Source organism: Sphingomonas suaedae, assembly GCF_007833215.1.
In the GTDB taxonomy this organism is placed as follows: Bacteria; Pseudomonadota; Alphaproteobacteria; order Sphingomonadales; family Sphingomonadaceae; genus Sphingomonas; species Sphingomonas suaedae.
In genome coordinates this window covers 1691348-1802533 of the sequence record NZ_CP042239.1, presented here as the reverse complement: position 1 = coordinate 1802533, position 111186 = coordinate 1691348, and the positions used below count along the sequence as shown (strand labels likewise).

General features: G+C 65.7%; 110 protein-coding genes and 1 pseudogene (2 of these 111 only partly in view). 47 read left to right on the top strand and 64 right to left on the bottom strand.

The genetic code is table 11. The features are described from left to right. The 4 genes in view from hisA to hisB are tightly spaced (each overlapping or abutting the next) and all read right to left on the bottom strand, a layout consistent with a single transcriptional unit that may run on beyond the window. On the bottom strand, positions 1-667 hold the 5' portion of the coding sequence (gene hisA, locus FPZ54_RS08655; protein ID WP_145846449.1) for a 1-(5-phosphoribosyl)-5-[(5-phosphoribosylamino)methylideneamino]imidazole-4-carboxamide isomerase. Its footprint begins 59 nt before the window's first position; only the first 667 of its 726 coding nucleotides appear in the window; it begins with the start codon at positions 665-667; its stop codon lies beyond the left edge, outside the window. Further along, on the bottom strand, positions 655-1254 hold the full coding sequence (hisH, locus tag FPZ54_RS08650; RefSeq protein ID WP_145846447.1) for an imidazole glycerol phosphate synthase subunit HisH: 600 nt from the start codon (positions 1252-1254) through the stop codon (positions 655-657). The genes hisA and hisH overlap by 13 nt, the downstream gene beginning before the upstream one ends. Further along, a complete protein-coding gene (locus FPZ54_RS08645; protein ID WP_145846445.1) occupies positions 1251-1559 on the bottom strand; it encodes a YciI family protein in 309 nt (102 codons plus the stop codon). Before FPZ54_RS08645 ends, hisH begins: the two co-directional genes overlap by 4 nt. Then, on the bottom strand, positions 1559-2146 hold the full coding sequence (hisB, locus tag FPZ54_RS08640; RefSeq protein WP_145846444.1) for an imidazoleglycerol-phosphate dehydratase HisB: 588 nt from the start codon (positions 2144-2146) through the stop codon (positions 1559-1561). The genes FPZ54_RS08645 and hisB overlap by 1 nt, the downstream gene beginning before the upstream one ends. Before the next feature lie 105 nt (positions 2147-2251). Between hisB and FPZ54_RS08635 the strand changes: the two genes are divergently transcribed. From FPZ54_RS08635 to FPZ54_RS08610, 7 genes are all read left to right on the top strand, one after another. Continuing rightward, on the top strand, positions 2252-2737 hold the full coding sequence (locus tag FPZ54_RS08635; RefSeq protein WP_145846443.1) for an SspB family protein: 486 nt from the start codon (positions 2252-2254) through the stop codon (positions 2735-2737). Positions 2738-2790: 53 nt separating this feature from the next. Further along, complete coding sequence (gene fumC, locus FPZ54_RS08630; protein WP_145846442.1) at positions 2791-4176, top strand: class II fumarate hydratase; 1386 nt, start codon at positions 2791-2793, stop codon at positions 4174-4176. Between the two features lie 64 nt (positions 4177-4240). Next, positions 4241-4375, top strand: a complete 135-nt coding sequence (locus FPZ54_RS20330; protein WP_277872328.1) for a hypothetical protein — start codon at positions 4241-4243, stop codon at positions 4373-4375. Continuing rightward, complete coding sequence (locus tag FPZ54_RS08625) at positions 4372-4569, top strand: hypothetical protein (RefSeq protein ID WP_145846440.1); 198 nt, start codon at positions 4372-4374, stop codon at positions 4567-4569. Before FPZ54_RS20330 ends, FPZ54_RS08625 begins: the two co-directional genes overlap by 4 nt. Beyond that, positions 4566-4757 (top strand): hypothetical protein, encoded by a 192-nt coding sequence (locus FPZ54_RS08620; protein WP_145846438.1) that lies wholly within the window; start codon positions 4566-4568, stop codon positions 4755-4757. Before FPZ54_RS08625 ends, FPZ54_RS08620 begins: the two co-directional genes overlap by 4 nt. 180 nt (positions 4758-4937) lie before the next feature. Next, positions 4938-5612, top strand: coding sequence for a guanylate kinase (gene gmk / locus FPZ54_RS08615; protein ID WP_422396565.1), 675 nt, complete (start codon positions 4938-4940; stop codon positions 5610-5612). Positions 5613-5686: 74 nt separating this feature from the next. Then, the gene (locus tag FPZ54_RS08610; RefSeq protein ID WP_145846434.1) at positions 5687-6265 is read left to right on the top strand and encodes a hypothetical protein; all 579 of its coding nucleotides are present in this window, start codon (positions 5687-5689) and stop codon (positions 6263-6265) included. 244 nt (positions 6266-6509) lie between these two features. Here FPZ54_RS08610 and FPZ54_RS08605 read toward each other — a convergent pair whose 3' ends face one another. From FPZ54_RS08605 to FPZ54_RS08560, 10 genes are all read right to left on the bottom strand, one after another. Then, positions 6510-7199: an ATP12 family chaperone protein gene (locus FPZ54_RS08605; protein WP_145846432.1), complete on the bottom strand. Its 690-nt coding sequence runs from the start codon at positions 7197-7199 to the stop codon at positions 6510-6512. 4 nt (positions 7200-7203) lie between these two features. Further along, the gene (locus FPZ54_RS08600; protein WP_239019768.1) at positions 7204-7431 is read right to left on the bottom strand and encodes a hypothetical protein; all 228 of its coding nucleotides are present in this window, start codon (positions 7429-7431) and stop codon (positions 7204-7206) included. Then, positions 7428-8087, bottom strand: coding sequence for an HAD-IA family hydrolase (locus FPZ54_RS08595; protein WP_145846430.1), 660 nt, complete (start codon positions 8085-8087; stop codon positions 7428-7430). Before FPZ54_RS08595 ends, FPZ54_RS08600 begins: the two co-directional genes overlap by 4 nt. Further along, positions 8084-9223, bottom strand: coding sequence for an RluA family pseudouridine synthase (locus FPZ54_RS08590; protein WP_145846429.1), 1140 nt, complete (start codon positions 9221-9223; stop codon positions 8084-8086). Before FPZ54_RS08590 ends, FPZ54_RS08595 begins: the two co-directional genes overlap by 4 nt. Then, entirely contained in the window at positions 9220-9600 is a 381-nt protein-coding gene (gene crcB / locus FPZ54_RS08585; protein WP_145846428.1) for a fluoride efflux transporter CrcB, read from the bottom strand. The genes FPZ54_RS08590 and crcB overlap by 4 nt, the downstream gene beginning before the upstream one ends. Before the next feature lie 43 nt (positions 9601-9643). After that, the gene (locus tag FPZ54_RS08580) at positions 9644-10198 is read right to left on the bottom strand and encodes a class I SAM-dependent methyltransferase (protein ID WP_145846426.1); all 555 of its coding nucleotides are present in this window, start codon (positions 10196-10198) and stop codon (positions 9644-9646) included. Next, positions 10195-11520, bottom strand: a complete 1326-nt coding sequence (locus FPZ54_RS08575; RefSeq protein ID WP_239019767.1) for an APC family permease — start codon at positions 11518-11520, stop codon at positions 10195-10197. The genes FPZ54_RS08580 and FPZ54_RS08575 overlap by 4 nt, the downstream gene beginning before the upstream one ends. A gap of 80 nt (positions 11521-11600) precedes the next feature. Continuing rightward, positions 11601-11894, bottom strand: a complete 294-nt coding sequence (locus tag FPZ54_RS08570) for a winged helix-turn-helix domain-containing protein (protein WP_145846425.1) — start codon at positions 11892-11894, stop codon at positions 11601-11603. A gap of 5 nt (positions 11895-11899) precedes the next feature. Next, entirely contained in the window at positions 11900-12517 is a 618-nt protein-coding gene (locus FPZ54_RS08565) for a hypothetical protein (protein ID WP_145846423.1), read from the bottom strand. Then, positions 12514-13734, bottom strand: coding sequence for an acyltransferase family protein (locus FPZ54_RS08560; RefSeq protein ID WP_186456969.1), 1221 nt, complete (start codon positions 13732-13734; stop codon positions 12514-12516). Before FPZ54_RS08560 ends, FPZ54_RS08565 begins: the two co-directional genes overlap by 4 nt. Before the next feature lie 244 nt (positions 13735-13978). Here FPZ54_RS08560 and FPZ54_RS08555 point away from each other — a divergent pair, with 244 nt between their 5' ends. Together FPZ54_RS08555 and FPZ54_RS08550 are read left to right on the top strand one after the other, a co-directional pair. Then, entirely contained in the window at positions 13979-15718 is a 1740-nt protein-coding gene (locus tag FPZ54_RS08555; RefSeq protein WP_222428374.1) for a DUF885 domain-containing protein, read from the top strand. 80 nt (positions 15719-15798) lie between these two features. Continuing rightward, positions 15799-16545, top strand: a complete 747-nt coding sequence (locus FPZ54_RS08550) for a hypothetical protein (protein ID WP_186456968.1) — start codon at positions 15799-15801, stop codon at positions 16543-16545. On the opposite strand, the gene recN is transcribed toward FPZ54_RS08550, so the two are convergent. Then, positions 16542-18203, bottom strand: coding sequence for a DNA repair protein RecN (gene recN, locus FPZ54_RS08545; RefSeq protein WP_145846418.1), 1662 nt, complete (start codon positions 18201-18203; stop codon positions 16542-16544). The genes FPZ54_RS08550 and recN overlap by 4 nt on opposite strands. Positions 18204-18267: 64 nt before the next feature. Next, positions 18268-19137 (bottom strand): outer membrane protein assembly factor BamD, encoded by an 870-nt coding sequence (locus tag FPZ54_RS08540; protein WP_145846416.1) that lies wholly within the window; start codon positions 19135-19137, stop codon positions 18268-18270. Between the two features lie 128 nt (positions 19138-19265). Here FPZ54_RS08540 and FPZ54_RS08535 point away from each other — a divergent pair, with 128 nt between their 5' ends. Together FPZ54_RS08535 and FPZ54_RS08530 are read left to right on the top strand one after the other, a co-directional pair. After that, a complete protein-coding gene (locus FPZ54_RS08535) occupies positions 19266-20090 on the top strand; it encodes a class I mannose-6-phosphate isomerase (RefSeq protein ID WP_145846415.1) in 825 nt (274 codons plus the stop codon). 116 nt (positions 20091-20206) lie between these two features. Next, positions 20207-20773, top strand: coding sequence for a glycine zipper 2TM domain-containing protein (locus tag FPZ54_RS08530; protein WP_145846414.1), 567 nt, complete (start codon positions 20207-20209; stop codon positions 20771-20773). 50 nt (positions 20774-20823) lie between these two features. Here FPZ54_RS08530 and FPZ54_RS08525 read toward each other — a convergent pair whose 3' ends face one another. Further along, the gene (locus tag FPZ54_RS08525; RefSeq protein WP_145846412.1) at positions 20824-21045 is read right to left on the bottom strand and encodes a hypothetical protein; all 222 of its coding nucleotides are present in this window, start codon (positions 21043-21045) and stop codon (positions 20824-20826) included. 195 nt (positions 21046-21240) lie between these two features. On the opposite strand from FPZ54_RS08525, the gene FPZ54_RS20030 reads away from it, so the two are divergent. Further along, positions 21241-21837 carry a hypothetical protein gene (locus FPZ54_RS20030; protein ID WP_222428359.1) on the top strand — a complete coding sequence of 199 codons (597 nt, stop codon included), beginning with the start codon at positions 21241-21243 and terminating at the stop codon, positions 21835-21837. Positions 21838-21928: 91 nt separating this feature from the next. On the opposite strand, the gene FPZ54_RS08515 is transcribed toward FPZ54_RS20030, so the two are convergent. The 4 genes from FPZ54_RS08515 to tgt all read right to left on the bottom strand — a co-directional run bounded on the left by FPZ54_RS08515 (position 21929) and on the right by tgt (position 27409). After that, positions 21929-22975 carry a cell wall hydrolase gene (locus FPZ54_RS08515; RefSeq protein ID WP_186456967.1) on the bottom strand — a complete coding sequence of 349 codons (1047 nt, stop codon included), beginning with the start codon at positions 22973-22975 and terminating at the stop codon, positions 21929-21931. A 168-nt stretch (positions 22976-23143) separates the two neighbouring features. Then, positions 23144-25987 (bottom strand): M16 family metallopeptidase, encoded by a 2844-nt coding sequence (locus tag FPZ54_RS08510; RefSeq protein ID WP_145846411.1) that lies wholly within the window; start codon positions 25985-25987, stop codon positions 23144-23146. A gap of 31 nt (positions 25988-26018) precedes the next feature. Beyond that, positions 26019-26228, bottom strand: coding sequence for a hypothetical protein (locus FPZ54_RS08505; protein WP_145846410.1), 210 nt, complete (start codon positions 26226-26228; stop codon positions 26019-26021). Between the two features lie 50 nt (positions 26229-26278). After that, positions 26279-27409, bottom strand: coding sequence for a tRNA guanosine(34) transglycosylase Tgt (tgt, locus tag FPZ54_RS08500; RefSeq protein WP_145846409.1), 1131 nt, complete (start codon positions 27407-27409; stop codon positions 26279-26281). Positions 27410-27437: 28 nt separating this feature from the next. Between tgt and FPZ54_RS08495 the strand changes: the two genes are divergently transcribed. After that, positions 27438-27791 (top strand): cupin domain-containing protein, encoded by a 354-nt coding sequence (locus FPZ54_RS08495; RefSeq protein ID WP_145846407.1) that lies wholly within the window; start codon positions 27438-27440, stop codon positions 27789-27791. On the opposite strand, the gene FPZ54_RS08490 is transcribed toward FPZ54_RS08495, so the two are convergent. The 9 genes from FPZ54_RS08490 to FPZ54_RS08450 form a co-directional block, all read right to left on the bottom strand. Continuing rightward, positions 27765-28433: an HAD hydrolase-like protein gene (locus tag FPZ54_RS08490; protein WP_145846406.1), complete on the bottom strand. Its 669-nt coding sequence runs from the start codon at positions 28431-28433 to the stop codon at positions 27765-27767. The genes FPZ54_RS08495 and FPZ54_RS08490 overlap by 27 nt on opposite strands. Further along, entirely contained in the window at positions 28430-29380 is a 951-nt protein-coding gene (locus tag FPZ54_RS08485; protein WP_145846404.1) for a cation diffusion facilitator family transporter, read from the bottom strand. Before FPZ54_RS08485 ends, FPZ54_RS08490 begins: the two co-directional genes overlap by 4 nt. A 54-nt stretch (positions 29381-29434) precedes the next feature. Next, positions 29435-29851, bottom strand: a complete 417-nt coding sequence (locus tag FPZ54_RS08480) for an EF-hand domain-containing protein (protein ID WP_145846401.1) — start codon at positions 29849-29851, stop codon at positions 29435-29437. 83 nt (positions 29852-29934) lie between these two features. Beyond that, a complete protein-coding gene (queA, locus tag FPZ54_RS08475; RefSeq protein ID WP_145846399.1) occupies positions 29935-30972 on the bottom strand; it encodes a tRNA preQ1(34) S-adenosylmethionine ribosyltransferase-isomerase QueA in 1038 nt (345 codons plus the stop codon). 34 nt (positions 30973-31006) lie between these two features. Further along, a complete protein-coding gene (locus FPZ54_RS08470; RefSeq protein ID WP_145846398.1) occupies positions 31007-31660 on the bottom strand; it encodes a peptidylprolyl isomerase in 654 nt (217 codons plus the stop codon). Between the two features lie 235 nt (positions 31661-31895). Then, positions 31896-32402, bottom strand: coding sequence for a pantetheine-phosphate adenylyltransferase (coaD, locus tag FPZ54_RS08465; protein WP_145846396.1), 507 nt, complete (start codon positions 32400-32402; stop codon positions 31896-31898). A 64-nt stretch (positions 32403-32466) separates the two neighbouring features. Then, positions 32467-32754 carry a GIY-YIG nuclease family protein gene (locus FPZ54_RS08460; protein WP_145846395.1) on the bottom strand — a complete coding sequence of 96 codons (288 nt, stop codon included), beginning with the start codon at positions 32752-32754 and terminating at the stop codon, positions 32467-32469. A gap of 72 nt (positions 32755-32826) precedes the next feature. Next, positions 32827-33738: a polyprenyl synthetase family protein gene (locus FPZ54_RS08455; protein WP_145846394.1), complete on the bottom strand. Its 912-nt coding sequence runs from the start codon at positions 33736-33738 to the stop codon at positions 32827-32829. After that, positions 33735-33980, bottom strand: a complete 246-nt coding sequence (locus tag FPZ54_RS08450; protein WP_145846392.1) for an exodeoxyribonuclease VII small subunit — start codon at positions 33978-33980, stop codon at positions 33735-33737. The genes FPZ54_RS08455 and FPZ54_RS08450 overlap by 4 nt, the downstream gene beginning before the upstream one ends. Positions 33981-34159: 179 nt before the next feature. Between FPZ54_RS08450 and FPZ54_RS08445 the strand changes: the two genes are divergently transcribed. Beyond that, positions 34160-35518: an NAD-dependent succinate-semialdehyde dehydrogenase gene (locus FPZ54_RS08445; RefSeq protein ID WP_145846390.1), complete on the top strand. Its 1359-nt coding sequence runs from the start codon at positions 34160-34162 to the stop codon at positions 35516-35518. A 903-nt stretch (positions 35519-36421) separates the two neighbouring features. On the opposite strand, the gene FPZ54_RS08440 is transcribed toward FPZ54_RS08445, so the two are convergent. From FPZ54_RS08440 to FPZ54_RS08430, 3 genes are all read right to left on the bottom strand, one after another. Beyond that, entirely contained in the window at positions 36422-38140 is a 1719-nt protein-coding gene (locus FPZ54_RS08440; protein ID WP_145846389.1) for a long-chain-fatty-acid--CoA ligase, read from the bottom strand. A gap of 37 nt (positions 38141-38177) precedes the next feature. Further along, the gene (locus tag FPZ54_RS08435) at positions 38178-38390 is read right to left on the bottom strand and encodes a hypothetical protein (protein WP_239019766.1); all 213 of its coding nucleotides are present in this window, start codon (positions 38388-38390) and stop codon (positions 38178-38180) included. A gap of 66 nt (positions 38391-38456) precedes the next feature. Next, positions 38457-40130, bottom strand: a complete 1674-nt coding sequence (locus tag FPZ54_RS08430) for a GGDEF domain-containing protein (RefSeq protein ID WP_145846387.1) — start codon at positions 40128-40130, stop codon at positions 38457-38459. A gap of 183 nt (positions 40131-40313) precedes the next feature. Between FPZ54_RS08430 and FPZ54_RS08425 the strand changes: the two genes are divergently transcribed. Then, positions 40314-40703, top strand: a complete 390-nt coding sequence (locus FPZ54_RS08425) for a UrcA family protein (protein WP_186456966.1) — start codon at positions 40314-40316, stop codon at positions 40701-40703. 43 nt (positions 40704-40746) lie between these two features. Here FPZ54_RS08425 and FPZ54_RS08420 read toward each other — a convergent pair whose 3' ends face one another. The 3 genes from FPZ54_RS08420 to FPZ54_RS08410 all read right to left on the bottom strand — a co-directional run bounded on the left by FPZ54_RS08420 (position 40747) and on the right by FPZ54_RS08410 (position 44898). After that, positions 40747-41757 (bottom strand): rhomboid family intramembrane serine protease, encoded by a 1011-nt coding sequence (locus FPZ54_RS08420; RefSeq protein WP_239019765.1) that lies wholly within the window; start codon positions 41755-41757, stop codon positions 40747-40749. A gap of 501 nt (positions 41758-42258) precedes the next feature. Beyond that, complete coding sequence (gene clpA / locus FPZ54_RS08415; protein WP_145846381.1) at positions 42259-44574, bottom strand: ATP-dependent Clp protease ATP-binding subunit ClpA; 2316 nt, start codon at positions 44572-44574, stop codon at positions 42259-42261. 129 nt (positions 44575-44703) lie between these two features. Next, on the bottom strand, positions 44704-44898 hold the full coding sequence (locus FPZ54_RS08410) for a DUF1192 domain-containing protein (protein ID WP_145846380.1): 195 nt from the start codon (positions 44896-44898) through the stop codon (positions 44704-44706). 129 nt (positions 44899-45027) lie between these two features. Between FPZ54_RS08410 and FPZ54_RS08405 the strand changes: the two genes are divergently transcribed. The 12 genes from FPZ54_RS08405 to FPZ54_RS08350 all read left to right on the top strand — a co-directional run bounded on the left by FPZ54_RS08405 (position 45028) and on the right by FPZ54_RS08350 (position 58409). Then, a complete protein-coding gene (locus FPZ54_RS08405) occupies positions 45028-46023 on the top strand; it encodes an NAD(P)H-quinone oxidoreductase (protein WP_239019764.1) in 996 nt (331 codons plus the stop codon). 68 nt (positions 46024-46091) lie between these two features. Beyond that, positions 46092-46688, top strand: a complete 597-nt coding sequence (locus FPZ54_RS08400; protein ID WP_145846379.1) for an OB-fold-containig protein — start codon at positions 46092-46094, stop codon at positions 46686-46688. Between the two features lie 3 nt (positions 46689-46691). After that, entirely contained in the window at positions 46692-48407 is a 1716-nt protein-coding gene (locus FPZ54_RS08395) for a flotillin family protein (protein WP_145846378.1), read from the top strand. Beyond that, complete coding sequence (locus FPZ54_RS08390; protein ID WP_145846376.1) at positions 48388-49002, top strand: glutathione S-transferase family protein; 615 nt, start codon at positions 48388-48390, stop codon at positions 49000-49002. Before FPZ54_RS08395 ends, FPZ54_RS08390 begins: the two co-directional genes overlap by 20 nt. 84 nt (positions 49003-49086) lie before the next feature. Next, positions 49087-49971: a UDP-2,3-diacylglucosamine diphosphatase gene (locus tag FPZ54_RS08385; protein ID WP_145846374.1), complete on the top strand. Its 885-nt coding sequence runs from the start codon at positions 49087-49089 to the stop codon at positions 49969-49971. 11 nt (positions 49972-49982) lie between these two features. After that, on the top strand, positions 49983-51005 hold the full coding sequence (locus FPZ54_RS08380; protein ID WP_145849644.1) for a glycosyltransferase family 4 protein: 1023 nt from the start codon (positions 49983-49985) through the stop codon (positions 51003-51005). Positions 51006-51216: 211 nt separating this feature from the next. Then, positions 51217-52191: an ArsR/SmtB family transcription factor gene (locus tag FPZ54_RS08375; protein ID WP_145846373.1), complete on the top strand. Its 975-nt coding sequence runs from the start codon at positions 51217-51219 to the stop codon at positions 52189-52191. Next, positions 52188-53108, top strand: coding sequence for a methylenetetrahydrofolate reductase (metF, locus tag FPZ54_RS08370; RefSeq protein ID WP_145846372.1), 921 nt, complete (start codon positions 52188-52190; stop codon positions 53106-53108). The genes FPZ54_RS08375 and metF overlap by 4 nt, the downstream gene beginning before the upstream one ends. Positions 53109-53239: 131 nt before the next feature. Further along, a complete protein-coding gene (locus tag FPZ54_RS08365; protein WP_145846370.1) occupies positions 53240-54286 on the top strand; it encodes a homocysteine S-methyltransferase family protein in 1047 nt (348 codons plus the stop codon). 123 nt (positions 54287-54409) lie between these two features. After that, positions 54410-57013 carry a methionine synthase gene (gene metH / locus FPZ54_RS08360; RefSeq protein WP_145849643.1) on the top strand — a complete coding sequence of 868 codons (2604 nt, stop codon included), beginning with the start codon at positions 54410-54412 and terminating at the stop codon, positions 57011-57013. 198 nt (positions 57014-57211) lie between these two features. Further along, positions 57212-57418, top strand: a complete 207-nt coding sequence (locus tag FPZ54_RS08355) for a hypothetical protein (protein WP_145846369.1) — start codon at positions 57212-57214, stop codon at positions 57416-57418. After that, the gene (locus tag FPZ54_RS08350; protein WP_145846367.1) at positions 57405-58409 is read left to right on the top strand and encodes a hypothetical protein; all 1005 of its coding nucleotides are present in this window, start codon (positions 57405-57407) and stop codon (positions 58407-58409) included. The genes FPZ54_RS08355 and FPZ54_RS08350 overlap by 14 nt, the downstream gene beginning before the upstream one ends. Before the next feature lie 51 nt (positions 58410-58460). On the opposite strand, the gene arsB is transcribed toward FPZ54_RS08350, so the two are convergent. From arsB to FPZ54_RS08320, 6 genes are all read right to left on the bottom strand, one after another. Further along, entirely contained in the window at positions 58461-59510 is a 1050-nt protein-coding gene (gene arsB, locus FPZ54_RS08345) for an ACR3 family arsenite efflux transporter (protein WP_145846365.1), read from the bottom strand. Positions 59511-59520: 10 nt separating this feature from the next. Then, positions 59521-59955: an arsenate reductase (glutaredoxin) gene (gene arsC, locus FPZ54_RS08340; protein WP_145846364.1), complete on the bottom strand. Its 435-nt coding sequence runs from the start codon at positions 59953-59955 to the stop codon at positions 59521-59523. 10 nt (positions 59956-59965) lie between these two features. After that, entirely contained in the window at positions 59966-60436 is a 471-nt protein-coding gene (locus FPZ54_RS08335) for an ArsI/CadI family heavy metal resistance metalloenzyme (protein WP_145846363.1), read from the bottom strand. After that, a complete protein-coding gene (locus FPZ54_RS08330; protein ID WP_145846361.1) occupies positions 60433-60771 on the bottom strand; it encodes an ArsR/SmtB family transcription factor in 339 nt (112 codons plus the stop codon). The genes FPZ54_RS08335 and FPZ54_RS08330 overlap by 4 nt, the downstream gene beginning before the upstream one ends. Before the next feature lie 68 nt (positions 60772-60839). Further along, positions 60840-62639 carry an SLC13 family permease gene (locus FPZ54_RS08325; protein WP_186456965.1) on the bottom strand — a complete coding sequence of 600 codons (1800 nt, stop codon included), beginning with the start codon at positions 62637-62639 and terminating at the stop codon, positions 60840-60842. 46 nt (positions 62640-62685) lie between these two features. Continuing rightward, positions 62686-64299 carry an NAD(P)/FAD-dependent oxidoreductase gene (locus tag FPZ54_RS08320; RefSeq protein ID WP_145846357.1) on the bottom strand — a complete coding sequence of 538 codons (1614 nt, stop codon included), beginning with the start codon at positions 64297-64299 and terminating at the stop codon, positions 62686-62688. Positions 64300-64541: 242 nt separating this feature from the next. Here FPZ54_RS08320 and FPZ54_RS08315 point away from each other — a divergent pair, with 242 nt between their 5' ends. From FPZ54_RS08315 to FPZ54_RS08295, 5 genes are all read left to right on the top strand, one after another. Beyond that, positions 64542-66140, top strand: a complete 1599-nt coding sequence (locus FPZ54_RS08315) for an MFS transporter (protein ID WP_145846355.1) — start codon at positions 64542-64544, stop codon at positions 66138-66140. 35 nt (positions 66141-66175) lie between these two features. Continuing rightward, positions 66176-67213 carry an alanine racemase gene (alr, locus tag FPZ54_RS08310; protein WP_145846354.1) on the top strand — a complete coding sequence of 346 codons (1038 nt, stop codon included), beginning with the start codon at positions 66176-66178 and terminating at the stop codon, positions 67211-67213. 75 nt (positions 67214-67288) lie between these two features. Then, a complete protein-coding gene (locus FPZ54_RS08305; RefSeq protein WP_145846353.1) occupies positions 67289-67699 on the top strand; it encodes a hypothetical protein in 411 nt (136 codons plus the stop codon). Between the two features lie 71 nt (positions 67700-67770). Next, positions 67771-68175, top strand: coding sequence for a hypothetical protein (locus FPZ54_RS08300; RefSeq protein ID WP_145846351.1), 405 nt, complete (start codon positions 67771-67773; stop codon positions 68173-68175). Positions 68176-68235: 60 nt separating this feature from the next. Further along, on the top strand, positions 68236-70047 hold the full coding sequence (locus FPZ54_RS08295) for a putative 2OG-Fe(II) oxygenase (protein ID WP_145846350.1): 1812 nt from the start codon (positions 68236-68238) through the stop codon (positions 70045-70047). 110 nt (positions 70048-70157) lie between these two features. Here FPZ54_RS08295 and FPZ54_RS08290 read toward each other — a convergent pair whose 3' ends face one another. Beyond that, complete coding sequence (locus FPZ54_RS08290) at positions 70158-73253, bottom strand: TonB-dependent receptor plug domain-containing protein (protein WP_186456964.1); 3096 nt, start codon at positions 73251-73253, stop codon at positions 70158-70160. 101 nt (positions 73254-73354) lie between these two features. Here FPZ54_RS08290 and FPZ54_RS08285 point away from each other — a divergent pair, with 101 nt between their 5' ends. After that, a complete protein-coding gene (locus FPZ54_RS08285) occupies positions 73355-73876 on the top strand; it encodes a hypothetical protein (RefSeq protein ID WP_186456963.1) in 522 nt (173 codons plus the stop codon). Between the two features lie 36 nt (positions 73877-73912). On the opposite strand, the gene FPZ54_RS08280 is transcribed toward FPZ54_RS08285, so the two are convergent. Continuing rightward, the gene (locus tag FPZ54_RS08280) at positions 73913-75085 is read right to left on the bottom strand and encodes an acetyl-CoA C-acetyltransferase (RefSeq protein ID WP_145846346.1); all 1173 of its coding nucleotides are present in this window, start codon (positions 75083-75085) and stop codon (positions 73913-73915) included. A 30-nt stretch (positions 75086-75115) separates the two neighbouring features. Next, positions 75116-76177, bottom strand: coding sequence for an alpha/beta fold hydrolase (locus tag FPZ54_RS08275; protein ID WP_145846344.1), 1062 nt, complete (start codon positions 76175-76177; stop codon positions 75116-75118). A gap of 23 nt (positions 76178-76200) precedes the next feature. Here FPZ54_RS08275 and phaR point away from each other — a divergent pair, with 23 nt between their 5' ends. The 3 genes from phaR (at position 76201) to FPZ54_RS08260 (ending at position 79591) form a co-directional block, all read left to right on the top strand. Continuing rightward, the gene (gene phaR / locus FPZ54_RS08270) at positions 76201-76764 is read left to right on the top strand and encodes a polyhydroxyalkanoate synthesis repressor PhaR (protein ID WP_145846342.1); all 564 of its coding nucleotides are present in this window, start codon (positions 76201-76203) and stop codon (positions 76762-76764) included. 38 nt (positions 76765-76802) lie between these two features. Beyond that, positions 76803-78101: a metal-dependent hydrolase family protein gene (locus FPZ54_RS08265; protein WP_145846341.1), complete on the top strand. Its 1299-nt coding sequence runs from the start codon at positions 76803-76805 to the stop codon at positions 78099-78101. Positions 78102-78181: 80 nt separating this feature from the next. After that, positions 78182-79591 (top strand): tetratricopeptide repeat protein, encoded by a 1410-nt coding sequence (locus FPZ54_RS08260; protein ID WP_186456962.1) that lies wholly within the window; start codon positions 78182-78184, stop codon positions 79589-79591. A 3-nt stretch (positions 79592-79594) separates the two neighbouring features. Here FPZ54_RS08260 and FPZ54_RS08255 read toward each other — a convergent pair whose 3' ends face one another. After that, positions 79595-80425 (bottom strand): class I SAM-dependent methyltransferase, encoded by an 831-nt coding sequence (locus FPZ54_RS08255; protein ID WP_145846338.1) that lies wholly within the window; start codon positions 80423-80425, stop codon positions 79595-79597. 50 nt (positions 80426-80475) lie between these two features. Between FPZ54_RS08255 and FPZ54_RS08250 the strand changes: the two genes are divergently transcribed. Continuing rightward, a complete protein-coding gene (locus tag FPZ54_RS08250) occupies positions 80476-80664 on the top strand; it encodes a hypothetical protein (protein ID WP_145846336.1) in 189 nt (62 codons plus the stop codon). 1 nt (position 80665) lies between these two features. Here the strand turns inward: FPZ54_RS08250 and FPZ54_RS08245 are convergent, their stop codons facing one another. Further along, the gene (locus tag FPZ54_RS08245) at positions 80666-81859 is read right to left on the bottom strand and encodes an aspartyl protease family protein (RefSeq protein WP_145846334.1); all 1194 of its coding nucleotides are present in this window, start codon (positions 81857-81859) and stop codon (positions 80666-80668) included. A 193-nt stretch (positions 81860-82052) separates the two neighbouring features. After that, positions 82053-83606, bottom strand: coding sequence for a TadA family conjugal transfer-associated ATPase (locus tag FPZ54_RS08240; RefSeq protein ID WP_186456961.1), 1554 nt, complete (start codon positions 83604-83606; stop codon positions 82053-82055). 95 nt (positions 83607-83701) lie between these two features. Between FPZ54_RS08240 and FPZ54_RS08235 the strand changes: the two genes are divergently transcribed. Beyond that, a complete protein-coding gene (locus tag FPZ54_RS08235) occupies positions 83702-84124 on the top strand; it encodes a DUF6265 family protein (protein WP_145846332.1) in 423 nt (140 codons plus the stop codon). A 74-nt stretch (positions 84125-84198) separates the two neighbouring features. Continuing rightward, positions 84199-84669: a hypothetical protein gene (locus FPZ54_RS08230; protein WP_145846330.1), complete on the top strand. Its 471-nt coding sequence runs from the start codon at positions 84199-84201 to the stop codon at positions 84667-84669. Positions 84670-84738: 69 nt separating this feature from the next. Here FPZ54_RS08230 and FPZ54_RS08225 read toward each other — a convergent pair whose 3' ends face one another. The 6 genes from FPZ54_RS08225 to FPZ54_RS08195 form a co-directional block, all read right to left on the bottom strand. After that, positions 84739-84993 (bottom strand): ATP synthase F1 subunit epsilon, encoded by a 255-nt coding sequence (locus FPZ54_RS08225; protein WP_145846328.1) that lies wholly within the window; start codon positions 84991-84993, stop codon positions 84739-84741. Positions 84994-85119: 126 nt separating this feature from the next. Then, a complete protein-coding gene (atpD, locus tag FPZ54_RS08215) occupies positions 85120-86646 on the bottom strand; it encodes a F0F1 ATP synthase subunit beta (RefSeq protein WP_239019763.1) in 1527 nt (508 codons plus the stop codon). 17 nt (positions 86647-86663) lie between these two features. Then, positions 86664-87251, bottom strand: coding sequence for a hypothetical protein (locus tag FPZ54_RS08210; protein WP_186456960.1), 588 nt, complete (start codon positions 87249-87251; stop codon positions 86664-86666). Then, positions 87248-88129, bottom strand: a complete 882-nt coding sequence (locus FPZ54_RS08205; protein ID WP_145846323.1) for a F0F1 ATP synthase subunit gamma — start codon at positions 88127-88129, stop codon at positions 87248-87250. The genes FPZ54_RS08210 and FPZ54_RS08205 overlap by 4 nt, the downstream gene beginning before the upstream one ends. 122 nt (positions 88130-88251) lie before the next feature. Beyond that, positions 88252-89781, bottom strand: a complete 1530-nt coding sequence (gene atpA / locus FPZ54_RS08200) for a F0F1 ATP synthase subunit alpha (RefSeq protein ID WP_145846322.1) — start codon at positions 89779-89781, stop codon at positions 88252-88254. 11 nt (positions 89782-89792) lie between these two features. Next, a complete protein-coding gene (locus FPZ54_RS08195) occupies positions 89793-90347 on the bottom strand; it encodes a F0F1 ATP synthase subunit delta (protein WP_145846321.1) in 555 nt (184 codons plus the stop codon). Positions 90348-90557: 210 nt separating this feature from the next. Between FPZ54_RS08195 and FPZ54_RS08190 the strand changes: the two genes are divergently transcribed. Beyond that, entirely contained in the window at positions 90558-91508 is a 951-nt protein-coding gene (locus FPZ54_RS08190) for a tetratricopeptide repeat protein (RefSeq protein WP_145846319.1), read from the top strand. Between the two features lie 9 nt (positions 91509-91517). Here the strand turns inward: FPZ54_RS08190 and FPZ54_RS08185 are convergent, their stop codons facing one another. The 3 genes from FPZ54_RS08185 to FPZ54_RS08175 all read right to left on the bottom strand — a co-directional run bounded on the left by FPZ54_RS08185 (position 91518) and on the right by FPZ54_RS08175 (position 94411). Beyond that, the gene (locus tag FPZ54_RS08185; RefSeq protein WP_145846318.1) at positions 91518-92972 is read right to left on the bottom strand and encodes a DEAD/DEAH box helicase; all 1455 of its coding nucleotides are present in this window, start codon (positions 92970-92972) and stop codon (positions 91518-91520) included. A gap of 538 nt (positions 92973-93510) precedes the next feature. Beyond that, the gene (locus tag FPZ54_RS08180; RefSeq protein WP_145846316.1) at positions 93511-94062 is read right to left on the bottom strand and encodes an RES family NAD+ phosphorylase; all 552 of its coding nucleotides are present in this window, start codon (positions 94060-94062) and stop codon (positions 93511-93513) included. Between the two features lie 10 nt (positions 94063-94072). Further along, the gene (locus tag FPZ54_RS08175) at positions 94073-94411 is read right to left on the bottom strand and encodes a LacI family DNA-binding transcriptional regulator (protein WP_145846315.1); all 339 of its coding nucleotides are present in this window, start codon (positions 94409-94411) and stop codon (positions 94073-94075) included. A 426-nt stretch (positions 94412-94837) separates the two neighbouring features. Here FPZ54_RS08175 and FPZ54_RS08170 point away from each other — a divergent pair, with 426 nt between their 5' ends. Continuing rightward, on the top strand, positions 94838-95674 hold the full coding sequence (locus tag FPZ54_RS08170) for a S1 family peptidase (protein WP_145846314.1): 837 nt from the start codon (positions 94838-94840) through the stop codon (positions 95672-95674). A gap of 165 nt (positions 95675-95839) precedes the next feature. After that, complete coding sequence (locus FPZ54_RS08165; protein ID WP_145846312.1) at positions 95840-96109, top strand: hypothetical protein; 270 nt, start codon at positions 95840-95842, stop codon at positions 96107-96109. Positions 96110-96220: 111 nt separating this feature from the next. Here the strand turns inward: FPZ54_RS08165 and FPZ54_RS19810 are convergent. After that, a pseudogene (locus FPZ54_RS19810) lies at positions 96221-96418 on the bottom strand (hypothetical protein); the annotation flags it as partial. Positions 96419-96510: 92 nt separating this feature from the next. Between FPZ54_RS19810 and FPZ54_RS08160 the strand changes: the two are divergent. Next, a complete protein-coding gene (locus tag FPZ54_RS08160; RefSeq protein WP_239019762.1) occupies positions 96511-97575 on the top strand; it encodes a DNA/RNA non-specific endonuclease in 1065 nt (354 codons plus the stop codon). Beyond that, positions 97562-97972 (top strand): hypothetical protein, encoded by a 411-nt coding sequence (locus tag FPZ54_RS08155; RefSeq protein ID WP_239019761.1) that lies wholly within the window; start codon positions 97562-97564, stop codon positions 97970-97972. The genes FPZ54_RS08160 and FPZ54_RS08155 overlap by 14 nt, the downstream gene beginning before the upstream one ends. A gap of 22 nt (positions 97973-97994) precedes the next feature. Here the strand turns inward: FPZ54_RS08155 and mfd are convergent, their stop codons facing one another. The 3 genes from mfd to FPZ54_RS08140 form a co-directional block, all read right to left on the bottom strand. Next, positions 97995-101468 (bottom strand): transcription-repair coupling factor, encoded by a 3474-nt coding sequence (gene mfd, locus FPZ54_RS08150; RefSeq protein WP_145846309.1) that lies wholly within the window; start codon positions 101466-101468, stop codon positions 97995-97997. A 125-nt stretch (positions 101469-101593) separates the two neighbouring features. After that, a complete protein-coding gene (locus FPZ54_RS08145; protein ID WP_145846307.1) occupies positions 101594-101860 on the bottom strand; it encodes an FAD assembly factor SdhE in 267 nt (88 codons plus the stop codon). A 186-nt stretch (positions 101861-102046) separates the two neighbouring features. Continuing rightward, a complete protein-coding gene (locus FPZ54_RS08140; protein ID WP_145846305.1) occupies positions 102047-102667 on the bottom strand; it encodes a YadA C-terminal domain-containing protein in 621 nt (206 codons plus the stop codon). Positions 102668-102840: 173 nt separating this feature from the next. Between FPZ54_RS08140 and recG the strand changes: the two genes are divergently transcribed. Continuing rightward, a complete protein-coding gene (gene recG, locus FPZ54_RS08135) occupies positions 102841-104898 on the top strand; it encodes an ATP-dependent DNA helicase RecG (RefSeq protein ID WP_145846303.1) in 2058 nt (685 codons plus the stop codon). 190 nt (positions 104899-105088) lie between these two features. Here the strand turns inward: recG and FPZ54_RS08130 are convergent, their stop codons facing one another. The 3 genes from FPZ54_RS08130 to tyrS form a co-directional block, all read right to left on the bottom strand. Beyond that, entirely contained in the window at positions 105089-106276 is a 1188-nt protein-coding gene (locus FPZ54_RS08130; RefSeq protein ID WP_145846302.1) for a serine hydrolase domain-containing protein, read from the bottom strand. A gap of 301 nt (positions 106277-106577) precedes the next feature. Next, complete coding sequence (locus tag FPZ54_RS08125) at positions 106578-106916, bottom strand: PilZ domain-containing protein (protein ID WP_239019760.1); 339 nt, start codon at positions 106914-106916, stop codon at positions 106578-106580. A 102-nt stretch (positions 106917-107018) separates the two neighbouring features. Then, positions 107019-108245: a tyrosine--tRNA ligase gene (gene tyrS / locus FPZ54_RS08120; protein WP_145846300.1), complete on the bottom strand. Its 1227-nt coding sequence runs from the start codon at positions 108243-108245 to the stop codon at positions 107019-107021. 31 nt (positions 108246-108276) lie between these two features. On the opposite strand from tyrS, the gene FPZ54_RS08115 reads away from it, so the two are divergent. Together FPZ54_RS08115 and FPZ54_RS08110 are read left to right on the top strand one after the other, a co-directional pair. Continuing rightward, positions 108277-108816 carry a DOMON-like domain-containing protein gene (locus tag FPZ54_RS08115; RefSeq protein ID WP_145846298.1) on the top strand — a complete coding sequence of 180 codons (540 nt, stop codon included), beginning with the start codon at positions 108277-108279 and terminating at the stop codon, positions 108814-108816. A gap of 134 nt (positions 108817-108950) precedes the next feature. Continuing rightward, positions 108951-111186, top strand: partial view of a TonB-dependent receptor gene (locus FPZ54_RS08110; RefSeq protein WP_145849639.1) — the 5' portion only. Its footprint extends 158 nt past the window's final position; the window shows 2236 of its 2394 coding nt (coding positions 1-2236); its start codon is at positions 108951-108953; its stop codon lies off the right edge, out of view.

Below are 111186 nucleotides of genomic sequence, written 5' to 3'. Positions count from 1 at the left end.
CGGTAATCACCCCCTCGATCCCCGGCTGGCCGACCAGCGCGTGGATGTCCTCGATCCCCGCCACGCCGCCGCTGGCGATCACGGGAATCGGTACCTCGGCGGCCAGCGCCACTGTCGCCTCGACATTGCACCCCTTGAGCAGCCCGTCGCGCCCGACATCGGTGAACAGCAGCGCGGCGACGCCGGCATCCTCGAACCGGCGGCCCAGTTCGGCGACGGGGACGGTCGAGACGTCGGCCCAGCCCTTGGTCGCGACAAAGCCGTCGCGGGCGTCCACCGCCACGACCACGCGGCCGGGGTGGGCGGCGGCGGTCTCGCGCACGAAATCGGGGTCCTCCAGCGCGGCGGTTCCGATCACCACGCGGGTCACGCCGAGTTCGATCCAGCGCTCGACCGACGCGCGGTTGCGGATGCCGCCGCCCAGCTGGATCCTGCCCGCAAAGCGATCGACGATCGCCGCCACCGCGACGCCGTTGATCGATTCCCCCGCGAACGCTCCGTCGAGATCGACGACATGCAGCCAGTCGGCTCCCGCCTGCGCGAACAAGGCGGCCTGCGCGGCGGGATCGTCGCCATAGACGGTAGCGCGGGTCATATCCCCCTCGGCGAGGCGGACGACCTGTCCGGCCTTGAGGTCGATGGCGGGGAAAACGATCACGGCTTCCATCCTAGAAAACGCTGGAGAAGCGCCAGCCCGTAGCGCTGGCTCTTTTCGGGGTGGAACTGCACCCCCAGGATATTGTCGCGCCCGATCGCGGCGGTGACGGGGCCGCCATGCTCGGTAATCGCCAGCACCCCGCTGCCGGTATAAGCATAGCTGTGCAGGAAATAGGCCTCGCCCGGTTCGATCAACGGATGCGGGGCAAGGGGGGTGACGTCGTTCCACCCCATATGCGGGACATGGACCTGCGTGGCGGGAAGCGCGCGCACCACCCCGTCCATCCAGCCAAGCCCGTCATGGCTGCCATGTTCCTCGCCGCGCGTGGCGAGCAACTGCATCCCGACGCACACGCCCAGAAATGGCGCGCCCTGTTCCAGCACGCGGCGCTCCATCGCATCCACCATGTCGGGGATCGCGCGCAGCCCGGCCGCGCACGCGCCGAACGCGCCGACACCGGGCAGGACGATACGGTCGGCCTTGGCCACCGCATCGGGATCGGCGGTGACGGCGATGTCCACCGCCCCCGCGGCTTTCAGCGCATTGTGGACCGAATGAAGATTGCCCGCGCCATAATCGATCAGCGCGATCGTCATGACAGCAGCGGCGCCAATGCGTCGGCGGCGAAGCTCGCGGCGATCTCGGTCACGCTCGCGGTCGCGACGCCGGAACTCACGAACGGGTCGGTCGCGGCAAAGGCCTCCACCTCGGCGCGACGGCCTCGGCACAGGATGACGCCGCCGGTGCGCGGCACCTGCCGCCCGGCGATCAGCAGCAGCCCTTCGTCGAATCCGGCTTCCAGCCAGGCGACATGTGCCGCCATCTGCGCATCGACCGCTTCGATCGGCGCGACATAGCTCAACGTGATGACGCAGACCGGAGCCGCGTCCAGCCGCGCCATTACAGCGTCCCCTTGGTGCTCGGGATCGCATCTGCCTTACGCGGGTCGATCTCCACCGCCTCACGCAGCGCGCGGGCCAGGCCCTTGAACGCGGCCTCCGCGATATGGTGGTTGTTGCTGCCGTACAGCGTCTCGACATGCAGCGTCAGGCCCGCAGTCTGGGCGAAGCTGTGGAACCAGTGTTCGAACATCTCGGTATCCATCTCGCCGAGGCGCTTCTGGCTGAACTCGGTCTTCCACACCAGGTACGGCCGTCCCGAAATATCGAGTGCGACGCGCGTCAGCGTCTCGTCCATCGGGCTGAGCGCATCGGCGTAGCGGCGGATCCCGCGCTTGTCGCCCAGCGCCTTGGCCACCGCCTCGCCGATCGCAAGCCCCGTGTCCTCGACCGTGTGATGCTGGTCGATATGCAGGTCGCCGACGGTCTTGACGTCCAGGTCGATCAGCGAATGGCGCGAAAGCTGCTCCAGCATATGGTCGAAGAATCCGATCCCGGTGGAGATCGCATAGCTGCCGCTGCCGTCGAGATTGACGGTCACATCGACCGAGGTTTCGCTCGTCTTGCGGCTGATCGTCGCGGTGCGCATGGGCACGCTCCATAGCGGCTGCGCGGGCGGGTGCAATCATCGCAACGCTTGGGCGGCCCCGCAACAAATCTTGACCACCTCGCTGGTGTCGTTAGGTCAGGGGGCATGACCGGCAATGTACCCGACAGCTTGATTCCCTATGACGAGATCGTCCAGGAGGCGCTGCGCGCCGTCGTGGGCCGGGTTCTCGACCAGGTCGCCGCGACCGGCGCGCTGCCGGGCACGCACCATTTCTACATCACGTTCAAGACGCGCGCGCCCGGCGTGGATATTCCCGACCGGCTGCTCGAACGCTTCCCGGACGAGATGACGATCGTGCTCCAGCATCGGTTCTGGGACCTGAAGGTCGACGACAACCGCTTCTCCGTGGGTCTCAGCTTCAACCAGATCCCGTCGCTGCTGGTGATTCCCTTCGCCGCAATCACCGGATTCCACGACCCTGCGGTCAATTTCGAGCTGCGCTTCCAGGCCGCCGAAGACCCCGACGGCCCCGAGCCGCATGACGAGGCGGAAAACGACGAACCCCCCGTCGCCGCCCCGGTCGAGGATGGGTCGAACGTCGTCGCGGTGGACTTCAAGCGCAAGAAATAAGGGTTGCGTCGCAGCGCTCGCACCCCAGCTTTGGCGGGGATGATGGAGGCTGCATGACTGACACCCGTACCGAAACCGACTCGATCGGCGCGATCGAGGTTCCCGCCGACGCCTATTGGGGCGCGCAGACCCAGCGAAGCATCGAGAATTTCCCGTTCGGCGCGACCGAGCGGATGCCGATCGGGATCGTGCGGGCGCAGGCGATCGTCAAGCAGGCGGCGGCGCGGGTGAACCGGCGCCACGGGCTCGACGGCGAACTCGCCGACGCGATCGAGGCCGCGGCGGCAGAAGTCGCGGCGGGCGAGCTCGACGACCAGTTTCCGCTGGTCATCTGGCAGACCGGCAGCGGCACGCAGACCAACATGAACGTCAACGAGGTGATCGCCGGCCGCGCCAACGAGATGCTGGCGGGAACGCGCGGCGGCAAGTCGCCGGTCCATCCCAACGATCACGTCAATATGAGCCAGTCGTCGAACGACAGCTTTCCCACCGCACTTCACGTCGCGGCGGTGCTGGCGACGCGCGATGCGCTGGTCCCGGCGCTCGACCGGCTGACCGGCGCGCTGATCGCGAAGGCGGAGGCGTGGGAGCATATCGTCAAGATCGGCCGCACGCATACGCAGGATGCGACCCCGCTGACGCTCGGCCAGGAATTTTCGGGCTATGCCGCGCAACTGGTCAGCTGCAAGGCGCGGATCGAAGGCGCACTCAACGGCAATCTGCGCAAGCTCGCCATCGGCGGCACCGCGGTCGGCACGGGCCTCAATGCGCCCGAAGGCTGGGCAAACGATATGGCGACCGCCATTTCGGACATCACCGGCACTGCGTTCGAACCTGCGCCCAATACGTTCGAACAGCTCGCCGCCAAGGACGGCCTCGTCTTCTTTTCCGGCGCGCTCAACACGCTGGCGGTGGCGCTCAACAAGATCGCCAACGACATCCGCTTCCTCGGATCCGGCCCGCGCTCGGGCCTGGGCGAACTCTCGCTTCCCGCCAACGAGCCGGGCAGTTCGATCATGCCGGGCAAGGTCAACCCGACCCAATGCGAGTCGCTGACGATGGTCGCCGCGCAGGTGATCGGCAATCACCAGGCGGTGACCGTGGGCGGGATGCAGGGGCATTTCGAGCTCAACGTGTTCATGCCGCTGATCGGCGCGAACGTGTTGCGCTCGATCCACCTGCTCAGCGTCGGGATGGAGAGCTTCGCCGAACGCTGCGTCGACGGCATGACCGCGAACGAGGGCCGCATCGCCGAGCTGGTCGACCGCTCGCTGATGCTGGTCACCGCGCTCGCGCCCGAGATCGGTTACGACAATGCCGCCAAGATCGCCAAGACCGCCCATGAGCAGGGAACGACGCTGCGCGAGGCGGGACTTGCGCTCGGTCTCGTCGATGCCGACACCTTTGATCGGCTCGTCCGCCCGGAAAAGATGGTGTGATCGCGCGCCGCGATGGAACCGGTTGAGCGTTCGCGCTTTTCCACCTCGAAGCGGAGGTTGGTTAATGGACGCATCGGTTATCGGGGCGCTGCTCGGCGGCATTGCAGCGGCATTCGCGGGCGCAGCCTTCTGGACGGGGCTGCGCGGCATCGGCGAAGTCTTCGATTTCGCCACCGGCAACAAGGAATTCGGACGATGATCGGCGAACTCGTGGCAGGCTATATCGGCCAGAAGATCGATGAGAGCGATGGCGAGGGCGGCACGCTCGGCGCGCTCGCCGGTGTCGCGACGTGGAAGGTGGCGAAGACCGTCGTCCCCGCCGCGATCGTCATCGGGACCTTCGCGCTCGGCGCGCGCTATCTCTCGCGCCGCTGGAAGGCGCGCGCGGCATGATCCGTACCCTCTTCGCCGCTCTGCTCGGCCGCGCCATCGATCGGCGCGACGGGCGTGACGGGATGAAGGGGGCGATCATCGGGGCGATGGGCCAGCGTGCGCTGACCCGCATGGGCCCGTTCGGCTGGGTGATCGGCGGAGCGATCCTGCTGTGGTCGCTGCTTACTGGTCGCCGCCGCCGCTATTGAGTTCGCCTTCCGGCGAAACGGCACCAGCCCGCTCCCCCGCCCGGCCACCCATTTCAGAATATCCTGCCGATGGGTGGCCGGGCGGGGGAGCGGGCTGGTGCCGCAACCGATCCGGCCGCGCCGGGTCGGAAAAAAGCGCCCGCGCTTGACGTGACGCCTGCCTCCGCGCCAATGGCGCGCATGGCGCATCGCGATTCCAAATTCGAATTCGACCGCAGGGGCGTGCTCTTCGTCCTGTCTTCCCCCTCGGGCGCGGGCAAGTCCACCATCGCGCGCAAGTTGCTCGAGCGCGAGCCGGGCATGGGCGTATCGGTCTCCGCGACCACGCGCCCGATGCGTGAGGGCGAAGAGGACGGCCGCGAATATCATTTCGTGACGACCGAGAAATTCAAGGAATTGGCCGCGCGCCACGAATTTCTCGAATGGGCGCACGTCTTCAACTATCGCTACGGCACCCCGCGCGAGCCGGTGAAGAAGATGCTCGCCGCCGGGCAGGACGTATTGTTCGACGTCGACTGGCAGGGCGCGCAACAGCTGTTCCAGCTCGAGGGCGGCGATGTCGTGCGCGTGTTCATCGTGCCGCCGTCGCTGGCCGAGTTGGAAAAGCGCCTGCGCGATCGCGCGACCGACAGCGAGGACGTGATCCAGTATCGCATGAAGCGCGCGGAGCGCGAGCTGTCGCACTGGGACGGCTATGACTATGTCGTCGTCAACGACGATCTCGACGCGTGTTTCGAGAAGGTTCACACGATCCTGAAGGCCGAACGCGAGAAGCGCTCGCGCAAGCCCGGCCTGATCGGATTCGTGCGCGAGCGGCAGGAAGAGGCGATCGAAATGGGTCTCGCCACCCGATGACCCGATAGGCAATTTGCCCTTCGCCACCGCTCCCGTAACGCGTTAGGCTGGCGCCGAAACAAGGGAGAGCCGAAATGCCGAGAATATTGATGGGCGGCCTGCTTGGCGGGATCGCGATGTGGGTCGTCGGGTTCATCTTCTGGGGCACGCCGCTATCTATGCTGGCGACCAGCAATGCAGGCGACAGCGCCAGCGTCGCGATCCAGTCCGTGCTGGCCCAGCATCTGGGGCCGAACGGAAGCGGCGCCTATCCGATCCCCTGGCCCGGAACGCCGCTCGGCACCCAGGCTTATGGCGAGGGACCGATCGCGCTCGTCCTGTTCAACACCAATGGCTATGCACTGCCCGATACCGGGTCGCTGGTCGGCGGGCTGATCCTGAGCATCGTCTGCGCGCTGGTGCTGGCGTTCGCGCTCAGCCGGGTGACCGGCGGCATGTCCTTTGCACAGCGGCTCACCGCGGTCGGCCTGTTCGCCGTGGCGATCACCGCCTACAGCCAGCTGGGCCAGCCGATCTTCAACCACGCGCCGACGGGCTATTTCGTCTATCTGTGGATCAGCGAGATTGCCGGGTGGCTGGCGGCGGGGGCAGCGATCGCCTGGATGCTGCCGAAGGGGCGCATGGCACCGGGCGAACCGGACTCGACGATCTGACCGGCAACTCCCTGTTCCCCGGCGAAGGCCGGGGCCCAGTACCGATGCGATACAGACGTCGGCCCGCGCTTTAGTCCTCTCGGAACCGGACCCCGGCCTTCGCCCGGGGGACGGCCTGAACTCCGATGACGTCAGCTTAACCTAGCAGTCGTTGCGAGCGCAGCGAAGCAACCCAGTGCGTCCCGTGACCCCCTTGGTGGCTTCGCTGCGCTTGCAATGAAGATCCCCTTTGGGTCATGCCGTTCTAGAGCAACGACAGGAACCGGACCGCCGCGTCATAGTCGGCGCGGCGGGCGGCACGGGCCGCGCGGGCGAGTTCGTCTTCGCCCCAATGCTCGACCTGCCAGTCCTCGTCGAGATTGGCGGCGGACCAGACATCCTCGGGATCGGCTGCGCGGTCGAGCAGGGCCAGCGCAACGACCAGCGAGCCGGTGATCGTTACGAGGGGCGACAGGCCCGCCAGCTCGAACGGCGCACGCGATGCGACGGCGGTCGCGAGACGGTCGATCGCCTCCGGCGATTGCGCCACATGGACGATGCCGCTGGTCGCCTTCAATTCGGCGCCGTGCCGATCCTTCGCCCAGGCGAGCAACGGGTCCCAGCTCGCCGCCTGGCGCAATTGCAGTTCCAGCGGATGCTCCGCGCGATAGCAGAGCAGGTCGCTCTCGCCATATTTGGAAAGGCCTGCGGCGAAGGCGTGCGGATCGGGCGCGATCCGGTCGATCGCCGCATTGGCGAGGCCGGTGAGTGGCATCGCCCGCGGATCGATCGTCTCGCCCACCGCGCGCCACTCCTCCGCCACCGCCTCGGCGAGCGCGGGGCTGGGCAGCGTCAGCGGCGCGCGGCCGGGGGTCCGTACCGGGCGCCCGTCGAGTTGCAGATCATGCCCGCCCTGCGCCGGAACCAGCGCGACGTCCTTCCAGAATCGTTTCATCTACCTACTCGGGCGGCGGCGTGCGCCAGCGGCGTGCGAGCGCGCGCGGCACCACGGCGATGCAATAGAGGCCCGAAATCAGGATCGCCGCGCCCAGGATGCGCATCCACATGGAATCGGCCTTGCCCATGATGACGAGTCCGAAGACCGCGCCTGCCACCGCGACGATCTGTGACGAGACCATCATGTAATAACGCGCGCGGGCAGGATCGTCGCTCACATCGTTGCTCACAGGGCCTCCAGCAGCGCCGACAGGTCGCGGGCATGGTCGAGGACATGGCGCGCACCGGCAGCGTGCAATTCATGCGCTTCGTGATAGCCCCATGCAACCCCGACGGCGTGCGCGCCTGCATTCACCGCCATCGCAATGTCATAGCTGGTGTCGCCGATCATCACCGTCTCGGCTGGGTCACCGCCCGCCTCGGCGATCGCGGCGTGCAGCATCGCGGGATGCGGCTTGGAGGGGTGGCGGTCGGCGGTCTGGAGCGTGACGAAGCGGGGGGTGAGGCCGTGATGCTCCAGGATCAGCGCCAGCCCGCGATCCGACTTGCCAGTCGCAACCCCAAGCAGCCATCCCGTGTCGCTCAGCGCCTCGATCGCCTCGGCAACGCCATCGAACAGCGGCTCGGGATCGAGCGCCGCGTCCATCCGCATCGCGTGAAACGCATTTTTGTACGCTTCGGCCATCGCGACGTGCATTGCCGCCTCGGCCTGTGGCAGCAATTGCGCGATTGCCGGGACCAGGCTCAGCCCGACGATCCGGCGGATATCCGCGCGCGTCGGCGGCTCCAGACGGTGCTGGACGAAGCACGCCTCCATCGCGCGGCAGATATTGGCCTGCGAATCGACCAGCGTCCCATCGCAATCGAACACGGCGAGACGGGTCATGGCCTTTTGGTCGGCTTCCGCGCGGGCTTTGCCTTTTTCGCCGTGGTGTCGCGGCGTCCCTGCCGTTCGCCGCGCCGTTCCTTGCGCACCGTCTTCGCATGGGCCTTCGCGCGGGCCTTTTCCTGCTCCTTGGTCGGCGGCGCCTTCTCGTCGGGCGGCAGCTTTTCGCCATCCTCGATGTCGAAGCCCAGCTGGACCAACGTCTCGGCGAAGTGGGTCGGCAGGTCGGCGGTCACGTCCAGCTTGCCGCCATCGGGATGGTCGATGCGGATGCGGCGCGAATGCAGGTGCATCTTGCGGCTGATACTGCCCGACAGGAACGCTTCGGCCATGCCGTACTTCCCGTCGCCGACGATCGGATGGCCGATCGCCGCCATATGGACGCGCAGCTGATGCGTGCGCCCGGTATGCGGCTGTAGCTCGACCCAGGCGGCGCGGTTGCCGGCGCGGTCGATTACGCGATAGCGGGTGCGCGCGGGCTGGCCGTCCTTTTCGTCGACCTGCATCTTCTCGCCGCCGGTGCCGGGCTGCTTGCCCAGCGGCAGGTCGATATAGCCGTCCTCGATGCTCGGCACCCCGACAACGATCGCCCAATAGGTCTTGCGCGCGGTCCGCCCCGAAAAGCTCTTCGAGAAATAGGCCGCCGCGCGTGCCGTCCGCGCCAGCACCAGCGCCCCTGACGTATCCTTGTCGAGCCGGTGGACCAGCTTGGGCCGCGTATCGAGGTCGAAATAGAGGCCGTCGAGCAGCTGGTCGACATGGTCGTGCGTCTTGGTACCGCCCTGCGTCGCGAGGCCCGGCGGCTTGTTGAGCACCATCGCCTGCGCGTCGCGATGGATCACCATCGATTCGGCGAACTCCATCTGCTCGGGCGAGAGCTGCGGACGCGCCTTTTTGGGCTTGGCCGTGCTCGTGGTCACGGCCTCGGCCGGCGGCACGCGGATCACCTGCCCCGCCTGGATGCGATCCCCCGGCGTCGCGCGCGCGCCATCGACGCGCAGCTGCCCGGTCCGCGCCCAGCGCGAGACGATGTTGAAGCTGGTGTCGGGCAGATGCCGCTTGAACCAGCGATCGAGCCGGATGCCGTCATCGTCGAGCGCGACGGTGAACTGGCGGACATTCGCCTCGACGCTCATGCGACCACCATCCGGCTGACCTGCAGCCCAGCGAACAGCGCCGCGATCGAGAAGATCACCGAGGCGAGGATATAGATCAGCGCCGCCATATATTCGTTGCGCTGGAGCATCAGCACGGTCTCGAGCGAGAAGGCCGAAAAGGTGGTGAACCCACCGAGCACGCCGACGCCGAGCAAGTAGCGCAACGCCTGGTCGCCGCCCGCGCGCGCGGCGAGCCAGCCGACCAGCAGCCCCATCGCGAACCCGCCCAGGATATTGACCGTCAGCGTGCCGAGCGGCAGCCCCGGCCCGAACAGTGCAAAGGTCGCCCGGCCGACCAGATGCCGTGCACCGGCGCCGATCGCGCCGCCCAGCATGACGAGAAGAAGATGGACCATCGCCCGCCGTTAGCGCGGAAACGGCACGCGGTCGATGCCTGCCCTATTCGCGCTCCGGCACCGTCCAGAAATAGATCGTCCGCCCATTGATCGTCTGCTCCTTCTCCGGCTCCCAGTCGCCCATGCGAAAGGCATGGCTGACGATCCGCGTTCCGGGCTTCAACTCGGCGAGCAATTTGGGCCGCAATTTCTCGTTCAGCGTATCGAGCAAATAGAGGGTGACGACGCTGGCGTCGCTGAAGTCGCTGGTGAACAGGTCCGCCTGCCTGAACGTCACCTCGTCGGTCACGCCCGCCGCCGCAGCGTTCGCATTGGCCTCCTTGATCCGCTGCGGGTCGATGTCGATGCCGGTCGCCTTGACCTTCACCCGCTTCGCCGCCGCGATCGGGATGCGCCCGTCGCCCGAGCCGAGGTCGTACAGCACGTCGCCGTCGCGCAACGCCACCATGTCGAGCATCGCCTCCACCACTTCGGGCGGGGTGGGGACGTAGATCACATCCGGCGTCTGGCTCGGCGCCGAGACGGCAGTCGGCGGTGTCGGCGGCTGGATCGCGCTTCCGGCGACCAGTGCCGCCGCCGCGAGGATCATGAACTTCATTCCGATCGCTCCTCTTCGGGCCTGAGGAACAGCAGCAGCACGGCGCCCGCAGCCAGCACTGCCACCCCCGCCAACGCCCCCCAGCCGGTATAAGCGAGACTCGACCATAGCAGATATGCGGTCGTCGCGCAGAAGATTGCGGGGAGCACGGGGTAGAGCGGCACGCGAAACGGCCGGACCGCCCCGGGTTCGCGCGCGCGCAGCACGAACAGCGACAGCCCGGCAAGCAACAGGAACAGCCAGAAGACCGGCGCGGTATATTCCACCGCCACCCGGAACCCGTCGCGCGCCAGTCCGCCGAGCGCGACCAGCAGCAATGCGATCGCCCCCTGCGCTACCAGCGCATTGCCCGGCGTGTCGCGCGCGCTGTCCCACCGCCCCAGCCAGCGCAGCGCGCCAAAGCGGCGGCCCAGCGCGCAGGCGGTGCGTCCGCCGGTGATCGCCGTCGCATTGGCGCTGGTGAGCGCGGCGATCGCGATCGCGCCGCTGATCACCGCCGCCCCGCCATCGCCCAGCGCGCGCCGCATCAGCTCCGCCGCCACCGCATCGCTTGCGGCCATTCCGGCAAGCCCCAGCGCGTTGAGGAAGGCGAGGTTGACCAGCACATAGAGCAAGGTGACCAGCGCCAGCGCCGCGCACAGGATCGCGGCGATGCGACGCGGCGGGTCCTTCATCTCGGCCGACACATAGACCGCCTCGCTCCACCCGCCATAAGAGAGGAGGACGAACACCATCACCAGCCCGAACGCGCCGCCGCCATCGACCGGCGCGGCGGGCGCGGCCCCGGCGGGGGCGATCGCAAGACCCGCGACGATGATCGTGAGCAGCCCCAGCACCTCGGCGAGGGTCAGCCAGCGCTGCGCCTGCGTTCCCCAGCGCACCCCCAGCCAGTTGATCGCGGTCACGGCTACGACCGCCAGTGCCGCCCAGATTGCAGGACCGGCGGGGCCGAGCGGGAGCACTACCTGAAGATAGTCGCCGACGATGAAGGCGAGCAGCGCGAGCGATCCGGTCTGGATCACCGCGAGCCGCGCCCAGGCATAGAGAAAGGCGATGCGCTGCCCGAAGGCGCGGCCGATGAAGTGATAGTCGCCCCCCATATGCGGCCAGGCGGCGGCCATTTCGGCATAACAGAGTGCGCCGACGATCGAGAGCAGGCCGCCCGCCACCCAGGCGAGGATCATCACGGTCGCATCGCTCGATACCCCCGCCACCAGCGCGGGCGTCCGGAAGATCCCTGCGCCGACGACGATCCCTACGGTAAGCGCGAACACATCGACCGCGCCAAGCGTGCGGCGCGGCTGCATCGATTCGGTGGTCACAGGGTCGGCATCCGGCAGTCTCCGGGGGAGGGGGGCTGTCGATCGCGGGTGCAACGGACGGCAGGGGAGCGGGTTCCCCCTTATGCGATCAGCTTGACCAGCGCTTCAAGATAGGCGGCGAACGCCTTGCGCCCCTCCGGGGTCATGCGCGCGCGGGTCAGCGGCTTGCGGCCCGAAAAGCTCTTGTCGATCGCGATATAGCCCGCCTCCTCGAGCTTGCGCAGATGCACGGAAAGATTGCCCTGCGTCGCCTGCAACAGCGCCTTCAGTTCGTTGAACTCCGCAACCTCGGCATCGGCAAGATAGGCCATGATCCCCAGCCGCATCCGGCCGTGGATCACGTCGTCAATCTTGCCGATGTCGAAATCCTTCATCGCCGTCAGCTATTCGCCGCGCCGCGCATCAGGATCCAGCCGGGAAGTGCCATCAGCAGGAACAGGGCCACGCCGATCAGCAGGATGAACACTTCCATCCGGTCGATCGTCAGCGCCCCCAGCATCGCCGCGCCGAACCAGCCGATCGACACCAGCCCCAGCCAGCCGCGGCGGCGGATCGCGAACGCCACATACCAGACCGCGCCCTGCACCACCGCGATCATCAGCGGGTGAAACAGGAAGATGCCCATGTCCTGATAGCGCCAGGCGAGATAGCCGAAGATCACCGCTGTTGTCATCGCGGCAAGGCCGGAACTGCCGAATGCGGCGTTGAGTGCCCGCGACGCCATGCCATGGGGCACCGCATCGCGGTTGCGCCGCGAAAGCCAGATGATCAGGCCGATAAACACCACCGAAGGGAGAAACCCGGCGGTCAGATGCACCGCTACCGGCGCCTGCCAGCCGCTGATATAAATCGCCCATTGGGCGATGCACTGAACGCCATAGCACAGCCCGCCTGCCAACAGCGCTTCTCCCAGCGACGCCTGCACCGCGCCGCCATCGCTCACCAGCGCGCGGACGAAGGCGAGGTCGTCGCGCGCGCTCTGGGCCGGATCGGTCATGCGGTCTGCACCTCCATCGATTGTGACCGGGCGGCGCGGGGATAGGCGCGACCGTTGAGCCAGCGACCCAGAAAGCTGCGCCGCACCAGAAGGTGATAGCTGGCGAACAGGATAAGGGAAGCGCCCGCGATCACCATGGCGAACTTGACCAGTGCCGGGGCCGCGACCGGATAGACCAGCACCTGCAGCGCCATCACCACCGGCAGATGGACCAGATAGATCCAGTAGGAGGAGTCGGCGACATAGCGGATCCAGGGCCGTTCGGCGTCGAGGAAGCACAGCGCCGCACCCAGCAGCCCGAGCGTCCAGCACCAGCTCGCGATCATATAGGCGGCGGCGAGCAGCACGGGGGCGGCTGGCCCTGCCGCCAGCGTGAACGGGGACACCCCGGCAATGTGCAGCAACAGCCCGCCGGTGAGCAGGACCGCGCCGATCAGGTGCAGCGGCCAGCGTGCCGCGACCCGGCTCAGCAGCTCCGGCTGGCGCTGCAGCAGCCACCCGGCAAGGAAGGCGGTTCCATAAGCCGCGCTCGCCGCCGCATTGGGGATCAGGCCGATATCGGGGGTGGGGATACCCATCACCGGCATCCATCCCGGTGTTCCGGCCAGCAGCAGCGTCGCGGGCACGGCCAGCAGCACGGTAATCGCTCCGGTGCGGATCGCGCCCGCCACCAGCGGGTCGGCGACGCGTGCCGCGACGCGCCCGTCGCGGTCCACCAGTCGTGCGACGCCGCGCAGCGCGAGCGCGGCGAGGTAGAACAGGGTGAGCAAATAGAGGAACCACAGATGCGTCAGCGGCAGCGTCGCCAGCGTCGGCGGCGGGGGCGCTGGCTGGTTGGTCGGCAGCGCGCCGCCGTTCATCACCGCCGCCCCCCACACGAAGGTCGCGATGATACCGGCAAGCGCCAGCGGCCAGAAGGCGAAGAGCGGCCCGACGATGCGCTTCGCACGGTCCGCGACGAAGCCGCCGGTTCCGCGCCGCTCGAGCAGCATCCGCCCGAAAAACCCTGCGATCAGGAAGAACAGGGTCATGCGGAACATGTGCGCGACGATCGTGAAGTTGCCGATCAGCGGATCGGCGGCGTCGCGTACGACCCAGAATTGCGGGCCGGGCACGAAGCTCAGGCTGGCATGAAAGGCGACACCGAGCAGCAACGCGCCGCCACGGACGGCGTCGAGTGCGTGCAGCCGGGTCGGCGGCGTACCGGTCTCAGTCATCGAAAGCCTCCTGTGCGAATCAATCACAACATCGAGATATCGAAAACTGGTTTGTAGCGCAAACCTGTTGAAACGAGCCAAAAGCGAGGGCGCCGGGTCTCCGAAGGCGGTCGCGCTTGCAATGTTGGAGCTGATTTGCTTGCCTTTTGTGATGAACATATCCCTCATCAGGCGTCGTCGCTTTGGCCGTTCCGTCCTGCGTGACACAGGCGCTAAAGTGTCTGCTTCATCCGTCACGGCGGTCATGGCGCTTGCGCTGGCCACCCCGGTGGCGGCCAACCCGTCGGACGAGTTCCGCACGCTGCTCGACGATCATTTCGACTGGGTGCTCAAGGAAAATCCGGGCTTCGCACGATCGGTCGGCGTCGATATCGATCCGACCGCGGTCGGCGACGTCAGCCTTGCGGCGGAGGATCGGCGGGCTCAGGCGGAGGCCGTTTTCCTGAAGCGGCTCGACGCCATTCCCGATGCCGGACTCACGCCCGCGCAACGCACTGACAAGGCGATCCTGCGCCGGCTGCTGTCCGAAAGCATCGAGGGCAACGGCTTCGGCCAGCGCACCATCCTGTTCACCAGCTATTCCAACCCCTGGCAGGGCGCGGCGGGGCAGGGGGAGCGGACGGCGTTCCGGCGCAAGTCGGACTATGCCGCCTATCTCGACCGGCTCGCCAAATTCCCGGCGACCAACGATACGCTGATCCACATCACGGCGCAGGCGGTGAAGGGCGGCTATGTCCAGCCCTGCGTCAGCCTGGTCGGGTTCGAAGGCACGATCACCGGCGTGATCCAGCAGGATGCGACCCAATCGCGCTTCTATGCGCCGTTCACCCGTACCAAGCCGGTCGATGCCACCGACGCCGAATGGGCGGCGCTGCAGGCGCGGGCGAAGAAGACGGTGACCGAGGTGATCAACCCGGCCTATGCCAAGGCGGCGGATTTTTATCGCACCAGCTATGCACCCAAATGCGCCAAGACGGTGGGGGTGTCGGCGCAGCCCGACGGCGCGCGCTACTATGCCTTCCGCATCCGTCAACTGACCACCACAGACCTGACCGCCGACCAGATCCACAAGGTCGGGCTTGACGAGGTCGCGCGCATTCGCGCCGAGATGGAGAAGGTGGCGAAGGACGCCGGCTTCGCCACGCGCGAAGCCTTTGTCGAAGAGCTTCGCACCAACCCCAAATATTACGCCAGGACGCCCGAGGAGCTGATGGCCGCCGCCGCGCTGCAGGCGAAGGAGATCGACGGCAAGATGCCGGGCTTCTTCAACCGCCTGCCGCGGCTTCCCTATGGCCTGCGCCGCATCCCTGCGGAGACGGCGGAGGGGACGACCACCGCCTATTACGGCCCGGGCAATCCCGAACTGGGGATGGCCGGCCATTATTACGTCAACACCTCGAAGCTCGACCAGCGCCCGCTCTACGAACTGCCTGCGCTGACCGCGCATGAAGCGGTGCCCGGCCATCACCACCAGATCGCGCTGCAGCAGGAGCTGGAGACCGCGAAATTCCGCCGTTACCTCGCCAATTTCACCGCCTTTACCGAAGGGTGGGGGCTGTATGCGGAGCGTGTCGGGATCGAGATGGGCCTGTACGACACCCCCGAAAAGCAGATGGGGCGGCTGTCCTACGAGATGTGGCGCGCGTGCCGCCTTGTCGTCGATACCGGCATCCATTCCAAGGGCTGGACCAAGGAACAGGCGGTCAAGTTCATGCTCGACAATACCGCGCTGTCCGCCGCGAACATCGATGCGGAGGTCAATCGCTATATCAGCTGGCCGGGCCAGGCGCTGGGCTACAAGCTCGGCGAGCTCAAGATCCGTGAACTGCGCGCGCGGGCCGAACAGGCACTGGGCAACGACTTCGACCTCAAGCGCTTCCACGATGCCGTGCTGGAGCAGGGGGCGGTGCCGCTCGACGTGCTCGACGCCCAGATCGACATCTTCATCGCTGCCGAGAAGGAGCGGATCGCCAAGGCTGGCTGAGGCATTGCCAACGCTTCCTTAACCCTGACCTGTCATCAACTTGGCCCAAATCCGGCGATTTTCGGCCGGAGTGGAGCGTGATGATGGGCCGTCGGACGAATGCAATTGCCATCCTGCTGATGCCGCTGGCGCTCGCCGCGTGCGGCGGTGGCAGCGAGGCGGGCAATGTCGACGCGCTCGACGACGAGATCGGCGGCAATTCGGCCGATCCGGCGCTGATGGGAGCGCTGCAGGACCAGATCATGGTCGATCCGCAGCTCGCCCAACAGTCCAACAAGGACGCGATCCGTCCGCCGAGCCAGCCCTATTCGGCGCCGATCCCCTCGGACACCGTCGCCGCCGCCAAGGCCGCAATGCCCGCCGACGGCGAACTGCTCAAGGCACCCGACCCGGTGGAGGGCAAGTGCGACGCCTGCGACGCCCAGGACAAGTCGGTGACGCTCGCCGGTCTCGCCGGGGGGCAAAAGGACCGCCGCACGTCGGAATGCGCATCGAAGTTGAACTATTCGGCAGGTTGGGCAGCGCGCCTCCCCGCCGACATGCCGCTCCATCCCCAGGCCCGGGTGATCGAGGCGGCCGGAGCGGAAGGTGGTCAGTGCGGACTGCGCGTCGTCACCTTCTCGACGCCGCAACCGCTCCAGACGATGATCGACTGGTACTACACCCGAGCCGTCCGTGGTGGCTATTCGGCCGAGCACCAGCTCAAGGACGGCCAGCATGTGCTGGGCGGGACCAGGGCGAAGGACGATTCGGCCTATGTCGTGTTCCTGTCGGCGCGCGGGGATGGCGGCACCGATATCGATCTGATCGCCAACCGCGGCGGCTAGGCCGCTTCGAGCAGCCGCTCGGCCTGGGCCCGCGCCTCGTCGGTAATCTGCGCACCCGACAGCATCCGGGCGATTTCTTCCCGCCGTTCGGCATCGTCGAGCTGCCGCACCCCGGTCCGGGTCACCAGCCCGTCATGGCTCTTGGCGATCAGCAGATGGTGGGCGCCCCGCGCCGCGACCTGCGGACTATGCGTCACCACCAGCAGCTGCGTCCCCGACGCCAGCCGCGCCAGCCGCTCGCCGATTGCGCTGGCGACGGCGCCGCCCACCCCGCGGTCGATCTCGTCGAAGATCAGCGTCCGCGCGCCGCCCTCCTCGGCCAGCGCGACCTTGAGCGCGAGGATGAAGCGCGAGAGTTCGCCGCCCGACGCGATCTTGATCAGCGGGGCGAAGGGCGCGCCGGGGTTGGTCGACACCTCGAACTCCACCCGGTCGCGGCCCGAAGCGGACCATTGGTCGCGGGGCAACGACTCGACAGTCGTGCGAAACTTAGCGGCGTCGAGCTTGAGCGGCGCCAGTTCCCCCGCAACCGCAGCGTCGAGCCGCGCGGCGGCGGCGGATCGGGCGGCCGACAGGGTTTCGGCAGCGGCGACATAGGCCGATTCGGCGGCAGAGACCTGCGCCTCCAGTTGGGCGATCGTCCCTTCGCCGCCCTCGATCCGGGCAAGCCGCGCGGCGAACGTCTCGGCCAGATCGGCAAGATCGTCGGGCTGGACGCGGTGTTTGCGGGCCAGGCCGCGCAACTCGAACAGACGGGCCTCGTCCGCCTCCAGCGCAGCAGGGTCGAACGCCAGTGCCTCGGCGGCGGTGTCGATATTGTCTTGCGTCGCACCGCCCTCGACCAGCGCGAGATCCAGTGCGGCGAGCGCTTCGCCGAGCGCCGGATGATCCTCGGCAACCCGTTCCAGGATGCGGGCTGCCTGGCGCAGCCGAGTCAGCGCTCCATCGGACCCGTCGAGGAGGTCGGCGATCTGCTGGAGTTCCCCCGCAATTCGCTCGCCGCGCTGCATCGTTGCCCGCCGCTCCGCCAGGACCGCCTCCTCTCCCGATTCGGGCGCCAGCGCCTGGAGTTCTCCCACCGCATGTTCCAGCCATTCGCGATCCCGTGCCGCGGTTTCCTGCTCGGATCGCGCGATTGCCAGCGCCTCATCGGCTTCACGGAGCTTGCGATATGCGGTCGCGACTGCATTCACGTCGAGACGCCCGAAACTGTCGAGCAGTGCGCGATGGCCGCGCGGGTTGAGCAGGCCGCGATCGTCATGCTGGCCGTGAATTTCGACTAGCAGGCCACCAAGTTCGCGCAGCAGGCCGGCCGACGCGGGCTGATCGTTGACATAGGCCCGGCTGCCGCCATCGGCCTTTACCAGGCGGCGAATGGTGAGGGGCTCGGACGGGTCGTGGTCAAGTCCGCTCTCACCCAGCAACGTCGCGACCGCTGTGGGATCGGTCAGTTCGAAGCTGGCGGTGACGACGGCTTGCGACGCCCCCTGACGGACCAGGCCGCTGTCGGCACGGGCGCCGAGCGCAAGGCCAAGCGAATCGAGCAGGATCGACTTGCCCGCCCCGGTTTCCCCGGTCAGCACGCCAAGCCCGGTGCCGAAGTCGAGGTCGAGCGCCTCGATCAACACCACGTCGCGGATGGACAATGCGGTCAGCATCGGCCCGCACTACCCCTTTTTGTTCCGCCTTGGGAGAGGCGATTCACCGGGGCAGCGCGAAAGCTCAGTTCGTCTCGTCGGTCGGCGACGCGGGACGCTGGGGTTCGTCGCGTACCGGACGTTCTGCGGGCGCCGCGAGTGCCGGGACTGGAACCGGCTCGCCATGCTTCTGGACCAGTTCATAGGCCCGCTCATACCATTGCGTACCCGGATAGTTGGCGCCGAGCACCGCTGCCGACTTCTTCGCCTCGTCCTTGATCCCGAGCGCCAGATAGCTTTCGGTCAGACGCATCAACGCCTCCGGCGTGTGGGTCGTCGTCTGATACTGATCGATCACGATGCGGAAGCGCATGACCGAGGCGAGCCACTGCCCTTTCGTCTGATAATAGCGCCCGACCTCCATCTCCTTGCCGGCGAGGTGGTCGCGGACCAGGTCGATCTTGAGGCGCGCATCGGCGGCGTAGCGCGTGTTGGGATAACGGCGATTGAGTTCGCCCAGCGCGTCGAGCGCCTGCTGGGTGATCTTCTGGTCGCGGGTTACGTCGCTGACCTGCTCATAATAGCTGAGCGCGATCAGATAATAGGCATAGGGCGCGTCGCGGTTACCCGGATGCACCGCCAGGAAGCGTTGTGCCGACTGGATCGCCTGGGTGTAATTCTTGTCGAGATAATAAGCGAAGGCGCCCATCAGCTGCGCGCGGCGCGCCCAGACCGAATAGGGATGCTGCCGCTCGACCTCGTCGAACAGCGCGGCGGCGAGCTTGTACTGCCCCTTGTCCAGCCGGTCCTTCGCCGCCGTGTACAGCGTGCCGACGTCGCGGGCGACATAGGGCAGGTCGGCACGGGTGCCGCCGCCGCGCGCACAACCGGCGATGGGAAGGGCCAGCACGGCAAGAGCGACCAGCGAGAGCGAGCGGGTGGAAAGCATACGCATTGCGCAGGTTCTTAGCCGAGGGTTGCGTACTGGCGAAATGTTTTTTGGCGATGCTTGCGGTGAAGTGGATCGGTGCGCAGAATTCGGGCGTTGTCGCGATGCTTCGACGCGCATTTCCTGGAGGACCGATGCCCGCGCAATTGCTCGCTACGCACCGTGTGGAAAAGCCTTGGGGACGTCATCGCCTGTGGCCCGGGTTTGACGATCCTGCACCGGGCGGGGAACCTGTGGGCGAGGTGTGGTTCCAGACTCCGGGCGATGCCGCGCCGGACCTGCTGATCAAATATCTGTTTACCAGCGAAAAATTGTCGGTGCAGGTGCATCCCGACGACGATGCGGCGCATCTGCGCGGGTTGCCGCGCGGTAAGGACGAATGCTGGGTGATTCTCGCCGCGGAGTCCGATTCGACGATCGCCCTCGGCCCCCGCGAAAGCGTGGACGCCGAAACCCTGCGTGCGGCGGCGATCGATGGATCGATCGAGGGACTACTCGACTGGAAGCCGGTACGGGCGGGTGATGTGATTTATGCGCCATCGGGTACGGTCCATGCGATCGGGGCCGGTCTCACCCTGATCGAAGTGCAGCAGAACAGCGAAACCACCTATCGCCTCTATGATTATGGGCGACCGCGCGAATTGCACCTGGATGACGGGATCGCGGTGGCCGACCTGGAGCCATGGACCCCCGCGCCGACGCCGGGCGAGGTGGAGGCCGGGCGGACGATATTGGTCGAGGGGCCGAAATTCGTGCTGGAGCGCTGGGGTGGCGGGGATCGGGCGATCCGGCTGCCCCATGGGGTGACCGGCTGGCTGATTCCGGTGCGCGGCGCGGGTGAGGTCGATGGCGTGGCATGGCAGGCGGGAGAGTGCGTAACCGTAACCGGCAGCGCGGTGCTTACCGCCTCCACCGATAGCGACCTGCTGTTCGCCTATCCGGGCGCGCAACGCATGTGAAATTGGGGCATCTGAAGCTGGCCGGGCGATGAACGCGGGGTAGTTTTCGGTTCACGCAACCGCCGCAATATCCCGGTCGTTCTGGTGCACATCCAAAAGTTGCAGGAGTGTATCCAATGCGTACCCCGATGATCGCCGCGATGATGGCATCGGTCGTACTGACCCCCGTCCCGGCCCTTGCCCAACAGACCCCGCGCGACTCCAACCGCGAATATCGTGAAGAAGTGCGCGATGCGCAGCGCGATTATCGCCGCGACCTGCGCCGTGCCGATTCGCCGCGCGAGCGCCGCCAGGCTCAGCGCGAATATCAGCGCGAACTGCGCGATGCCCGCCAGGATCGCCGTGCGGATCGTCGCGACTGGCGCCAGTATCGCAACTACGACTGGAACCGCCCTGCGCGCGGCCAGCGCGCCTATTATGCCGACGATTATTATCGCGACGGCCGCTATTATCGCGAACGTCGCCTGACGCGGCAGGACCGTATCTATCGCGGTCGCGACGGGCGTTATTATTGCCGTCGCAGCGACGGGACGACGGGCCTGATCGTCGGCGGCATCGCCGGTGGCTTCCTGGGCAATGCGCTGACCAACGGACGTTCGAGCGTGCTCGGGACGTTGCTGGGCGCTGCGGGTGGCGCGGCCCTTGGCGCGTCGATCGACCGCGGCAACATGCGCTGCCGCTGATCCTCGGACACAGAGCGGGGTTCGGGAAACCGGACCCGCTCTGGGTCAGATCAGAGGATGAAACCGCCGAGCCAGAGCCGCACGCCGCCGACGATCAGCACGACGATATTGAGGTTTCGACCCGTGTTCGACTCCGACAAGGCGCCAAGGGCTAGGCCCAGGATCGCGAGCGGAACGACCAGCCAGTTGAGCCAGCCGAGCAGCGGGATGAGGCCGATCAGCATCACCGGAAAGGCGACGATGCCGACGATGAGCGAGAGCAGATTAAGCATGACGGCGAAGATGCGACATGCGAGGTGTTTTGGCAAGATAAAACACGTTGTGCGTTAACGATTATGAACGGAGCTTTCGCGATTGCGACACGCCGCGACACAAAAGCGACATTCCGGTCAAATCATTGCGACATGCGCCGGCAATAACGGAGACAGCCGCAGAGGCGGCCAGGGATTTGAATGAGGAGAAGGTCGATGAACAAGAAGTTTGCATTGATGATCGCCGGTCTCGGCATCGCCGCCGCCACCGTTCCTGCCGCGACCGCACAGGCCGGGTGGCAGAGTATCAACCAGCGCCAGGCGCAACTGGAGCAGCGGATCAACCAGGGTCTGCGCAATGGCCAGCTGACGCGCGCCGAGGCGACGCGCCTGCGCGCCGAATATCGCGGGATCGCCCAGCTTGAGGTTCGCTATCGCCGGTCGGCGCCCGGGCTGACGATCGCCGAGCGCCGCGACCTCGACCGCCGGTTCGACGTGCTGTCGCGCAAGATCCGCGTCGAACGCCGCGACAATCAGAACCGGCCTGGCGCGGACAATGGCTGGTGGAACATCAACCAGCGGCAAGCGATTCTCGATCGTCGCATCGACCAAGGCGTGCGGAGCGGACAGATCACCCGCGCCGAGGCTGTCCGTCTGCGGGCGGAGTTTCGCGGCATCGCTGCGCTCGAAGCGCGCTATCGCCAGAGCCGCCCGGGTCTGACGATGGCAGAGCGGGCGGATCTCGACCGCCGCTTCGATGCGCTGGCGCGCAAGATCCGGTGGGAGCGTCGGGACTGGGAGCGTCGCCGCTAAGCCAAGGCGTCTCTGAATGAATGGACGGCCCCCGCGCGCATGTGCGGGGGCCGTTTCGTGCTGGAGTTTGGCCCACGAAGCTGAACCGACTCTAGCGAATCGGCTGACCGCTGTCCTTCCACTTGTCGAGAATCTGCGATTCCGCGGGTGCGGCATAGCGCGCAAGAACGTCGCCGCTCTCGGCGGGTTCGCGGCGCGCGGAGGCCGAAGGCTGCCGCTTAGGCACCTGTTCGGCGGCGGGGCGCAGCATTGGATTGCCGGGTCGCTGCACGGCGTCCGCAACGGCTACTGACGTGGGGACAGGGGCGGGCTTCGCTACGACCGGGGCAGTGGCGGTTCGCGCCGTCGGGCCGGGGATCGGCTCGCCGCCGCGATACGCCTGGGTGAAGGCGGCGCCGGTCCCCCAATAGCCCTTCCAACGGTGGAAGAAATGCGCGCCGAACACGCCGGTCATCACCAGGCTCTTGTTCCAGCGCGGGGTCACTGCGTGGGTATGATAGTGCGTTGCCATGCCCACAGGTGCGAAGACCTCGCCCGCCAGAGCGGCCGATGCGACGCGCGCGGCCCGGTCCCAATAAGTCCGCTCGGGCTTGCGTGCCATTGCGCCGTCGCAGGCAAAGCTGAACTGACAGCCCGACTTTTCGGACCCCTGAAAGACAACGCCACAGACCGTGCCGGGGAAGGTCGGGTGGCGGACCCGATTGAGGATAACCTGCGCGACCGCGCGCTGGCCATCCTCCGGCTCGGTCGCGGCCTCATAATAGATGGCGGTGATAAGGCATTGCAGCGCGCGCGCCCTGTCCTGGGCCGAGCCGCGCAAATCGAAGGGCGGGGCGGGACGGATCGTCGGATCCGCCGCTGCATCATCCGGAACCGGGGTATCGGGCAGTTCTACCGTGCCGGTCGATCCCAGCGATGGCGAGCCGCTGCCGTCGTCCGCGAGCTGGTAGAAGGCGGCGCCGGGGAAGTGGTCGTCGGCTTCATAGCCGGTCGGTTGGGGACCGACGGCGCGCGCGCCCTGTTGCGAGGCGTGGAGCGCGGTCAGGCCGGCATGTGCGGAGAATCCGGCACCGACCAGCGACGCGATCAACGCCGCTGCCAGTCCCCGAAGCTGAAGTCGCGTCATCCGTCGCAGCATGTCTGTCCCGCCGGGAAGGCTTCCCGAGCCTGCCATAGCGCCGCGGACCTTTATTTTCTGCTGCCGATTTCACCGCGTCCCAAGGTGAAACGATTGATAGTTAAGCTAATATTAGGGATGAAGGGCCCCGCAACCACGCCCCTCCCCTGAGGGGGAGGGGCTTTGGAATCACTTCAACGTGGCGCTGTCGAGATTCAGGGCGCTGGCCGGAATTACCTCCAACTGCGGATAGGTCTTGCGAAGCGCGTCGACGAACTGCTTTGAATCGCCGACTACGACGATGCTGGCGCTGCTGGGATCGAGCACCTTCTTCGCCGCCGCTTGCACCGCTGCCGGATCGACGCCCTGGATCGCGGGGATATAGGTCTGCAACGTATCCAGGGGGACGCCGTCGGCGACATAATCGGCGAGCGCCCCGGCGATTCCGTCGGTGCGCTCGATCCGGCGGCCGAAGCTGCCCACCAATACGGCCTTGCGCGAATCGAGTTCAGTCTCGGGGACCGGGGCGGCACCCAGCGCCTTCATCTCTGCGGCGATCAGCGCGACGACTTCGGGCGCGGAGGGGTTCTTGGTCTGAGTCGATGCGGTGACGATCCCCGGAGCGCGGCGTGCATCGACGCTGCTGCCCGCGCCATAAGCGAGGCCGCGCTTGATGCGGATTTCGCGGTTGAGGCGTGAGGTGAAGCCGACGCCGAGCGTGGCATTGGCGACCTGTGCGGCGTAGAAATCCTTGTCGTCGCGTGCGATGCCGGGGCGGGCGACGACCACGCCAGCCTGACCGGCTTCGGGCAGGTCGACGACGATCACCCGGGGGCTTGGCGTGGCGGCCGCCGTCGCGGCCCTGATGCGTGTGTCCGCTTTCCAGTCGCCGAACAGCTTCTTCGCCTGCTCGACGGCATCCTTTTGTGCGATGTCGCCCACGATCACGAGGGCTGCCTTATCTGGCTGCCACGCGTCACCATAGGCATCCGCGATGTCACTGCGCGAGATTTTTGGCAGCGAGGTCGGGTTGCCCGACAGCATGTGGCCATAGGGTGCCGCGCCGAACACTGCGCGGTTCGCGACGATCCCGGCGAGCGCTGCCGGGTCTTTGAGCTGGACGGTAACGCCGTCCAGCGTCTGTTTGCGGGCGCGCTCCAGCTCTTCCTGAGCGAAGGCCGGATTGCGCGCGACATCGGCGAGCACGGTCAGCGCGGGTTCGACCTGATCGGCCTTGACGGTAACCGTGGCGAAGGCGGCATCCCAGTCCGCGCCCGCGCCGATCGAGCCGCCGAGCGATTCGATCTGCTGCGCGATCTGTTCGGCCGAGCGGGTCGCCGTACCCTTGGTCAACAGTTCGGCGGTGAGCGCGGCGGTCCCTGCCTTGCCCTGCGGATCGCTCGCGCCGCCCGCGGGGGCCACCACGGTGGCGGTGACGATCGGAAGATCGCGTTTTTCGACCACGATCACCCGTATCCCATTGGCGAGCCTGGTCTCGTTCGCGACGGGAATGATGGGGGAGACCGGCGCGGCAGGAGCTGGGACGGCAATCCGTTCCGCTTCGCTCGCGGCAGTGTGGATGACGATGTCCTTCGGCGCGACGAGTGGCGCGACCTTGACGGTCGATGCCACGCCAACGCTGTCCCCCTTCGCGCCCTGTGCCATCGCATCGGGGAGGTAGATGATCGCAGCGGACTGGTTGTCGCCCAGATAGTTGCGCGCGACGCGCTGGACGTCGGCGGCGGTGACCCGGGCGATCTCCGCAAGCTGGCGGTCGCTATGGCGCGGGTCGCGATCGATGATGATCGAGGCGGCAAGGGTCGATGCCTTGCCTTCCGCGGTCTCACGGCTGCGCAGCGCCGAAGTGAGGATTTCGTTCTTCGCCTCGGCGAGTTCGGCGTCGCTTACCGGCGTATCACGAAGCGCTGCGATTTCGCGCCGCATCGCTGCCTCGCCATCCTGTGCCGACTTTCCGCCGGCCAGGATCGCGTACATGGCGTAGGCGCCGGTCGATTGGCGCGAATCGAGGAAGGTGTCCGCCTGTGCGACGAGCTGGTCGCGATAGACGAGGTTGCGGTAGAGCCGCGAATTCTCGCCACCCGACAGGATGCCGTCGAGGACGGTGAGCGCGGGAAGATCGGGGTGGTTATCGGGCGGAAGCTGATAGCTGAGCAGCACGGCGGGGAGCGGCGTATTGGGTTCATAGACCGTCTGACGCACCGCCGTGGTGCGAGCCGGTTCGCTGACAGTCACGCGCGGGATCGGCCGGTTCGGCTTGGCGATCGGCGCGAAATATTTGTCTACCCATTTGTCCAGCTGCGCCGGATCGAAATTGCCGGCCACGACCAGCACGGCGTTGTCGGGGCGGTAATAGGTCGCGTGAAAGGCGCGAATATCATCGATATTCGCGGCGTCCAGGTCTTCGATGCTGCCGATTCCGGGGCGGGCATAGGGGTGAACGCTGTAGGAGATGTTGGGGAAATAGACGTAGAAGAGCTTGCCATAGGGCTGCGCCAGCACGCGGCTGCGCAGTTCCTCCTTCACCACATCGCGTTCGGAGGCAAAGACCTTTTCGTCGACGACGAGGCTCGCCATGCGGTCGGCTTCCGCGAACAGCAGGCGCTCGAGATGGTTGGCCGGGACCACCTCGTAATAGTTGGTATAATCCGCGTTGGTCGATGCGTTGTTATAGCCACCGACATCCTCGGTCAGCCGGTCCATCTGCTCGTCGACCAGGTTGCGCGTACCCTTGAACATCAGATGTTCGAACATGTGGGCAAAGCCCGATTTGCCCGCCGGATCGTCCTTGCTGCCGACATCGTACCAGACCTGGACCGAGACATTGGCCGTCGAAGTGTCGCGGATCGCATAGACCTTGAGGCCATTGGGCAGCGTCCGCTCGGTGAAATCGAGCGGTGCGACGGCGATCTGCTCCTGCTTCTGCGCCGCAGGGACGGGGGCCGCTTGCTGTGCCTGCACGGAGAAGGGGAGCAGGGCGGCACCCAGGAACAGGGCGGTGCGGGTCAGACGCATAGGGCTTGGTCTCCGAAGGGAGGGAAGGGGGTCAGTCTTTCTTGCGGCTGCGCGCGGCGTAGATCACGGCGGCGGCGAGTGCCGCCGAACCGATACCGATGCCGATTTTCGCCAGCGGCCATTTCCTTGCGTCGCCGGGTCGGGGCGTTCCTTCCGCCCGCTCGGCGACTTCGCGCGCCTGGCGGGCGGTGGCGGTGATTTCGTTGGCGATTTCGGCGTCGTCGTCGGTCTTGTCGGTCACTGGATACTCCTTGATCGCGCAGAAGTAGGACAGTGACGCAGCACGCGCAATCAGCTCCGATTCTCATAATATTGCGCACGAAACGCGTTGGCGAAGGCGGTCAGGCGCCCCTTGCCGATCGCGGCGCGCAGATCGGCCATCAGCGACTGATAGAAATGCAGATTATGCTCGGTCATCAGCATCGCGCCGAGGATTTCGCCCGACCGGACGAGGTGGTGCAGATAGGCGCGGCTCCAGTTAGCGCAGACAGGACAAGCGCATTGCGCATCGATCGGCTCCTGATCCTCGGCAAATTTAGCGTTGCGGATGTTGATCGGGCCATTGGCCGTGAACCCCTGACCGGTGCGGCCCGAACGGGTCGGGAGAACGCAGTCGAACATGTCGATGCCGCGCTCGACCGCGCCGACGATGTCGTCGGGCTTGCCCACACCCATCAGATAGCGCGGCTTGGCGGCATCGAGCTGGCCGGGGGCGTAATCGAGCACGCCGAACATCGCCTCCTGTCCTTCGCCCACCGCGAGGCCGCCGACCGCATAGCCGTCAAAGCCGATATCGAGCAGCGCATCGGCGCTCGCCTTCCGCAGATCCTGGTCGAGCGCACCCTGCTGGATCCCGAAAAGTGCGTTGTTCGCGGCATGATCGCCGCCGGCGTCGAATGCGTCGCGGGAGCGCTTCGCCCAGCGCATCGAGCGCTCCATCGCGGCCGCCTGCACCTCGCGCGTCGACGTCGTCGGTACGAGCTCGTCGAAGGCCATGACGATGTTCGAGCCGAGCAGCCGCTGAATCTCCATCGAGCGTTCGGGGCTGAGCAGGTGGCGCGAGCCGTCGAGATGCGACTTGAAGACGATCCCTTCCTCGCTGCGTTTGGTAAGGTCGGACAGGCTCATCACCTGATAGCCGCCGCTGTCGGTGAGGATCGGGCGATCCCAGCCCATGAAGCGATGCAGCCCGCCGAGGCGATCGATCCGCTCCGCGGTCGGGCGGAGCATGAGATGATAGGTGTTACCGAGGATGATGTCGGCGCCCGAAGCGCGTACATCCCTAGGCTTCATCGCCTTGACGGTGGCTGCGGTGCCGACGGGCATGAAGGCAGGCGTGCGGATCTCGCCGCGCTGCATCGCGATCGTTCCGGTACGCGCCTTGCCGTCGGTGGCGTGGATGGTGAAAGTGAAGCGGGACATGCGCGTCCGATGCTGTGTTGAGGGGATAATGGCAAGCAAAGCCGATGAAAAGGGCGTGGTTCCGCCTGTCGCCAATCTGTTTGCCGATCTGCCCGATGCGCGGACAAGCGAGGTGTTCAGTGCAGTACTCGCCCGGCCGGGGCTGCGGATCGAGCGGATCGTCTCGCACGGCCAGACGACGCCGGAGGATGCGCCCTTCGTCCAGGTCGAGGACGAATGGGTCCTGCTGCTGCGGGGAAGTGCGGGCATCCGAATCGAGGGCAGCGGGGAGGTCGCACTGAAGCCGGGCGACCATCTGCTGATTCCCGGCGGCAAGCGCCACTGGGTGACGCGAACCGCCCCGGACGCGCCGACCCTATGGCTCGCGATCCATCTGGGCTGACTGACGCACGAACGCCACGACCTGATCGGGGGTCGCAAAGGCGATGTCGGGGTTGAGGTGGGCGAATGCCTCAGGCTCGGCATAACCCCATAGCACCGCCCCGGCTCGGATGCCGACTTCGCGTGCCGCGTCGATGTCGCGGGTCTCGTCGCCCAGCGAGACCATCTGTCCGACGGGGATGCCACTCGCTCGAACGATCTTGCGGAATTTGGGCGCCTTACCGAATAAGGATGCGCCACAGGCCCACCAGCTGAACCGTGCGGCGTTGTCCGGACCCAGCACCGCGCGGGCGTTCGCCTCGCTGTTCGACGTGACCAGGGCGAGGGGAATGCCCATCGCTTCGATCTGCGCGAGCATTTCGCTCACCCCGTCGAACAGCTTCACCTGATGCGTATTGCGGCCGAACAGGCGGCGGACGTAGCGGGAGATGAAGGGCAGCTTCCACCGCGGGATGCGCAAATGGCTGATCACATCGCGCGAGCTCATCTTGCGCATCGGCTCGATCTCGTGTGGCGCGACACGGCGGAAGCCGTAGCGGTCGGACAAATGATCGATGATCGACAGGAACCAGCCGCCGCTATCGGACAGTGTGCCATCGAAATCGAAGATGACGAGACGCAGCGGCGCGGGCGCTTCAGTCATGGGCGCCCGCCATGGCCGGATTGAAGACCGCATGGATCATGATCGCCCATCTCGATCTGCAACGTTGTATGGCGAATGCCGAAGTCATGCGCCAGCCTGTGCTGCGCGTCGTGGAGGAAGGCGTCGCCCGGATGCCCCCCTGGCATCAACAGGTGCGCGGTGAGCGCCACCTCGGTCGTGCTCATCGGCCAGATGTGCAGATCGTGGACACGGGTGACGCCGGGCAGCCCAGCGATCGACGCCTCGACCTTGTCCGGATCGATCCCCGGCGGGACGGCGTGGAGCGCCATCACCACCGAATCGCGCAGCAGGCCCCAGGTGCTCCACAGGATGACGATAACGATCAACAGGCTGATTGCGGGATCGATCCACGCGGCGTTGGTCAGCAGGATCAGGCCGCCTGCGACGACCACACCCGCCGACACGGCCGCATCCGCCGCCATGTGGAGATAGGCGCCGCGGATGTTGAGATCGTCCTTGGCGCCGCGCACGAACAGCATCGCGGTGGCTGTGTTGATGACGATACCGACGCCTGCGACGATCATGACGGTCAGGCCCGGAACGGGGGTCGGGTCGCTGAATCGCCGCACCGCCTCAAGGGCGATGGCGCCGACCGCGAACAGCAGCAATACGGCGTTGGCCAGCGCGCCTAGGATCGTCGAGCTGCTGAGCCCATAGGTGAAGCGGCGCGAGGCGGGGCGCCGGGCGAGCGAGGCGCCGCCCCAGGCGATCAGCAGGCCGAGCACATCCGAAAGATTATGGCCCGCATCGGCGAGTAGCGCCATCGACCCGGTGGCGATTCCCGCAAGCCCCTCGACCAGCACGAAGCCGAGATTGAGAATCGTACCGATCGCAAAGGCGCGTCCGAAATCCCTTGGCGCATGGCTATGGCCATGATGCCCGTGGCCATGTGCGGCGGGGCCGTGGTGATGGTGTGAGCCGTGCATCGGCATCACCTTAACCGCAGTGCAGCATGTGATGCTAGCGCATCCACGCCAGTCTCAGCGGCGGCGCTGAGGGCGACGGTTTTCGCCTTCGCCAGGGCGCCCGCCGGGCTGGGCGACGGGGCGCACGGTGAGCAATTCGCTACGCCGCAGGACTCCGTCCTTGTCGGCATCGAAGCGGCTGAAGAACAATGCGAACCGCGCCTGCAATTCGGCAAGGGTGATGCGGTTGTCGCCATCCTGATCGACCTCGAACGGGCTGGGGAGCGCATTGCGATTGCCGAGCCAGCGTTCGGACCAGTCGCCAAAGCCGATATAGCCGACCGACGCCTCGCCTTTTGAAGAAGCCTGGAAGCTGCGCGCGACCCCGGCGTCGAACTCGGCGCGGGTGACGAGCCCGTCGCCGTCGGAATCGAACGCAGCGATCGCCATCGCCACCGGCTCGGCGATCATCAGCGGGATCGGGGTTGCCATCGCCTCGCCCGGGGGCGGCGGTGCCGGGCGCTCCTGCGCAACGGCCGGGGTGGCGGCGAGAAGGGTAAGGGGGAGCAGGCGGATCAGGGCGGGTCTCCGGGAAGCAGCAGGCTGGCATCGCCATAGCTATAGAAGCGGTAATTTGCGGCGATGGCATGGCGGTAGGCCGCCTGCATCCGATCCAGACCCATCAGTGCCGAGACCAGCATGAACAGAGTCGAGCGGGGGAGGTGGAAATTGGTCAGCAGGCCGTCGATGCCGCGAAACCGATAGCCGGGCGTGATGAAGATCGCGGTGTCGCCTTCGAAAGGGCGGATCGTGCCGTCTTCGCCAGTGGCGCTTTCGATCAGTCGCAGACTGGTGGTACCGACGGCGATCACCCGGCCCCCGGCGGCGCGGACGGCGTTGAGCCGGTCGGCGGTGGCGGCATCGATGCGGCCCCATTCGGCGTGCATCCGGTGGTCGTCGGTGTCGTCGGCCTTGACCGGCAGGAAGGTGCCCGCGCCGACATGCAGGGTCAGCGTGGTGTGACCGATCCCGGCGGCGTCGAGCGCGGCCATCAGCGCGGGGGTAAAGTGCAGCGCTGCGGTGGGTGCGGCGACGGCGCCGGGTTCGCTGGCGAACATCGTCTGGTAATCGTCGGCGTCGCGGGCGTCGGTGGGGCGTTTTGCGGCGATATAGGGCGGGAGCGGCATCCGGCCGGCGCGCTCCAGCAGCAGCTCGACGGGCTCGTCGCCGGGGAAGAACAGGGTGTAGCTGCCGTCGTCGTGGCGCGCTTCGGCGGTGGCGGTGACGCCATTGCCGAAGTCGATCGTCTCCCCGACTCGCAGCCTTTTGGCGTTGCGGATGAAAGCGATCCAGTGGCGCGGCCCCTCGCGCTTGTGGAGGGTGGCGCCGATCCTGGCCTCGCCGCGCATCCCTTCGAGCTGGGCGGGGATGACGCGGGTGTCGTTGAAGACGAGCAGGTCACCGCGGCGGAGCAGGGCGGGGAGGTCGGCGACGCTGCGGTCTTCGGTCCGCTCTCCGTCGAGTCGTAGCAGCCGGGCCGAATCGCGTGGGCTGGCGGGGCGCAGCGCGATCCGCTCCGGCGGCAGGTCGAAATCGAACAGGTCGACGTTCATGCCTGGTCGCCGCCCGGCAGGACCGGGCGGACGCTCACTTGCCGGGGCCGGGGGGCAGCGCGGCGGGGGCGTCGAGGGTCGGCGCGGGCGCGGCGGCCATCGGCGTGTAGGGCGGCGGATTGTCGGCGGCGATATAGGCGCGGAGGACGCGGGCGGGGTTCGCGGGCGGCTCGCCGCGCGGGATCGCGTCGACATATTGCATCCCGTCGATCACGCGACCGAACACGGTGTATTTCTGGTCGAGCTGAAGGCGGGGGACGAGCATGATGAAGAACTGGCTGTTCGCGCTGTCCTCGCTCTCCGCGCGCGCCGCCGCGACGGCGCCGCGGACGTGCGGGAGATAGTTGAATTCCTTGGGCACGTCGGGAAGGTCGCTGCCGCCGGTGCCATTGCCCTTGGGATCGCCGCCCTGCGCCATGAAGCCTTCGATCACGCGGTGGAAGACCAGGCCGTCATAGAAGTTCTGGCGGGTGAGCGTCTTGACCCGTTCGACGAATTTGGGCGCGACATCGGGACGCAGCCAGATGGTGACGCGCCCGCCCGTCGAGAGGTCGAGAATCCACAGATTTTCCTTGTCCGTGGTCGGCGGCGGGGCGGCGCGGCCGGCGGGCGGGGGGACGATCTGGGCGGCGGCCGGCATCGCGATCAGCGACGTCAGCAGGGCGAGAAACAGGGCAACAAAACGCATCGAAATCCCCACCGGACTGAAAACTGGAGCGGCTTAGAGCAAATCGCCGCTTGCGGCAAAGTGAATGCGGCGGGCGCAGCCACCCAGGATCAAACCGCCCCGAAAGCTGACAAAGTTACGCGAAACGCGCCTCATCCTGTCAGCTTTGCCCCACAGATCGGATCGCCCGACCGATCGAGCGGACGAACATATTGTGGATCGACGCTTGTAGGAAAGTGGATTTTTCGCGGCGCGGTCAGCTGCCCTTGCGGCCGATCTTCTCGACCCGCGCGACCACCTCGTCGCGCACGGTGGCGGGGACGAATTTGCGGATCTCGCCGCCGAACAGGGCGATTTCCTTGACCAGGCGGCTGGCGATCGGCTGGAGCGAGACATCGGCCATCAGGAAGACGGTTTCGATCCGGCCATTCAGCTGCTGGTTCATCCCCGCCATCTGATACTCATATTCGAAATCGGCGACGGCGCGCAGGCCGCGCACGATCATGCTCGCCCCCTCGCGCTCGGCAAAGTCCATCAGCAGCGAATCGAAGCTGACGACATGGATTTCGCCTTCGATATCCGCCACTTCGCGGCGGACCATGTCCATCCGCTCCGCGACGCTGAACATCGGATTCTTCGACGGGTTGGTGGTGACGCCGATGACGAGCCGGTCGACCAGCTTCGCGCCGCGGCGGATGATGTCCATATGGCCGAGCGTGATCGGATCGAAGGTGCCGGGATAGACGCCGGTGCGAGTGGTCATGAATCAAAGCCCTCATCGTCATCCCCGCGAACGCGGGGACCCATCTCCTGCGCTAACAGCACAATCAGCGGTTGATGTCGAAAAACAAGTCGCGCCAATCGGGATTGTCGCGCTCGATCAGCTCGATTTTCCAGGCACGTCGCCATTTCTTGATCGCCTTTTCGCGGGCGATGGCTGCGGTGATGTCGTCGTGGGGTCCGGCGTAGACGAGGCGGGTCACGCCATAGCGCGCGGTGAATCGGCTGCCTGTGCCTTCGCGGTGCTGGACCATTCGGGCGGCGATGTCGGCGGTAACGCCGGTGTAGAGTGTGCCGTTCTTGCGGTTGGCGAGGATGTAAACCCAGCCGCCCATCTCGCCGTTACGCTCGACGCGCGTTCGGGAGATGGGTCCCCGCGTTCGCGGGGATGACGGTGAGGCGTGTCCTCACCGGTCCCGTTCCAGCACGAAGCGGGCGATGGCGCGGAGGAGGTCGGCTTCGGGGCCGTAGCTGTGGAGGTGGGCGATCGACTGGTTGACGAGCAGTCGCGCCTGTTCGCGGGCGCGGTCGAGGCCGAGCAGGGTGAGGAAGGTTTCCTTGCCCGCCGCTTCGTCCTTGCGCAGCTGTTTGCCGACCGCGTCCTGATCGCCCTCGACGTCGAGGATGTCGTCGGCGATCTGGAAGGCGAGGCCGATGTCGCGGGCATAGCCGCGCAGGCCCGTACGGCCTTCCGGCGGGACGCGGCCGAGGATCGCGCCGGCCTCGACCGAACAGGCGATCAGCGCGCCGGTCTTGAGCGCCTGGCAGCGGGTGACGGTGGCGAGGTCGAAGCTCTGCCCCTCGGCCATCAGGTCCATCATCTGGCCGCCCGCCATGCCCGATGGGCCGGAGGCGCGGGCGAGATCGGCGATCAGTTCGTTGCGGACGAAGGGATCGGCATGGGTGGCGGGATCGGCGAGAATCTCGAAGGCGAGCGCGTGGAGGCAATCGCCGGCGAGGATCGCGGTCGCCTCGTCGAATGCCTTGTGCACCGTCGGCTTGCCGCGGCGCATGTCGTCATCGTCCATCGCCGGCAGATCGTCATGGATCAGCGAATAGACATGGATGCACTCGATCGCGGTGGCTGCGCGCGCGGCACAGATGCGATCGACCGCGAAGAGTTGCGCGGTGGCGAAGGTGAGCAGCGGGCGGAGCCGCTTGCCGCCGCCGATCGCGGCATGGCGCATCGCCTCATAGAGCCGCGCGCGGGGATCGGCGGGGACGGCGAGGAGATGGTCGAACTGGCGGTCGACCTCCGCCGCGACATCGCGGAGCGCGGCCTGGAGCGAGAGGCTGGCGTCCGCCACCTGGGTGCTCATCCTGCTGCGAACGGCGTGGTGCCGGTGACATTGCCGTTGGCGTCGGCGCGAATCGCCTCGATCCGGGCCTGTGCCGCATCGAGCCGGGCGGCGCATTGACGGCGCAGCGCATCGCCGCGTTCATACAGCGCAATCGCCTCGTCCAGCAGCGCGTCGCCGCTTTCCAGCCGACTGACGATCCGCTCCAGTTCCTTGAGCGCATCTTCGAAGGACAGGGAAGCGATGTCGATATCGTCGGTCATGGCGATGCTATGCGATGGCAGGGGAACCAATTCAACCTCCCGCGATTGGGCGGTGGACTGTAGAATGGCGCCATCAGCGTGTTCTCCTGCGAAAGCAGGAGCCCAGGGTCCCGGGCGGCAGTGCGTGTGGCCCTAGGTTCCTGCTTTCGCAGGAAAGCAAGGACATCGAAGGAGCGCGCATGTTTACCAGCATCAATCCGGCGACGGGCGAGACGGGCGAGACGTTCGAGGAACTGGACGGCGACGGCGTCGAGGCGGCGCTGGTGCGCGCCGAGGCGGCGTTCGCATCGTGGCGGGTGAGTCCGGTTGAGCAGCGGACCGCGCTGCTGACCGCGATTGCCGATCGGTTCGAGGCGAACAAGGCGCATCTGGCGGAAACCGCGACGCGGGAGATGGGCAAGACGCTGGTGTCGGCGGTGGCCGAGGTGGAGAAATGCGTTTCCGGGTTCCGTTACTATGTCGAGCATGGGCCTGAGTTTCTGAAGGGCGAGGAGCTCGCGCTGCCGACCGGGCGGGCGGTGACGCACTGGTTGCCGCTGGGGCCGGTGCTGGCGATCATGCCGTGGAATTTCCCGTACTGGCAGGTGGTGCGCTGGCTGGCGCCGACGATTTTGGCGGGGAATGTCGGGTTGTTGAAGCACGCCTCGCTGACGCAGGGGTGCGCGGCGCTGATCCAGCAGATGGTGAGCGCGGCGGGGGCGCCGGACGGGCTTTTCCAGAACTTGGCCGTGAAGTCGGACAAGGTGTCGCGGATCATCGCCGACAAACGTGTGGTCGCGGTGACGCTGACCGGGAGCGAGGGGGCGGGGGCCAAGGTTGCGGAGGCGGCCGGGCGCGCGCTCAAGAAGGTGGTGCTTGAGCTGGGCGGATCGGACCCGTTCGTGGTGATGCCCTCGGCTGATCTGGATGAAGCGGTGAAGACGGCGGTGAAGGCGCGCATTCAGAATGCCGGGCAGAGCTGCATCTGCGCCAAGCGGATGATCGTCCATGCCGATGTGTACGAGGCGTTCGCCGAGAAATTTGTCGCGGCGATGGATGCGGTGAAGATCGGCGATCCGATGGAAGACGGGGTCGAGATGGGGCCGCTGTCGAGCGTCGAGCAGCGCGATACGGTGCTGGAGCAGCTGGAGCGTGCGGTGGCGGCGGGGGCGACGCTGCATGGCGGAGAGAAGATCGACCGCGATGGGGCGTGGATGCACGCGGGGGTGCTGACTGAGGTCGATCCCGAGGCGGACTTTGCCAAGGAGGAGATTTTCGGGCCGGTCGCGATGCTGTTCCGGGCGGAGTCGCTGGACGATGCGATCCGGCTGGCGAACGAAGTGCCCTATGGGTTGGGGTCGAGCGTGTGGACCAACGACGCCGACGAGCAGGCGCGGCTGGTGCGCGATATCGCGGCGGGGATGACCGCGGTGAACCAGATGCTCGCGTCAGTGCCGGGCGCGCCGTTCGGCGGGGTCAAGCTGTCGGGCCATGGCCGCGAGCTGGGGCCGTGGGGGCTGCATGAGTTTATGAATTTGAAGGCTGAGATGCGGGGGTGAGGGGGGCGGTCGGATAGGTACTGCGGGATAGGGCAACAAAGTCTGGCATTTCCCCGGCTGTGATGATCGGAATCTCGGTCGCATGGGCTAAGATGTTTGGGTCAGTCTCGATCCAATGCGCGAAGTTTGCGCTCACCCATGAGTAACCGTTCTTGTCGGCTCCTTCAAACAAGTGTGACACGAAGCTTGCGGCAACGACACGGCCCCACTCTATGGCTGCCTCGTCTGACGCGGCCTTTATCCAGATGGCAGCGCTATTCTCATCGTCCCAGCCATTGGTCGCGTTATTCACGAACTGCGTTGGCGTTTCGTATCCAAAGCAAAATAGGCGCGTCTTCGACATGACGACAGAATATCAGCCGGTGGATGGACATCAATGATGCCTCTCTACCGAGAGCGATTCATATGAAAATGCTCGATTTTCTCCAGTTGTCACCCCGGCCTTGTGCCGGGGTCTACCGGGAGGCCGGCGCGGTGCGCGAGGGTCTGTCGCTGGGCGTGGGGTGGGGTGGACCCCGGCACAGGGCCGGGGTGACGGATGGATCGCGGGGTGCCGGCGGTCATGGGTTGGAAGGATGAGGTGCGGCCTTCTTAAGCCCCTCCCCTTCAGGGGAGGGGTTGGGGTGGGGCCTATCCTCTTGGCACGTCGGTCTCGGTGAGACTGAGACGCCCCACCCCCCACCCCTCCCCTGAAGGGGAGGGGCTTAGAGTGCCTCAACTGCCGGGTCCCAACCTCCGTTTGCCCTGAGCTTGTCGAAGGGCCGCAGCCTGCGCTCGTTGAGGGCGGGAACGGTGCTTCGACAAGCTCAGCACAAACGGGGTGTGGGGGGCTGCCTCAAAAAAAGAAGAAGACCCTCCCCGACCCCTCCCGCGAGCGGGAGGGGCTTTAGAAGAAGGGGGGGCTTAAGAGGCCGCCGCCTCCGCCGCGATTTCCAGAAGCAAATCCTTGCGACTCAACTTCCCGATCATCGTCTTGGGCAGTTTCTCCCGAACCACCACCGCGTCGACGCGCTCATGCTTGCCGACCTGGGGGTTGAGCCAGGTGCGCAGCCCCTCGCCGGTCACCGCCTCCGCGTCGGCGTTCAGCGCGACATAGGCGCGGGGGATTTCGCCGAGGCGGGGGTCGGGCATCCCGACGACCAGCACCTCCTTGACCGCGGGGTGGCGGTAGAGGACTTCCTCGACATGCTTCGGGAAGACCTTGAATCCGCCGACCGAGATCATGTCCTTGAGCCGGTCGACGATGCGGATGAAGCCGTCTGCGTCGATCTGGCCGACATCGCCGGTGCGCAGCCAGCGCTGGCCGGTGGCGTCGTGGCAGAAGGTGGAGCCGTCGGTGTCGGGGCGGTTCCAGTATCCGGCCATCACCTGCGGTCCGGCGATGACGATCTCGCCCGGTTCGCCGTCCGGCGCGTCGCGTGAGGGATCTTCCTTGTCGACCAGCCGCACGCGGGTGGCGACGATGGGCTGGCCGATCGTGCCGGACTTGCCCTCGCCCTGATAAGGGTTGGCGGAGACGACGCCGGAGCTTTCGGACAGGCCATAGCCCTCGATCAGCGTCGCGCCGGTCGCGGCTTCGAAGCGCTTCTTGAGCTCGGCGGGGAGGGGGGCGCCGCCGGAGATGCAGTATTTGAGGCTGGACCAGTCGGTCGAGGCCGACTTCGGATGGTCGATCAGCGCCTGGAACATGGTCGGCACGCCGGGGAGCGCGACGGGGCGGGTGCGGTCGATCGCGGCGAGCGCCTGTGCCGCGTCGAAGCGGGGGAGCATCACGATCTCCCCGCCGGTCAGCACGGTGCGGTTGAGGACGCAGGTGTTGGCGAAGACGTGGAAGAAGGGGAGGACGCCGAGCACCTTGTCATGGCTGGTGCCGAGTTCGGGGTCGAGCCGGGCGACCTGGCGGGCATTGGCGGACAGATTCTGGTGGGTGAGCATCGCGCCCTTGGGCACGCCGGTGGTGCCGCCGGTATATTGGATCAGCGCGAGATGGGTCTGCGGGTCGATCTCGACCGTCTCGCACGCGCCGTCATTGGCGATGAGTTGCGAGAAGGCGGTGATGCGGGGGTCGTCGGGCTTTTCTGCGACCTCGCTTCGCTTGAACATGCGGTAGAGGATCGACTTGGTCGCGGGCAGCGCGCCGGCGACCGATCCGACGACGAGGCGTTCGAGTGCGCTGGCCTCCAGCACCTTGACCGCGGTGGGGAGCAAGGCGGTGGCGCTGAGCGTGAAGAGGAGGCGGGTGCCGCTATCGGCGACCTGGTCGGCGAGTTCGTCCACCGTATAGAGCGGCGAGAAATTGACCACCGTCGCGCCGAGCTTGAGGATGCCGTAATAGGCGGCGACATAATGCGGCACATTGGGCAGGAACAGGCCGATGCGGTCGCCCTTGCCATAGCCCATCGCGCGCAGGCCGCAGGCGACGCGGTTGGCGCCGTCGAGCGTCTCGGCATAGCTGTAGTGGCGGCCGAGGAAATCGAGCAGCGGGGCGTCGCCCATGCGGCGCGCCGATTCCTCGAACGCGGCGACCATGGAAAGCGGCGGAAGGGTCTGGTCCCAAGGGCCGGGATGACGATAGGCGGTACGCCAGGCGTGCTCGGGCCAAACTCGTTCGGGATCGCTCATTTACACAGGTGTAAGCACAGCCCCCGGGCTGCGCAAGTCAGCGGCGAATGGTCCGCTCGGTCCAGGTGTAGAGTACCGAAACCGCCATCACGCCGACATCGACCGCAGCCTGAATCTTGCGCGGTGCGGAGTCGGTCGCTTCATGGGTGAGGATGTGGATATCCGCCGAGGGGTGGACGACTGCGCCGAGCGCCAGCAGCGATGCGCCGCCCGCGGCCAATGCGATCCTGCGCTTGTTCAACTGGTCCATCGCCGCCTCCCGATGGGGCGGTCATTAGGCATATTCTGGCTGAACGGAAAGTGAATTCGCTCGATTTCAGGCCGCTTTGGCGCGATCGCGTCCGGCGGCCTTGGCGGCGAAGAGCGCGCGGTCGGCAGCGCGGTAGAGCGCCTTCCACTGTTTTTCGTTGGCCAGCGGGCCGGTGGCAGTGCCGATGCTGGCGGTGACCGGCAGGTCGAAGGGCATACGGGTCGAGCGAAGCCGGTCGAGCGGTCCTTCGGGATCGAGCGGATGGGCGGCGTCGGTCACGACGGCGAACTCCTCGCCGCCGACGCGCGCGATCAGGGCGTTGGGCGGGGCCAGCGCGCGGAGCGTCCGCGCGACGATCCGCAACACTTCATCGCCGCCGTCATGGCCGATCGTTTCGTTGACCTGTTTGAAGTGGTCGAGGTCGAGCACCAGCAACGTCTGCGGTCCGTGCCGCCCGATCGCCTGGCCGAGAAAGGCGCGGCGGTTGAGCAGGCCGGTCAGCGGATCGATATCGGCAAGGCGACGCGCGACCGTCTCCGCCGCCACCGCCTGGTCGCGCTCGCGGCTGAGCAGGCGAATGCGATAGGCGATGGCGACCGAGGAGATGAGCGCCTCCGCCGCCATCGACAGCAAGGTGGAGTTGTCGAGGAGAAAGCTCCACGGAATGAGACCCAGGCTGGCGAAGACGCGCATCCCGGCCGCGAGGATCGGCGCGGCCCAGGCGATAGCGAAAAGCCAGAGGAAGTTGGAGCGGCGGCGCCATGCGGAGACGATGATCGCCGCGACCGTGACGAAGGTGCCGACAAATACCCAGCTATACGCCGCGTCGAAGAGGCGGGGCGTGAGCGGCGCGAACAGCGCGACGGCGGCCCCGGTCAGCAACAGCGCGGCGATCGTCCAGCGGATCAGGCGGCGCAGGCGCGGCCCGAAGATATGCGTTTCGAAAAAGGTGCGCGCGAACCACAAGGCGGACGCGGCGGCGATGCTGAGCAGCAGATAGTTGATCCGCAGCCGGATATTGTTGTCGATGTCCGGCATCGCCCAGGCGAGTGCGCCGGAGGACGTCACGGCATAGGCCATCAGCGCCGCGATCATCAGGCCATAGGCCAGTTGGAAACGGTGCCGCAGCGACGCCCAGAGAGCGAGATTATAGACCAGCAGCGCGATGCACAGCCCGCCGAACGCACCATAGAGCAGCGTCATCGCGAGATTGGCGCGATGGCTTTCCGCCTGGGTCGCGAGCCGCGGATTGATGAGGATCCCGCGCATGTTCGCCGACCCCTCGATCTTCCACAACAGCCGATCGACCGCGACGGGCAGGCGGGGCAGGGGGTCCTCGACCACGGCGCCGATCTGGATACGGCGACTGGTATTTTGCGTGGTCGCGATGCGCATCCGGCCATCGGCATAGAGGACATGGAGCGTCACCCGTTCCTGCCACACGCTGCCGATCCGCGCGGCGAGCGGGCGGCGCGAGCGGGAGCGTTCGCCGATCGGCTGGGAAACGACCCAGAAATCGCCGGGGCCGAACTGCTGTTGCGGCGTCGCGCAATCGAATCCCGCCAGATCGCGGACGATGGCGCGCGGGTCGTCGCCGGGCCGGGCGGGGCGGATGCAGACGGCGAGCGGGCGGCCGGTGGTGCCCGCGCTCCACCCCGAGGCATTGGCATAAGCGGGGGGTGCCCACGCCCCGGCGAGCGTGAACGCGATCCAGATCAGCGCTGCAACGGCCCGCATCATTGGACCGGCTCTATCGTCCGGAACGCGAACAAGTGGTAAATTTTCTCGTGATTCAACGAAGAGCGAAATGAGGGCCGGGGAGGCGCTGGCAACGCATTGCCTGTCCGAAGGCGGGACGCGCGCTCACACACGATGGTTAACGCGCCGCGGCCAAGACGCTATGGTCTTGTAAGCGAGGCGTATATGAATCGATTGCTCATTCTGGCGGTATCGGCCGCAGTCCTGGTCCCTGTTGCGTCGGCCGATGCACGCGACCGTTACGAGACGCGGCAGATCGCCGTGCCCGCGGCGGGGCTGGACCTTTCGACCGAGGCGGGGATCGATATCCTTGCCGCGCGGATCGACAAGGGCATCGACCGCATCTGCGGATGGGACCGCGCCTGCCGCGATGGCGCGTGGGAAAGCACCGAATGGCAGGTGGACCGGCTGATCCGCAAGGCGCGCGCCTGGCGACGGCTGGCGGTGGAGCGCGCGGTGCAGTTGCGGGCGTGCCGGGACCGGTGCGTGCGGCCCGCGGCGTGGTATGCGCCGCCGCCGCCGGTGGCGACGACGGTGATTGTGGTTCGGCGTTGAGGTTGGTGGAGTTGCGGCAGTGCTCCAACAGTCGACGCGCTAGCTAGTCAGCGGATGCCGTGATTGAGGCAACCGCCGCTGCAGGCATCTTTGGACTAGGCGACTGCGGTAGCAGCTTCGGCCCGATCAGCAGTCCGAACAGAAACCCGCCCAGATGCGCCTCCCACGCGAGGCCTCCGGCAGAGCCGCTGGACCATGTCATGAGAGCGAGCAGCGCGAAGAGAAACGCGTTCTGTTTTGCGAGATCCCATGCGGCCCGGCGGATGTTGCGTGACGTTACCTCAAGCATCGGCTCGCCAATGGCGGGCAGTCGGATCAGCAACCCGATCAAGCCGTACAGTCCGCCGGAAGCGCCAACCATCGGCACCGTGCCTGTGGGGTGAAGGGTGAGGAATAGCGCGGCACCTGCGAACGCGCTCAACACAAACACGGCCCAGAAACGGAGCCAATTAAGCGGCAATGTTCCCAAGCGGGACGTCAGCGCGGGCCCGATCGCGGCAAGTGCGGTCATGTTCATCACCAGATGCATGACGCTGCCATGGGCGAACATGTGCAGGATTACCGTGTCGATGCGCCCCGCGCTTAACGCGGCCGCCGATACACCCCATTCTGACATCCTCTCCATTTGGCCGCTGAACAGGCATCCCAGAAATGCCCCCACGCAAATCGTGCCGAGCAAGGCACCTGGTACGTGCATGTGCCAGGGCAGGTCAGACTCGGGCTCGGGGGACTCGAACACGAACGGCAGATCCTCTGCGGAAAAGGTGAGTTCGGTATGCTCTTCGATAAGCTCGATGCTTGAGCGGATCGACTCCATCACGTCGCGCGGGGCAATCACGATCACTTGTTCGCCGCGGTCGAACCTGATGAATTGGTGCGGAAAGTGGCTCCACCAATTGATGTCAGCCAGCCGCCAACTGCCGTCCACGTCGGACTTTTCGTAGAAGCCTTGAGCTGCCAGCACGCCTTCAAGCCACATCGCTTGTCCATCCGACACAGCCATGACCGTTGGGCGCGATGCGAACTGAAACACCCAGCCCAGCATAATCGCCATCAAGAGGACGGGATTTTTTGGTAGGGCCCAGACGCTAAGCGACAGGATAAGGCAGAGTGCCGCTAGGTTGAGGATAAGCTGACGGATACTGTAGATTGGGATTATGTCGCGTAGCAGCCCATGCCGCGACCGGATTGCCAACTCGCCTCGCGTGTCACTCATGCGGCCATAGTGCGGGCCGATCAGCCGACATGGCAATCCCTCGGCTGCGCATCCCTCCGTCATCCTGAACGTGTTTCGGTATCCACCTCTCCGCCAGCGGCTCAGTCGCTTGTTACGCGGTGGATGCTGAAACGAGTTCAGCATGACGGAAAGGGGGAGAGGTGGTGGGGTATGGCCGCGTCCGGATTTGAAGCCGCGCGTTTGTTGCGGAGGAAAAAGAAGAAAGAAGACCTCCCCCACCCCCTCCCCTGAAGGCGGGAGGGGCTAAGAGAAGCGGTGGCAAAGCAAAACCGCCCCGGCTTTAACCGGGGCGGCTTCGTTTCTCAGCTCAGGCGCGGATCACTTCGCCTTGGCAGGCACCGCTCTCTTGCCGCCCTTTTTCGGGCGTTTCGGCGGCGCCGGGGTGATCGCGAAGGTCAGGGCGCCGTCCTTGAGCTTCACCTCGACCTCGCCGCCATGGACGAGCTTGCCGAACAGCAGCTCCTCGGCCAGCGGCTGCTTGATCTTTTCCTGGATCAACCGGCCCATCGGGCGCGCGCCGTAGAGCTTGTCATAGCCGCGTTCGGTGAGCCAGGCCTTCGCCGCGTCGTCCAGCGCGATGTGGACGTTGCGGTCGGCGAGCTGGAGTTCGAGCTGGAGGATGAACTTCTCCACCACCCGCTCGACCACCTTGGTCGGGAGATAGTCGAACGGCACGATCGCATCGAGCCGGTTGCGGAATTCGGGGGTGAAGAGCTTCTTCACCGCGTCTTCCTGAACATCCTCGCGGCTCATTTCGCCAAAGCCGATGCTCTCCTTTGCCATGTCGCTGGCGCCCGCATTGGTCGTCATGATGAGGATGACGTTGCGGAAATCGACCGACTTGCCGTGGTGATCGGTCAGCTTTCCGTTGTCCATCACCTGAAGCAGGATGTTGAACAGCTGCGGATGCGCCTTCTCGATCTCGTCGAGCAGGAGCACGCAATGCGGGTTCTGATCGACCGCATCGGTGAGCAGGCCGCCCTGATCATAGCCGACATAGCCCGGAGGGGCGCCGATCAGGCGGCTGACCGAGTGCGCCTCCATATATTCGGACATGTCGAAACGCTGCAGCGGAATGCCGAGCAGTTCGGCGAGCTGCTTGGTCACCTCGGTCTTGCCGACGCCGGTCGGGCCGGAGAACAGATAGTTGCCGATCGGCTTTTCCGGATCGCGCAGGCCCGCGCGGCTGAGCTTGATCGCGCTCGACAGCACCTCGATCGCCTTGTCCTGGCCGAACACGACGCGCTTGAGGTCGGTCTCGATGTTGGCGAGCACGCGGGTGTCGTCGCTGGACACGGTCTTCGGCGGGATGCGCGCCATGGTCGCGATCACCGCCTCGATCTCGCGCGGGGTGATCGTCTTTTTGCGGCGGCTGGGCGGCACGAGCATCTGCATCGCGCCGACCTCGTCGATCACGTCGATCGCCTTGTCGGGCAGCTTGCGGTCGTTGATGTAACGGCTCGACAGCTCGACCGCCGACTTGATCGCGTCGGGGGTGTATTTGACGTTGTGATGGTCCTCGAACGCCGAGCGCAGGCCGGCAAGGATCTTGATCGTATCCTCGACCGTCGGTTCGTTGACGTCGATCTTCTGGAACCGGCGCAGCAGCGCGCGGTCCTTTTCGAAGTGATTGCGGAATTCCTTGTAGGTGGTCGATCCGATGCAGCGGATCGTGCCGCCCGACAGAGCGGGTTTCAGCAGGTTCGAGGCGTCCATCGCGCCGCCCGAGGTCGCGCCCGCGCCGATCACGGTGTGGATCTCGTCGATGAACAGCACCGCATGGGGCAGCTTTTCGAGTTCGGAAACGACCTGCTTCAGCCGCTCCTCGAAATCGCCGCGATAGCGGGTGCCGGCGAGCAGCGCCCCCATGTCGAGCGAGTAGATCACGGCTTCCTTGAGCACGTCGGGCACATCGCCCTCGATGATCTTGCGCGCCAGGCCCTCGGCAATCGCGGTTTTGCCGACGCCGGGATCGCCGACATAGAGCGGGTTGTTCTTGGACCGGCGGCACAGGATCTGGACGGTGCGGTCGACTTCCGGCCCGCGGCCGATCAGCGGGTCGACCTTCCCTGACCTGGCCTTCTCATTGAGGTTGACGGTGAACTGCTTGAGCGCGCTCTCGCCCTTCTTGCCGTCGCCCTTGGCGGGCTTTTCCTCGTCCGCGCCCTTGGGCGGCGTCGCCTCGGTCGGCTGGCTGCCCTTGCCGACGCCGTGGCTGATATAGCTGACCGCGTCGAGGCGGCTCATATCCTGCTGCTGCAGGAAATAGACGGCATAGCTTTCGCGCTCGCTGAACAGGGCGACGAGGACGTTGGCACCGGTCACTTCGTCGCGGCCCGAGGACTGGACGTGCAGGATCGCGCGCTGGACCACGCGCTGGAAGCCGCTGGTCGGCGAGGGGTCGGTGGTCTGGTCGACGCGCAGCGCCTGAAGCTCGGTATCGAGATAATGGGCGACGGTGGTGCGGAGTTCGCCCAGGTCCACCCCGCACGCGCCCATCACCTTGCTGGCATGTTCGTCGTCCACCAGCGCGAGCAGCAGATGCTCGAGCGTCGCATATTCGTGGCGGCGCGCGCTGGCCGCTTCCAGGGCGCGGTGGAGGGTGGATTCGAGGGCGGAAGCGAAACTAGGCATTGAGGTCAACTCCAGTCGGGCCATACGCGGCCCGTGCATCCCCTATGTCGGGAGCCCCGTACCGTGCATCAAGCGCCGCACCTGCCCCGGAGAGTCTTATAGCGTGACGCCCGGGGTTCGGTGCTCCACTCATCGTTTGAATAGGGCATCCGCGCTTGCGCGATGGTTAACGGCATGTTCAATCCTGCCACGGCAGCGCGCGATTTCGGCCTCAAGCAGGGCGATGCGTTCCTCAAGCTCCGCCACCGACAGCGGATCGAGGTCCTGGCGCGCGAGCTGAGCGGCGGGATCGTTGGTTCGGCGGGGAAGATCGTCCGAGTCCATGGTGCCCAAGGTCGGGCGCGCGCCTCCGCCTGTCAAGCACCGCCTGTGCCGATGGTGATCGATCTGCGCAGGTGCGGCCTTGACGTGGCCCCATGACGCCGCGATTCACGGCGAGACAGGGGGAATATCATGCATCTGCCCGAGCTTATGACGGCCATCGATCCCGCGCAGCCCGGCGGGCCGGAGGTGCTGGTGCCGGTGGAGCGACCGGTGCCGGTGCCCGGGCCGGGCGAGGTGCTGATCCGCGTCGCCGCCGCCGGGGTGAACCGGCCCGACGTCCTTCAGCGGATGGGCGGCTATCCCCCGCCGCCGGGGGTGACCTCGATACCGGGACTCGAAGTGGCGGGCGAGATCGTCGCGGTCGGCGACGATGTTCCGCCCGAGATGATTGGCCAGCCGATGTGTGCGCTGGTCGCGGGGGGCGGTTACGCCGAATATTCCGTCGCGCCGCTCGGCCAGTGTCTGTCGGTGCCCGAGGGGCTGTCGATGGTCGAGGCGGCGGCAATGCCCGAGACGCTGTTCACCGTGTGGACCAACCTCTTCGAGCGCGGCTATGCGAGCGAGGGGGATACGGTGCTGGTCCATGGCGGGACGAGCGGGATCGGCACGATGGCGATTTCGCTATGCACGCTGTTCGGGGTCAAGGTGATCGTGACGGCCGGGAGCGACGAGAAGGTCGCCGCCTGCCTGAGGCACGGTGCCGATCACGCGATCAACTACAAGACCGAGGATTTCGTGTCGCGCGTTCGCGACCTGACCGAGGGGCGCGGCGTGGATGTCGTGCTCGACATGGTGGGCGGCGACTATGTCGCGCGCAACATCAAGTGCATGGCCGAAGACGGGCGTCACGTATCGATCGCGGTGCAGGGCGGCGCGATGGCGACCGTGCCGGTGTTCGAGATCATGCGCCGCCGCCTGACGCTGACCGGATCGACGCTGCGCGCGCGGGACGTGGCGTTCAAGACACTGGTCGCCGACGAACTGGCGCGTACGGTATGGCCGTTCGTGGCGGACGGGCGTCTGCGCCCGGCGATCGACCGGACCTATCCGCTCGCCGAGGCGGCGGAAGCGCATCGCCGGATGGAGAGCGGCGCGCATATGGGAAAGATCGTGCTGACCGTCTGAGCCGTCCGGATTCGATAGCGGGGGGCGTGGCAACCCCCTAGACTGAGCGGCGAATCGGGGGTTTCTACGTGTTCGCCTTTCTGCTCGCGCCGGAGAATATCGTCTTCGTATCGGCGCTCGTCCTGATGCTGCTGCTGGGACTCGTGCAAGCGATCGGGCTGTCCGGCGACGCGGATTTCGACGCGCCCGACTGGCTCGACTGGATGGGATTCGGGCGGGTGCCGTTGCTGGTGGTGCTGGTGCTGCTGCTGGCGAGCTTCGGGCTGATCGGGCTGGTGGGGCAGCAGATCGCGGCGGACGTTGCCGGAACGCTGTTGCCCTGGTGGATCGCGGTGCCGGGGGCGGGAGCGCTGGCGCTGCCCGCTACGGGGTTGTCGGCGCGGCTGCTCGCGCCGATCCTGCCGCAGGATCACACGACGGCGATCGATGTGGGCGATCTGGTCGGAAGCCAGGCGCATATCGTTACCGGACGCGCTGCGACCGGATCACCCGCACGGGCGCGCGTCGAAGACTGGCACGGCCAGGCGCATTATCTGATGGTCGAGCCCGATAATGCCGACCAGATTTTCGAGGAAGGCGAACGCGTGCTGCTGGTGCGGCGCGAGGGCGGCGTCTTTCGTGCGATCGCTTATGGCGATCATCATCTGCCGAGATTGGGGGTTTAGACGATGCAGGACGTGGCGACGACGGGGGGATCGATCCTGCCCTATCTGATCTATCCGGGCATGGGCTTGCTGGCGCTGTTGATCGTCGGGCTGGTGATCGCGCGGCTGTACAAGCGCGCATCGAAGGAGATCGGCTTCGTCCGCACCGGCTTTGGCGGCGAAAAGGTGGTCATCAACGGCGGCGCGCTGGTGCTGCCGGTGTTCCATGAGACGATGCCGGTCAACATGAACACCGTCCGGCTGGCGGTCGAGCGCAAGAACGCCGATGCGCTGATCACGCTCGACCGGCTGCGGATCGACGTGAAGGCCGAATTCTATGTGCGGGTGAAGCCCGACAGCCAGTCGATCGCGACCGCCGCGCAGACACTGGGTATGCGGACGATGAATCCCGATGCGCTGAAGGAACTGGTCGAGGGCAAGTTCGTCGATGCGCTTCGCTCGGTCGCGGCCGGGATGACGATGAACCAGCTGCACGAGCAGCGCGCGGAGTTCGTGCAGAAGGTGCAGCAGGTGTCGTCCGCCGATCTGGCGATGAACGGGCTGGAGCTGGAATCGGTGTCGCTGACCGGGCTCGACCAGACGTCGATCGAGCATTTCAACGCCAATAACGCGTTCGACGCCGAGGGCCTGACCAAGCTGACCGAGCAGATCGAACTGCGCAAAAAGACGCGCAACGACATCGAACAGGATACCCGCGTCCAGATCGAGACCAAGAATCTGGAGGCCGAGCGCCAGTCCTTTCTGATCGGCCGCGACACCGAATTCGCGCGGCTGGAGCAGGAGCGCGAGATCGAGCTGAAGCGCGCGGCGCAGGCGTCGGAAGTGGCGCAGGAACAGGCGCTGCGCACCCGCGAGGCGGACCAGGCGCGGATCGAGGCGAAGAAACAGATCGACAGCTCGCAGATCGAGGCCGACCGTGCGGTCAAGGAAGCGCAGATCGCACAGACCCTGGCGCTCGAGCTTGCCCGGCAGGAACAGCAGATCGCGGTGCAGAACAAGAGCCGCGAGGAAAGCCAGTCGCGCGCCGAGGCCGACAAGGCACGCGCGGCGGCGGTGGTCGCCGAGGAGCAGGTTTCGACCGCGCGCGAGGCCGAGATCGCCGAGCGTACCAAGCGCATCGAACTGATCGACGCGGCGCGTGAGGCGGAGCGTGCGGCGATCGGCGTGAAGGTCGAAGCCGAGGCCGAGAAACAGGCGGCAGCCGATCGCGCGGAAGCCGCGCGGCTGGTCGCGGAGGGTGAGGCCGAGGCGGCGAAGCTGCGCGCCGAGGCGGACCGGGTGCGGTTCGAGGTCGAGGCGGCGGGCCAGCGGGCGATCAACGAGGCGGCGAATTTATTGTCCTCCGACCAGATCTCGCTCCAGACCAAGCTCGCGCTGCTCAAGGTGCTGCCCGAGGTGATCCGCGAGGCGGCCAAGCCGATGGAGGCGATCGACAGCATCAAGATCGTCCAGGTCGACGGGCTCACGTCGGGCGGCGCTGGCGGTGCCGGTGCGGCGAGCGGCGGCGGCAATGGCGACGGCAACCTCGCCGATTCCGCGGTCGCGGCGGCGCTGCGCTATCGCGCGCAGGCGCCGATGCTGGACGGGCTGATGAAGGAACTGGGTTTCGACGGCGGCTCGCTCGACGGGCTGGTCAAGGGCGCGGCGGCGGCCGGCGACGTCTCGCTCGGTGCGGCAGCGAAACCGACGGAGACGGGCGGTGCCGCTGATCCTGCATGAATATGCGCCGTCGGGGAATTGCTACAAGATTCGGCTGACCGCCGCGCTGACCGGCACGGCGATCGAACGGCGCGGCTATGACATCATGGCGGGGGAGACGCGGACGCCCGCGTTTCTCGCCAATGTCAACGCCAATGGACGGATTCCGGTGTTGCAGGATGGCGATCGATTTCTGCCGGAGAGCAATGCGGCGTGCTTTTACCTGGCCGATGGGAGCGCGCTGATTCCCGCCGACCCGTTCGACCGGGCGGACATGCTGCGCTGGATGTTCTGGGAGCAGTATAATCACGAGCCCAACATCGCGACCGTGCGGTTCTGGATGGGCTGGGTGGGCGAGGCGAATCTCGACGACCTTCAGCGCGCGTTGCTGCCGGGCAAGCGCGCGGCTGGCTTGGCGGCGCTCAGGCTGATGGACGAACATCTGGGCGGGCGGGAATGGTTCGTCGGCGATGCGCCGAGCCTCGCCGATATCTGCCTCTATGCCTATACGCACGTCGCCGAAGAGGGCGGCTTTGCATTGTCGCCATTTCCGGCGGTGCGCGCCTGGATCGCTCGGGTCGCGGCGATCCGAGGGTATATCCCTATAGACGCATGACAGTCTGGTGACGCTCGAACGATTCGAGCTGTAACATTCCGTCGCCATAGGCACCCGCAGGCAAGGGAACAGCGCGGGGCGACCATGGCCACGATCACTCGACTTCCGTTCGATAGCAATGTCGCGGATATCGCCGACTTCACAGCTTCCAATCCGTCGATTCCGGAAAAGACCGTGTCGGAGCGGCGTCAATACCGGACGATCTGGATCAGCGACATCCATCTTGGCACGCGCGGCTGCAATGCGGCGATGCTGATCGATTTTCTGGATCATGTCGACAGCGACATGATCTATCTGGTCGGTGACATCATCGACGGGTGGCAGCTCAAGAAGAAATTCTACTGGCCTGCGGCGCATAACGACATCGTCTGGCGCATCCTGAAGCGGGCCAAGCGCGGTGCGCGGGTGATCTATATCCCCGGCAATCATGACGAGATTTTCCGTCAGTTCACGGGCCTGTCGTTCGGCGGCGTCGAGATCAAGCGCCAGGCGATCCACGAAACCGCCGACGGGCGCCGGCTGCTCGTGCTGCATGGTGACGAGTTTGACGCGATCACCCTGTCGCACCGCTGGCTCGCGCATGTCGGCGATGCTGCCTACACGGCGGTGATGGCGCTCAACCGCTGGTGCAACAAATATCGCAGCTGGCGCGGCCTGCCCTATTGGTCGCTGTCCAAGCACGCCAAGCAGAAGGTGAAGAACGCGGTCGAATTCATCTGTGGGTTCGAGGAAATCGTCGCGAAAGAGGCGGGTGCGCGCGGCGTCGACGGGGTCGTTGCCGGGCATATCCACACCGCCGAGATGCGCACGATCGACGGCATCGAATATTATAATGACGGCGACTGGGTCGAGGGTTGCACCGCTCTTGTCGAGCATTACGATGGCCGGATGGAAATTCTCCATTGGGCCGACGAGATCGCCGCGCGCGACCTCGGCCCGGAGAGGGTCGAGGAGCGCGAAGCGGCTTGAGTGACGCGGAGATGCGGATCGCGATCGTAACCGACGCCTGGGAGCCCCAGGTGAACGGGGTCGTTCGCACGCTGCAGTCGGTGAAGCGGGTGCTCGAGGAACAGGGGCACAAGGTGCTCGTGATCTCGCCCGAGCGGTTCTATTCCGTGCCGTGCCCGACCTATCCCGAAATTCGGCTGGCGATGGTCCGCAGCCGGACGATCGGCGACCTGCTCGACGCGTTTTCGCCTCATGCGGTGCATCTGGCGACCGAAGGGCCGGTGTGCGTCGCGGCGCGGCGATGGTGCCTGAAGCATGATTTTCCCTTCACCACCGCCTATCACACGCAATTCCCCGATTATGTCGAGGCGCGTTCGGGCGTGCCGGCGGAATGGGTGTGGCGTTATATCCGCTGGTTCCATGCCCCCGCCCAGTCGATCCTCGCCTCCACCCCCTCGATCCGCGAGGCGCTGGTCGCGCACGGGCTGAGCCAGGTTCGGCATTGGGGGCGGGGGGTGGACCTCTCCAATTTCCGACCCGGGCTGGCGAAGCATCCGGCGATGGCGGTGCTGGACGGGCCGGTGCAACTCTATGTCGGTCGGGTGGCGGTCGAGAAGAATCTGGAGGCGTTCCTGGCCTCAGGTCATCCCGGGACGAAAGTGGTGGTCGGCGATGGCCCGGCGCGGGCCGCGCTGGAGGCGAACTATCCCGAGGTGCGGTTCCTGGGGCCGTTGTTCGGGACGGAGCTGGCGAGTGCCTATGCTGCGGCCGATGTTTTCGTCTTTCCAAGCCGCACCGACACGTTCGGGCTGGTGATGATCGAGGCGCTGGCGTGCGGGACCCCGGTCGCCGCCTATCCGGTAACGGGGCCGGTCGATATTCTGACGCCGGAGACCGGCGCGATGAACGCCAACCTGGATGTCGCCATCGCGGCGGCGCTGACCCGAGACCGGGCGGCGTGCGCGGCCTATGGCGCCAGCTTCACTTGGGAAGCGAGCGCGGCGCAGTTTCTGTCGGCGCTGGTGCCGATCGTCGAGGAAGCGCGCGCGGCTTGATCATCGCCTGGCGGGCATAGGCTCTCATACGCCACCTCGCGAAAGCGGGCGTCCCTCTCCAGCACGATCGGCGCATCACACCGGTGCGGGACGTGGGCAGTCGGGGAGATGGGCTGCCGCTTTCGCGGGGGTGACGACGGCTGGCGCGCGCGGGTGGGTGCTGTCTAACCTGCATTGACCGCATATAAAGATATCTTTATATCTCTATGCCATGAACACGGCACTCGAATCCTTTCGCGCGCTTGCGGATTCGACGCGGTTGCGCATCCTTGCGCTGCTGCGGCTGATGGAGCTGAGCGTGGGCGAGCTGGCGCAGGTGCTGGGGCAGAGCCAGCCGCGCGTGTCCCGCCATGTGAAAATCCTGTGCGACGCGGGGCTGGCGGAGCGGCGCAAGGAAGGCAGCTGGGTGTTCGTCGCACTGGGCGATGCGAAACGCACGGGGCCGGTGCTTGCTGCGATCGACGCCTGGCGGAGCGAGAGCGAGGATCATTGGGCGGTCGCGGACAGCGCGCGGCTGGCGGCGGTGCGCGCCGATCGCGCGGCGGCGGCGGCGGAATGGTTCGAGGCTCATGCGGGCGAATGGGACGCGATCCGATCGCTCCATGTCGCCGAGGAACAGGTCGAGGCGGCGATGGGCGATGCGCTGGGCGATGCCGGAATCGCGCGACTGATCGATATCGGCACGGGTACCGGCCGGATGCTGGAACTGTTCGCGCCACGTGCGGAAAGCGCGCTGGGGATCGACCGGTCGTCGGAAATGCTGCGGCTGGCGCGCGCGAAACTGTCGGAGCAGGGGATCGGCAATGCCGAGCTGCGCCAGGCGGACCTCTATGCGCTGCCGATGAGCGATGGCGAGGCGGATGCGGCGATCCTGCACCATGTCCTGCATTTCGCGCAGCAGCCGGGGGCGGCGATCGGCGAAGCTGCGCGGGTGCTGTCGCCAAGCGGTCGCCTGTTGATCGTCGATTTTGCGCCGCATGACCGCGAGGAATTGCGGACGCGCGAGGGGCATGTGCGGCTTGGCTTTTCGGACGACCAGATGCTCGGCTGGTTCGGCAAGGCGGGGCTGGCACCGGTGCAGACCCAGACGCTGGAGGGCGGCGCGCTGACCGTGAAATTATGGCTGGGCCGCAAGGCGGGGCAGCCGGGTGAACAACTGCCAGTGGGTGAGGTGAAGGCAGCATGAGTGTGAATTTGGACCCGTCAGCGCCGCCGCTGTTCGCGGACGTGGCCGGCGATATCGATGTGAGCTTCGAATTCTTCCCGCCCAAGACGGAGAAGATGGAAGAGACGCTGTGGGAGTCGATCCAGACGCTTTCGCCGCTGAACCCGCGTTTCGTGAGCGTGACCTATGGCGCGGGCGGGACGACGCGCGAGCGGACGCACAATACCGTCGCCCGGATCGCGCGCGAGACGTCGATCGCGGCGGCGGCACACCTCACCTGTGTCGAGGCGACGCGCGTCGAGATCGATGCGGTGGCCGAGGAATATTGGGCGGCGGGCGTGCGCCATATCGTCGCGCTGCGCGGCGATCCGCCGCGGGCGGGCGAGAAATATGCGACGCATCCGGGCGGCTATGAGAATGCCGCCGACCTCGTCGCGGGGCTGCGCAAGCTGCACCCGTTCGAGATTTCGGTCGCCGCCTATCCCGAATGCCACCCGGATTCGCCCGATGCGGCGCATGACCTGGATAACCTCAAGCGCAAGATCGACGCCGGTGCGAACCGCGCGATCACGCAGTTCTTTTTCGAGGCAGATACCTTTCTGCGCTTTCGCGATGCGGCGGCGGGGGCGGGGATCGATGCGGAGATCGTGCCGGGGATCATGCCGGTGATGAGCTTTGCCGCGGTCCAGAAGATGTCGGCGATGTGCGGCACCGACGTGCCGGCATGGATGGCGCGGCTGTTCGAGGGGCTGGACGACCGCCCCGCCGCGCGCCAGCTGGTCGCTGCGACGCTGGCGGCGGAACTGTGCCGCAACCTTTATGCGGGCGGGGTGCGGCAGTTTCACTTCTATACGCTCAACCGCGCCGAACTGAGCTACGCGATCTGCCATTTGCTGGGCGTGCGACCGACGGCCGGGGCGAAGAGCGTGGCGGCTTAGCCGATTGAGCCCCTCCCCTTCAGGGGAGGGGTTGGGGGTGGGGCGTCTCAGTCTCACCGAGACCGACGTGCCTAGTGGATAGGCCCCACCCCAACCCCTCCCCTGAAGGGGAGGGGCTAAGGAAGAAGAACATGACACCACGCGAGAAACTGCTGGCCGAGGCCGCCGAGCGCATCCTGATCACCGACGGGGCGTTCGGGACCGAGATCCAGAACTGGAAGCTGTCCGAGGCCGATTATGCGGGCGCCCTCAATCTGGGGCACGACCAGAAGGGTAACAACGACATCCTCGCGCTGACCAAGCCGGAGGTGCCCGCCAGCATCCATCGCGCCTATTTCGAGGCGGGGGCCGATATCGCCGAGACGAACACCTTCTCGGCCAACCGGATCAGCCAGGCCGATTATGGCGCCGAGCATCTGGTGCGCGCGATCAATGTCGAAAGCGCGAAGATGGCGCGCCAGATTGCCGACGAGTTCGAGGCGAAGGATGGCCGTCCGCGCTTCGTCGCCGGGGCGCTCGGCCCGACCAACAAGACGCTGTCGCTGTCGCCCGACGTCAACGATCCGGGCTATCGCGAGATCGATTTCGATACGCTGAAGGACGTGTATCGCGAGCAGATCGACGCGCTGGTCGAGGGCGGGGTGGACTTCATCCTGATCGAGACGGTGTTCGATACGCTGAACGCCAAGGCCGGCGTGATGGCGTGCATCGAAGCGGCGAACGATCTGGGCCGCGACCTGCCGATCATGATGTCGATGACGCTGACCGACCTGTCGGGGCGTAATCTGTCCGGCCATACGGTCGAGGCGTTCTGGGCGGCGATCCGCCATGCCAAGCCGGTAACGATCGGGCTGAACTGCTCGTTCGGGGCGGAGCAGCTGCGGCCGCATGTGAAGACGCTGTCGGCGCTCTGCGACACGCTGATCATGGTCTATCCCAATGCCGGGCTTCCGAACGAGCTGGGTGCCTATGACGAGGAACCGCACACCACCGCGGGGCTGGTGAAGGAATGGGCCGATGCGGCGCAGGTCAATATATTGGGCGGATGCTGTGGGTCGACGCCGGAGCATATCCGCGCGATTGCCGAGGCGGTGAAGGAGTTGCCCCCGCGCGCGATCCCGACGCCTGAGGTGCGGACGCGGCTGGCGGGGCTGGAGCCGTTCGTGATGGCGGTCTGACGCGATTAGCCCTCTCCCCTTCAGGGGAGAGGGTTGGGAGAGGGGCAGTGCGACGCCCCCTCCTTCATGCCCCTCTCCCCGACCCTCTCCCCTGAAGGGGAGAGGGAGACAGAAGAAGAAATGATGACCACCACCTCCACCTCCACCGCCTTCGTCAATATCGGCGAGCGCACCAACGTCACCGGATCGGCCAGGTTCAAGAAGCTGATCATGGCCGGCGACTATAGCGCCGCGGTCGAGGTTGCGCGGCAGCAGGTCGAGAATGGCGCGCAGGTGATCGACGTCAACATGGACGAAGGCCTGCTCGACGCGCATGAGGCGATGACCACCTTCCTGAAGCTGATCGCGGCCGAGCCGGACATCGCGCGCGTGCCGGTGATGATCGACAGCTCAAAATGGGACGTGATCGAGGCGGGGCTGAAGTGCGTTTCGGGCAAGCCGATCGTCAATTCGATCAGCATGAAGGAGGGGGTTCCCCAATTCCTGGAACATGCGCGCAAGTGCATGGCCTATGGCGCGGCGGTGGTGGTGATGGCGTTCGACCAGGTCGGGCAGGCCGACACCAAAGAACGCAAGGTCGAGATTTGCGAGCGCGCCTACACGGAACTGATGGCCATCGGCTTTCCGCCCGAGGACATTATCTTCGACGCCAACGTCTTCGCGGTCGCGACGGGGATCGAGGAGCATAACAATTACGGCGTCGACTTCATCGAGGCGGTGAAGGAGATCAAGGCGCGCTGCCCGCATGTCCATTTCTCGGGCGGCCTGTCCAACCTGTCGTTCAGCTTTCGCGGCAATGAGCCGGTGCGGCGCGCGATGCACAGCGTGTTCCTGTACCATGCGATTCCCGCCGGGCTGGACATGGCGATCGTCAATGCCGGGCAGCTCGACGTCTATGACGCGATCGACCCCGAATTGCGGACGGCGTGCGAGGACGTGATCCTCAACCGCGATCCCGAGGCAGGCGACCGGCTGGTCGCGCTGGCCGAGCGGTTTCGCGGCACCGATGCGGTGGCAGAGAAGCAGGCGGCGGAGTGGCGCGGCTGGGTGGTCGAAAAGCGGCTCGAACATGCGCTGGTCAAGGGCATCGACCAATATGTGGTCGAGGATACCGAAGAGTGCCGCCTGAAGGCCGCCAAGCCGATCGACGTGATCGAAGGGCCGCTGATGGACGGGATGAACGTCGTCGGCGACCTGTTCGGATCGGGCAAGATGTTCCTGCCGCAGGTGGTGAAGAGCGCACGCGTGATGAAGAAGGCGGTCGCGCACCTGCTCCCCTATATCGAGGCGGCGAAGGAGCCGGGCGCGAAGGGCAAGGGCAAGGTCATCATGGCGACCGTCAAGGGCGACGTGCATGACATCGGCAAGAACATCGTCGGCGTGGTCCTGCAGTGCAATGGCTTCGAGGTGGTCGATCTGGGCGTCATGGTCCCCTGGTCGAAGATCCTTGAGGCGGCGAACGAGAATGACGCCGATATGATCGGCCTGTCGGGCCTCATCACCCCGTCACTGGACGAGATGGTCACCGTCGCCGAGGAGATGAAGCGGGCGAAGATGACGATGCCGCTGCTAATCGGCGGCGCGACCACGTCGAAGGTCCACACCGCGCTGCGCATCGCCCCTGCCTATGACGGCCCGGTCGTCCATGTCCTCGATGCGAGCCGCGCGGTGGGCGTGGCGACGACATTGGTGAGCGAGACGATCCGGGACGATTATGTCGCCAAGGTCGCCGAAGACTATGAGGCGGTCCGCGTCGCACGCGCCAATAAGGGGCAGAGCGAGCTGGTGCCGCTCGAGACCGCGCGTGCCAATGCGTTCGAGGCGGATATGAGCCTGAAGCCCGGGCGCCCGCGTATGCCCGGCGTCCACAGCTTCCCCGACTGGGACCTCAAGGACCTGCGCCAGTATATCGACTGGACGCCGTTTTTCCGCGCCTGGGAGTTGGCGGGAAATTATCCCGCGATCCTCGAGGACAAGGTGGTCGGCGAGAGCGCGACCAGCCTGTTCGCCGATGCGCAGAAGATGCTCGACCGCATCATCGACGAGCGCTGGCTGACCGCGCGCGGCGTCGCCGGGCTGTGGCCGTGCCGTCGTCAGGGCGACGACATCATCGTCCATGTCGAGGATGAACAGCATGTCACGCTGCCGATGCTGCGCCAGCAGATCCAGAAGCGCGAGGGGCGGGCGAATATGTGCCTGGCCGATTTCATCGACCGGCAGGGCGACTGGATCGGTGGGTTCGCGGTGTCGATCCACGGCATCGAGCCGCATCTCGCCCGGTTCAAGGCGGCGATCGACGATTATTCGGACATTTTGCTGAAGGCGCTGGCCGACCGTCTGGCCGAAGCCTTTGCCGAGCGGCTGCACCATTTCGTGCGCACGGCCTTGTGGGGCTATGCCGAGGGCGAGCAGCTGACCAACGAGGCGCTGATCAAGGAACAATATCGCGGCATCCGCCCGGCGCCCGGCTATCCCGCCTGCCCCGAGCACAGCCTGAAGCCGATCCTGTTCGAGATGCTCGACGCGCACAAGAAGACGGGCATCACCCTCACGGAAAGTTTCGCGATGCTGCCGACGGCGGCGGTCAGCGGCTTTTACTTCGGCCACCCGCAGGCCGAGTATTTCGGCGTGGCGCGGGTGGGCCGCGACCAGCTCGAGGAATATGCGCAGCGGCGCGGGGTAAGCGTCGAGCAGGCGGAGCGGTGGCTGCGGCCGAATCTGGATTGAGCTGCGATCCCCCCAACTATACTCGCCAATATCCGAAGCGTAGCTTTTCACGCTTGCTTCACGAATGTTTGCCGATTGTTTCCCTTACCAATCGATACAGATCGAACCCGACGAAAGTCGACCTGACTTTCAGACGACAATCGGGGACGGTTCATGGCAGTAACAACAAGAGAAGTAATTTGCTACGCGATTGACCAGATGCGTGGCAACAGCCCGCCCAAGACGGCGTCGTCGCCCGACGAGACGCCGATCGGCACCTGGCTTGGTCCGGTGGAAACCAGGCGGCTGGAGCGCCTCGTCAACGAATTGCGCGGCACCAAGGGAAAGAAGGGCCTCAAAAAGGGGACGATCACTACGGCGACGACGCTTGGCAGAACGGTGGAGTATGTCGATGTCGATGCATAAGTTGATCGCGCGCACGCTCCTCGTCGGCATGGCCGCGACGATCGTGCCTTCGCTCGCTCAGGCCCAGAGTGCCGAACTCAAGCTGACCGAGGGGAAATCTCCGGCCAAGCTTCCCGGCGCTTCCCCGGCTTATGTGAGCTATCGCGCGGATTTCGAGGGCGAGGACAGTATCAACGTTCAGGTCAATGCGGACGTAAGCTGGACCTTGACGTCGGCGATCGGGTCGCGCGACCTGGCGTTGGGACCCGTCCTCGTCTGGAATCGCAACTCGGCGCCAAAGAGCAAACAGGATAATCTGGAGCTTGGCGGAAAGCTGGATCTGATCGACTCGATTTCCTGCCTGCGCCACCCGTCCAGGGGCGGGGACGGCAAGCCGTGCGGGCTGGACTTCACCGCGCTGGTCGAAGTCGGATACGCGCGGACTGCGGCATATCCCGTGCTGGACAGCGCGGTTTGTGTCGCAACCCCCGCGGCACGACAGTGCGGCATCCAGCACAAGGAAAGCCTGCGAACCAGTCTCGTCATCGGCCTTACACACCCCGATTTCGAGGCGATGGTCCATGCCGATGGCAAGCCGCGATTTGCCTATTCGCTGGCACCGATCATCGGCCTCTCGCATGATGAGCTGTCGGAGAACACGATCGATACCAAGACGGGTATCGTAGCCCGGGGAGGGTATACGTCGGGTCTGTTGGGCATGGTTGCGACGATCAGCCCGAGCTTCATCGACCCCGCCGTCGAGCTCAAACTGTCGGCACAGATCCGTCAGAGATTGGCGGCCTCGGCGACCCGTCGCCCTGGCATCGAGCGGTCGGCCGAATTGTTCACCGCCGAACTCAACTGGTATTTCCTGCGGCCGGTTCTGGAGGGCGGCAAGCGCGGCACCGGCTGGTATGCCGGCATGGGGCTGACCTACACCAACGGTAGCGATCCGCTGGTCGGCAAGGATGAGCATACGCTGTTGCTAGCATTGCGGGTCGGTCGTTTTTAGCGCACTGCCCACCCATTGGCGGTCGGCAGGTCGCGCCGGCCGCCGATCACTTCAAGTCGCCGGAAAACTTCCCCGGGTACGGTTGGCGAAGGCGACGAGGCTGAGCATCACCGGCACCTCGACCAGTACGCCGACCACGGTTGCGAGCGCGGCGCCACTCGACAGACCGAACAGGCCGATCGCGACCGCCACCGCCAGCTCGAAAAAGTTCGAGGTGCCGATCAGCGCGCACGGGGCGGCGATGTTGTGGGGGACGCGCCATGCCTTGGCCGCCGCATAGGCGATGGCGAAGATCGCATAGGACTGGATCAGGATCGGCACCGCGATCAGCGCGATCAGCAGCGGGTTGGCGACGATCGTCTGCGCCTGGAACGCGAAGAGCAGCACGACGGTGGCGAGCAGGCCGATGATCGACCAGGGTTTGAGCCGCGCGGTGAAGGCATCGACTGCCGCCGCATCGCCGCCATGCGTGGCGATCACCCGGCGGCGGGTGAGCGCGCCCGCGACAAGCGGGATGACGACATAGAGGGCGACGGAGAGCAACAGCGTCTCCCACGGCACGACGATGTCAGTGACGCCCAGCAGCAGGGCGACGATCGGCGCGAAGGCGACGATCATGACGAGGTCGTTCACCGACACCTGCACCAACGTATAGGCGGGGTCGCCTTTCGTCATCTGCGCCCACACAAACACCATTGCGGTGCAGGGCGCGGCGCCGAGCAGGATCAGCCCGGCGATGTACTGCTGGCCCAGGTCGCGGGGGATCAGATCGGCATAGATCCAGTCGAAGAACAGGAGCGCGAGCGCGGCCATGGTGAAGGGCTTGATCAGCCAGTTGACGACCAGGGTGATGACCAGCCCCTTGGGCTTGTGCCCGACATCGCGGATGCTGGCGAAATCCACTCCGACCATCATCGGATAGATCATCGCCCAGACGAGCACCGCGACGACGAGATTGACCGAGGCGAATTCCAGTTCCGCAAGCGTCGTTGTGACGCCGGGTGCGATCAGGCCGAGGGCGAGCCCGGCAAGGATCGCCAGGGCGACCCAGAGTGAAAGCCAGCGCTCGAACAGGCCGAGCGGGGAGGTTTGGGGCTGCATGATGATCCTGTCAGGCGATGCGGGTGCCGGTTGTGTCGACGACCTGCTCGCCATCTTCCTTGGCGAAGGCGCCGCGCTGGGCGGTGGGGAGCAGGTCAAGCACCGCTTCGGACGGGCGGCACAGCCCCACACCGAGCGGGGAGATGACGATCGGGCGATTGATGAGCAAAGGATGCGCCGTCATTGCGTCGAGCAACGCGTCATCGGACAGCGTCGCATCGTCGAGGCCGAGCTCGGCGTAAGGCGTGCTCTTTTCACGCAGCCAGTCGCGCGGGGTGGCCCCGGCGCGGGCGAGCAGTTCGACCAGAAGCGCGCGGCTGGGCGGCGTCTTCAGATATTCGACCACATGCGGCTCGATTCCGGCATTGCGGATCATCGCCAGCGCGTTGCGCGACGTGCCGCAGTCCGGGTTGTGGTAGATGACGATATCGACCGGCCCTGACATCGCGTGATCCTCAGCAACAGGCAGCTTTGGGCGCCGGGGCAAGCTGAGGGGCGCAGCAGGCGTCGGCGCGCGCAGTGTCCGACAGCGCGGAGAGGGCCGGAGAATCGCCATAGACGGTCGCCTCGCCTTCGGTCAGGAACGCTTCCCACACGACGCCGTCGGGATCGGCGATCCAGCTCTTTTCCGATTTGGCGTAGCAGCATGTGGTCGCGCCTTCCTCCATAACGGGGCGGTCGGCGGCCTTGAGGCGGCTATAGACCTCGACCAGCTCATCCCCATGCTCGACCTGGATGCCGAGATGCTCGATGCCCGTCGCGGCATGGTTGCCGCTGGAGATGGCGAAATTGACGCGTGGATCGTCGAGCATCCATTTGGCGTAATCGGGCTTGGCGACGCTCGGCTGCGCGCCGAACAGGGTGGAGTAAAAGGCGATCGAGCGATCGAGATCGGTCACGCCGACATGGACATGCATCCGCTTCATGCGGTTTTCCTTTCGGGCTGAATGGACGGCGCCGCACACTCCGCGCCGCCGCAGCAATTTTCCATGAGATAGCCGAGCAGAGCGTTCATCGCGCCATAATCGGCGGCATAGATCAGCGACCGGCCCCGCCGCGTCTGGCTGACCAGCCCTGCACGATTGAGATGGCCGAGATGGAAAGAGAGCGACGAGGCCGGGATGCCGAGCGTGTCGGCGATGGCACCTGCGGGAAGCCCGTCAGGCCCGGCCTGAACCAGCAGGCGGAACAGGGCGAGGCGATGCTCCTGCGCCAGTGCGGAGAGGGCGGCCACGGCCTGGGTGTCGCGATTCGTTTCCATAATTGTGGAAATATCGAATGATCTTGCGATCGGCAAGAGCCGTTTCGAGACTCGTCGAAGGATGGAGCTCAGCCGATCAGATAGTGGATCGCAACGCAGGTGGAGACGCCGACGCTCAAATTCATCGGGATGCCGATCTTCAGAAAGTCGGAAAACCGATAGTCGGCGGCGGCATAGACCATGGTGTTGGTCTGATAGCCGATCGGCGTCGCGAAGCTGGCCGAGGCTGCGAACATGACCGCGAAGATCAGCGTGCGGGGATCCTGCCCGGTCGCCTGGGCCAGCCCGATGGCGATCGGCGTCATCAGCACCGCGACCGCATTGTTGGTCACCGTTTCGGTGAGCAACGACGTCAGGAAATAGAGCACCAACAGCACGCCGAGCGGGGAGAGCATCGTCAGCCAGGGCGACACAGCGTCCACGATCAGCTGAACCGTGCCGATCCGTTCGAGACCGCTGCCGATGCCCAGCATCGCGAAGATCAAGACCAGGACGCTGCCGTCGATCGACCGCCACGCCTCGTCCGGGTCGATGCAGCCAGTCAGCAGGACGATCCCGACACCGATCAGCGCCAGCGTCATCACCGGTGCGACTTCCAGCGCGGCCAACAGAACCACCGCCCCGAGCGTCAGCAACGCGATCGGGGCGCGGCGGCGGCGAAAGGCACGGACGGCGCTGGTATCTTCGGTGATGAGGTTGGTATTCTCGCGCAAGGCAGCGGCGGCGTCCTGTCCTGCGGCGACAAGCAAATTGTCGGCGGCGCGCAACCGGACCGATCCCAGGTCGGGCCCGGGCAGGTGGCGCGGCCGACCGATGCCGAGGATGCGGGCGGGCAGGTTCGAGAGGAAAGGAATGTCGCGCAGATGGCGGCCCAGCGTCGGGTGCGACGGCGCAACCGTGAGGCCGATCAGGCGCACGTCATCCGCCCGCTCGTCCGAGGCGAGCTTGATCGGCGCGCCGACATTCTGAAGGCCCACGATCACGTCATGGCTGCGCGCGAGACCATCCAGCTCGTCTGCGGTACTCGACACGACCAGCCGATCGCCGGACAGCAGGACCGTGTCGGCCTCGGGCGAGCGCAGATGCGATCCCGCGCGAACGATCGAAATCAGCTTGATGCCGCCGCGCCGCAGGAAACCGAGATCGGCGACCGTTGACGCACGGGTCAGCAGGTCTTCGGTCAAGTCCAGCTCGGTCAGATACCTTAGCTGGTTGCGCTCGGAAATGTCGTTATCGGGTCGCGACGGGAGCAGGTGGCGGCCCAGCAGCAACAGCGTGAACGCGCCGACGGCCATCGTGACCAGCCCGACGCCGGTCATCTCGAAGATGCCGAAACCAGCCTGACCGTTCGCCTGCGCGACGCCATCGACCAGGAGATTGGTCGATGTGCCGATCAGCGTCAGCGTCCCGCCGAGAATGGAGAGATAGGATAGCGGGATCAGCAGCCGCGTGGCCGGAATGTTGACCGCGCGCGCCAGCCGGCGGACCAGCGGAATCAGCACGATCACCACCGGCGTATTGTTGATGAATGCCGGCGCCACTCCGGCACCGGTCAGCAACTCCGCAACGGTGCGGCGGGGGTGATTGGCGGCGCGGCGCACCAATGCGCTCGCCACCGCCTCGATGATCCCTGTCCGCACCAGCGCGCCGGACAGGACGAAGAACGCAGCGATGGTGATGGGGGCGGAATTGGCGAAGGAGGCGGTAATCTGAGGCGTGGTGAGCCAACCGAGCGCGATCATCACGCCCGCGCCGAAGACCGCGATCGTCACCGGCGGCAGTCGTTCAGTCGCAAAGGCGGTGAACAAGGCGAAGAGAAAGATCAGGCCGATGGCCGGTTGATAGGTGGCGAAGAGAGCCGCGATCATGTCCGTCAATTCGGTTCGGCCCTTGCGGTTGGCGTCTCGGCCTGCGTCAACGTGGCGCGACGATAGCGTGCGCGACCGCTTCTGCCACCTTGATTCCGTCGATCGCGGCGGAAAGGATGCCGCCGGCATAGCCCGCGCCTTCACCCGCAGGGAACAGGCCCGGCGTGTTGAGGCTCTGAAGGTCGGTCCCGCGCGTGATGCGGACCGGGCTGGAGGTGCGCGTCTCGACCCCGGTCATGATCGCGTCTGGATGGTCGTAATTGGCGATACGTCGGCCGAAGACGGGTAGCGCTTCGCGGAATGCGTCGGTCACGAAGGGCGGAAGACATTGCGAGAGATCGGTCGGAGTGACCCCCGGCTTGTAGCTGGGGATCACTTCGCCGATCGCGGTGGAGGGGCGGCCGGCGAGCAGGTCGCCGACACGCTGGACCGGGGCATTGTAGCTGGAGCCGCCCGTGACATAGGCAAGGTCTTCGAACTGCCGCTGAAGCGCGATACCCGCGAGCGGGCCGTCGGGATAATCGCGCGCGGGGTCGATCGCGACGACGAGGCCGGAATTAGCGTTGAATTCGGCGCGTGAATATTGGCTCATGCCATTGGTGACGACGCGCCCTTCCTCGCTGGTCGCGGCGACGACGCGGCCGCCCGGGCACATGCAGAAGCTGTACACGCTGCGCCCGTTAGCGGCGTGGTGGACCAGGCTATAGGCGGCGGGGCCGAGATCGGGGTGTTTCGCGCACTTGCCGAAGCGGGCGGTGTCGATCCATGCCTGGGGATGTTCGATGCGGACGCCGATGGCAAAGGGCTTGGCCTCGACATGGACGCCGCGACGGTGGAGCATTTCGAAGGTCGGGCGGGCGCTGTGGCCGACCGCGAGCACGACCTGATCGGTTTCGAGAAAGCCGCCGTCATGCAGGTGCAGGCCGCGAATGGCGCGGTCCGCGTCCAGTTCGATATCGTCGACGCGGGTTTGCCAGCGATATTCGCCGCCGAGATCCTCGATCGTCGCGCGCAGGCTTTCGACCATCGTGACCAGGCGGAAGGTGCCGATATGCGGATGCGCTTCCCAGAGGATGTCGTCGGGCGCGCCGGCCTTGACGAACTCCTCCAGCACCTTGCGGCCAAGGAAGCGGGGGTCCTTGACCCGGCAATAGAGCTTGCCGTCGGAAAAGGTGCCCGCGCCGCCCTCACCGAACTGGACGTTGCTGTCGGGGTTGAGCTGCGACCGGCGCCACAGGCCCCAGGTGTCCTTGGTCCGCTCGCGCACGACCTTGCCGCGGTCGAGGATGATCGGCTTGAACCCCATTTGCGCGAGGATCAGCCCGGCGAACAGGCCACAGGGACCGGCGCCGATCACGACCGGGCGCTTCCCCGACCAGGCGAGCGGAGCGGTGACGGGCGGGCGGTAGGTCATGTCCGGGGTCGGGCGGACGTCCTTGTCCCCGGCGAAGCGCGCGAGGGTGGCGGCTTCATCGGCGAGGTCGAGGTCGAAGGTGTAGACCAGCTGGATCGCGGTACGACGGCGCGCGTCGTTCCCGCGCTTGAACAGCGTCCAGCCGAGCAAATCCGCGCGCACGATGCCGAGCCGGTCGCAGATCGCGGCGGGGATCGCTTCGGGCGCGTGGTTCAGCGGGAGGGACAGGCCGGAGAGACGGAGCATAGCGGGGCGCTTTAGGGGGGAATGGTGCGGTTTTAAATCCTCCCCTGTAAGGGGAGGTGGCAGCGCGAAGCGCTGACGGAGGGGTGTCGCCGGTTGTTAGGTCACGCGCACTTTGAAACGGGGACACCCCTCCACCACCGCTTCGCGGCGGTCCCCCTCCCCTTGCAGGGGAGGATTTTGGGTGCTTGCCGCCCCCTCCCAACCCGCTAAACCTTTGCCTCAAAGGGATTGGGGGATTCTGGATGGCGAGCATAGCGGACGAGGGCGTCGTACAGCGCGAGCCGAGCAAAGCGGAGATGCGGCAGGTGGTGACCGCCTCCTCGCTCGGCACCGTGTTCGAATGGTATGATTTCTTCATCTACGGGACGCTCGCCGCATCGGGGATTATCGGACGGACCTTCTTCGCCGCATCATCACCGGTCATGGAGGCGCTGTACGCCTGGGCGGGGTTTGCGGTCGGGTTCGGCTTCCGTCCGCTCGGCGCGGTGCTGTTCGGTTATCTGGGCGACAAGCTCGGGCGCAAATACACCTTCCTTGTCACCATCACGCTGATGGGCGTCGCGACGGCGGGGGTCGGACTGGTCCCGTCCTATGCCTCGATCGGGGCGGCGGCGCCGATCATCGTCATCGGGCTGCGCATCCTTCAGGGACTTGCGCTGGGCGGCGAATATGGCGGCGCGGCGATCTATGTCGCGGAGCATTCGCCGCCGGGGCGTGCGGGCTATCACACCAGTTTCATTCAGGCGAGCGTGTCGGCAGGCTTCATCCTGAGCCTCGCGGTGGTGCTGACGACCCGATTTGCGATGCCCGAGAGCGCGTTCGACGCATGGGGCTGGCGGCTGCCCTTCCTCTTCTCGATCGCGTTGCTGGCGATCTCGCTCTATATGCGCCTCAAACTGTCCGAGAGTCCGGTCTTCCGGGCGATGAAGGCGTCGGGCGAGGTGGCGCGCAATCCGCTCAAGGAAAGCTTCACCTATCCCGGCAATCTGCGCCGACTGTTCGTGGCGCTGTTCGGCATCGCGGCGGGGCTGACGGTGATCTGGTACACAGCGACCTTTTCGGTTCTCTCCTTCCTGCAGGGGCCGATGCGGGTCGAGGCGGTCACCGCGCAGCTGCTGGCGGCGGGGGGCGCGGCGGCGGGGCTGTTCTGGTTCATCCTGTTCGGCAAATTGTCCGACCGGATCGGACGCAAGAAGCCGATCATCATCGGCTATGGCTTCACCTTGCTGATGCTGTTCCCGCTGTTCTGGGCGATGGGTCACGCCGCCAATCCGGGTCTGGCGGAGGCGGCGAAGCGGTCGCCGGTGGTCGTCTCCGGCCCCGACTGCGCCTATGATCCCTTTGCCGCGCGGCAGGCGACGACATGCGGCCAGTTGATGGACTATCTGTCGAAAAAGGGCATTCCCTACAGCCAGGCGGTGACCCCCTCGGCGTCGGTGGCGATCGGCAGCATTCCGGTCGTGTCGAACACGGCGGTCGATATCGATGCGGCGCTCGCCGATTCGGGCTATTCGCTGGAGCGGGTGACGCCAGGAGCGGTCGATCTGATATTGATCCTGATCGCGATCGTCGCGCTGGCGGCGCTGTCCGGAGCGACATACGGCCCGGTTGCAGCCTTGCTGACCGAGCTGTTCCCGCCGCGCATCCGTTATAGCTCGATGTCGATTCCCTATCATATCGGGACGGGCTATTTTGGCGGATTCCTGCCGCTCATCAGTCAATATATGGTCGCGAAGAGCGGCGATCCCTATTCGGGGCTGTGGTACACCTGGATCGTCGTCGCGATGGCGCTGGTGGTGACGGTGTTTCTGCTCAAGGAACGCGATCTGGTTCACGCGTGATTGCGGGAATCGCGGGGCGATCCTAGGCGGGGGATATGATCCCTTCGCCCCTTCGCCTGCGCCTCGACTCCGACGCTCTGACCGCCAACTGGCGCACGCTGGCCGCGATGAGCGGATCGGCGGCGTGCGGCGCGGCGGTGAAGGCCGATGGCTATGGGCTGGGCGCACGCGACGTGGTGCGCCGGCTGGCCGGGGCAGGGTGCCGCGACTTCTTTGTCGCGACCTGGCGCGAGGCGCTGGCGCTTGCGGAGGAGGATGTCGCCGTCTCGGTCCTGCACGGGGTGCGCGACGCGGATCTGCCGGCGGCGTTGGCGGCGCGCAATGTCCGACCGGTACTGAGCAGTGTGCAGCAGATACGCCGCTGGCGCGAGGCGGGCGGGGGCGCGTGCGACGTGATGGTGGATACCGGCATGAACCGGCTCGGCATCCGGCCTGAAGATGTCGCGGCGGGGCTGCTCGACGGCCTCGGGATCGAAACGCTGATGAGCCATCTTGCCAGTGCCGATGAGGATGTCCCGCTCAACGCGCTTCAGTGCGAGCGATTTGCGGCGCTGCGCGGGCGGACGGGAGCGCGACGGATGAGTCTCGCCAATTCCGCCGGGATCGGCCTGGGTGCCGACTATGCGTTCGATCTGACGCGGCCAGGCATCGCGCTTTATGGCGGCGTGCCGAGCCCGGCCTTTGAAGGCCGGATCGCGCAGGTGGTGACGCCGCAGGCGCAAATCCTTCAGCGGCGGCTGGTCCCGGCGGGGCAGGGCGTTGGCTATAACCTCACCTGGACGGCGACGGCGGACACCGAGATCGCGATCCTGAACCTGGGCTATGCAGACGGCTATCTGCGCTGTTTTTCGGGCAGGGGGCTGGCGCGTTCCGCCGACGGGGTCGCGCTGCCGGTCGTCGGGCGTGTGTCGATGGACCTGACCGCGATCGATGTCGGCGCCGCACCCGATCTGGCAGAAGGGGATTGGGTCACGATCGCCTATGACCTGCCCGCTACCTCCGCAGTGTCGGGCCTGTCGCAATATGAGCTGATTACCGGATTGGGCGCGCGGTTCGACCGGATCTGGGATTAGATCCCGAAACGGTTCAGCGTTGTGAAAGGCGCGCTGTGGCACCATCTTGGACAAGACAGGAGTGGAGTGAACCCCATGCGTAAAATGCTTGTAGCCGCCGCTCTCGCCGCTCTGACCCTTCCGGGCGTGGCGTCGGCCGATGAAAAACCAAATCCGAAGGGCGAGGCCGAACTGGCCAAGATGCTGGAGGGGCGTGTGGCCGGAAAGCCGGTCAAGTGCCTGCCCACCTATTCGATGGACAACAGCACGATCATCGACGGCACCGCGATCGTCTATCGCAGTGGCAGCAAGCTGTATGTCAACCGCCCGCGCTCGGGCGCATACAGCCTGGACGATGACGATATCCTGCTGACCAAAATCTATGGCAGCCAGCTGTGCAACATCGACAAGGTCGACCTTCTCGACCGCACGTCGCGCATGTGGAACGGCTTTGTCGTTCTGGGTGACTTTGTGCCGTATGAAAAGGTGCGCACCAGCGCGCGTTGAGCGACCGCCTTCGGGCGCTCTGGCGTGGCCTGACATCTGCCCCGCTCGATATGCAACAGGGAGTGACTCATATGCGTAAGATGCTTGTAGCGGCCGCCCTTTCCGCCATCGTTCTGCCGGGCATGGCAGCGGCAGATCAGGAACCGGCCCTCGACGGTGAGGCCAAGCTTGCGATCCTCGTCGATGGACTGGTCGAGCGGGAGCCGGTGAGCTGCCTGGCGACCCCTGCCATGGCTTCGGTTGTGGAGGGCACCGCGATCGTGTTCCGGCGTGGCAATAAGCTTTACGTGAACCGCCCACGGTCGGGCACTGAGAGCCTGGGCACCGATACGAGCCTGTACCGCAAGGTCTATGGTTCGCAGCTGTGCAGCGGTCAGGCGCTTGAACTGGCCGACAATGTCGCCGGCACGCCGGCTGGCTATGTCCGTCTCGGCGATTTCGTCCCCTATGAGCAGGTCCGCACCAGCGCGCGCTGACGGCCAGGGGTAATTTCGGATGCGTTGACCCGACGGAGTGAACGGGCGAGGATCAGGGTTATGATCCCGCCCGCGCTCGCATCCGAACTCCAGTCAATTCACACGAACGTCCAGCGCGGTGAGGTGGTGGCTGCGCGTACGGCGATCGCGCCTCTTCTTTCGAGCCATGCGGGTGACGCGACGGTCGTTCAGCTGGCCGCGATGGTCGAGCGGGCCGCTGGCAATCTGGAGGGCGCACGCGATGTCTTGCGCCGTGGAATCGCTGCCGGCGCCTTTACGCCGCAGCTTGGCAACGTCCTTGGCAATATCCTGCGCGACCTGAAGGAGGATGCCGACGCCGACGCGGCCTATGCCAACGCGATTTCCGCCGATCCCGCCTATGTCGATCCCTATATCAATCGTGGGCAACTGGCGGCGAGCCGCGGCGATTATGACGCCGCGATCGAATGGCTGCGCGCGGCGTGCAGGATCGCGCCGCGATCGGCGCTGGCCCATGTCAGCCTGGGCAATACGCTGCGGCAGCGGGGCGATCACGCCGAGGCCGTGGCAATGCTGCGCAAGGCGCAAGCGATCGACCCGGCGCGGGCGGCCACATCCTTGCATCTGGGAGTCGCGCTGAATGCCGCAGGAGACCCGCGCGGCGCCCTCATCGCTTATGATAACGCGCGCTCGGCTGGTCTCAACAGCCCGGAACTGGCGAATAATCGCGCGGCGGCACTGATCGAACTGGGCGATGTCGACGGCGCATTGGCGCTGCTGGACGGGCTGACCGTCTCTGCGCCCGCCTATATGACGGGTCATCATGCACGGGCGCGGCTGATATGGGAGTTCGGCATCGATCGCGATCCGTTCGAGAGTTTCGCCGCGCTCGCGAGGTCCTATCCGCGCGAAGCAACGGTCTGGGAGAGCTGGTGCGCGGCGCTGAACGGGTTTCGCCAGTATCGCGATGCCGCGCAGGTCGCGGCGCGCGGTATCGCGGCGACGGGGGGAACGCCGACGCTGCATCTGGCGCGCGCAATGGCCCATAGCGAGGAGGGCCAGCTTGACGAGGCCGACGCAGCATTCGCGGCGGCGCAGGGCGCGTGGGGCGGGCATTCGGACTATCGTGTCGCGCTGGCCCGGCATCTGTTGCGCCGCCGCGATCCGGCGCGCGCGGCGGGGGAGGCGCAGGCGTGCTGCGATGCCGATCCCGCCAATCAGCTGGCCTGGGCCTATCTGGGGACGGCGTGGCGGCTGCTGGACGACCCGCGCGAGCGATGGCTGCACGACTATGAGCGGCACGTCGCGCTGATCCAGCTGGCGCCCGATACCGGCGAGGCAGCTGAATTTGCGGCGCGCATGGCGGCTGTCCTGCGGCGTATGCACATTACCCGTCACCATCCCGCGGACCAGACGCTGCGCAACGGGACGCAGACGGCGGGGGCGTTGTTCACGCGCCCGGAACCCGAAATCGCCGAATTGAAGGCGATGATCGGACGCGCGGTCGGCCGCTATATCGACGGCCTGCCCGATGATGCCGGGCATCCGATGCTGAACCGCAAGTCCGCAGATTTCCGTTTCTCCGGCTCCTGGTCGGTGCGGTTGCGCCGCTCGGGCTATCATATCAACCATGTCCATTCCGAAGGCTGGATCAGCTCGGCCTGCTATTTTGCGCTGCCGCCGCATGATCCGGCCGATGGGGCCGATGCCGGGGCGCTTCAGCTGGGCGCTCCGCCGGACGAGTTGGAACTCGATCTTGCGCCACGCCGCATCATCACACCCCAGGTCGGCGCTTTGGCGCTGTTCCCGTCGTCGATGTGGCACGGAACCTTGCCCTTTGCCGGAGATGCGGAGCGGCTGACGGTTGCTTTCGACGTCGTTCCCGCGCGCTGAGGCGCCGCCCTTTCCCGCATTCGAGCGCTATTTGGCACCCGCTGTGCCGGACGCAAAAAAGACGGCGGGGATTTCTCCCCGCCGTCCGTAGTTCGACTTGATCGAAACGATCAGAGCTTGATCTTCGCCTGGAAGGTGAAGTTCCGGCCCAGCGCGTAGGCGTCGTAGAAGTTGATGTTGGTGTTGGCCTGCTCGAAATAGCCGCCCGCAGTCTGCGGCGGGAACTTGTCGAGCAGGTTGTTCACGATGCCCGTGATCTCGAAATTGTCGGTGACCGCATAGCGGAGCGACAGGTTCACGAGATGCAGATCGGGGATGCGACCGCGTGCATCGTCGAAGTAGCCCGAGAAGGTGCCACCGGTATAGTCCTGACGACCGCCCTGACGCCACACATAGCGCACCTGACCGGTGAACCGGTCGTTGCGATAGCCGACCGTCGCGGTGTTGGCCCAGCGGAACGTCACGCCGCCGAGACCGCCTTCGGCCGTGTCGGCATATTCGGTGCCGCCGATGTCGTACGTGTCGACATAGGTGGTCAGGTTGCTGATGAAGACGCGCGCGCCGTCACCCACCGGAACCGACCAGTCGAAACCAACGTCGACACCAGCCGTGGTCAGCGGGGTCGGGCTGTTCAGACGACCGACGTTGACCGCCGTCACCTGACCCGTTGCCGGGTCGCGAGTGATGTTGGCGCACGCCGAAGCGATCGACTGGCTGTAGCACTGGTTCAGGTAGAACTGCGGCGACTGGCCAGCGATGCGGTTGGTCAGTTCGATGTTGTAATAGTCGATCGTCAGGTTGAGCTGACCACCCAGAACACGACCCGGCGAGATCACCGCGCCGATCGTCCAGGTTTCAGCCTTTTCCTCGGTCAGCGTCGGATCGCCGAACGAGAAGCCCTGTGCCTGCGAGTTGATCTGGGCGAAGCCAGGCAGCGCACCGGCGGGAACGCCGAAGGCTGCGCAGTTCGCTTCCTCGGTGGCATCACGGGTTGCGCCCGCGTTGCAGGGATCGACATAGCTGTAGAAGCCCTGGTCACCGTTCTGGAACAGCTCGAACACGTTCGGTGCGCGTGCCGCACGGTTGTACGTACCGCGGAAGCGAACTTCCTTGATCGGCGCGAACTCCGCTTCGGCCTTCCAGTTGAACAGGCCGCCAATCGACGAATAGTCGGAATAGCGGGCACCGGCACCGATCGCGAGGAGATCCGGGAAGCCATCGCCGCCGAGGATCGGCAGACGAACTTCGCCGTAGAACTCCTTCACGTTGATCGAGCCGCTGATCGACTGAGCAGCGTTGAAGCCGTAGATGTTACCGCTCGCCATGTTGGCATCGACGACGGTCGCGCCGGTGTCCTTGCGGTATTCCGCACCAACCGCGACGCCGGCCGCACCACCCGGAAGCTCGAAGAGCTCGCCGGCCAGGTTGACCGCAGCGCGGACCTGCTCGAACGTTTCCTGGCTCTGGGTGTCGACCTGGACGAAGTTGACCATCGTCGGCGTCAGGGTGTTCTGACCGAAGATGTCGATCGGCACGCAGCCCGGCAGCGAACCGGTCGGGCAGCCAGCGAGACCCTGGGCCACCGCGGTGCGGTTGATGTTGCCGATGCCGCGAATGGCGTTATCGACGCGACCGAAGCTGGCGATTGCATTGAGGTTCCAGCCACCGCCCAGATCATGCTCCACGATGCCGCGGATGTTGAACGAGTTGGTCTTGAAACGACCGTCACGCGGGCCGGTTTCGGTGAAACGACGGTTGATCGTGAATGGTGCCGTCGGGTCCGGACGGGTCGCCAGAGCCGCAGCCAGATCGGCCGGGATCAGCGGCGAGTTGTACGGCACGGAGATGCCCGTCGCAGGCGTCGGCGCCAGGTTGACCTGCTGGTTTGCCTGGGTGAACGAGCTGTAGAAGCGGAACATCGTGTCATCGCCCAGCTCATAGCTGCCGAGCGCCGAGAAGTTCAGGCGATCATAGGGCGTGATCAGATAGTTCGCCGGGGCATAGTTGTAGCGCGACGAGCCATAAGCACGCTCCGGGCCATCACCTACGGTGCAGGCGCCGCTGCCGAAGGTCGGCGAGAGCTGACCTGCCGCGTTGAACGTCAGCGTCGAGGTCGAACGGGTGCAGCCTGCCGGGGTGTTGCCTGCGGCGAAGCCCGGATAGGTGTTCAGGATCGCCGAGTTGAACGGGTTGGTCGAGGTATTGGTGGTAATCGTTCCCCAAGCCGGGGTCGCCGAACCACCGCCCGCGACGATCGTCATCGTTGCGGCGTTGTATTCACTTGCGTCGTCGATGATAATCGTTTCGCCGCGCGAGCTGTCATAGACGAGAGCGCCAGCAACGCGCGAGTAATCGAAGCGGCTCTGGCTCACCGCGTCGCGATCGAAATACGACGCGTACAGCGTGATGTTGCCCTTGCCGTCGGCGAAGTTGCCGCCGAACATGCCCGAGATCGAGTGGTTGAAGCCAACGCCTTCTTCGGAAACGTTGGTCTGCGCGGTCAGCTCCATGCCCTCGTAATCGTCACGAAGGATGAAGTTGACGACGCCCGCGATCGCGTCCGAACCGTAAACGGCCGATGCGCCGCCGGTCACAACGTCGACACGCTGGATCAGGCCGACCGGGATCTGCGAGATGTCGGTGACGCCGGTGGTGGTCGAAGCCGGGAGACGCTCACCATTCAGCAGGATGAGCGTGCGACCCGGGCCAAGGCCACGCAGGTCGAGGGTGGCGAAGTTCTCACCGCCCGAGTTGTTCGACACGCGGGTGTTGCCCGGAATGACCTGCGGCAGTTCGTTGACGAGGTTTTCGAGCGTCTGCGTACCGGTCAGAGCGATCTGCTCGGCCGAAACGGTGGTGACGGGGCTGGGCGCTTCCAGATCGGGGCGCGCAATGCGGGTGCCGGTGATGGTGACGGTGGTGGGCGCATCTTCTTCTTGCGCGCCGTCCGTTACCTGCGCGAACGCAGGAGCCGCCGCCATCGACGCGCCGATCAGCAGCGTCGATGCCATCAGGCGAGTGCGGAAAACAGATTTCATAGGTTTTAAACCCCCTAAGACAGACCGTGGATTGGTCATGCGGTTGGCCCAGCTACCGGTTGCCCGGCTGCGGACGCTGCGGGGAGTTGTAAGTTGCGGTTCATCTTTGCCGCAATGCGATAAGCACCCTGTCATGGATTTTCGTATCCGGTGTGACAAATTCGACACATATTCGAAACATTGGCTTTGGGGTGGCGGTCCGTGCCGGAGCGTGGCAGCCTGTCCCCCATCCAGAATCGGCTGAATATGGTCGAACAGGGAGGGAGTTCGTGATGCGCCTGATCCTATTGGCAACGGCAATCGGAAGCGTGGCGGCCACCGCCAGCGCGCAGGAGGGTAAGCCCTCCGCATTGGTCGAAGACGTGACCAAATGCCGGGCGATTACCGATGCGGCGGCGCGACTCGCCTGCTTTGATTCGGCCGTCGCTGCACTGCAAGAGGCGCGCGACAAGAAGGAGATCGTCGTGGTCACGCGGGAGTCGGTGCGCGACACGCGGCGACGCCTGTTCGGGATATCGATCCCCAAGATCAAGCTGTTCGGTGGCGACGACGATGAGGAGGAGCGCGAGGAGATCAAGGAGATCACCGCCAAAATCGATCGTGCGTGGCGCAGCGGCTACGACCGCTGGACGATCAAGCTGGAGGACGGATCGACCTGGCAGACGCTGGAGAACTTCCCTTCGGCCGAACCAAAGACGGGCGATACAATCACGATACGCCGCGCGGCGCTGGGCAGTTTCATGGGATCGGTCAACGGACTGCGGTCCGCGCGGATCAAGCGGATCGACTGATCGGGCGCGCGACCGGACCGCGCGCCCGCCAAGGCATTACCGCTCCACGCACATGGCGATGCCCATGCCGCCGCCGATGCACAGAGTCGCGAGTCCCTTTTTGGCGTCGCGGCGCTGCATTTCGTAGAGGAGCGTCGTCAGCACGCGCGCGCCGCTCGCGCCGATCGGGTGGCCGATGGCGATCGCGCCGCCATTGACGTTGACCTTGTCGGGGTCGAGGCCGAGTTCCTTGCCGACCGACAGCGCCTGCGCCGCAAAGGCTTCGTTCGCCTCGATCAGATCGAGATCGGCGATGCTCCATCCCGCCTTGGCGAGTGCCTTCTTTGTCGCGGGGACGGGGCCGATGCCCATGATCGAGGGATCGACGCCTGCAGTTGCCCAGCTCTTGATCGTGGCCAGGATCGGTGCGCCGCGCTTTTCGGCTTCCTCTCGGCTCATCACCACGAGCGCAGCGGCGCCATCATTGATGCCCGAGGCGTTGGCGGCGGTGACGGTGCCGTCCTTCTTGAACGCGGGGCGCAGGCCGCTGACACCGTCGAGCGTGGCGCCCGCGCGGATATATTCGTCCTGGTCGACGACCGTCTCGCCCTTGCGGGTCTTGAGCGTGACCGGGGCGATCTCGTCCTTGAACTTGCCGTCGGCGCGCGCCTGTTCGGCGAGATTCTGCGAGCGGACGGCGAATTCATCCTGCTCGCCGCGGGTCACCTGATATTGTTCGGCCAGATTCTCGGCGGTGATGCCCATGTGATAGCCGTTGAACACGTCGGTCAGGCCGTCCTTGATCATCGTATCGACCAGCGCGACATCGCCCATCTTGGCGCCCGCGCGCAGCGTCTGCGCATGGGCCGACATCGACATCGATTCCTGCCCGCCCGCGACGACGATGGTCGCGTCACCGGTCTGGATCGCCTGCGCCGCGAGCGCGACGGCGCGGAGGCCCGATCCGCAGACCTGGTTGACGCCCCATGCGGGAACTTCCTCGGGGACGCCCGCCGCCATCGATGCCTGGCGCGCGGGGTTCTGGCCCTGCGCGGCGGTGAGCACCTGGCCGAGGATCACTTCGGAAACCTCATCGCCCTTCACGCCCGCCTGTGCGAGCGCGGCTTCGATCGCGATGCGGCCCAGCTCGTGCGCGGGGGTCGATGCGAACGCGCCGAGGAAGCTGCCGACGGGGGTGCGCTTGGCGGCGACGATCACGGCTTCGGTCATGGAATAGCTCCTGCTGGGGTCCTTTGCGGGCTATCTAGGGGCAGGAAGCGCGGTTAGCCAGTCCGCAAGCGGTTGCCAGAGAGACTGGCGGGCCGAGGAGCCGACCATCATGCCGACATGGCCGAGCCGAAGCTCGCGTCGGTCGGCAAGCCCGGCGGCGCTGGTGGCGGGAACGATCCGGTCGGTGAGCGAGACGAACTCGACCGTCGGGCAGGGCAGGGCGTGCGGGTCGACGATCGTTCCGGCAACCCGCCAGCGTGCCTGCCCAGGCAGATCGGTCGCGAAGAAATCGTCGAAGATCTGGCGCCCTGCGGCATAGGTGAGCGGCGCGCCCGCATTCGCCCAATCCTCCATCGCGACGAAGGTTCTGGCAGCTGGGCTGGCCGGGTCGAGCCGTCCGAAGCGCTCGTACTTGGCGATGGTGCGGCCCGGGTCGAGCTGCCAGAAGCCGGTCTGGAGCACCTCCATCGGGACCAGCCCGAGCCGGTCGCAGCTATCGTGCGCGGCGTGCCAGAGTGAATCGATCCGCTCAAGCGCTTCCGGCGAGAAGCCGGAGAACCGCCAGGGCGTCGCGATCATCGCGAGGCCGCGCACCGGCACGGCGCTTGCCGCTGCAGCAGCAAAGGTGCCGCCGAGGCAATAGCCGACCAGCGCCACCGGCTCGCCGATGCTGCGGAGCAAGGGGATCAGCATCTCCTCGATATGCTGCGCCGCGTCCTGCGCGCGGTCGGCGGGGGTGGGCGTGCCCCAGTCGACCAGCAATGGCCGGACTCCGCGCCGCGACATCCAGCGCAGCAGCGAGCGGCGATAGCGCATGTCGAGGATCATCGGCGGATTGATGAGCGAGGGGACGAATATCGCCGGAGTTCCGGTACCGCCATAATCGCGCAGCACCGCCCGCCCGGCCTGAGCGACGACCGGCATCGGCTTGCGCGGACGGGGGCGGCGCGCGGCCTGATAGGCGGCGAGCCCTGCCAGCGCGGCGGCGCGGCGATCGGGCGATTGTGCGGTCTCGCTGCGCAGCAATTCCAGAAACAGCGGCAGCGGGCGCGGTCCGTGTTGCGATGCGGCAAGGAAAGGTGTTAGGGACATATCAGACACCTTTGGGGGCCAGCATGAAGAAGACCGCGAATACCGACGGCCCGGTCATCATCAAGAAATACGCGAACCGGCGACTCTACAACACCGAAACCTCGTCCTACATCACGCTCGACCATCTCGCCGCGATGACGCGCGAAGGGCGCGACTTCAAGGTCATCGATGCCAAGAGCGAGGAGGACATCACCCACAACGTCCTGACGCAGATCATCATGGAAGAGGAAGCGCGCGGCCAGACATTGCTGCCGGTGAACTTCCTGCGCCAGCTCATCGCGCTCTATGGCGACAGTATGCAGGCGATGGTCCCCGGCTATCTCGAAGCGTCGATGGAGAGCTTTCGCCGCAATCAGGAGCAGTTCAAGACTGCAGTCGAAGGCGCATTCGCCAATTCGCCCTTTGCCGAGATCGCCAAGCGCAACATGCAGATGTTCGAAGCGGCGGCCGAGGCGTTCAAGCCTGGCGCGGCACCGGTCGGGACCGCGCCCGGTACGGCGGCTCCCGAAAAGAGCAAGGATGACGAGATCGCGGCGCTGAAGGCGCAGCTTTCGGCGCTCAAGGATCAGGTCGACAAGCTCGGCTGAGCTGCATAGCTTTCTCCTTCGCAATGAAGGGGAACAGCATGAAATCCTGGGCCGCACTCGCCGCCGCCAGCCTGCTCGCGGGGTCTGCACTCGCACAAACGTCTGCGTCGGTGGACCGCTACATCCATGCCGGGTCGCTGCTCGACCGGCCGGGACAGGCGCCGCGCGGGGCCAGCACCATCGCGGTCAAGGACGGCACGATCATCGGCGTCTATGACGGTCATGTCATGCCCCTGGGCCAGGCGCCGGTGATCGATCTCAAGGACAAGACGGTGCTGCCCGGGCTGATCGACAGCCATGTCCATCTGGGTTCGGATCGCGCGGGGCAGGAAGGGCTGCTGGCCGGGTTCACCGAGAGCAAGGAACTCGGCGCTTACGAGGCGCTGTGGAACGCGCACAAGACGCTGATGGCGGGATTCACCACTGTCCGGAACCTGGGCGACGACGGCGCGACGCTGGCGCTGCGTGAGGCGATTGCGCGCGGCTGGGCGGTGGGGCCGCGCATCGTCGATGCGGGGCGGTCGATCTCGACGACCTCGGGCCATATGGACCGGCGGCTGGGGGTGGTCGAGGACCTGCACGCCGCGATCAATACCGAGAATTTGTGCGACGGCCCGGCGGAATGCCGCAAGGCGGTGCGCAATCAGGTCGCGCGTGGGGTCGATGTCATCAAGATTGCGACCACGGGCGGCGTCAACAGCCGGATCGGCGCGGGCCTGGGCAAACAGATGTTCGACGACGAGGCGCAGGCGATCGTCGAGACCGCACGCCTCTATGGCAAGAAGGTCGCGGTCCATGCCCATGGCGCCGACGGCGTCGCGCTGGCGCTGAAGATGGGCGCGGATTCGATCGAGCATGGCACGCTGATGGACGATGCGACGATCGCACAGTTCGCCAGGAGCCGCGCCTATTATGTCCCGACCCTGTCGACCGTGAACGGCTATCTGGAGCGGATCGCCAAGGATCCGAACGCCTATCCGCCCGCGGTGCGCGCGAAGATCGACTGGCGCATCTCGATCACCGGCAAGGCGCTGGAAAAAGCGGTTCCGGCGGGGGTCAAGGTCGCATTCGGCACCGATGCCGGCGTATCGAAGCACGGTCGCAATGCCGATGAGTTCGAGCTGATGGTCAAGCACGGGATGACCCCGATGCAGGCGATCGTCGCCGCCACGACCAACGCCGCCGATCTGCTGGGGCTGGCCAAGGACGTCGGCAGCATCGAGCCCGGCAAGAGCGCCGATATTATCGCCGTCAGCGGCGATCCGCTGAAGGACGTGCGCGTGCTGAAATCGGTCGGTTTCGTGATGCGCGCCGGGGTGGTGCACAAGGGCGGCTGACCGATCGAATGACCGCCCGAGGTCCAGCGCGTCATGATTGCACCGAAGCACCGCGTGCGGCGAGGCGCTATCGGGCCACCATGTGGTTCCCGATGATCCTGACGATGACGGGTGCGCTTGTCGTGCCGCCGGCGGCGGCGGCGCAGCGTGAAGCGGCAGGGGATACGATCAAGGCGGCGCTCGCGCGGGGCGATCATGCCGGTGCGCTTGCCGCCCTGCGGCCCCTGATCGCGCAGTGCGAGGTCGCAGACGCCGGTGAATCGCGATGCCTGGCAATGATCCTGCTCGCATCCGATCTGGCGACGATGGCCGGCGACCTGACGGGCGGCGAACGTTTTGCGCGCCGCGGATTGGTGATCGCGGAGCAACATTCCGGACCGGATACGCCCGAAACCGCGGCGGCGCTGACGCAATTGGGAATCAGCCTGCACCGCCTTGCACGTTTTGCCGACGCGGAGGCGGCATTTCGCCGCGCCCTCGACATTCGATCACGCATGCTGGCGCCCGGCGATCGCCGGATCGCGATCGCGGCGATGAACCTGGCCCTGACACTGGGCGAGCGCGGCGAACTGATCGAAGCCGAAGGGTTGCTGAACCGTGCCCGCGCGCAATTATCCCGCTCGCCCGGCGACGATCCCGCGAGCGGCACCATCCTGACCGCGCTGGGCCTGAATCTGAGTATGCAGGGGCGTTATGCCGAAGCGGAAGCGCCGCTGCGCGAGGCGCTCGATATCCGCGCCCGCACCTTGCCGGCCACCCACCCCCTCGTCGCCGCAGCCTATGTCAATCTGGGTCACTGCCTGATCGGCCTGAAGCGTGGGCGCGATGCTGTAACGTATTTTAGGCGGGGGTTGGCGGGATTGGAGGCGTCGCTGGCACCGGATCACCCGGACGTGATCGGGGGATATCTGAATCTGGGCAGCGCGCTGGGGCTGGAGCGTGACGATGCCGGTGCCGAAGCCGCCTATCGCGAGGTGCTGAACCGCGCTGCCAGGTCGTTGCCGCCGAACCATCCCTATATCGCGAATACGAAGCTGGCGCTGGGGATCCAGTATCGCGAGCAGCGGCGTCTTGCCGAAGCGCAGACCATGCTGGCGAGCGCGCTCGCCATATTCGAGGCCATTTACCCTGCCGATCATCCCAAGATCGCGTCGGCCCTGTTGCTGCTCGCGATGAACGACGAGGAATTGAACCGGCCGGAGGCTGCGAGGCGTGCCTATCGGCGCGCCTATGCGATTCTTGCTTCCACGCCGCCATGGTCGCGCGGCAGGATCGCCGGATTCCTGACGATCGCTGCCCATTATCGGCGCACGAGCGACGCGCCGGCGGTAGCGCGCACGCTCAGCGCGGCGGCCGCGCAAGGGGTGCTGGCCCGGCTACCGACAATAGGTGCCGATTCGGCTGCCGCGCAGGCCGATCTGCGCGCATTCCGCCCGGTGTTCGTCGAGCAGGTGCGCGCCGCCTGGACTTTATCCTCGGCGGCGCGCTGACCGTCAGCCCCCGCGCACGCTCGGGTTCGGCTTGCGGAATTTGAGCGTCATGCGATCGCTCTCGCCGATCGCCTCATATTTGGCGCGATCGACGTCCTTGAGGCGATAGCTGGGCGGAAGCGTCCAGACGCCGTTTTCCCAATCGGCGGTGTCCTTGGGATTGGCGTTCACTTCAGACGCTGCGACGAACTTGAATCCTGCCTCTTCCGCCAGCTTGCGGACGGTCGAGACCTTCAGATAGCCGCTGGTCTTCTCCCGAGCCGCGTCGGCCGCTTCGGGCAGCCGGTGCTCGACGATGCCGAGCGTGCCGCCGGGTTTGAGCATTGCGAAGATCTGCTTGAACGCTTCGGCGCTGCGGTCGGTCGTTCCCATCTTCCAATTGTGGATGTTGCGGAAGGTGAGGACGACATCCGCGCTTCCGGCGGGAACGGACGGCTGCCCCTCCGCTGCGGGGAAAGCGGCGAGCTTGACCGCGCCATAGGTCGCCGCGTCCTTTGCCTGGAGCGTCTGGATTCCCTTGACGCCGTTGGGCCAGGGGGCCGCAGCATAAAGCGTGCCGCCGCCCTTGGTTACATAGGGGGCGAGGATTTCGGTGTACCAGCCGCCGCCCGGCCACAATTCGACGACGGTCTGGCTCGGCTTTACCCCGAAAAAGGCGAGGGTTTCGGCGGGGTGGCGGTATTTGTCGCGCGCGACATTCGCAGGGCTGCGGGTTGAGGCGGCGACCGCGGCCTTCAAATCGGCCCCCGGCGTCGCCATCTGAGGCGCGCCGATGGCAGCGGCGGCGGCAAGGGCGGCCGCGGTGACGGCGATAACGGGCAGGGTGTAGCGCATGATCGGCTCCTCTCTGTTCTGGAACTCAGGTGTAAGCGGGGCGGAGGTCGATGCAAGTGCCGTTGTGGATCGGGGTGGGGGCGATGGTCACGCTTGCAGGCGTGAGCGGGCTGGCCGAATGGCGACGCGGGCGGCGGCACGATCTCGACAAGGTCGGCTGGGTGCCGTGGACGCTGATCCAGTTGCTGGCGATCCTGTTGGCGGTCACCGGCGCGGCACTCGCGCTGAAGGGCGGCTAGTTCAATAGAAGCGGGCGAGGGTCAGGCTGCGCTCGCTGCCGTCGCACAGGGTCAGCCGTACCTGGCGCCCCGGGGTTCCGACCGACCAGCCCTGAATGGCGCTCGTTTCGGCGTCGGCAATGCCGACCCCGTCGATCGCGCAAATCTGCGCTCCGGCGCGCCACCCCGACTCTGCCGCGGGGCTGTTTCGCATGACATGGAGCACCTTCAGCCGCGTGCCTTCCTGCGCGACCAAAAGTCCGCTGGTGGAGCGGGTAACGGGCCAATCGGCGCGGGCACCGGGTGCGAGCACCATGCGGCCGGCGCGCGGATCGAGCAGCACGCGGTGGCGGCGCAACAGGCCGCCGCCGATGCGTCCGGCGGCGCCCTTGCGGGCCGAAAAGCCGGTATCGGGCTCGACGCGCAGTTCCACTTCCCGGGCGACCAGCCCGGCAAGGCGGAGCGCGGGGACGATCGTTACCTCGCTCTCCACGGTTCCGCCCAGCCCATAGGCGATGGCGGTGGTCGTGCGCGCGACCGGCGATGCGCTGGCCCGCCAGGCGGCGCGGGTGAGCGTCACCATGCTGCCATCGCCGGTATCGACGATCACCGGGCGATGCGACCGACCGCCAAGATCGAGCTCGCTGAGATACAGGCCGGTCCGATCGGCAAGCCGCAGCGGGACGGTGGTGCCGCGAAACGGCATCCGCCCGCTGGGGAGGAGGCGGAAGCGCTGAGCGTCGTAATCGATCTCCAGCGCGTGCGCGGCGAGCAGGTCGGAGCCGACGAACAGGTCGACCGGCGCCGCGCCGGTAACGCGCGGATCGGCATCGATGATCGCGACCCGGCCGCCGGTGCGGACCAGACCACCCACCTCGACCCGATCGATCCCGGTCCAAGACAGCGCGACGCTGCCCCCGATCGCGTCGGCACGGCCCTTCACCAATGGCTTGAGCCCTGCCTCGCGGGCGAAGCGCGCGGAAACGGCACTGTCGGTGACGCCGGTGTCGAGCATCGCATCGACCCAGCGATCGTTGAGCAGGGTTCGGAACCGGATCTGGTTGCCCGCCGTCAGCTCGAACGGGACCCAGCGCGCTTCGGTATCGGCGGCCAGGTGCATCGCCGGCGGCGCGGCGTTGAGCTGCGCGGCGGGCGTGACGATGCCGATCAGGGCGGCAAACAGGATCATGGGCGCGCGGACATCCATGTGCGCCATGCTAGAGCGCATGGTCGAGCGCGCCAGCCGTTGCAGGCGTGGTTAATGTCCCGTTGGCGGACGGGATAGCCGGCGATGACGGTACCGGCCCGCTCCCCCACCCCGCCACCCGTCGAGGATACCTCGAAGTGGGTGGCCGGGTGGGGGAGCGGGCCGGTACCGCCGCTGCGCGCCAGCGCAGATAGCAAAACCCTCAGAGGCACGCTTCCAGCAACGCATTGTCGAAGCCGAAGGCACGCGCCTTTTCGAGCGTGTAGGGGCGCAGGCCCATCGACCGGTACTCGCCGATGATCTTGCCGTCGGCGCTCTCGTCCAGATATTCGAACTTGAAGAGTTCCTGCGTCACGATGACGGGCCCCTCCATCCCGATCACCTCGGTGATGTTGGTGACGCGGCGACTGCCGTCGCGCAGGCGCTTGACCTGAACGATCAGGTCGACCGAGTCCGCGATCTGACGGCTGATCGCCTCCTTGGGGATCTTGATGTCGCCCATCATCACCATGTTCTCCATACGGCCCAGGCATTCGCGCGGGCTGTTGGAGTGGAGCGTGCACATCGAGCCGTCATGGCCGGTGTTCATCGCGGAGAGCAGGTCGAAACATTCCGACCCGCGAATTTCGCCGAGGATGATGCGATCGGGGCGCATACGCAGCGCGTTCTTGACCAGGTCGCGGATGGTGATCTCGCCCTGACCCTCGAGGTTCGGCGGGCGGGTTTCGAGCGGGAGCCAGTGCGGCTGTTGCAGGCGAAGTTCGGCGGCGTCCTCGATCGTCAGCACGCGTTCGCCCGGGTCGATCATCTTCGACAGGGCGTTGAGCATCGTCGTCTTGCCCGAGCCGGTGCCGCCCGAGATGACGATGTTGAAGCGGCAGGCACCGGCAATCTTCAGCATCGTCGCCATCTTGGTCGACATCGATCCGAAGCCCGCCATCATGTCGAGCGTGATCGGCTTGTCGGAGAATTTGCGGATCGAGATCGCCGTGCCCTTGAGGCTGAGCGGCGGCACGATCACGTTGACGCGGCTGCCGTCCTTGAGGCGCGCGTCGGCCAGCGGGGTGGTCTGATCGACGCGGCGGCCGACCGAGTTGCAGATGCGCTGGGCGATCTGGAACAGATGTTCCTCGTCACGGAATTGGATATTCGCGAGTTCCAACTTGCCCTTGCGCTCGACAAAGGTCTGGTCGGGGCCGTTGACCATGATGTCGCTGATCGCACTGTCGGACAGCAATTCCTCGAGCGGGCCAAGGCCGAGCAATTCGTCGACCAGCACCTTTTCGAGCGCGAATTGTTCGCGGCGATTGAGCGTGAGTTTCAGCTCGGCGAGCACTTCGCCGATGATCGGGCGAAATTCCTCGGCGAGCTCGTCCTTGCTGAGCGTCGCCGCGGCTTCGGGATCGACGCGTTCGAGCAGGCGCGGGAGCACCTGTTCCTTGATTCGATGAATTGAGGCTTCGAAGCCCTCATGGCGCGAACTGCCCGACTCTGCGGAGGCCGACTGGCGATCCGCGAGTCGCTGCATCGCTTCGCTGGACGAATGCGATCCGCCGGTGGTGCCGCCGCTCGGAACCGGATCGGGTTCGCGCTGGCTGGCGCCGGGGAGGGGGACATCGTGCAGCGGCGGGAATTGCTCGCCGCCCACCGGCTCGGCCGGGCGCGCCGTACCGCCGCCCTGCATCGGGCGTGCAACACCGAAGGCGGGACGCCCCGGCGCTCCCCCGGGTCCGCTGCGACGTCCAAATGCGCTCACATTCGCTCCCCAAAATCCGCTACAGGGAAGGGGATAGCCGCCAAGATTTGACAAGTTCCTAACCATCAACGGATTGCGGCGCGGGAGATTCAGCGATGCTGGGAATGATGGTGTTGCTGGCGGCAGCAGGCGCCGCGCCCAATCTGGCCTGGCTGGAGGGGGAATGGTGTACAAAGCCCGCGAACGGACGCCAGACCTGCGAACTATGGGGGCCCGCGCGTGGCGGCACGATGCTGGGAACGAGCCAGACGGTGCGTGACGGCAAGACGCGCGACTTTGAATATATGCGGATCGAGCTGGGGGATGGCGTCGCGATCTTTTACGGGTCGCCGCGCGGCGCGCCTGCGGTCCCGTTTCGCGAGAGCGGGCGCGAGGCGAGGGGGATCACCTTCGCCAATCCCGGGCATGATTATCCGCAACGCATCCGATATTGGCGGCGCGGCGACGAACTGATCGCCGAGACCGCGCTGGCGGACGGGACCAGGCCGATGCGCTGGGTCTTCAAACGGGCGCGCTGACCGATCCTGACCGTAGCCGGACGGGGCGAACAAGGGGAAGAACCGGGCGACAGTCGATCACAGGGGTTTCTCACATGCTCGCATTCTTCGTTTCGCTCTTCACCATGCTTGTCACGCCGACCGGGCTTGCGACCGCGCCAGCACCGGCACCTGTCGTCGCGGCGGCGGCGTCGGCGCCAGCGACGGGGGGGCGGCTCGACTGGCTGGGCGGGACCTGGAAGACCGACGCACTCGAGATGATTTGCGAACAGACCAAGCTGGGAATCGCGTGCAGCGAGGAGGGCACGAGCGCGGCGATGAAGGGAGCCAAGGCGGAGCTTGCGTTCGACACGGCGGGTGACAAGGCACGGTTGCGCGTCGCCTTGCCGTCTATTCCGCCCAGCACCTTCACCGAAGTGGCGCGCGAGGGGCAGAGCGTGACGTTCGAGATGCCGACCAAGATGGGTGTCGCCAGATTGCGCTTCACCCGCACTGGCGACGCCCTGAAGGTCGAGCGCGGCAATGCCGATAGCTGGGCAACCGCGATGGCCTATCGCCGGGGGTGAAAAGACGCGCAGACATGAAAATGACCGCAGGGTTGCCCCTGCGGCCATTTTCGATTCTGTAACGCGGGGTTAGCCCGCCTTTTCGGCGAGGACCGTCAGCCCCTTTTCATTCACTTCTGCAAAGCCGCCCTCGACCCGGATGATCTCCGGCGATTGGTTCGAAGCGGTCTTGTAGATTTCGATATTGCCGTCGCGGATCGTCGACATGAAGGGCGCATGGCCCTCCAGCACGCCGAAATCGCCCTCGCTGCCGGGAACGACCACCATATGGACGTTCTCCGAGCGGAGCAGCTTTTCAGGGGTCACGAGTTCGAAGTGCAGCATGTTCTTCTTCCTAGCCCCTCCCCTTCAGGGGAGGGGTTGGGGTGGGGCGTATCAACACGCGCCCGGCCCCTGTGATTACTGCCCCACCCCAAACCCCTCCCCTGAAGGGGAGGGGTTTAAGAGGGCTTACGCCTCGGCGGCCATCTTCTGGGCCTTGGCGACGACGTCGTCGATGCCGCCGACCATGTAGAAGGCGCTTTCCGGCAGATGGTCGTACTCGCCGTTGACCACGGCCTTGAACGACTTGATCGTGTCTTCGATCGCAACGAATTTGCCGGGGATGCCGGTGAAGACTTCGGCGACGTGGAACGGCTGGCTGAGGAAGCGCTGGATCTTGCGCGCGCGGGCGACGGTCAGCTTATCCTCTTCCGACAGTTCGTCCATGCCGAGGATCGCGATGATGTCCTGCAGCGACTTGTACTTCTGCAGGATCGACTGGACGGCGCGGGCGGTTTCATAATGCTCCTGGCCGACGACGCGCGGCTCGAGCACGCGGCTGGTCGAGTCCAGCGGATCCACCGCCGGATAGATGCCGAGTTCCGAGATCGCACGGTTGAGAACCGTGGTCGCGTCGAGGTGGGCGAACGAGGTTGCAGGCGCCGGGTCGGTCAAATCGTCCGCGGGGACGTACACGGCCTGTACCGAGGTGATCGACCCCTTGTTGGTCGAGGTGATACGCTCCTGCAGCGCGCCCATGTCGGTCGACAGGGTCGGCTGATAGCCCACTGCCGACGGAATACGACCGAGCAGTGCCGACACTTCCGCGCCCGCCTGGGTGAAGCGGAAGATGTTGTCGACGAAGAACAGCACGTCCTGGCCTTCGACGTCGCGGAAATATTCGGCGATCGTCAGGCCCGACAGCGCGACGCGCGCGCGGGCGCCCGGCGGCTCGTTCATCTGGCCATAGACCAGCGCAACCTTCGACCCTTCGCTGATCGCGTTGCCGTCGGCGTCCTTGGCGATAACGCCGGCGTCGAGGAATTCGTGATAGAGGTCGTTGCCCTCACGCGTACGCTCACCGACGCCCGCGAAGACCGAGGTGCCGCCATGGCCCTTGGCGATGTTGTTGATCAGTTCCTGGATGAGCACGGTCTTGCCGACGCCCGCGCCGCCGAACAGGCCGATCTTGCCGCCCTTTGCGTACGGCGCGAGCAGATCGATGACCTTGATGCCTGTGACGAGGATCGCGCTTTCGGTCGACTGATCGACGAATTCGGGAGCCTTGGCATGGATCGGCGCGCGCAGATCGGTCGCGACCGGGCCGCGTTCGTCGATCGGCTCGCCGACGACGTTGAGGATGCGGCCGAGCGTCGCGGGGCCGACGGGAACCTGGATCTGCGCACCGGTGGCGGTCACGTTCTGGCCGCGGGTCAGGCCCTCGGTCGAGTCCATCGCGATCGTGCGGACGGTGTTCTCGCCCAGATGCTGCGCGACTTCGAGGACGAGGCGCTGGCCGTTATTGTCGGTTTCGAGCGCCGAAAGGATCGCGGGCAGTTCGCCGTCGAATGCCACGTCGACGACCGCGCCGATCACCTGCGCGATGCGGCCCTGGCCGGTTGCGGCGACGGGCGCCGTCACGGTCGTGTCGGTCTTGGGCTTCGTCGCGCGGGGCTTACGCGCGGGCTTTTCTGCGGTCGGGGCTGCGGTTGCCATCGTCTGTTCCTTGGGTTTCAACTGGATTGCCGGGTAGCGCCCGGGCGGGTGAAAGTCACGATCAGCTGGTCGGGATTGCCCTTCGCGGGCGTACGGGAGAGTTCCCAAATGCCCTCGGGCAACTGGCCCTTCGCTGCGTCGTTCGCCTCGACTGCGGCCTCGACCTGGGCGCCGTCGATCTCGAAACGCTTGAGGTAACCCCGCACGACGCGCGCGAAGCGGCGCAGCGTGAGATCCAGTTCCCGGTCGTCCTTGATCGTAAGCGTGAAGGTGACGGCATCGATCTGCTCGGCCGTCGAGCCGGTGGCGACGAAACTAGCCAAATTGCCGGTTTCGCGCGATTCCCCGTAGATCAGCACGGGTTTGCCGATTGCGCGAAAGGCCGGAGAGCCTTGAGCCGGAGCATAGGGTCCAACCTGAAAATCGAACAGATTCGCAGCGTCGATCGCGGCGCCGGGAACCTCGAACACGCGATCGAGGCCCGACAGGCTCGCGACGCGATTTTCCTGCGCCGCTTCCTGCTCGAGCAGGGTCGGCTCCTTGGCTGTCGGTCCACAGGCCGACAGCGCCAAGGCGCACAGTACAAGGGCGCGGGGTCGAATCACAGCGCCTCGGCGCCCGAGATAATCTCGACCAGCTCGGTCGTGATCGCGGCCTGGCGCGCGCGGTTATACTGGATCGACAGCCGCTTGATGAGGTCGCCCGCGTTGCGCGTGGCGTTGTCCATCGCAGTCATCTTGCTGCCCTGCTCCGACGCAGCGTTTTCACGCATCGCGCGGTAGAGCTGGATCGCGACGTTGCGCGGGAGCAGATCTTCGAGGATCGATTCCTCATCGGGCTCGTACTCGACCACCGCCGCGTTGGTTTCCTCGACGGCGGCGACCTCGGGAATCTTGACCGGGATCAGCTGCTGCTCGGTCGGCTCTTGCGTCAGGACCGACTTGAAGTTCGAGTAGAACAGGTGCGCGACGTCATACTCGCCGGCTTCGAACCGGGCGATCAGGTCGTCGGCATAGCCGCGGGCGTCGGCAAAGCCGAGCTTGCCGAGGTCGCCGGGTTCGATCCCGTGCACGAAATTGTTCGGGTAGAGCCGGTTGAGCACCGCGCGGCCCTTGCGACCGATGGTGTAGAATTTCACCGTCTTGCCCTGCGCGATCAGCTCTTGCGCGCGGCGGCGGGCGAGGCGGGCGATGTTGGTGTTGAACGCGCCGGCCAAGCCCTTGTCGCTCGTCGCGACGACGAACAGATGGACCTGATCCTTGCCGGTGCCGGCGAGCAGCGGCGACATGCCGGGGCTGCCCGCGACCTTCGACGCGAGGCTGGCGACGACCTGTTCAAGCCGCTGCGCATATGGGCGCCCGGCCTCCGCCGCTTCCTGCGCGCGGCGCAGCTTGGCGGCGGCGACCATCTTCATCGCCTTGGTGATCTTCTGGGTCGACTTGACCGAGTTGATCCGGACTTTGAGTGCCTTGAGAGAGGCCATTCTTCTTTCCTTCTCCCTCTCCCCTTCAGGGGAGAGGGCCGGGGAGAGGGGCAGTCGAGAGTGGAGCCTTCATGCCCCTCTCCCAACCCTCTCCCCGCAAGCGGCGAGAGGGCTATTTTGCTTTACGCGAACGTCTTGCCGAACGCGGCGAGCGCGTCCTTGAGCTTCGACTTGGTGTCGTCGCTCAGGTCCTTGCTCTCGCGGATCGCGGTCAGGATGTCGGCATGCTTGCTGCGCATTTCGCTCAGCATCGCGGCTTCGTAGCGCACGACATCGGCCACCGGGATGTTGTCGAGATAGCCGTTGGTGCCGGCGAAGATCGACACGGTCTGCTCCTCGAACGGCAGCGGCGAGAACTGCGGCTGCTTGAGCAGCTCGGTCAGGCGCGCGCCGCGGTTGAGCAGCTTCTGGGTCGAGGCGTCGAGGTCCGAACCGAACTGCGCGAACGCGGCCATTTCGCGATACTGGGCCAGCTCGAGCTTGATCGAGCCCGACACCTTCTTCATCGCCTTGGTCTGTGCCGACGAACCGACGCGCGACACCGACAGGCCGACGTTGATCGCCGGACGGATGCCCGCGAAGAACAGGTCGGTTTCAAGGAAGATCTGGCCGTCGGTGATCGAGATCACGTTGGTCGGGATGTAGGCCGACACGTCGCCTGCCTGGGTTTCGATGATCGGGAGCGCGGTGAGCGAGCCCGAGCCGTTATCCTCGTTCAGCTTCGCCGCGCGCTCGAGCAGGCGGCTGTGCAGATAGAAGACGTCGCCCGGATAGGCTTCGCGGCCCGGCGGGCGGCGCAGCAGCAGCGACATCTGACGATAGGCAACCGCCTGCTTCGACAGATCGTCATAAACGATCACGGCGTGCATGCCGTTGTCGCGGAAATATTCGCCCATCGCGCAGCCGGTGTAGGGCGCGAGGAACTGGAGCGGAGCGGGGTCCGATGCGGTCGCGGCGACCACGATCGAATATTCCATCGCGCCATTTTCTTCGAGCGTGCGGACGAGCTGTGCGACGGTCGAGCGCTTCTGGCCGACGGCGACGTACACGCAGTAGAGCTTCTTGCTCTCGTCGGTGCCGGCGTTGACGGTCTTCTGGTTGATGAAGGTGTCGATCGCCACGGCCGACTTGCCGGTCTGGCGGTCGCCGATGATCAGCTCGCGCTGGCCACGGCCGACGGGGACGAGCGCGTCGATTGCCTTGAGGCCGGTCTGCACCGGCTCATGCACCGACTTGCGCGGGATGATGCCCGGCGCCTTCACTTCGACGCGCGAACGCTGGTCGGACACGATCGGGCCCTTGCCATCGATCGGGTTGCCAAGGCCGTCCACGACGCGGCCGAGCAGACCCTTGCCGACCGGAACGTCGACGATGGTGCCGGTGCGCTTGACGGTGTCGCCTTCCTTGATCTCCGAGTCCGAGCCGAAGATCACGATACCGACATTGTCGGCTTCGAGGTTGAGCGCCATGCCCTGAACGCCATTGGCGAACTCGACCATTTCGCCCGCCTGGACATTGTCGAGGCCGTGGACGCGCGCGATGCCGTCACCCACGCTCAGCACCTGGCCGGTCTCGCTGACCTCTGCCTCGGTGCCGAAATTGGCGATCTGGTCCTTGATGACCTTCGAGATTTCTGCGGCGCGGATATCCATTGTCTTAGCCTTCAGCCTTTCATCGCGTGGGCGAGTGAGTTCAAACGGGTCTTGATCGAGCTGTCGATCATCTGGGAGCCGATCTTCACGACCAGCCCGCCAAGGAGTGCGGGATCGACCGACAGGTCGACATTGACGTCGCGGCCGACGCGGGTGCGCAGCTGCGTCTTGAGTTCGGTCACCTGCGCCGCGTCGAGCGGATGGGCCGACACGACTTCGGCGGTCACTTCGCCGCGATGGCGGGCGGCCAGCGTGCGGAAGTCGCGGATCATGCCGGGCAGCGCCGACAGACGGCGATTCTGCGCCAGCACCCCGAGGAAGCGGGTGGTGAGCGGGTCGAGCTTCATCGCGCCCGCCGCAGCCGCGACACCGCGTGCGGTTTCATCGCGACCGAGCAGCGGGCTCTTGGTCAGCGCCGCAAAGTCGGCCGAGTCGGTCAGCGCCTGCTTGACCGTGGCAAGGCTCGATTCGACCGTCGCGATCGAACCGCCCTCGCGCGCCAGATCGAACAGCGCAGTCGCATAACGACCGCTTAAGCTGGCTTGGATACCGCCGGAATTATCCACGGACGCGTGTTTCCTCTTGGACTCTAGAATGGCCCCATGGGGATTCGGGGGTGTGCCTGCGCGGCACCCCCGATGGGTTGGCGCGCGCCTAGCAAAGGGGGGGCGAGGATGCAACCTGTGTGACCGTGCGATGACGGCGCGGCGAACGGGCTTGCTGGGCCGGGCATCGGATGCGAAACAATTGCCGACTGACTCAGTCGGGGGGATATCATGTTTCAGACACCGATCCGCGCGGTCGTCGCGCTTGCCGCCACATCGCTTCTTGCCAGCACCGCTTATGCGGAAAGCGTCCGGATGACCGGGCGGTTCGCCGCGCCCTATCGCGATGCCGCGATGCTCGATTCGCTGCGCGTCGGCCGCATCACCGGGCAGGACGGGGTGCAATTGGGCATGGCGATCGAGCGGGCGCTGGCGCGGCCCGACATCACCGGCGACGTCCATTTCGATCTGGTCGGCGGGCGCGGCGCGCAAGCGGACGGGATGCTGAACGGCAATGTCACGACGGGCGTTCAGGAGAGCCGCTTCAAGCGCAAGGAAAAGGAATGCGTCGAACGCGAAGGGGGCAAACGCGACGGCAAATGCCTGCGCGAAGAGGAGGTCGAGAAGGACTGTACCCGCCGCGTCATCAATGTGAACGCCGACCTGCGCCTCGCAAGTGCGGACGGGCGCGTCCTCTATAGTGTCTCGCGCCCGCGCCGGGACGAGACGAGCTGGTGCCGGGGGCAGAACCCGCCGCGGACCACCGAGGAAGCGATTCGCGGGATGATCGTCGATATCGCCGAGAATGTCCGGCGCGACATCGTACCGTCGGTCGAGAATTATTCGATCCGTTTCCGTGAGAGCACCCGGGGGCTGCCCAAGGAACTCAACCGGACGTTCAAGGATATCGTCAGGCAGACGCAGCGCGATCTGCGCGGGGCCTGTGCTGCATGGACGGCGATGGATGCTCAGGCGCCGAATCACCCGTCGATCGTCTTCGACCTGGGCCTGTGTGCCGAAGCGGAGGGGGATTATGACCGGGCCGGGGCGCTGTACGGTCGCGCGGCGCAGCTGATCGGGCGGGGGAGCAACGAGGGGACGCAGGGCGCCGAGCGGATCGCGCGGCTGATCGCCGGGGCAGAGGATGAGGAAGCGCGCAGGGGCGGCCGGAACCGCCCCTGACAGGATTATTTAGCCGCGGCGCTGGCCCTGGCCGCCGCCGCTGCGCTGGCCGCCGCCGCCGGCACCGGCGGGGCGGGGCGAGAACTTCTTCTTGCGCGGGCCGTAGAAGCGCGGCTTGTCGCCTGCACCGGCACCTTCGCCACCGCGCGGACCGGCCGTGCCGAGCGTCTCGCGACGCTCACCGGCGGGATTGCCGCGGGGGCCGCGGTCGCGCTGGGCGGCGCGGTGATGGGCGTTGCGATCCTGCATCGTGCGGCCGTTGCGGCCATTCTGCTCGTCGCGGCTCATCGGGATCGGGCCGCGGCTCGACTTGATGCGGGCCGATTCGGCCACGAAATCCTCGGGCAGCGGCTGGATCGCGACCTTCTGGCGGATCAGCTTTTCGATATCGCGGAGATACGGCCTCTCGTCATCGGCGCAGAAGCTGATGGCGACGCCGGTCGCGCCGGCACGGGCGGTGCGGCCGATGCGGTGGACATATTGGTCCGGCACGTTGGGCAGTTCGAAGTTGAACACATGGCTCACCCCCGACACGTCGATGCCGCGCGCCGCGATGTCGGTCGCGACCAGGATCTTGACCTTGCCCGACTTGAACTCGCCCAGCGCGCGCTCGCGCTGCGGCTGGCTCTTGTTGCCGTGGATCGCGTTCGACGCGACGCCGCTTGCCGCCAGCAGCTTCACGACGCGGTCGGCGCCATGCTTGGTGCGGGTGAAGACCAGCGCGCGGTCGATGCTCTCGTCGCGCAGCGCGATGGTCAGCAGCGACTGCTTCTCCGCCTGATTGACGAAGGTCACGAACTGCTCGACGCGCTCGGCGGTGGTGGCGACGGGGGTCACCTTCACCTCGACCGGATCCTTGATGAACTGGCCGGCCAGGTCGCGGATCGACTTGGGCATGGTGGCCGAGAAGAACAAAGTCTGGCGCTTGCTGGGCAGCTCGCGGACGATGCGCTTGAGCGCATGGATGAAGCCGAGGTCCATCATCTGGTCGGCCTCGTCCAGCACCAGGATCTCGATGCCGAGCAGGATCGCATAGCTTTGTTCGATCAGGTCGACGAGGCGACCGGGGGTCGCGACGACGATGTCGACGCCGCGCGCCAGATCGGTCTTGTTCTTGTGGATCGAGGTGCCGCCGAACACGGTCGCGACCGAAAGCTTGGTGCCCTTGCTATAGTCGCGGGCGCTCTGGGCGATCTGGCTGGCCAGTTCGCGGGTGGGGGCGAGGACGAGCATGCGGCAGCCGCGCGGCTGCGCCCGCTTGTTCGACGCGACGAGGCGTTCGATCGAGGGGAGCATGAACGCGGCGGTCTTGCCGGTGCCGGTCTGGGCGATGCCGAGCAGGTCGCGCCCTTCGAGCAAAGCGGGGATCGACTGCGCCTGGATCGGCGTCGCGTCGGTATAGCCCTTTGCCGCCAGCGCAGCCAGCGTGGTCTCGGACAGGCCGAGGGTATTGAACTTGGTCATGGAATCTCTTTTGCATAAACGGCCAGCGCGCATGCGGAATGCGCGCGCGCAGGCGGGTCAAAAAATGACGACCCGCGTGATATGGGAAGCCGAGCAATCAACCGAGGCGGAGCCGGAGCCGCAGGATGAACCCCGGCCCGATCACGCTGCATAACGCCTCGCTGCGGCGCGATATGGCAGTGGGGCTGTCTTAAGTCAAGATGGCGCGGGGTTGGGCGAACGTTATGAAGGTTGTCCACGCGCGGTATGGCGACCCGATCGGGTTGACGCGAAACTGACGAAGTTACGCGGAACGCGGTTCATCCTGTCAGCTTCGGACGGTTCCGGGGCGGATGATGGCGGGCGGGGCTGACGAAGCTGACAAAAATACGCGGTGTGTCAGGCGGGGTGTCAGGTTAGGGCAGAAGGGCTGCCAGGTCCTTCAGGGGCGCGATCGACGGGGTCAAAGAGCGGTCGGTGTTCGACCGGCGGAGGAGAACATATCGGGTCCAACATTGCAAGGGGGCACAGACTGGGTGTTTCGCAAAACTGTGGCTAGTCAGGATTTTTTACGCTGACTGTCTCGCCATTCCTGCCAATCGACCGGTTCGCTTTCGACCAGGTGCAGGTCGTCAGGGTCTAATCGATCCATAAAGAGCACCAGATTATGACATGGCCAGCGTGCGCTCGGTGCCAAAATGCCGTCGAAGCCGAGGAACTGCGCTGCATCGCCGATCTCCTGGCAACGATCATAGGATAGGCTGCTATAGTGCTCCCTGCTGACACCCAAGCCGACGAGGGCGTCGAGATCGGCAATTTTCAGAGTACGTGTTGTACGCACGGTCAGGCGATGCAGCACCGACCGGAGCTTGGAAGGAAAAACCGGCTGCTGGCTCAGATGGAAATGGATTTCCGCGAGTGCGCCTTCGCGCTCGAGTGCTGTGTAGAGAACGTCGAAGGTGCCCGGATCCCAGCGGGCACCGGCGGGATAGCCCTGAAGAACATCGCGCTCCTCGCGGACGATACGCCAAACATCGCCCTCGAACGGAATGCCCTGATGTCCGTCGATAAGATCGAGCAATTCTAAGTCTCGGGCGCGCCGGTCGCTCATGCCCAGACGCCTAAAGGAATGCCCCGGCCTCAAGCCGCTCAATTACCGCCAACACCTCTTCCGTCCGGTCGGCATTGATAAGATCGATCGCACGCTCGTTGCCGAGCAATGCATGACGCGAGTGCAGCCACAGGCGCGTCTCGTCCGCCGTGTAGAAATCGGAAAGCCGGTCCACGACGTAGCGCAGGTCGGCGATGACCGTTTGAGTATGAAGGCCGGGCATCGCGTTGCCGCGCAACCAGCGCGACACGGTCGCCGTCGACACATCGACGATGTTGGCGATGTCCTTTCCCTGGAGGCCGCCATAGGTTTTCAGGTCGTCGAGGATGCGCGTGACGGCTGTGGACATGACTTATAGCCTTGCGAGACTGGGCGGGTGCGGAATGCGTAACATTCGTACACATAGGGCATCTTAAGGCAGGATTGCATTTTAATTACACAAAAGTCAACTATGAAATCGAAATGTAGCTGCGCCGCCATGTTCGCGGGGTGACGTTGGATCTTCAATTTTGCCGGGCCTGCAAAGGTAGCGCGGTGGCGGGGCCAAGCTGACTAAGGTGACATGCGGTGTGTGCCGGGCGGTTGTCAGGTTCGGGCGGAAGGGCTGCGCGGTCCTTCAGCGAGGCGATCGACGGGGTCAAAGAGCGGTCAGTATTCGACCGGGGGGCAAATGAAATCCAACATTGCAAGGGGATACAGCAGCATCGTTTCGTTAGCGCTTGAATCGCGAAAGTGACCGCCATATCGTTGCCGTCGAATTCGGGGCAAGCGCGTCATGAGCAACGGCAGAATATCCGACCAATTGCGCTATATGACGGTGCGCATCCTTACGTCGAAAAATGAAACGACGAATTCGACGGGCGCAGGCACTAGCTTTTTGTATCTTTTCAGCAAAGGCGACCATGAATCTTTGCTGTTAGTGACGAACAAGCACGTCTTAGATGGCGCGGTAGTCATAGGCCTGAATTTTCATGTTACGACCGATAACAGCCAAACCCCGCTGCCGGGGGCTGGGCGACTAATTTCAGTTCGCTCGAGCGAACTGCCGATAATGCGTCATCATGACACCAACGTGGACCTCGCTGCTATCGGAATTGTTCCTATTATAGAGCACGCTAAAAAAGTTGATGGTTGGCAGCCGTTCATCAAATGCCTTAGTAAAGAAAATTTGCCTTCTGCATCGATGATGAAAGATTTTAGTTCGTTAGAAGATGTCGTGATGGTTGGTTATCCAACGGGGCTTGTCGATAGTTTCAATAACTTTCCTATTGTTCGACGTGGAATCACATCAACACCTTACACTATGGATTATCAAGGTAAGAAAGAGTTTCTTGCAGATATTCCCGTTTACGGGGGTTCTTCAGGTTCCCCGATACTTGTGGTCAACGAAGGTGCTTATACGACGGCGAGTGGCATAGCGATGGGGACGCGGTTCGCGCTGATTGGAGTTCTTTACGCCGGACACACCGAAACCGTGAACGGCAATATCGTAGCAGAACCCATCCCGACGAACCTCGCGTCGGTCGCTAAGGTCACGCATATGATAAATTTGGGGCTGTGCATCAAGAGCGCGTTGATCGAAGATCTTGCCGCTCAAATTCCGGGTTGGTGATGCCGAAGTCTAAGGACGATAGCCGACGTCGCTACGTGACCGAACCTTTGGCCCGCGCCGAAGTTCTGCGACGACTCGCGCCGCACTTTTGAATTTATCGAAGAAGTTGAAGCTACCAACGCTGATGGTCACGTCCTACGGATCGACGCCGTGGCAACATGCCGAATGACCGGCTGGACGTTCGGCTGGGAGTTTAAGAAGTCGAATCTGTACAAAAGCGAGTTTGCCGACGCCATGCGGCAAGCCATACACTATCGTCTCTCCTGCATTACCGACGCCCGCTTACCTGCCCATAATGATATGCACCTGCCAGCCGTCGCGCTGTTTCCAGATTGGCTCGGCGAACACGATGACGACACGACAAACTACGGCAAGGAAGCCGAAGGGATGCGCCTCAATTTGGAACTCAATGTTAGGCTGGTCCAAGACCGCTGAAAACAAACTTTTCGGCAAGCGTGGTTTAGGTTCTATGCGCAAGAAAGACTGCTAGATCAGCTCTGGTCCATAAGGCGGAGTTTTTCTATTGTTCCCGACGAGCGCGCGCCCTCACCCCGCCGCCTTAGCCAACCCCCGCGAAATCTGCAGCGCCGCGTTGAGCCGTGCCCGTGGCGTCGCAAATGCGCGGGCCACCACCAGCTTCATGTCCGGGCGCAGCTTGGCGGTGCCGTCGAGGCGCTCGACGTAAGCCAAAAGCCCCTCGACGCTGGGGAACTTGTCTTCGTGGAAGTTGACCAGCGCGCCCTTGGCCCGACGTCGAGGGCGAAGCGACCGCGACGCGCTTGACTTGTTGGAAAATGTTCCTGAAATGTTCTAACCGCATTTTAACGCGGGGCGATATGATTCGGGAACAGGACTATGCGCGGCGGCGCGCTTTTTCGCTGTGGGTACGGACGGGGCGGCTTCCGTCGGCACGGGATTTCGGCGGGATCGAGTTCAAGTTCAATCCTTGGCACGATCCAGAAAACGGGCGTTTCACTTTCGCAGGGACCGGGCGCTATTACGGGCGCGGCAGTGACGGGGCGAAGGATCAGCTCGGCCCAGGGCGCGGAAAGGTTGAGTATGTAGATGATCCGGCCAAGCGGCCGATCCGGAGCATGGAAGAGGCCAACGCCTGGAGAGCCGCAGAACTGGCCAAACATGGCCACAAACCAGAGTATCGCCGAGCGATAGAAGCGCAGTATCAGCGTTATAAGGCGGCATTTGCTCGGCTCTCTCAGCCGCCTCCGCCACCCCCACCGCCGCCTCCGCCTCCACCTCCACCGTCACCAGCCCGCGACATTGCGGCGAATGGCGGTGTCGGCGGCTTCGGCGGCGGCGGTGCTACCGGCAGCTGGGATGAGCCTGGTCCGCTGTCGCTCAAGCCATCAGGGGCTGATGCTGTCGCCGATCCGATCGGCAAGGCGATACTAACGGCCAGCGCAGATCGGTCGGCGGGGCGAGACCATCAACCGGCCGGGGCAGAGCGGTGGCGGAAGGTGGTGAGCAACGGATATCTCTACGAGATTGACGAGCATAACCGGACTCGCCGGATTTCGGGCGAACTCACGCTCAATCCGGAGCAGGTACGTTCGCAATCAACGCAACTAGCGGCTGGCGGGGAGGACCGTCGTCCGAGCGATCATGGCGGGCACTACATCGCTCGGCGCTTCAATGGACCTACCGAAGCCTTCAATCATTTCGCGCAGGACGCGAACTTCAATCGCCGCAAGTATCTCAAACTCGAAAATGAGTGGGCGCGCGAGACGCGCGCTGGCAGGGACGTTCGGGTGAAAATAGTTCCGGTCTATGAACATGGCTCGCAGCGGCCGTCCGCTCTCAATATCTGGTACTGGATCGACGGCAGCCCGAAAAGCGACAAACTTCCCAATGAGCCGGAGGGAGCGGAAAGTGGCAAGCGCTAAGACAGAAGAGATTTTGAAACGGATTGGCCAGTTGCTCGCCGAGGACACGGAATACCCACTCGACAAGACGCTGCTGCACGCAGAGGTTGGGCGAGGATATGTTTCGCCCTCAATCTTCAAAGATTTGGGCAATCACCTCAGGTATAGAGATCCTGACCTCGACCGATTGGGCGATGCCCTGCTTGACCTGTGGTACGCTCAGGAAGGTGACGAGCGTTGGGGAGGGCTTGCGTATTTCGTCAAGGACGGTCGTTTCGAACTGACTTTTATTTATCCTGACGAAATTGACGAGGACGAGAGTTCCATCAAGCGACGCGATAGGGTCGTCAAAAAGTATTTTGGCGAGAAGCCGATCGTGTATCCCGATTTCGATGGCGAGGACGTTTGGGTATATTGACCCGACCTAATCGTCGGTCCGGTCACCCCGCCGCCTTAGCCAACCCCCGCGAAATCTGCAGCGCTGCGTTCAGCCGTGCGCGCGGCGTCGCGAAGGCGCGGGCCACGACCAGCTTCATGTCGGGGCGCAGCTTGGCGGTGCCGTCGAGCTTGGTGACATAGGCCATCAGCCCCTCGACGCTGGGGAATTTGTCTTCGTGGAAGGTGACCAGCGCGCCCTTTGGGCCGACGTCGATCTTGGCGATGCACGCCTTTTTGGCGTTCAGCTTGGCCTCGATCAGGAGCAGGAGGTTTTCGGTCTCTTCGGGCAGCTTGCCGAAGCGGTCGATCATTTCCGCTGCAAATTCCTCGATTCCCGCGCGGTCCTCGACCTCGTTGAGGCGGCGGTAGAGGCCCATGCGCAGGTCGAGGTCGGGGACGAAGGTTTCCGGGATGAGGATCGGGGCGTCGACGGTGATCTGGGGCGACAGGTCGCGGGGGCGGTCGCTGGCCATGCCGCCGGCCTTGGCGTCCATGATCGCCTCCTCCAGCATCGACTGGTAGAGTTCGTAGCCGACCTCCTTGATGTGCCCGGACTGTTCGTCGCCGAGCAGATTGCCCGCGCCGCGGATGTCGAGATCGTGGCTGGCGAGCTGGAACCCGGCGCCCAGGGATTCGAGGTCGGAGAGGACCTTGAGGCGCTTTTCGGCGGCTTCGGTCATCATCCGCTGGGGGGCGGTGGTCATATAGGCATAGGCGCGGGTCTTGGCCCGGCCGACGCGGCCGCGCAGCTGGTAGAGCTGGGCAAGGCCGAAGCGGTCGGCGCGGTTGACGATCATCGTGTTGGCGCTGGGGATGTCGATCCCGCTCTCGATGATCGAGGTGGAGACGAGCACCTCGTATTTCTTGTCGTAGAAGGCGGACATGCGCTCCTCGACCTCGCTCGGCGCCATCTGGCCGTGCGCGACGACGTAGTGGATTTCGGGGACTTCCTCGCGCAGATACTGCTCGATATCGGGCAGGTCGGCGATGCGCGGGGTGACGACGAAGCTCTGCCCGCCGCGATAATGTTCGCGCAGCAGGGCTTCGCGCAGGACGACCGGGTCCCAGGGCATGACATAGGTGCGGACCGCGAGGCGATCGACCGGCGGGGTCTGGATGACCGAGAGTTCGCGCAGGCCCGACATCGCCATCTGCAGCGTGCGCGGGATGGGGGTGGCGGTGAGGGTGAGGACGTGGACGTCGGCCTTGAGGCCCTTGAGCCGTTCCTTGTGGGTGACGCCGAAGCGCTGTTCCTCGTCCACCACGACGAGGCCGAGGCGCTTGAAGTCGAGGCCCTTGGCGAGGACGGCATGGGTGCCGACGACGATGTCGAGCGTGCCGGCGGCGAGGCCGTCCCTGGTCGCCTTGGCTTCGGCGGCGGGGACGAGGCGCGAGAGGCGGCCGATGCGCAGCGGGAAGCCTTCGAAGCGGGCGACGAAGTTGGCGTAATGCTGGCGCGCGAGCAGCGTGGTGGGGCAGACGATCGCGACCTGATAGCCGGCCATCGCCGCGACGAAGGCGGCGCGCAGCGCCACCTCGGTCTTGCCGAAGCCGACATCGCCGACGACGAGCCGGTCCATCGGGCGGCCGGCGGCGAGATCGTCGAGCGTTTCGGCGATGGCGCGTTCCTGGTCGTCGGTCTCGCTGAACGGGAAGCGGTCGACAAAGGCGGGGTAGGCGCCGGGATCGGGTTCGATCACCTCGCCCGGGCGGACGGCGCGCGCGGCGGCGGTGGCGATGAGTTCACCCGCGATCTCGCGGATGCGCTCCTTCATCTTCGACTTGCGGCGCTGCCAGGCTTCGCCGCCGAGCTTGTCGAGGGTCGCGCCCTCTTCGGAGGAGCCGTAGCGGGAGAGGACTTCGAGGTTTTCGACCGGGACGTAGAGCTTGTCGCCGCCGGCATAGGTGAGCGCGACGCAATCGTGCGGAGCCTTCTGCACCGGGATCTGGGTGAGGCCTTCGTAGCGGCCGATGCCGTGCTCGGTGTGGACGACGAGGTCGCCAGGGGAGAGGGTGGCGAGTTCGGCGAGGAAGGCGTCGGTCGACTTCTTGCGCTTGTTGCGGCGGACGAGGCGGTCGCCGAGCATGTCCTGCTCGGTGAGCAGCGCGATGTCGGGCGCGGTGAAGCCGTGGTCGAGGGGGAGGACGATCAGCGCGACGTTGGCGGAGTCGCGGCCGCCGGCGGCGGCGCCGAGTGCCTCCTGCCAGCCGTCGGCGAGGACGGTGCTGGTCAGGCCGTGGTCGGCGAGCAGGCCCTTGAGCCGCTCGCGCGAGCCGGTGGAGTAGCTGGCGAGGATCGGCTTCTTGCCGCCCTTGCGCAGCTTGGCGAGGTGGTCGGTGACGGCGTCGTAGATGTTCGATTGCGCCGCGCGCTCGGGGGCGAAGTCGCGCGGGCCGTCCACGTTGAAGTCGAGGACGGTCGCGCTTTCGGGCTCGTGAAACGGGGTGGCGAGATGGGCGCGGGCGGATTTGAGGCGCGTCTCCCATTCGGCGGGGAGGAGGTAGAGCTGGTCGGTGCCGAGCGGGCGGTAGCTGCCGGCATCGGTCGACTGGGCGCGGACGCGGTTGGCCTGATAGTCGGCGATCGCTTCGAAGCGGGCTTCGGCGGCGCCCGCGTCCCCGGCGTCGCGGATGATCACGGCGTCGGCGGGGAGATGGTCGAACAGCGTCTCCATCCGCTCTTCGAACAAAGGCAGCCAATGCTCCATCCCGGCGAGGCGGCGGCCGTCGCTGATCGCCTGATACAGCGGGTCGCCGGTGGCGGTGGCGCCGAACTTCTCGCGATAGCGGGTGCGGAAGCGCTTGATCGTATCCTCGTCGAGCAGCGCTTCGCTGGCGGGGAGGAGGGTGAAGCCGTCGACGCGGCCGGTGGTGCGCTGGTCGGCGGGATCGAAGGTGCGGACGCTCTCGATCTCGTCGCCGAAGAAATCGAGGCGGAGCGCCTGTTCCGCGCCCGAGGGGTAGAGGTCGACCAGGCCGCCGCGCACCGCGAACTCGCCCGAATCATGGACGGTGTCGGTGCGGACATAGCCGTTGGACGAGAGCATCGCGGCGAGCTTGTCGAGCGAGATGCGCTCGCCCGGCGCGAGGCGCGCGGTCAGCTGGCGGATGCGGAAGGGGGTGAGCGTGCGCTGGCTCGCGGCGTTGACGGTGGTGAGGATCAGGCGCGGCTGCTTGCTTGGGGACTGGAGTGCGGACAGCGCGGCCATGCGTTCGGCCATGACGCGCAAGGTCGGGCTGGCGCGGTCATAGGGGAGGCAGTCCCAGGCGGGGAACTGGATGATCTCGAGCTCGGGCGCGAAGAAGGGCGCGGTCGAGGCGACCGCGCGCATCGCGGATTCGTCGGGGGCGATATAGACCGCGCCCGCCTCGCTGGCGCGCGCGAGATCGGCGAGCAGCCAGGGGAGGAATCCCGTGGGGACGCCGGAGAGGGTCAGCGGCGTGTTGGCGGAGAGGATGCGGTTGAGGTCGGGCATATTCTTCTCTTCAGCCCCTCCCCTTCAGGGGAGGGGTAGGGGGTGGGGCGTTTCAGTCTCACCGAGACCGCGGCCTGTGTGGACAGGCCCCACCCCAACCCCTCCCCTGAAGGGGAGGGGCTTGGTTATTTCGCGACCGGCACGTAGTTCAGCGTCTTGAGCGCGGACATGATCGTGCCCTGATATTCGGGCGGGACGGGTTGGCCGCCCATCGCCCAGGCCATGATGTCGACATCCTGTTCCTCCAGCAGCGCTTCGAACAGTTCGATCTCGGCATCGTTCCAGCCGGCATGGTGGGCGTCGAAGAAACCGCCGATCATCAGGTCGGCTTCCTTGACGCCGCGGTGCCAGGCGCGGAAGCGAAGGCGTTTGATGCGGGTTTCGCGGTTCATCGAGTCCAACGCAAATTGGCCGACAGCGCCAAAAAATGCGCGGTCGGCAGTGAGAATATGGGTTTCAGATAGGTGTCTGAGCCGATCAGCGCCAGTCGCAACTTCATCGCTGGATGCTGCCAGATTTGCCGGTTCTCCTCTCTGTGGTGCGAACAGTCGCATGGCCCCGGACAATGATTTCGCGCATCAAAACTCGCCGGAGAGCCCAACGCGTGCTGCTTGATTTCCTCTACCGGAAGACGAGAATCCGAACGAGATCGCAGTAGGATCGGGCAGGTTCAGGCGATATTTGAAGGAACCACCCGCCGCCTGCTCCCCGCGGAAGGTCGCGACATTGATATCATAGCTGAGACGGCCTGGCTCCGACGGCATCGGCGCATTTCCGATCGCAACCGCAGCGGCGATACCCTGCCGGGCGGACACGCGGTCCCGCTCCATCTTTCGGTCCAACTCGGCTATGTCAGCGCCCTGCAATCCGACAATAGTTTCGAGCGCGGCAATGCGACCGCCCTGCATCTCGACCGTTCCGGCCAGCCCGACCAGATCCTGCCGCAGGGCATCTACGGTATCCCACCGCGCAAACTCGCTGATCGGGATGAAAACCTCGCGGACCGCCAATGGATCATCGGTGCACAGGTAGTTGTTAGGTACGCGGCGATTACACCGGGCAACGATATATTCGTTCCCGCTAACCTTTCCGGCCGATCCGTTTGCAGGTGGTACCGGCGTCCCTTCCCAGTTTTCCTGCGCTTGGGCGGGCATGATCCAAAGACAAGGTGCCAGAATCGCGGTGAAATAACGGCGCATTTTGTTTCCTCCCGTGGCAGATACGGCCACATACCCTATCCGGCGAACTTGGCAGCACGACAAAGCATTCTGCTTGAAGCCGTTGCGACGCGAGGCGAAGAATGCCCATGAGTTCGTAGCGTTCGTCCACTCCGGCTTGCGCCGTAGCGAAGCGGGCGGTTAGGTCAGCATCGATGCGCCCCGATATCCTCAACCCTCTCTTTGCCGAAGTCACCGCGCTGAAAGGTGTGGGGCCGCAACTGGCCAAGCCGCTGGAGCGGCTGGGGCTTGCCCGGGTGGTGGATGTCGCGTTTCATTTGCCCTCTGGCTATATCGACCGGCTGCCGCGCGAGGAGCTGGATCAGGCGGATGTCGGGCGGACGATCGCGATCAAGCTGACGCCGGTGAATTATCGCATGGGCGGGAGCGCGCGGGCGCCGGCGCGGGTCGAGGCGACCGATGCGCGCGGCAATTATGTCACGCTCGTCTTCTTTGGCGGGAATAGCGGCTGGGTGAAGAAGCAACTGCCGCTGAACGAGGCCAAATGGGTGTCGGGGAAGCTCGACCACTATGGCCAGGAGCTGCAGATCGTGCATCCTGAGGTGGTCGCGCTGAGCGAGCCGCGGCCGGGTGGGCGTGAGGCGATCTATCCGCTGTCGGAGGGGATGACGTCGAAGCGGCTGGCGGATTTTGCGGCGCAGGCGGTGGAACGCGCGCCCGTGCTTCCCGAATGGATCGAGCCGAGTTTGAAGGCGCGCAAGGGCTGGCCCGACTGGCGTGAGGCGCTTGAGCGCATCCATGCCGATCCGGCGGATGCCAAGGCGCGCGACCGGCTGGCCTATGACGAGGTGTTCGCCAACCAGCTGGCGCTGATGCTGGTGCGCGGGGCGGCGCGGGCGAAGAAGGGGCGCGCGCTGCAGGGCGACGGGCGGCTGCGCGATGCGCTGAGCCTGCCCTACACGCCGACCGGGGCGCAGGCGCGGACGATCCGCGAGATCGAGGGCGATATGGCCCAGCCGCGCCCGATGCTGCGGCTCCTTCAGGGCGATGTCGGTGCGGGCAAGACTTTGGTGGCGGCGATGGCGCTGCTGATCGCAGTCGAGGCGGAGGCGCAGGGGGCGATGCTGGCGCCGACCGAGATACTGGCGCGGCAACATTATGAGACGCTGCGCAAGTTGTTCGCGGGCCTTGGCGTCGAGATCGCAATCCTGACCGGGCGCGACAAGGGCCGGGCGCGCGAAGCGACGCTGATGGGGGTCGCCGATGGGTCGATCGACATCCTGATCGGCACCCATGCGATTTTTCAGCAGGGGGTCGAATATCGCGATCTCGGCCTAGTCGTGGTGGACGAGCAACACCGTTTCGGCGTCGCCGAGCGGATGATGCTGCAGGCCAAGGCGAAGACCGCGCCGCATTTGCTGGTTATGACCGCGACACCGATCCCGCGCACGCTGCAACTCGCGACGCATGGCGAGATGGATGTGAGCAAGCTCGACGAGATGCCGCCGGGGCGCCAGCCGATCGAGACCAGCGTGATCAGCGAGGAGCGGATCGAGGAGGTGGTCAACGGCCTTGCCCGGCATCTGTCGGGCGGGGGGCAGGCCTATTGGGTATGTCCGCTGGTCGAGGAGAGCGAGAAGACCGACCTTGCCGCCGCCGAGGCGCGGGCCGAGGCGCTGCGCGCGCGGTTCGGCGATCGGGTGGGGCTGGTCCATGGCCGGATGAAGGGGCCGGAAAAGGACGCGGTGATGGCGCGCTTTTCCGCGGGCGAACTCGGCGTGCTGGTCGCGACGACGGTGATCGAGGTCGGGGTCGATGTCCCCAACGCGACGCTGATCGTGATCGAGGCGGCGGACCGGTTCGGGCTGGCGCAGCTGCACCAGTTGCGCGGGCGGGTCGGGCGCGGCGGGGGGCGGTCGGTGTGCGTGCTGCTGCGCGGCGGGACGTTGAGCGAGACATCGCGCGCGCGGCTGGCGCTGATGCGCGAGACCAATGACGGGTTTCGGATCGCCGAAGAGGATCTGCGGCTGCGCGGTGCGGGCGAGATGCTGGGGACGCGGCAATCGGGGGAACAGACGTTCCGGCTCGCCCCGCCGGAGAAGTTCGCCGAACTGATCGCGGCGGCGACCGACGATGCGCGGCTGCTGGTCGACCGCGACGGCGGGCTGGACGGGGAGCGCGGACAGGCGGCGCGGGTGGCGCTGTATTTGTTCGAGCGCGATGCGGCTGTGGGCTTGTTGCGGGCGGGGTGAGGGTTGCGGGAGCGGTGCGGTAAAATTCAGGATGAGCAGATTTCGACGCTATTTCATACATTTCACGGCCGGGCGTCGCTTCGAAGTGCAAGCCTCTCGTCCATAGCATTCGTCGGTCAAATCGGATTGATTGCTCCCAATCTTTGGGGATTTGGAACAACAATCGACGAGCTCCCCCAAAGGCGCCGGTCTACTCTGTAAAGACCTCGATCAGCTCGGCTGCGCCTTGCAGCAGGTTCATCTTCATCGTCATCACGTTCCCGGCGATTGCCACGGACAGACGCTGGTCGGGATACACGACTAGCAGTTGGCAGCCCCCTGGCGTGGCGCCGGCATGATGCCATCTTCGCCGCCCGGTCTTGTCGGTATCGATACGCCAGCCAAGGCCCAGGGGTGGTGAGGATTTCGTCGCCACCGTCACCGGTGTGAAGAGCAGTGCCCGTTCCGCTTCGTTCAAAACGCTCGCTTGTGAATCGATCATGGCTGCACCGAATCTTGCGGTGTCCGATGGCGTCATGAGAAAGCCCGCTCCCGACCAGGAGTAAGCGGAATTGTTGAATGGCAGGTTGGCCCAACCATTGTCGAGCTTCGGTTTCGCGCCTTCAGGCAGGCCGGCGCCGAACATCCTGAGGTCGAGATCATTCATATACCCTGCGGCTCGATGCGGCGTGATGCGCCATGGGTCATCGGGCACGAGGCTCGGCACATTGAAGGGTATGGCGATCTCGGCCTCGACCAGATCGAGAAAGGCGCGGCCGGACGTCGCAGCCATCACCATCGAGGCGAGCGTATAGCCGTAGGAGGAATAATTCACTGCGGTGCCCGGCGGCGCGACAAGCGGATCGTTTATGAACAGGGCGAGAACGTCGTCCTCAGACCGATACACCCGCATGAACACTGGCGATCCGTTGGTCCCCATGTCGGCTTCGGCAGCCGAAAAGTGCCGGATGCCGGCGCGATGCGTGAGCAGCTGACGCAGGGTCGTATCGCGATGCTGTGCGGGCAGCCCGGGCATGGCGGCGCTGATGGGCGCATCAAGGTCAAGCACGCCGCGCAATGCCAGCCGCGCCGCCAGCGTCGAGGTGACGACTTTGCTGATCGATCCGAGCGGGAACAGGGTATCCGTCCGGGCAGGAACGGCGAGTTCGAGATTAGCGACTCCGGCGGTACCTGCCCATACAAGCCCATCGGGGTTGGCGACCGCGACCGATATGGCAGGCGCAGGCCTGGTGGCGAATACCCCCTCCAACCACGCACCCGCCTTCCCCACTGCCGAGGCGCGTTCGACTGAAGTGCCTGCGGCACCCACGGCGGTGCGCGCGGACAGGGCTGCCATCGCTGCTCCCATAAGGACTTCACGGCGCGCGGCATTGAACATTTCCAGCCCCTTTTACTGTATTGCAGTAGTAATACAGTAAATCTGCGAGATGGTCAATCAACGGCAGGTCCCAAGAGCTTGGGGCCCATTCACAAGAGCTTGGGGCCCATTCAAATGCCGGGGGTTGCCGAAAGCCGCAATTCGGCGTCCTACCCAAGTTCAGCTGCCACAGCGGCGTTATGTCGGGTCCATTAGAAGGCGGTCGCTGGGCAGGAGGCTGGAGCGATGCGCTTGGAGAGACCCGGATCCCGCCAGGCGGGATGAGGCAATCTAGCCCGCCCCCCTCGGGGGCTTAGCAGGCTCACCCCACCTTCAGCATCTGCGCCAGCAGCTCGTAATAGCTCGCCAGGTCGACCGCGCTGTCGAAGCTAACGCCGATGCGGCCGCCGAGCGACCAGCGGATTTCGGCGGGGAGCGCGCCGACCACCGGGAGCATGACGCGCAGGCGGTCGCCTTCGGCAAATTCATGCTCGCACCGCGCCATCAGGCCGTGGGGGGAAATGTTGACGATCAGCAGCGTGTGCGGCTCGGCATCGGGGCCGAAGGCGCGGGCGCGGTAATGAACCGCGTCGCGCGTCATGGCCCGCTGATCGGTGTCGGCGGCGATGTCGCGGACGATCGACGAGAACTCGTAACTCACGCTGCCCCCACAAAACTCGAGGTTTCGTGCGGTTTCCCTAAGGGTAGGCGGGTAAATATGTCGGCAACCAGTGTGGTTACCAACCTCTAGCCGGGGGCTGGTCTAGACGGGGTTGAGCAGCCCGTGATGCTTCTTCCCCGCCGACACGCGCACCGGATCGGCGCCGACAGTGACGGTCGCGGCTTCATCGCCGACTTTTTCGCCATCGATGCGCGCGCCGCCGCCCTTGATCAGGCGGCGGGCTTCGCCCTTGGACGCGGCAAAGCCGAGGCCGACAAGGGCGTCGACGACGCTGATCTCGCCGCTGACCGACAAAGTGGGCAGGGCGTCGCCGGAGGCGCCTTCCTCGAAGGTCTTGCGCGCGGTTTCCTCGGCGGCCAGCGCGGCGTCGCGGCCGCGGCACATGGCGGTGGCTTCGGTCGCGAGGATCTTCTTCGCCTCGTTGATTTCCGCGCCCTGCAGCGCTTCGAGGCGGGCGATCTCGTCCAGCGGCAGATCGGTGAACAGGCGCAGGAAGCGGCCGACATCGCGGTCGTCGGTGTTGCGCCAGAACTGCCAGTAATCGAAGGCGGGGAGCGCGTCTTCGTTGAGCCACACCGCGCCCGACATGGTCTTGCCCATCTTGCCGCCGTCGGCCGTGGTGATCAGCGGGGTGGTGACGCCGTACACTTCGGTCCCGTCGACGCGGCGCGACAGCTCGATGCCGTTGACGATGTTGCCCCACTGATCCGACCCGCCCATCTGCAACCGGCATCCGGCGCGGCGCGACAGCTCCAGAAAGTCATAGCCCTGGAGGATCATGTAGTTGAATTCGAGGAACGACAGCGACTGTTCGCGGTCGAGGCGCAGCTTGACCGAGTCGAAGCTGAGCATGCGGTTGATCGAGAAATGCTTCCCGATGTCGCGCAGGAAGGGAATGTATTCGAGCTTGTCGAGCCAGTCGGCATTGTCGACCATCATCGCGTCGGTGGGACCGTCACCGAAGGTCAGGAACTTTTCGAACACGGTCTTGATCGACGCGACATTGGCCGCGATGACCTCGTCCGTCATCAGCTTGCGCGCTTCGTCCTTGAAGCTGGGGTCGCCGATCTTGCCGGTGCCGCCGCCCATCAGCACGATCGGCTTGTGCCCGGTCTGTTGCATCCGGCGCAGCAGCATGATCTGGACGAGGCTGCCGACGTGGAGCGAGGGGGCGGTGGGATCGAAGCCGATATAGCCGGGCACGATCTGCTTGGCCGCCAGCGCGTCGAGCGCAGTGGCGTCGGTGACCTGGTGGATGTAACCACGGTCGGACAGGGTGCGGAGCAGATCGGATGCGTATTCGGTCATGGTGCGCGGGCGGTTAGCATGGAGATGGAGTTTGCAAAAGCATCGGCTGATCCCCCATCCTGACATGCCGCATCCGTCGATCACGCTGGCGGTGGAGGTGTCGCGGCTGCGCGGGACGGGGTTGCGTCTGTGGTATGTGGTGAACGGTGCGATCGATGTCGTGCGATTTCCTGCCTTGGGCGAACCGGCCCGGGCCGATGGGCTATGGCAGGCGACCTGTTTCGAAGTGTTTTTCCGAAATGGCGACAGCCCTGCCTATGACGAGATCAACCTCACCTCTTCACGGCAATGGGCAGCCTATAGCTTCGACACCTATCGCGAAGGAATGCGATCCAAGGATATGGACGAGCCTCAGATCACCGTGGCGACTTGGGCCGACACCGTTGCCGTCGGCGCCGATTTCGACGCCGGGGCGATCGTCGCCCGGCCGAACGCGCGGTTCGCCCTCTCCGCGGTGATCGAGGAAATCGACGGCACCAAATCCTATTGGGCGCTTCGTCATCCGCCGGGGAAGCCCGATTTTCATCATCCCGATTGCTTCGCGCTGGAACTGCCGTTGCGCGAAGGATGATGCGGAAGACAAGGTGCTCAACCGTCATAGTAGTTTCGTGTCATAACTGTTATTGACAAAAACAATGGGCGATGGGACTAAAGGTCCGACCGCGGATCGCCAAGAATCCGGGGATGACAGGGGAGTGTGTGACGATGGGCCGAGAAGAGTTTCGCGCGCGTGGCCGCGCCGCATCCAGCATCACTGCAATTGCAGCATTTTTGAGCTTCACCGCCGCCGTTCCGGCGCTGGCACAGGACACGGCGGTCGAGGCCGCACCGGCGCCCACCGACGAGATCGTCGTGACCGCGCGCCGGCGTGAGGAAAGCCTTCAGGATACGCCGGTCGCGATCTCCGCGTTCAGCGCGGAGATGCTACAGGATCGCCAGATCACCCAGACGCAGGATCTGGAGCGGATCACGCCGAGCCTGCAGTTCAAGCCCGCCGGCCAGCTGTCGGGCAACAGCGCATCGTCGGTCGTCTTCATCCGCGGCGTCGGCCAGGTCGATCCAACCGCGGCGGTTGATCCGGGCGTCGGCGTCTATCTGGACGAAGTGTATCTCGGCCGCGCCGTGGGCGGGGCGATCGATTTCGGCGATATTGCGGGCGTCGAGGTGCTGCGCGGGCCGCAGGGGACGCTGTTCGGGCGCAACACGATCGGCGGCGCGATCCTGGTGCGGACGCAACGCCCGATCCTGGGCGAATTCAGCGGCCGTGCGCGAGTGCGCGCAGGCAGCGACAATCTGATCGAAGGCTTTGGCGTGGTGAACGTGCCGCTGGGCCAGACGGTCGCGGCGCGCGTTTCGGCCGGGGTGCGCAAGCGCGATGGCTATGTCATCCGTGCGGTGGACGGTCTCGATCTGGGCAATGAGAACCGCTATTCGCTCGCCGCGTCGCTGCTGTGGGAGCCGTCGGCGGACTTCGACCTCTATCTGCGTGCGGACTATAGCAAGCAGGACGAGAATGGCGCGCCCTTCACCTTTGCCGGGGTGAACGAGCAGGCGCCGGTCGCCGCGATCGCCAGCGTTGCGGCGGGCTGCCCGGGCGCGACGATCCCGTTCGCGCCGCTGGTGCCGGGCGACCCGCGCTTCGGTGCGCCCAACGTGCCGATGATCAACGATGTGCGCTGCGCCAACGACTTCCAGGACCGCGGCCCGTTCGTGAATGGCGGCACCGCGCCGGTGCAGAGCACGTCGGAAGTGTGGGGCGTCGGCGCCACCGCCAATATCCGGCTGACCGACGTCGCGTCGGTGAAGCTCATCTCATCCTATCGTGAGACCGAATCGCGCGGCATCCGTGACGGCGACAACACGCCGCTGTTGCTGATCACCACCGATGTCGGCGCGCAATCGGCGCAGTTCAGCCAGGAAGTGCAGCTCCAGCTCGACTTCGGATCGGTCAACGCGATCCTGGGCGGCTATTATTTCAACGAGGTCACCGACGAGCGCGCGACCGTTCCGCTCGCCTTCCCGCCCTCGCCGCCGGTGATTGGATCGCTGCTGGCGGGCGGGCCAGGGTCGCGCGACCTTCAGCTGTCGCGGCTCAAGACCGATTCGGTCGCGGCGTTCGGCGAAGTGACGTGGAACGTGACCGACGCGCTCGAGGTCAGCGGCGGCCTGCGCTACACCAGCGACCGCAAGACCTATCGCGGCACGGTGCTCAACCTGTTCCCCGCGACCCAGCCCGACCCCGATCCGCTGCCCACGCTCGCGACATCGCAGGGCGGGCCGCTGTTCATCTTCAACCGCCCGTTCAAGCAGGACTTCTCGGCGCTGACCGGCTCAGCCAGCATCCAGTATCGCTGGAGCGACGCGATCAGCACCTATGCGTCCTATGCCAAGAGCTTCAAGTCGGGCGGGTACAACACGCGCTACAATGCGGCGCCCGCGGGCAATCTGCCCGTGCCGTTCGCGGAGGAAAGCGTCACCAGCTACGAGATCGGCGCGAAGACCAATATCGGGCGGCTGCGTCTGAACTTCGCCGCGTTCCAGGCCGAATATCAGGATATTCAGCTGATCTTCCGCCAGGGCGTCGTGCCGTTGCTGTTCAACGCGGGCGAGGCGCGTATCCGCGGGCTTGAGGGCGAGGCGAGTTATCGTGCGCCCTGGGGCCTGATCCTGGATGCGGGGTTCAGCATCCTGGACGACAAGATCAAGAGCATCACGCCGGTTCCGGGTGCGACCGCGACGGTGACGCCGAACGACGACCTGCCCTTCACGCCCGACATGCAGGCGAATTTCGGCCTGGGCTACAGGATCGATCTTGGCGGTAGCACCACGCTGACCCCGCGCGTCGATGGCAGCTACACGTCGAAGATCACCTTCATCACCGGGAGCATCCCGCTGATCGAGGAGGACGGCTATTTCCTCGGCAATGCGTCGCTGACGCTCA

Bases quoted from the DNA above. Each gene is read 5' to 3' on its own strand.
- hisB (WP_145846444.1), bottom strand. From the start codon at position 2,146: ATGCGCACCGCGACGATCAGCCGCAAGACGAGCGAAACCTCGGTCGAT.
- FPZ54_RS08300 (WP_145846351.1), top strand. From the start codon at position 67,771: ATGCGTAAGATGCTTGTAGCGGCCGCCCTTTCCGCCATCGTTCTGCCG.
- hisH (WP_145846447.1), bottom strand. From the start codon at position 1,254: ATGACGATCGCGCTGATCGATTATGGCGCGGGCAATCTTCATTCGGTC.
- FPZ54_RS08570 (WP_145846425.1), bottom strand. From the start codon at position 11,894: ATGAAGGATTTCGACATCGGCAAGATTGACGACGTGATCCACGGCCGG.
- FPZ54_RS08265 (WP_145846341.1), top strand. From the start codon at position 76,803: ATGAAATCCTGGGCCGCACTCGCCGCCGCCAGCCTGCTCGCGGGGTCT.
- recG (WP_145846303.1), top strand. From the start codon at position 102,841: ATGCGCCCCGATATCCTCAACCCTCTCTTTGCCGAAGTCACCGCGCTG.
- arsC (WP_145846364.1), bottom strand. From the start codon at position 59,955: ATGTCAGGGCCGGTCGATATCGTCATCTACCACAACCCGGACTGCGGC.
- FPZ54_RS08395 (WP_145846378.1), top strand. From the start codon at position 46,692: ATGCAGGACGTGGCGACGACGGGGGGATCGATCCTGCCCTATCTGATC.
- FPZ54_RS08590 (WP_145846429.1), bottom strand. From the start codon at position 9,223: ATGAGCGTCGAGGCGAATGTCCGCCAGTTCACCGTCGCGCTCGACGAT.
- FPZ54_RS08225 (WP_145846328.1), bottom strand. From the start codon at position 84,993: ATGCTGCACTTCGAACTCGTGACCCCTGAAAAGCTGCTCCGCTCGGAG.
- FPZ54_RS08295 (WP_145846350.1), top strand. From the start codon at position 68,236: ATGATCCCGCCCGCGCTCGCATCCGAACTCCAGTCAATTCACACGAAC.
- FPZ54_RS08460 (WP_145846395.1), bottom strand. From the start codon at position 32,754: ATGGGCGGCTGGGTTTACATCCTCGCCAACCGCAAGAACGGCACACTC.
- FPZ54_RS08530 (WP_145846414.1), top strand. From the start codon at position 20,207: ATGCGTACCCCGATGATCGCCGCGATGATGGCATCGGTCGTACTGACC.
- FPZ54_RS08535 (WP_145846415.1), top strand. From the start codon at position 19,266: ATGCCCGCGCAATTGCTCGCTACGCACCGTGTGGAAAAGCCTTGGGGA.
- FPZ54_RS08410 (WP_145846380.1), bottom strand. From the start codon at position 44,898: ATGGACTCGGACGATCTTCCCCGCCGAACCAACGATCCCGCCGCTCAG.
- FPZ54_RS08425 (WP_186456966.1), top strand. From the start codon at position 40,314: ATGAATCGATTGCTCATTCTGGCGGTATCGGCCGCAGTCCTGGTCCCT.
- tgt (WP_145846409.1), bottom strand. From the start codon at position 27,409: ATGTCCCGCTTCACTTTCACCATCCACGCCACCGACGGCAAGGCGCGT.
- FPZ54_RS08315 (WP_145846355.1), top strand. From the start codon at position 64,542: ATGGCGAGCATAGCGGACGAGGGCGTCGTACAGCGCGAGCCGAGCAAA.
- FPZ54_RS08405 (WP_239019764.1), top strand. From the start codon at position 45,028: ATGCATCTGCCCGAGCTTATGACGGCCATCGATCCCGCGCAGCCCGGC.
- FPZ54_RS08490 (WP_145846406.1), bottom strand. From the start codon at position 28,433: ATGACTGAAGCGCCCGCGCCGCTGCGTCTCGTCATCTTCGATTTCGAT.
- FPZ54_RS08160 (WP_239019762.1), top strand. From the start codon at position 96,511: ATGATTCGGGAACAGGACTATGCGCGGCGGCGCGCTTTTTCGCTGTGG.
- FPZ54_RS08245 (WP_145846334.1), bottom strand. From the start codon at position 81,859: ATGGCGCACATGGATGTCCGCGCGCCCATGATCCTGTTTGCCGCCCTG.
- FPZ54_RS08445 (WP_145846390.1), top strand. From the start codon at position 34,160: ATGTTTACCAGCATCAATCCGGCGACGGGCGAGACGGGCGAGACGTTC.
- FPZ54_RS20330 (WP_277872328.1), top strand. From the start codon at position 4,241: ATGGACGCATCGGTTATCGGGGCGCTGCTCGGCGGCATTGCAGCGGCA.
- FPZ54_RS08510 (WP_145846411.1), bottom strand. From the start codon at position 25,987: ATGCGTCTGACCCGCACCGCCCTGTTCCTGGGTGCCGCCCTGCTCCCC.
- FPZ54_RS08165 (WP_145846312.1), top strand. From the start codon at position 95,840: ATGACCGGCTGGACGTTCGGCTGGGAGTTTAAGAAGTCGAATCTGTAC.
- alr (WP_145846354.1), top strand. From the start codon at position 66,176: ATGATCCCTTCGCCCCTTCGCCTGCGCCTCGACTCCGACGCTCTGACC.
- FPZ54_RS08430 (WP_145846387.1), bottom strand. From the start codon at position 40,130: ATGATGCGGGCCGTTGCAGCGCTGATCTGGATCGCGTTCACGCTCGCC.
- FPZ54_RS08625 (WP_145846440.1), top strand. From the start codon at position 4,372: ATGATCGGCGAACTCGTGGCAGGCTATATCGGCCAGAAGATCGATGAG.
- FPZ54_RS08255 (WP_145846338.1), bottom strand. From the start codon at position 80,425: ATGCGCTACACCCTGCCCGTTATCGCCGTCACCGCGGCCGCCCTTGCC.
- FPZ54_RS08645 (WP_145846445.1), bottom strand. From the start codon at position 1,559: ATGGCGCGGCTGGACGCGGCTCCGGTCTGCGTCATCACGTTGAGCTAT.
- FPZ54_RS08515 (WP_186456967.1), bottom strand. From the start codon at position 22,975: ATGCTGCGACGGATGACGCGACTTCAGCTTCGGGGACTGGCAGCGGCG.
- atpD (WP_239019763.1), bottom strand. From the start codon at position 86,646: ATGGCAACCGCAGCCCCGACCGCAGAAAAGCCCGCGCGTAAGCCCCGC.
- FPZ54_RS08455 (WP_145846394.1), bottom strand. From the start codon at position 33,738: ATGAGCACCCAGGTGGCGGACGCCAGCCTCTCGCTCCAGGCCGCGCTC.
- FPZ54_RS08550 (WP_186456968.1), top strand. From the start codon at position 15,799: ATGATGGGCCGTCGGACGAATGCAATTGCCATCCTGCTGATGCCGCTG.
- FPZ54_RS08275 (WP_145846344.1), bottom strand. From the start codon at position 76,177: ATGTCCCTAACACCTTTCCTTGCCGCATCGCAACACGGACCGCGCCCG.
- FPZ54_RS08260 (WP_186456962.1), top strand. From the start codon at position 78,182: ATGTGGTTCCCGATGATCCTGACGATGACGGGTGCGCTTGTCGTGCCG.
- FPZ54_RS08305 (WP_145846353.1), top strand. From the start codon at position 67,289: ATGCGTAAAATGCTTGTAGCCGCCGCTCTCGCCGCTCTGACCCTTCCG.
- FPZ54_RS08325 (WP_186456965.1), bottom strand. From the start codon at position 62,639: ATGATCGCGGCTCTCTTCGCCACCTATCAACCGGCCATCGGCCTGATC.
- queA (WP_145846399.1), bottom strand. From the start codon at position 30,972: ATGAACGTCGACCTGTTCGATTTCGACCTGCCGCCGGAGCGGATCGCG.
- FPZ54_RS08185 (WP_145846318.1), bottom strand. From the start codon at position 92,972: ATGACCAAGTTCAATACCCTCGGCCTGTCCGAGACCACGCTGGCTGCG.
- FPZ54_RS08190 (WP_145846319.1), top strand. From the start codon at position 90,558: ATGTTTCAGACACCGATCCGCGCGGTCGTCGCGCTTGCCGCCACATCG.
- FPZ54_RS08610 (WP_145846434.1), top strand. From the start codon at position 5,687: ATGCCGAGAATATTGATGGGCGGCCTGCTTGGCGGGATCGCGATGTGG.
- FPZ54_RS08470 (WP_145846398.1), bottom strand. From the start codon at position 31,660: ATGCGTTTTGTTGCCCTGTTTCTCGCCCTGCTGACGTCGCTGATCGCG.
- FPZ54_RS08380 (WP_145849644.1), top strand. From the start codon at position 49,983: ATGCGGATCGCGATCGTAACCGACGCCTGGGAGCCCCAGGTGAACGGG.
- FPZ54_RS08355 (WP_145846369.1), top strand. From the start codon at position 57,212: ATGCGTGGCAACAGCCCGCCCAAGACGGCGTCGTCGCCCGACGAGACG.
- FPZ54_RS08620 (WP_145846438.1), top strand. From the start codon at position 4,566: ATGATCCGTACCCTCTTCGCCGCTCTGCTCGGCCGCGCCATCGATCGG.
- atpA (WP_145846322.1), bottom strand. From the start codon at position 89,781: ATGGATATCCGCGCCGCAGAAATCTCGAAGGTCATCAAGGACCAGATC.
- FPZ54_RS08130 (WP_145846302.1), bottom strand. From the start codon at position 106,276: ATGTTCAATGCCGCGCGCCGTGAAGTCCTTATGGGAGCAGCGATGGCA.
- mfd (WP_145846309.1), bottom strand. From the start codon at position 101,468: ATGCCCGACCTCAACCGCATCCTCTCCGCCAACACGCCGCTGACCCTC.
- FPZ54_RS08555 (WP_222428374.1), top strand. From the start codon at position 13,979: ATGGCGCTTGCGCTGGCCACCCCGGTGGCGGCCAACCCGTCGGACGAG.
- FPZ54_RS08495 (WP_145846407.1), top strand. From the start codon at position 27,438: ATGGCAAGCAAAGCCGATGAAAAGGGCGTGGTTCCGCCTGTCGCCAAT.
- fumC (WP_145846442.1), top strand. From the start codon at position 2,791: ATGACTGACACCCGTACCGAAACCGACTCGATCGGCGCGATCGAGGTT.
- FPZ54_RS08420 (WP_239019765.1), bottom strand. From the start codon at position 41,757: ATGGCGATTATGCTGGGCTGGGTGTTTCAGTTCGCATCGCGCCCAACG.
- FPZ54_RS08565 (WP_145846423.1), bottom strand. From the start codon at position 12,517: ATGACCGATCCGGCCCAGAGCGCGCGCGACGACCTCGCCTTCGTCCGC.
- FPZ54_RS08440 (WP_145846389.1), bottom strand. From the start codon at position 38,140: ATGAGCGATCCCGAACGAGTTTGGCCCGAGCACGCCTGGCGTACCGCC.
- FPZ54_RS08385 (WP_145846374.1), top strand. From the start codon at position 49,087: ATGGCCACGATCACTCGACTTCCGTTCGATAGCAATGTCGCGGATATC.
- FPZ54_RS08145 (WP_145846307.1), bottom strand. From the start codon at position 101,860: ATGAACCGCGAAACCCGCATCAAACGCCTTCGCTTCCGCGCCTGGCAC.
- crcB (WP_145846428.1), bottom strand. From the start codon at position 9,600: ATGGTCCATCTTCTTCTCGTCATGCTGGGCGGCGCGATCGGCGCCGGT.
- FPZ54_RS08635 (WP_145846443.1), top strand. From the start codon at position 2,252: ATGACCGGCAATGTACCCGACAGCTTGATTCCCTATGACGAGATCGTC.
- FPZ54_RS08525 (WP_145846412.1), bottom strand. From the start codon at position 21,045: ATGCTTAATCTGCTCTCGCTCATCGTCGGCATCGTCGCCTTTCCGGTG.
- FPZ54_RS08335 (WP_145846363.1), bottom strand. From the start codon at position 60,436: ATGAAGCGGATGCATGTCCATGTCGGCGTGACCGATCTCGATCGCTCG.
- tyrS (WP_145846300.1), bottom strand. From the start codon at position 108,245: ATGACCGAATACGCATCCGATCTGCTCCGCACCCTGTCCGACCGTGGT.
- FPZ54_RS20030 (WP_222428359.1), top strand. From the start codon at position 21,241: ATGAACAAGAAGTTTGCATTGATGATCGCCGGTCTCGGCATCGCCGCC.
- FPZ54_RS08170 (WP_145846314.1), top strand. From the start codon at position 94,838: ATGAGCAACGGCAGAATATCCGACCAATTGCGCTATATGACGGTGCGC.
- coaD (WP_145846396.1), bottom strand. From the start codon at position 32,402: ATGACCACTCGCACCGGCGTCTATCCCGGCACCTTCGATCCGATCACG.
- FPZ54_RS08485 (WP_145846404.1), bottom strand. From the start codon at position 29,380: ATGCACGGCTCACACCATCACCACGGCCCCGCCGCACATGGCCACGGG.
- FPZ54_RS08375 (WP_145846373.1), top strand. From the start codon at position 51,217: ATGAACACGGCACTCGAATCCTTTCGCGCGCTTGCGGATTCGACGCGG.
- FPZ54_RS08235 (WP_145846332.1), top strand. From the start codon at position 83,702: ATGCTGGGAATGATGGTGTTGCTGGCGGCAGCAGGCGCCGCGCCCAAT.
- FPZ54_RS08560 (WP_186456969.1), bottom strand. From the start codon at position 13,734: ATGACTGAGACCGGTACGCCGCCGACCCGGCTGCACGCACTCGACGCC.
- FPZ54_RS08230 (WP_145846330.1), top strand. From the start codon at position 84,199: ATGCTCGCATTCTTCGTTTCGCTCTTCACCATGCTTGTCACGCCGACC.
- FPZ54_RS08140 (WP_145846305.1), bottom strand. From the start codon at position 102,667: ATGCGCCGTTATTTCACCGCGATTCTGGCACCTTGTCTTTGGATCATG.
- FPZ54_RS08180 (WP_145846316.1), bottom strand. From the start codon at position 94,062: ATGAGCGACCGGCGCGCCCGAGACTTAGAATTGCTCGATCTTATCGAC.
- FPZ54_RS08605 (WP_145846432.1), bottom strand. From the start codon at position 7,199: ATGAAACGATTCTGGAAGGACGTCGCGCTGGTTCCGGCGCAGGGCGGG.
- gmk (WP_422396565.1), top strand. From the start codon at position 4,938: ATGGCGCATCGCGATTCCAAATTCGAATTCGACCGCAGGGGCGTGCTC.
- FPZ54_RS08480 (WP_145846401.1), bottom strand. From the start codon at position 29,851: ATGGCAACCCCGATCCCGCTGATGATCGCCGAGCCGGTGGCGATGGCG.
- FPZ54_RS08435 (WP_239019766.1), bottom strand. From the start codon at position 38,390: ATGGACCAGTTGAACAAGCGCAGGATCGCATTGGCCGCGGGCGGCGCA.
- clpA (WP_145846381.1), bottom strand. From the start codon at position 44,574: ATGCCTAGTTTCGCTTCCGCCCTCGAATCCACCCTCCACCGCGCCCTG.
- FPZ54_RS08175 (WP_145846315.1), bottom strand. From the start codon at position 94,411: ATGTCCACAGCCGTCACGCGCATCCTCGACGACCTGAAAACCTATGGC.
- FPZ54_RS08450 (WP_145846392.1), bottom strand. From the start codon at position 33,980: ATGACCGACGATATCGACATCGCTTCCCTGTCCTTCGAAGATGCGCTC.
- phaR (WP_145846342.1), top strand. From the start codon at position 76,201: ATGAAGAAGACCGCGAATACCGACGGCCCGGTCATCATCAAGAAATAC.
- FPZ54_RS08595 (WP_145846430.1), bottom strand. From the start codon at position 8,087: ATGACCCGTCTCGCCGTGTTCGATTGCGATGGGACGCTGGTCGATTCG.
- FPZ54_RS08280 (WP_145846346.1), bottom strand. From the start codon at position 75,085: ATGACCGAAGCCGTGATCGTCGCCGCCAAGCGCACCCCCGTCGGCAGC.
- FPZ54_RS08250 (WP_145846336.1), top strand. From the start codon at position 80,476: ATGCAAGTGCCGTTGTGGATCGGGGTGGGGGCGATGGTCACGCTTGCA.
- metH (WP_145849643.1), top strand. From the start codon at position 54,410: ATGACCACCACCTCCACCTCCACCGCCTTCGTCAATATCGGCGAGCGC.
- metF (WP_145846372.1), top strand. From the start codon at position 52,188: ATGAGTGTGAATTTGGACCCGTCAGCGCCGCCGCTGTTCGCGGACGTG.
- FPZ54_RS08205 (WP_145846323.1), bottom strand. From the start codon at position 88,129: ATGGCCTCTCTCAAGGCACTCAAAGTCCGGATCAACTCGGTCAAGTCG.
- FPZ54_RS08540 (WP_145846416.1), bottom strand. From the start codon at position 19,137: ATGCGTATGCTTTCCACCCGCTCGCTCTCGCTGGTCGCTCTTGCCGTG.
- FPZ54_RS08350 (WP_145846367.1), top strand. From the start codon at position 57,405: ATGTCGATGCATAAGTTGATCGCGCGCACGCTCCTCGTCGGCATGGCC.
- arsB (WP_145846365.1), bottom strand. From the start codon at position 59,510: ATGCAGCCCCAAACCTCCCCGCTCGGCCTGTTCGAGCGCTGGCTTTCA.
- FPZ54_RS08365 (WP_145846370.1), top strand. From the start codon at position 53,240: ATGACACCACGCGAGAAACTGCTGGCCGAGGCCGCCGAGCGCATCCTG.
- FPZ54_RS08330 (WP_145846361.1), bottom strand. From the start codon at position 60,771: ATGGAAACGAATCGCGACACCCAGGCCGTGGCCGCCCTCTCCGCACTG.
- FPZ54_RS08320 (WP_145846357.1), bottom strand. From the start codon at position 64,299: ATGCTCCGTCTCTCCGGCCTGTCCCTCCCGCTGAACCACGCGCCCGAA.
- FPZ54_RS08580 (WP_145846426.1), bottom strand. From the start codon at position 10,198: ATGAAGTTCATGATCCTCGCGGCGGCGGCACTGGTCGCCGGAAGCGCG.
- recN (WP_145846418.1), bottom strand. From the start codon at position 18,203: ATGCTGACCGCATTGTCCATCCGCGACGTGGTGTTGATCGAGGCGCTC.